This window comes from Aeromonas sp. R4-3, from assembly GCF_040908275.1.
Classification (GTDB): domain Bacteria; phylum Pseudomonadota; class Gammaproteobacteria; order Enterobacterales; family Aeromonadaceae; genus Aeromonas; species Aeromonas rivipollensis.
Genome location: NZ_JBFODK010000001.1, coordinates 1 through 115,343, shown reverse-complemented (window position 1 = coordinate 115,343; position 115,343 = coordinate 1). Strand labels below are relative to the sequence as shown.

Annotated in this window: 97 protein-coding genes, 1 other RNA gene and 1 pseudogene (1 of these 99 running past the window's edge); 33 read left to right on the top strand and 66 right to left on the bottom strand. The window is 61.3% G+C overall.

From position 1 onward, the window contains the following. The 7 genes from nlpI to queA form a co-directional block, all read right to left on the bottom strand. Positions 1-247, bottom strand: the beginning of a protein-coding gene (gene nlpI / locus AB5Y91_RS00495; protein WP_282101192.1) for a lipoprotein NlpI. 641 nt of this gene lie to the left of the window's left edge; the window shows 247 of its 888 coding nt (coding positions 1-247); its start codon is at positions 245-247; its stop codon lies off the left edge, out of view. A 135-nt stretch (positions 248-382) separates the two neighbouring features. Continuing rightward, positions 383-751 carry a rhodanese-like domain-containing protein gene (locus tag AB5Y91_RS00490; RefSeq protein ID WP_163137803.1) on the bottom strand — a complete coding sequence of 123 codons (369 nt, stop codon included), beginning with the start codon at positions 749-751 and terminating at the stop codon, positions 383-385. A gap of 106 nt (positions 752-857) precedes the next feature. Continuing rightward, positions 858-1,805 carry a protein translocase subunit SecF gene (secF, locus tag AB5Y91_RS00485; protein WP_106886570.1) on the bottom strand — a complete coding sequence of 316 codons (948 nt, stop codon included), beginning with the start codon at positions 1,803-1,805 and terminating at the stop codon, positions 858-860. A 9-nt stretch (positions 1,806-1,814) separates the two neighbouring features. Continuing rightward, positions 1,815-3,668: a protein translocase subunit SecD gene (gene secD / locus AB5Y91_RS00480; RefSeq protein WP_139745031.1), complete on the bottom strand. Its 1,854-nt coding sequence runs from the start codon at positions 3,666-3,668 to the stop codon at positions 1,815-1,817. 18 nt (positions 3,669-3,686) lie between these two features. After that, positions 3,687-4,022 carry a preprotein translocase subunit YajC gene (gene yajC, locus AB5Y91_RS00475; protein ID WP_025327251.1) on the bottom strand — a complete coding sequence of 112 codons (336 nt, stop codon included), beginning with the start codon at positions 4,020-4,022 and terminating at the stop codon, positions 3,687-3,689. Between the two features lie 50 nt (positions 4,023-4,072). Beyond that, positions 4,073-5,209, bottom strand: coding sequence for a tRNA guanosine(34) transglycosylase Tgt (gene tgt, locus AB5Y91_RS00470; RefSeq protein WP_368168828.1), 1,137 nt, complete (start codon positions 5,207-5,209; stop codon positions 4,073-4,075). Between the two features lie 117 nt (positions 5,210-5,326). Next, positions 5,327-6,379 carry a tRNA preQ1(34) S-adenosylmethionine ribosyltransferase-isomerase QueA gene (gene queA, locus AB5Y91_RS00465; protein ID WP_368168827.1) on the bottom strand — a complete coding sequence of 351 codons (1,053 nt, stop codon included), beginning with the start codon at positions 6,377-6,379 and terminating at the stop codon, positions 5,327-5,329. A gap of 254 nt (positions 6,380-6,633) precedes the next feature. On the opposite strand from queA, the gene AB5Y91_RS00460 reads away from it, so the two are divergent. The 3 genes from AB5Y91_RS00460 to ahpF all read left to right on the top strand — a co-directional run bounded on the left by AB5Y91_RS00460 (position 6,634) and on the right by ahpF (position 10,019). Next, on the top strand, positions 6,634-7,080 hold the full coding sequence (locus AB5Y91_RS00460) for a CBS domain-containing protein (RefSeq protein WP_106886567.1): 447 nt from the start codon (positions 6,634-6,636) through the stop codon (positions 7,078-7,080). Between the two features lie 643 nt (positions 7,081-7,723). Then, on the top strand, positions 7,724-8,290 hold the full coding sequence (gene ahpC / locus AB5Y91_RS00455; protein WP_005324327.1) for an alkyl hydroperoxide reductase subunit C: 567 nt from the start codon (positions 7,724-7,726) through the stop codon (positions 8,288-8,290). Positions 8,291-8,432: 142 nt separating this feature from the next. Continuing rightward, positions 8,433-10,019, top strand: a complete 1,587-nt coding sequence (gene ahpF / locus AB5Y91_RS00450) for an alkyl hydroperoxide reductase subunit F (protein WP_163147490.1) — start codon at positions 8,433-8,435, stop codon at positions 10,017-10,019. Between the two features lie 77 nt (positions 10,020-10,096). Here the strand turns inward: ahpF and AB5Y91_RS00445 are convergent, their stop codons facing one another. Beyond that, positions 10,097-11,398 (bottom strand): MFS transporter, encoded by a 1,302-nt coding sequence (locus AB5Y91_RS00445; protein ID WP_368168826.1) that lies wholly within the window; start codon positions 11,396-11,398, stop codon positions 10,097-10,099. Positions 11,399-11,514: 116 nt separating this feature from the next. On the opposite strand from AB5Y91_RS00445, the gene AB5Y91_RS00440 reads away from it, so the two are divergent. Next, positions 11,515-11,760: a hypothetical protein gene (locus AB5Y91_RS00440; RefSeq protein ID WP_025327258.1), complete on the top strand. Its 246-nt coding sequence runs from the start codon at positions 11,515-11,517 to the stop codon at positions 11,758-11,760. Positions 11,761-11,888: 128 nt separating this feature from the next. Here AB5Y91_RS00440 and AB5Y91_RS00435 read toward each other — a convergent pair whose 3' ends face one another. Together AB5Y91_RS00435 and AB5Y91_RS00430 are read right to left on the bottom strand one after the other, a co-directional pair. Then, positions 11,889-13,445 carry a diguanylate cyclase gene (locus AB5Y91_RS00435; protein WP_368168825.1) on the bottom strand — a complete coding sequence of 519 codons (1,557 nt, stop codon included), beginning with the start codon at positions 13,443-13,445 and terminating at the stop codon, positions 11,889-11,891. A gap of 345 nt (positions 13,446-13,790) precedes the next feature. Then, positions 13,791-14,540, bottom strand: coding sequence for a class I SAM-dependent methyltransferase (locus AB5Y91_RS00430; protein WP_368168824.1), 750 nt, complete (start codon positions 14,538-14,540; stop codon positions 13,791-13,793). Positions 14,541-14,747: 207 nt separating this feature from the next. Between AB5Y91_RS00430 and AB5Y91_RS00425 the strand changes: the two genes are divergently transcribed. Next, the gene (locus tag AB5Y91_RS00425) at positions 14,748-15,233 is read left to right on the top strand and encodes a VOC family protein (protein ID WP_368168823.1); all 486 of its coding nucleotides are present in this window, start codon (positions 14,748-14,750) and stop codon (positions 15,231-15,233) included. 518 nt (positions 15,234-15,751) lie between these two features. Here AB5Y91_RS00425 and AB5Y91_RS00420 read toward each other — a convergent pair. Continuing rightward, the gene (locus AB5Y91_RS00420; RefSeq protein WP_017411289.1) at positions 15,752-16,384 is read right to left on the bottom strand and encodes a tetracycline resistance transcriptional repressor TetR(E); all 633 of its coding nucleotides are present in this window, start codon (positions 16,382-16,384) and stop codon (positions 15,752-15,754) included. An 80-nt stretch (positions 16,385-16,464) separates the two neighbouring features. Here AB5Y91_RS00420 and tet(E) point away from each other — a divergent pair, with 80 nt between their 5' ends. Together tet(E) and AB5Y91_RS00410 are read left to right on the top strand one after the other, a co-directional pair. Then, positions 16,465-17,682, top strand: a complete 1,218-nt coding sequence (tet(E), locus tag AB5Y91_RS00415) for a tetracycline efflux MFS transporter Tet(E) (protein ID WP_017411290.1) — start codon at positions 16,465-16,467, stop codon at positions 17,680-17,682. Between the two features lie 786 nt (positions 17,683-18,468). Continuing rightward, positions 18,469-18,921, top strand: a complete 453-nt coding sequence (locus AB5Y91_RS00410) for an antitoxin Xre/MbcA/ParS toxin-binding domain-containing protein (protein ID WP_139729371.1) — start codon at positions 18,469-18,471, stop codon at positions 18,919-18,921. Between the two features lie 378 nt (positions 18,922-19,299). Here the strand turns inward: AB5Y91_RS00410 and AB5Y91_RS00405 are convergent, their stop codons facing one another. The 18 genes from AB5Y91_RS00405 to AB5Y91_RS00320 form a co-directional block, all read right to left on the bottom strand. Then, the gene (locus AB5Y91_RS00405; RefSeq protein WP_139729370.1) at positions 19,300-19,599 is read right to left on the bottom strand and encodes a hypothetical protein; all 300 of its coding nucleotides are present in this window, start codon (positions 19,597-19,599) and stop codon (positions 19,300-19,302) included. 54 nt (positions 19,600-19,653) lie between these two features. Next, positions 19,654-21,270, bottom strand: coding sequence for a TnsD family Tn7-like transposition protein (locus tag AB5Y91_RS00400; RefSeq protein ID WP_139729369.1), 1,617 nt, complete (start codon positions 21,268-21,270; stop codon positions 19,654-19,656). Between the two features lie 4 nt (positions 21,271-21,274). Then, positions 21,275-22,234 (bottom strand): TniQ family protein, encoded by a 960-nt coding sequence (locus AB5Y91_RS00395; protein WP_232100187.1) that lies wholly within the window; start codon positions 22,232-22,234, stop codon positions 21,275-21,277. Beyond that, positions 22,231-23,679: an ATP-binding protein gene (locus AB5Y91_RS00390; RefSeq protein ID WP_163149500.1), complete on the bottom strand. Its 1,449-nt coding sequence runs from the start codon at positions 23,677-23,679 to the stop codon at positions 22,231-22,233. The genes AB5Y91_RS00395 and AB5Y91_RS00390 overlap by 4 nt, the downstream gene beginning before the upstream one ends. After that, on the bottom strand, positions 23,676-25,817 hold the full coding sequence (locus AB5Y91_RS00385) for a transposase (RefSeq protein WP_232100188.1): 2,142 nt from the start codon (positions 25,815-25,817) through the stop codon (positions 23,676-23,678). The genes AB5Y91_RS00390 and AB5Y91_RS00385 overlap by 4 nt, the downstream gene beginning before the upstream one ends. A 37-nt stretch (positions 25,818-25,854) precedes the next feature. Further along, positions 25,855-26,724, bottom strand: a complete 870-nt coding sequence (locus AB5Y91_RS00380; protein WP_139729366.1) for a TnsA endonuclease N-terminal domain-containing protein — start codon at positions 26,722-26,724, stop codon at positions 25,855-25,857. Positions 26,725-27,163: 439 nt separating this feature from the next. Then, on the bottom strand, positions 27,164-27,478 hold the full coding sequence (locus tag AB5Y91_RS00375; RefSeq protein ID WP_139729365.1) for a M48 family metallopeptidase: 315 nt from the start codon (positions 27,476-27,478) through the stop codon (positions 27,164-27,166). A gap of 76 nt (positions 27,479-27,554) precedes the next feature. After that, positions 27,555-27,827 (bottom strand): DUF5334 family protein, encoded by a 273-nt coding sequence (locus AB5Y91_RS00370; protein WP_139729364.1) that lies wholly within the window; start codon positions 27,825-27,827, stop codon positions 27,555-27,557. A 41-nt stretch (positions 27,828-27,868) separates the two neighbouring features. Next, positions 27,869-28,447, bottom strand: coding sequence for a His-Xaa-Ser repeat protein HxsA (gene hxsA / locus AB5Y91_RS00365; RefSeq protein WP_139729363.1), 579 nt, complete (start codon positions 28,445-28,447; stop codon positions 27,869-27,871). Next, positions 28,444-29,649 (bottom strand): His-Xaa-Ser system radical SAM maturase HxsC, encoded by a 1,206-nt coding sequence (gene hxsC / locus AB5Y91_RS00360; RefSeq protein WP_163148698.1) that lies wholly within the window; start codon positions 29,647-29,649, stop codon positions 28,444-28,446. Before hxsC ends, hxsA begins: the two co-directional genes overlap by 4 nt. A gap of 3 nt (positions 29,650-29,652) precedes the next feature. Further along, positions 29,653-31,107 (bottom strand): His-Xaa-Ser system radical SAM maturase HxsB, encoded by a 1,455-nt coding sequence (gene hxsB, locus AB5Y91_RS00355; RefSeq protein WP_139729361.1) that lies wholly within the window; start codon positions 31,105-31,107, stop codon positions 29,653-29,655. Further along, positions 31,097-31,387 (bottom strand): His-Xaa-Ser system protein HxsD, encoded by a 291-nt coding sequence (gene hxsD, locus AB5Y91_RS00350; RefSeq protein WP_205598927.1) that lies wholly within the window; start codon positions 31,385-31,387, stop codon positions 31,097-31,099. Before hxsD ends, hxsB begins: the two co-directional genes overlap by 11 nt. A gap of 538 nt (positions 31,388-31,925) precedes the next feature. Continuing rightward, the gene (gcvP, locus tag AB5Y91_RS00345; RefSeq protein ID WP_368168822.1) at positions 31,926-34,802 is read right to left on the bottom strand and encodes an aminomethyl-transferring glycine dehydrogenase; all 2,877 of its coding nucleotides are present in this window, start codon (positions 34,800-34,802) and stop codon (positions 31,926-31,928) included. A gap of 300 nt (positions 34,803-35,102) precedes the next feature. Beyond that, on the bottom strand, positions 35,103-35,492 hold the full coding sequence (gcvH, locus tag AB5Y91_RS00340; RefSeq protein ID WP_025327266.1) for a glycine cleavage system protein GcvH: 390 nt from the start codon (positions 35,490-35,492) through the stop codon (positions 35,103-35,105). A 77-nt stretch (positions 35,493-35,569) separates the two neighbouring features. After that, positions 35,570-36,667 (bottom strand): glycine cleavage system aminomethyltransferase GcvT, encoded by a 1,098-nt coding sequence (gene gcvT, locus AB5Y91_RS00335; protein ID WP_368168821.1) that lies wholly within the window; start codon positions 36,665-36,667, stop codon positions 35,570-35,572. Between the two features lie 387 nt (positions 36,668-37,054). Further along, positions 37,055-38,275: an FAD-dependent 2-octaprenylphenol hydroxylase gene (locus AB5Y91_RS00330; RefSeq protein ID WP_368168843.1), complete on the bottom strand. Its 1,221-nt coding sequence runs from the start codon at positions 38,273-38,275 to the stop codon at positions 37,055-37,057. 99 nt (positions 38,276-38,374) lie between these two features. Beyond that, positions 38,375-39,598, bottom strand: coding sequence for a 2-octaprenyl-6-methoxyphenyl hydroxylase (ubiH, locus tag AB5Y91_RS00325; RefSeq protein ID WP_368168820.1), 1,224 nt, complete (start codon positions 39,596-39,598; stop codon positions 38,375-38,377). Between the two features lie 208 nt (positions 39,599-39,806). Next, the gene (locus AB5Y91_RS00320) at positions 39,807-40,376 is read right to left on the bottom strand and encodes a UPF0149 family protein (RefSeq protein ID WP_106886558.1); all 570 of its coding nucleotides are present in this window, start codon (positions 40,374-40,376) and stop codon (positions 39,807-39,809) included. Between the two features lie 173 nt (positions 40,377-40,549). Here AB5Y91_RS00320 and zapA point away from each other — a divergent pair, with 173 nt between their 5' ends. From zapA to AB5Y91_RS00280, 8 genes are all read left to right on the top strand, one after another. Then, on the top strand, positions 40,550-40,882 hold the full coding sequence (gene zapA / locus AB5Y91_RS00315; protein ID WP_025327271.1) for a cell division protein ZapA: 333 nt from the start codon (positions 40,550-40,552) through the stop codon (positions 40,880-40,882). Positions 40,883-40,898: 16 nt separating this feature from the next. Then, positions 40,899-41,081: non-coding RNA, 6S RNA (ssrS, locus tag AB5Y91_RS00310), on the top strand. Between the two features lie 203 nt (positions 41,082-41,284). Next, entirely contained in the window at positions 41,285-42,301 is a 1,017-nt protein-coding gene (locus AB5Y91_RS00305) for a LacI family DNA-binding transcriptional regulator (protein WP_168235280.1), read from the top strand. 51 nt (positions 42,302-42,352) lie between these two features. Further along, positions 42,353-43,840 carry a sugar ABC transporter ATP-binding protein gene (locus AB5Y91_RS00300; protein ID WP_368168819.1) on the top strand — a complete coding sequence of 496 codons (1,488 nt, stop codon included), beginning with the start codon at positions 42,353-42,355 and terminating at the stop codon, positions 43,838-43,840. Next, a complete protein-coding gene (locus tag AB5Y91_RS00295; RefSeq protein ID WP_262110699.1) occupies positions 43,821-44,813 on the top strand; it encodes an ABC transporter permease in 993 nt (330 codons plus the stop codon). Before AB5Y91_RS00300 ends, AB5Y91_RS00295 begins: the two co-directional genes overlap by 20 nt. 115 nt (positions 44,814-44,928) lie before the next feature. Continuing rightward, the gene (locus AB5Y91_RS00290) at positions 44,929-45,897 is read left to right on the top strand and encodes a substrate-binding domain-containing protein (RefSeq protein ID WP_368168818.1); all 969 of its coding nucleotides are present in this window, start codon (positions 44,929-44,931) and stop codon (positions 45,895-45,897) included. 149 nt (positions 45,898-46,046) lie between these two features. Then, positions 46,047-47,132: a sugar phosphate isomerase/epimerase family protein gene (locus tag AB5Y91_RS00285; protein ID WP_368168817.1), complete on the top strand. Its 1,086-nt coding sequence runs from the start codon at positions 46,047-46,049 to the stop codon at positions 47,130-47,132. Next, on the top strand, positions 47,129-48,274 hold the full coding sequence (locus tag AB5Y91_RS00280) for a Gfo/Idh/MocA family protein (RefSeq protein ID WP_368168816.1): 1,146 nt from the start codon (positions 47,129-47,131) through the stop codon (positions 48,272-48,274). Before AB5Y91_RS00285 ends, AB5Y91_RS00280 begins: the two co-directional genes overlap by 4 nt. Positions 48,275-48,392: 118 nt before the next feature. On the opposite strand, the gene emrD is transcribed toward AB5Y91_RS00280, so the two are convergent. The 8 genes from emrD to AB5Y91_RS00240 form a co-directional block, all read right to left on the bottom strand. Next, the gene (emrD, locus tag AB5Y91_RS00275) at positions 48,393-49,592 is read right to left on the bottom strand and encodes a multidrug efflux MFS transporter EmrD (protein ID WP_111913213.1); all 1,200 of its coding nucleotides are present in this window, start codon (positions 49,590-49,592) and stop codon (positions 48,393-48,395) included. 288 nt (positions 49,593-49,880) lie between these two features. Then, on the bottom strand, positions 49,881-51,311 hold the full coding sequence (locus AB5Y91_RS00270; RefSeq protein ID WP_368168815.1) for an ABC transporter ATP-binding protein: 1,431 nt from the start codon (positions 51,309-51,311) through the stop codon (positions 49,881-49,883). After that, positions 51,308-52,114 (bottom strand): ABC transporter permease, encoded by an 807-nt coding sequence (locus AB5Y91_RS00265; protein ID WP_368168814.1) that lies wholly within the window; start codon positions 52,112-52,114, stop codon positions 51,308-51,310. The genes AB5Y91_RS00270 and AB5Y91_RS00265 overlap by 4 nt, the downstream gene beginning before the upstream one ends. A 2-nt stretch (positions 52,115-52,116) precedes the next feature. Next, positions 52,117-53,079, bottom strand: a complete 963-nt coding sequence (locus tag AB5Y91_RS00260) for an ABC transporter permease (protein ID WP_368168813.1) — start codon at positions 53,077-53,079, stop codon at positions 52,117-52,119. Further along, on the bottom strand, positions 53,076-54,602 hold the full coding sequence (locus AB5Y91_RS00255; protein WP_368168812.1) for an ABC transporter substrate-binding protein: 1,527 nt from the start codon (positions 54,600-54,602) through the stop codon (positions 53,076-53,078). Before AB5Y91_RS00255 ends, AB5Y91_RS00260 begins: the two co-directional genes overlap by 4 nt. A gap of 210 nt (positions 54,603-54,812) precedes the next feature. Further along, entirely contained in the window at positions 54,813-55,475 is a 663-nt protein-coding gene (locus tag AB5Y91_RS00250; protein ID WP_139746263.1) for a glutathione S-transferase family protein, read from the bottom strand. Positions 55,476-55,506: 31 nt separating this feature from the next. Then, on the bottom strand, positions 55,507-56,115 hold the full coding sequence (locus tag AB5Y91_RS00245) for a glutathione S-transferase family protein (RefSeq protein WP_368168811.1): 609 nt from the start codon (positions 56,113-56,115) through the stop codon (positions 55,507-55,509). Between the two features lie 131 nt (positions 56,116-56,246). Next, the gene (locus AB5Y91_RS00240; protein WP_368168810.1) at positions 56,247-56,702 is read right to left on the bottom strand and encodes a hypothetical protein; all 456 of its coding nucleotides are present in this window, start codon (positions 56,700-56,702) and stop codon (positions 56,247-56,249) included. A gap of 200 nt (positions 56,703-56,902) precedes the next feature. Between AB5Y91_RS00240 and suhB the strand changes: the two genes are divergently transcribed. Next, positions 56,903-57,706 carry an inositol-1-monophosphatase gene (gene suhB / locus AB5Y91_RS00235; RefSeq protein ID WP_234567271.1) on the top strand — a complete coding sequence of 268 codons (804 nt, stop codon included), beginning with the start codon at positions 56,903-56,905 and terminating at the stop codon, positions 57,704-57,706. 157 nt (positions 57,707-57,863) lie between these two features. Here suhB and AB5Y91_RS00230 read toward each other — a convergent pair whose 3' ends face one another. Then, a complete protein-coding gene (locus AB5Y91_RS00230) occupies positions 57,864-58,739 on the bottom strand; it encodes an OmpA family protein (protein WP_171276332.1) in 876 nt (291 codons plus the stop codon). Positions 58,740-59,001: 262 nt separating this feature from the next. Here AB5Y91_RS00230 and rnt point away from each other — a divergent pair, with 262 nt between their 5' ends. Continuing rightward, positions 59,002-59,664: a ribonuclease T gene (rnt, locus tag AB5Y91_RS00225; RefSeq protein WP_167402244.1), complete on the top strand. Its 663-nt coding sequence runs from the start codon at positions 59,002-59,004 to the stop codon at positions 59,662-59,664. 273 nt (positions 59,665-59,937) lie between these two features. Then, on the top strand, positions 59,938-61,260 hold the full coding sequence (locus tag AB5Y91_RS00220; RefSeq protein WP_106886541.1) for a Na+/H+ antiporter family protein: 1,323 nt from the start codon (positions 59,938-59,940) through the stop codon (positions 61,258-61,260). A gap of 65 nt (positions 61,261-61,325) precedes the next feature. On the opposite strand, the gene AB5Y91_RS00215 is transcribed toward AB5Y91_RS00220, so the two are convergent. The 6 genes from AB5Y91_RS00215 to AB5Y91_RS00190 all read right to left on the bottom strand — a co-directional run bounded on the left by AB5Y91_RS00215 (position 61,326) and on the right by AB5Y91_RS00190 (position 69,938). Next, the gene (locus AB5Y91_RS00215; RefSeq protein WP_368168809.1) at positions 61,326-62,531 is read right to left on the bottom strand and encodes an MFS transporter; all 1,206 of its coding nucleotides are present in this window, start codon (positions 62,529-62,531) and stop codon (positions 61,326-61,328) included. 104 nt (positions 62,532-62,635) lie between these two features. Beyond that, positions 62,636-63,553, bottom strand: coding sequence for a LysR family transcriptional regulator (locus tag AB5Y91_RS00210; RefSeq protein WP_368168808.1), 918 nt, complete (start codon positions 63,551-63,553; stop codon positions 62,636-62,638). A gap of 209 nt (positions 63,554-63,762) precedes the next feature. Further along, entirely contained in the window at positions 63,763-65,643 is a 1,881-nt protein-coding gene (locus tag AB5Y91_RS00205; RefSeq protein ID WP_368168807.1) for a DEAD/DEAH box helicase, read from the bottom strand. A gap of 180 nt (positions 65,644-65,823) precedes the next feature. Next, positions 65,824-66,285: a hotdog fold thioesterase gene (locus AB5Y91_RS00200; RefSeq protein ID WP_139746270.1), complete on the bottom strand. Its 462-nt coding sequence runs from the start codon at positions 66,283-66,285 to the stop codon at positions 65,824-65,826. A gap of 102 nt (positions 66,286-66,387) precedes the next feature. Beyond that, entirely contained in the window at positions 66,388-66,876 is a 489-nt protein-coding gene (locus AB5Y91_RS00195) for a hypothetical protein (protein ID WP_262110714.1), read from the bottom strand. Further along, positions 66,876-69,938, bottom strand: coding sequence for an FAD-binding and (Fe-S)-binding domain-containing protein (locus tag AB5Y91_RS00190; RefSeq protein WP_368168806.1), 3,063 nt, complete (start codon positions 69,936-69,938; stop codon positions 66,876-66,878). The genes AB5Y91_RS00195 and AB5Y91_RS00190 overlap by 1 nt, the downstream gene beginning before the upstream one ends. Positions 69,939-70,120: 182 nt before the next feature. Here AB5Y91_RS00190 and AB5Y91_RS00185 point away from each other — a divergent pair, with 182 nt between their 5' ends. From AB5Y91_RS00185 to AB5Y91_RS00170, 4 genes are all read left to right on the top strand, one after another. Next, a complete protein-coding gene (locus tag AB5Y91_RS00185) occupies positions 70,121-71,047 on the top strand; it encodes a cation diffusion facilitator family transporter (RefSeq protein ID WP_289985811.1) in 927 nt (308 codons plus the stop codon). 382 nt (positions 71,048-71,429) lie between these two features. Continuing rightward, complete coding sequence (locus tag AB5Y91_RS00180; RefSeq protein WP_139746274.1) at positions 71,430-71,945, top strand: hypothetical protein; 516 nt, start codon at positions 71,430-71,432, stop codon at positions 71,943-71,945. A 646-nt stretch (positions 71,946-72,591) separates the two neighbouring features. Further along, positions 72,592-74,142, top strand: coding sequence for a TerC family protein (locus AB5Y91_RS00175; RefSeq protein WP_106886532.1), 1,551 nt, complete (start codon positions 72,592-72,594; stop codon positions 74,140-74,142). Positions 74,143-74,298: 156 nt separating this feature from the next. Then, the gene (locus AB5Y91_RS00170) at positions 74,299-75,420 is read left to right on the top strand and encodes an alkene reductase (RefSeq protein WP_368168805.1); all 1,122 of its coding nucleotides are present in this window, start codon (positions 74,299-74,301) and stop codon (positions 75,418-75,420) included. A 70-nt stretch (positions 75,421-75,490) separates the two neighbouring features. Here AB5Y91_RS00170 and AB5Y91_RS00165 read toward each other — a convergent pair whose 3' ends face one another. Next, positions 75,491-76,510 (bottom strand): adenosine deaminase, encoded by a 1,020-nt coding sequence (locus AB5Y91_RS00165; protein ID WP_368168804.1) that lies wholly within the window; start codon positions 76,508-76,510, stop codon positions 75,491-75,493. 200 nt (positions 76,511-76,710) lie between these two features. Between AB5Y91_RS00165 and AB5Y91_RS00160 the strand changes: the two genes are divergently transcribed. From AB5Y91_RS00160 to AB5Y91_RS00145, 4 genes and pseudogenes are all read left to right on the top strand, one after another. Next, positions 76,711-77,460 carry an HAD-IIA family hydrolase gene (locus tag AB5Y91_RS00160; RefSeq protein ID WP_106886529.1) on the top strand — a complete coding sequence of 250 codons (750 nt, stop codon included), beginning with the start codon at positions 76,711-76,713 and terminating at the stop codon, positions 77,458-77,460. 117 nt (positions 77,461-77,577) lie between these two features. Further along, positions 77,578-77,946 carry a cupin domain-containing protein gene (locus AB5Y91_RS00155; RefSeq protein ID WP_368168803.1) on the top strand — a complete coding sequence of 123 codons (369 nt, stop codon included), beginning with the start codon at positions 77,578-77,580 and terminating at the stop codon, positions 77,944-77,946. A 192-nt stretch (positions 77,947-78,138) separates the two neighbouring features. Next, positions 78,139-79,803: an asparagine synthase B gene (gene asnB, locus AB5Y91_RS00150; RefSeq protein WP_139744623.1), complete on the top strand. Its 1,665-nt coding sequence runs from the start codon at positions 78,139-78,141 to the stop codon at positions 79,801-79,803. A gap of 200 nt (positions 79,804-80,003) precedes the next feature. Further along, positions 80,004-80,213: pseudogene (locus AB5Y91_RS00145) on the top strand (thiol-disulfide isomerase); the annotation flags it as partial. A 78-nt stretch (positions 80,214-80,291) separates the two neighbouring features. Here AB5Y91_RS00145 and maiA read toward each other — a convergent pair. The 6 genes from maiA to AB5Y91_RS00115 all read right to left on the bottom strand — a co-directional run bounded on the left by maiA (position 80,292) and on the right by AB5Y91_RS00115 (position 85,875). Further along, entirely contained in the window at positions 80,292-80,930 is a 639-nt protein-coding gene (gene maiA, locus AB5Y91_RS00140; RefSeq protein WP_111911478.1) for a maleylacetoacetate isomerase, read from the bottom strand. Between the two features lie 72 nt (positions 80,931-81,002). After that, entirely contained in the window at positions 81,003-82,001 is a 999-nt protein-coding gene (locus AB5Y91_RS00135; RefSeq protein ID WP_368168802.1) for a fumarylacetoacetate hydrolase family protein, read from the bottom strand. Between the two features lie 10 nt (positions 82,002-82,011). Next, positions 82,012-83,163 (bottom strand): homogentisate 1,2-dioxygenase, encoded by a 1,152-nt coding sequence (locus AB5Y91_RS00130; protein ID WP_368168801.1) that lies wholly within the window; start codon positions 83,161-83,163, stop codon positions 82,012-82,014. A 50-nt stretch (positions 83,164-83,213) separates the two neighbouring features. After that, complete coding sequence (hppD, locus tag AB5Y91_RS00125) at positions 83,214-84,344, bottom strand: 4-hydroxyphenylpyruvate dioxygenase (RefSeq protein ID WP_163137262.1); 1,131 nt, start codon at positions 84,342-84,344, stop codon at positions 83,214-83,216. A gap of 239 nt (positions 84,345-84,583) precedes the next feature. After that, positions 84,584-85,234: an HAD family hydrolase gene (locus tag AB5Y91_RS00120; RefSeq protein ID WP_368168800.1), complete on the bottom strand. Its 651-nt coding sequence runs from the start codon at positions 85,232-85,234 to the stop codon at positions 84,584-84,586. After that, positions 85,231-85,875 carry a TIGR01621 family pseudouridine synthase gene (locus tag AB5Y91_RS00115; RefSeq protein WP_106886520.1) on the bottom strand — a complete coding sequence of 215 codons (645 nt, stop codon included), beginning with the start codon at positions 85,873-85,875 and terminating at the stop codon, positions 85,231-85,233. Before AB5Y91_RS00115 ends, AB5Y91_RS00120 begins: the two co-directional genes overlap by 4 nt. Before the next feature lie 87 nt (positions 85,876-85,962). Here AB5Y91_RS00115 and AB5Y91_RS00110 point away from each other — a divergent pair, with 87 nt between their 5' ends. Further along, positions 85,963-87,555 carry a GGDEF domain-containing protein gene (locus AB5Y91_RS00110; protein WP_289985834.1) on the top strand — a complete coding sequence of 531 codons (1,593 nt, stop codon included), beginning with the start codon at positions 85,963-85,965 and terminating at the stop codon, positions 87,553-87,555. Positions 87,556-87,651: 96 nt separating this feature from the next. On the opposite strand, the gene AB5Y91_RS00105 is transcribed toward AB5Y91_RS00110, so the two are convergent. The 3 genes from AB5Y91_RS00105 to AB5Y91_RS00095 all read right to left on the bottom strand — a co-directional run bounded on the left by AB5Y91_RS00105 (position 87,652) and on the right by AB5Y91_RS00095 (position 91,630). Then, positions 87,652-89,205, bottom strand: coding sequence for a methyl-accepting chemotaxis protein (locus tag AB5Y91_RS00105; RefSeq protein WP_368168799.1), 1,554 nt, complete (start codon positions 89,203-89,205; stop codon positions 87,652-87,654). Positions 89,206-89,326: 121 nt separating this feature from the next. Then, on the bottom strand, positions 89,327-90,985 hold the full coding sequence (locus AB5Y91_RS00100) for a fatty acid--CoA ligase (RefSeq protein ID WP_368168798.1): 1,659 nt from the start codon (positions 90,983-90,985) through the stop codon (positions 89,327-89,329). Between the two features lie 60 nt (positions 90,986-91,045). Next, positions 91,046-91,630 (bottom strand): RBBP9/YdeN family alpha/beta hydrolase, encoded by a 585-nt coding sequence (locus AB5Y91_RS00095; protein WP_368168797.1) that lies wholly within the window; start codon positions 91,628-91,630, stop codon positions 91,046-91,048. 314 nt (positions 91,631-91,944) lie between these two features. Here AB5Y91_RS00095 and AB5Y91_RS00090 point away from each other — a divergent pair, with 314 nt between their 5' ends. Next, a complete protein-coding gene (locus tag AB5Y91_RS00090; protein WP_106887921.1) occupies positions 91,945-92,997 on the top strand; it encodes an AraC family transcriptional regulator in 1,053 nt (350 codons plus the stop codon). 82 nt (positions 92,998-93,079) lie between these two features. Here AB5Y91_RS00090 and AB5Y91_RS00085 read toward each other — a convergent pair whose 3' ends face one another. From AB5Y91_RS00085 to AB5Y91_RS00030, 12 genes are all read right to left on the bottom strand, one after another. Continuing rightward, complete coding sequence (locus AB5Y91_RS00085; protein WP_368168796.1) at positions 93,080-95,596, bottom strand: RND family transporter; 2,517 nt, start codon at positions 95,594-95,596, stop codon at positions 93,080-93,082. Positions 95,597-95,656: 60 nt separating this feature from the next. Next, positions 95,657-96,733 carry a WD40/YVTN/BNR-like repeat-containing protein gene (locus tag AB5Y91_RS00080; protein ID WP_368168795.1) on the bottom strand — a complete coding sequence of 359 codons (1,077 nt, stop codon included), beginning with the start codon at positions 96,731-96,733 and terminating at the stop codon, positions 95,657-95,659. A gap of 100 nt (positions 96,734-96,833) precedes the next feature. Then, positions 96,834-98,192, bottom strand: a complete 1,359-nt coding sequence (locus tag AB5Y91_RS00075) for a DUF1329 domain-containing protein (protein ID WP_368168794.1) — start codon at positions 98,190-98,192, stop codon at positions 96,834-96,836. A gap of 33 nt (positions 98,193-98,225) precedes the next feature. Continuing rightward, positions 98,226-100,151, bottom strand: coding sequence for a DUF1302 domain-containing protein (locus AB5Y91_RS00070; protein WP_368168793.1), 1,926 nt, complete (start codon positions 100,149-100,151; stop codon positions 98,226-98,228). Between the two features lie 464 nt (positions 100,152-100,615). Next, complete coding sequence (locus tag AB5Y91_RS00065; RefSeq protein ID WP_106886512.1) at positions 100,616-101,245, bottom strand: CoA transferase subunit B; 630 nt, start codon at positions 101,243-101,245, stop codon at positions 100,616-100,618. Positions 101,246-101,339: 94 nt separating this feature from the next. After that, entirely contained in the window at positions 101,340-102,041 is a 702-nt protein-coding gene (locus AB5Y91_RS00060; protein WP_139744639.1) for a CoA transferase subunit A, read from the bottom strand. 89 nt (positions 102,042-102,130) lie between these two features. Then, positions 102,131-103,150 carry a YeiH family protein gene (locus AB5Y91_RS00055; protein WP_163148653.1) on the bottom strand — a complete coding sequence of 340 codons (1,020 nt, stop codon included), beginning with the start codon at positions 103,148-103,150 and terminating at the stop codon, positions 102,131-102,133. After that, a complete protein-coding gene (locus tag AB5Y91_RS00050) occupies positions 103,138-104,121 on the bottom strand; it encodes a DsbA family protein (RefSeq protein ID WP_368168792.1) in 984 nt (327 codons plus the stop codon). Before AB5Y91_RS00050 ends, AB5Y91_RS00055 begins: the two co-directional genes overlap by 13 nt. Continuing rightward, complete coding sequence (locus AB5Y91_RS00045; protein ID WP_368168791.1) at positions 104,118-105,440, bottom strand: MFS transporter; 1,323 nt, start codon at positions 105,438-105,440, stop codon at positions 104,118-104,120. The genes AB5Y91_RS00050 and AB5Y91_RS00045 overlap by 4 nt, the downstream gene beginning before the upstream one ends. A 190-nt stretch (positions 105,441-105,630) precedes the next feature. Next, positions 105,631-106,683 carry a 3-keto-5-aminohexanoate cleavage protein gene (locus AB5Y91_RS00040; RefSeq protein WP_106886508.1) on the bottom strand — a complete coding sequence of 351 codons (1,053 nt, stop codon included), beginning with the start codon at positions 106,681-106,683 and terminating at the stop codon, positions 105,631-105,633. Positions 106,684-106,764: 81 nt separating this feature from the next. Further along, a complete protein-coding gene (locus AB5Y91_RS00035; RefSeq protein WP_168235315.1) occupies positions 106,765-107,613 on the bottom strand; it encodes a TauD/TfdA family dioxygenase in 849 nt (282 codons plus the stop codon). Positions 107,614-107,686: 73 nt separating this feature from the next. Next, entirely contained in the window at positions 107,687-108,667 is a 981-nt protein-coding gene (locus AB5Y91_RS00030) for a quinone oxidoreductase (protein ID WP_368168790.1), read from the bottom strand. A gap of 368 nt (positions 108,668-109,035) precedes the next feature. Between AB5Y91_RS00030 and prpB the strand changes: the two genes are divergently transcribed. The 5 genes from prpB to prpF all read left to right on the top strand — a co-directional run bounded on the left by prpB (position 109,036) and on the right by prpF (position 115,297). After that, entirely contained in the window at positions 109,036-109,935 is a 900-nt protein-coding gene (gene prpB / locus AB5Y91_RS00025) for a methylisocitrate lyase (protein WP_111911518.1), read from the top strand. Positions 109,936-109,999: 64 nt separating this feature from the next. Next, positions 110,000-111,160 (top strand): 2-methylcitrate synthase, encoded by a 1,161-nt coding sequence (gene prpC / locus AB5Y91_RS00020; RefSeq protein ID WP_106886504.1) that lies wholly within the window; start codon positions 110,000-110,002, stop codon positions 111,158-111,160. Next, a complete protein-coding gene (locus AB5Y91_RS00015; protein ID WP_368168789.1) occupies positions 111,160-111,312 on the top strand; it encodes a hypothetical protein in 153 nt (50 codons plus the stop codon). The genes prpC and AB5Y91_RS00015 overlap by 1 nt, the downstream gene beginning before the upstream one ends. Continuing rightward, entirely contained in the window at positions 111,312-113,942 is a 2,631-nt protein-coding gene (gene acnD / locus AB5Y91_RS00010) for a Fe/S-dependent 2-methylisocitrate dehydratase AcnD (protein WP_368168788.1), read from the top strand. Before AB5Y91_RS00015 ends, acnD begins: the two co-directional genes overlap by 1 nt. A 152-nt stretch (positions 113,943-114,094) precedes the next feature. Continuing rightward, entirely contained in the window at positions 114,095-115,297 is a 1,203-nt protein-coding gene (gene prpF / locus AB5Y91_RS00005) for a 2-methylaconitate cis-trans isomerase PrpF (RefSeq protein ID WP_368168787.1), read from the top strand. The last annotated feature ends 46 nt before the right edge of the window (positions 115,298-115,343 follow it).

The window sequence follows — 115,343 nt, the reverse complement described above, 5'->3', positions numbered from 1 at the left end:
AGTCGAGCCGAGCGAGGGAACGAAGGCCAACACGGTCAAACACCACGGCACGCTCATAGAACAGCTCGGCGCGCTGTTCGGTCGTCAATTCCATTTCACTGAGCATCTGCCCGAGTCGCGCCAAGGCCAACTCGCTCTGGTAGGAGACCTGCAAGGGGGTCGCCAATACCAATGAAGCGGGTTGCGGCTTGGGAACTTGAGGCGCTGTAACCTGACTGCTACTGCTGCATCCCCACATGGGGAGCAACAACAGGATACCGGTGAGGTATCCAATCCCTATCCTGACGTTCAATGAACACTCCGACGCTTACGCTTGACCCCGCATATGGTAAAGGTCAACCGGCCTTTTGTCATGTGGCGCAACCCCTATCCCTCAAATAAATCAGGATTCGACAGGGTATCCGGCGTCACGCCAACCACGAAAGCCTCCATCGACGCTGACCACCCGGGAATACCCCATCTTTTGCAGGTTGTCCGCCGCCAGGATGGAGCGAAATCCCCCACCACAATAGAGGTAGAGCTCGGTGTCGGGATCGGGAAAACGGGTCTCGATGTCCCGCTCCATCACGCCGCGGCCAAGGTGTTCGGCCCCCGGCAGGTGCCCTTTCGCCCACTCGTTATCTTCCCTTACATCGATCAGGTGAAAAACACGGCCTTCTTCCTGCCAGCGCCTGATCTGGTGCACGTCGGTTTCCCGTATCTGCGGGCGAATGGCCTCTACCAGGGCCAGAAAACGGGGGTTATGTTGCATGGCTTGCTCCTTGCATTCTTGCAATGGGTCATGAGGATGGGTGCTGGGGAGCATAATGACTCAGCCGCGCCCCAAGAGAAAGGGCGCCTTGTGGCGCCCTTGTCTGTTACGGCAGGATCTCTTGCTGATCCGCCCCTTCTTTTTCCACCTGGGTCGGCAGCATGTGCTCCCGTTTGACCCCGAAGAACATGGCTGAGGCACTCGCCACATAGATGGAGGAGTAGGTCCCGAAGGCCACCCCTATCACCATGGCGATGGCAAAACCGTGGATCAGCGGGCCGCCCTTGAGCAGCAGCGCCACCACCACCACGAAGGTCAACCCCGAGGTGATGATGGTCCGGCTCAGGGTCTCGGTCATGGAGAGATCCATGATGAAGGCGGTATCCCCCTTGCGCACCTTGCGGAAGTTCTCCCGCAGGCGGTCGAACACCACTATGGTGTCGTTCAGGGAGTAGCCCACCAGGGTCATCAGCGCCGCCAGCACGGTCAGGTCGAACTCGTACTGGAAGTAGGCGAAGATGCCGAGGGTGATGATCACGTCGTGCGCCAGGGAGAGGATGCCCCCCATCGCCAGACGCCACTCGAAGCGCACCGCCACGTAGGCCAGGATACAGAGGATGGAGGCCAGCATGGCCAGGGCACCGTCTGTCGCCAGCTCGTCACCCACCGAAGGACCGACGAACTCGACCCGCTTGAGCACGGCGCCCTCGTCGATCAGCTTGGCGGCTGCCAGCACCTCGTTGCCCTGCTGCTCGACCTTGACCCCCTCCTGGGGGGCCATGCGCACCAGCACGTCGCGGCTGGAGCCGAAGAATTGCAGGGTCGCCCCTTCAATCTTCTGCTGATCCAGCGCTTCGTGCATCTTGTCCAGGCTCACCGATTGCTGGAACCCCACCTCTATGGTGGTGCCCCCGGTAAAGTCCAGCCCCCAGTTCAGGCCACGATCGAACAGGCAGAACAGGGCAAGCATCGTCAGCAAGGCAGAGAACACCATTCCCGACTTGGCGAAACGCATGAAGGGGATGGGCTTTTCAAAATGTAGAATCTGAAACATGTCTCTTCCTTAGATCGGCAGCTTGTCGATGCGCCGTCCGCCCCAGGCCAGGTTGATGATGGCGCGGGATACAGTAATGGCCGTAAACATGGAGGCGGTCAGACCTATGCCCAGGGTCAGGGCGAAGCCCTTGATGGCGCCGGTGCCGATACCAAACAAGATCACACAGGTGATGAGCGAGGTGACGTTCGAGTCGGCGATGGTCGAGAAGGCGCGGTCGAAGCCCATGTGGATGGCTTGCTGCACCCCGCGGCCGTTGCGGATCTCTTCACGAATACGCTCGTAGATCAGCACGTTCGCATCCACCGCCATCCCTAAGGTCAACACGATACCGGCGATACCCGGCAGTGTCATGGTGGCCCCGGGTATCATCGACATGATGCCGACGATCAGCACCAGGTTCATGGTGAGGGCCAGGTTGGCCACCCAACCGAACGCACGGTAGTAGATCCCCATGAACAGCACTATCACCAGCATGGCCCAGCCGATGGCTTCCATACCGCTGTCGATGTTCTGCTGACCCAGGCTCGGGCCTATGGTGCGCTCTTCGACTATCTGGATCGGGGCTATCAGGGCACCGGCACGCAGCAGCAGCGCCAGGTTGTGGGCTTCGTTGGCGTTGTCGATACCGGTGATGCGGAACTGGCTGCCAAGGCGCGACTGGATGGTGGCGACGTTGATCACCTCCTCCTGCTTGCGGAACTTGCGCTTGCCGTCCGGACCGGGTTGACCCACCGGCTTGTACTCGATGAAGACGGTGGCCATGCCCTTACCAACGTTGTCCTTGGTAAAGTTGGCCATCTTGTTGCCACCCTGGCCATCGAGCTTGATGTTGACCTGGGGACGGCTGTATTCATCGAAACCGGACTGGGCACCCACTATGTGGTCACCGGTCAGGATCACGCGCTTTTGCAGCACCACGGGACGACCGTTGCGATCGTTGTAGACCTTGGAGCTCGGCGGCACCCGGCCCGCGGCAGCGGCCTGGATGTCGGCGGCCTCATCGACCATGTGGAACTCCAGAGTGGCGGTGGCCCCCAGGATCTCCTTGGCACGGGCGGTGTCCTGGATACCGGGCAGCTCCACCACGATGCGCTCGGCACCCTGCTGTTGTACCAGCGGCTCGGCCACACCCAGCTCGTTCACCCGGTTACGGATGATGGTGATGTTCTGCTCGAGAGCATACTTCTTCACTTCCTTGATCTTGGCTTCACTCAGACCAGCCAGCAGGATGAAGTCATCCCCTTTCTGCTCCGTGGTGAAGGTGAGATCCGGATTCTGCCGACGCAGGAAAGAGGCCGCCTTGGCCTGATCGGCCTCCTCGCGGAACACCACCTGCACCTGATCACCGACCCGGCGCACGCCGGAGTAACGGATCTTCTGGGTGCGCAGCTCGGAGCGGAAATCCTGCACCATCTGCTCTTGCTGCTTGGTCAGCGCCTCGGCCATGTCCACTTCCATCAGGAAGTGCACACCACCGCGCAGGTCCAGACCCAGCTTGAGGGGAGCGGCGCCTATGGCTTCGAGCCAGGCAGGCGTGGAAGGTGCCAGGTTGAGGGCAGTGATGAAGTTGTCGCCCAGCTTGTTGGCGACGATGTCACGTGCCTTGAGCTGGTCTTCGGTATTGGTGAACCGGATCAGGATGAAACCGTGTTCGAACGCAGCATGTTTGACCGGGATCTGAGCCGCTTCGAGCGTCTCCTTCACCTGATCGAGCGTCTCTAGTTTGACTTCGGCACCACGGCTGGCAGATACCTGCAAGGCCGGGTCTTCGCCGTAAAGATTGGGGGCTGCATATAGAAAACCGATGGCGATCACGACGATCACCATCAGGTATTTCCACAGCGGATAGCGATTTAACACGCTGTGCTCCTCGGGAGATTAAAGGGACTGGATAGAACCCTTGGGCAGAACGGCAGAGACGAAATCACGCTTGATGGTGACCTGGGTCTGATCGTTCAGGGCCAGCACTATGTAGTCGCTATCGGTGGAGACCTTGGCGATCTTGCCGACCAGGCCACCGGAGGTGAGCACTTCGTCACCCTTGGCCAGGGAGCTCATCAGATCGCGATGAGTCTTGGCGCGCTTGGCCTGGGGACGATAGATCATGAAATAGAAGATGAGGCCAAACACGGCCAGCATGATGATCATTTCCATGCCACCACCCTGTGCACCCGGAGCTGCGCCTTCTGCATACGCCTTGGAGATAATGCTCATTTAACAACCTCTTATTGATGTAGATTTGAAAACTAACTTATATGTCGTTGTTATTTCACGTCATTTTCAGTTAACGGAGGCACGGGCTTCCCTTGCCGACGGTAAAACTCAGTTACAAAGTCGTCTAATTTACCCTGCTCGATCGCGTCCCGCAAACCCTGCATCACACGCTGGTAATAACGCAGGTTATGAATGGTATTCAGACGGGCACCGAGGATCTCGTTGCACTTGTCCAGATGGTACAGATAGCTGCGGGTGTAGTTCTTGCAGGTGTAGCAGTCGCAGTCCGCATCCAGGGTGCTGGTGTCCTCGCGATACTTGGCGTTGCGGATCTTGACCACGCCATCGGTGGTGAACAGATGACCGTTGCGGGCGTTGCGGGTCGGCATCACGCAATCGAACATGTCGATGCCGCGGCGCACCCCTTCCACCAGATCTTCGGGCTTGCCCACCCCCATCAGGTAGCGCGGCTTGTCGGCCGGAATTTTCGGGCAGACGTGATCCAGGATGCGGTGCATGTCTTCCTTGGGCTCACCCACCGCCAGACCGCCGACCGCATAGCCGTCGAAGCCTATCTCCAGCAGGCCGTCCAGGGAGACATCCCGCAGCGGCTCGTAGACGGAGCCCTGGATGATGCCGAACAGGGCGTTCTTGTTGCCCAGGGCATCAAATTTGTCGCGGGAGCGCCTGGCCCAGCGCAGGGACATCTCCATGGACTTGCGCGCCTCTTCGTAAGTGGCCGGATAGGGCGTGCACTCGTCGAAGATCATCACGATGTCGGAGCCCAGATCGTACTGGATCTCCATGGATTTTTCGGGGTCGAGGAAGATCTTCTCGCCGTTGATGGGATGACGGAAATGCACCCCCTCCTCGGTGATCTTGCGAATGTGACCCAGGCTGAACACCTGGAAACCACCGGAATCGGTGAGGATGGGGCCTTGCCAGTTCATGAAGTCGTGCAGATCGCCGTGGGCGCGCATCACAGCCTGACCCGGCCGCAGCCAGAGGTGGAAGGTGTTGCCAAGCAGGATCTGGGCGCCGGTCTCGCGCACCTCTTCCGGGGTCATCCCCTTGACGGTGCCGTAAGTACCGACCGGCATGAAGGCCGGGGTCTGGACCACACCGCGCTCGAATACCAGCTGACCGCGACGGGCGCGACCATCTGTGGTTTTCAGTTCAAATTTCATTGCTACCTCGATTCAGTCAGAGAAACAGTCTGACAACGGAGGGCCCCATGGGCCCGATACAAGAAACCGGCCAGGATCCTGACAAGGAATCCCTGAACGGCTTCTGAAGGGCGAGGCTTATGCCTGCGCCCGGCGACGGGTGACGAACATGGCGTCCCCGTAGCTGAAGAAACGGTACTGCTCTTCCACCGCCGCCTGATAGGCCGCCATCACGTTGTCGTAGCCGGCAAAGGCGCTGACCAGCATGATCAGGGTCGACTCGGGCAGGTGGAAGTTGGTGACCATGGCATCGACAATCTGGAACTCGTAGCCCGGGAAGATGAAGATGTCGGTGTCGCTGAAGAAGGGCGCCAGCGGCTTGCCCTGGGCCAGGGTTACCTTGGCGGCGCTCTCCAGGGAGCGCACCGAGGTGGTGCCCACCGCAATCACTCGGCCACCCCGGGCCCGAGTCGCGTTGATGGCATCCACCACCTCCTGCGGCACTTCGGCATACTCGGAGTGCATGTGGTGATCTTCAATCTTCTCCACCCGCACCGGCTGGAAGGTCCCCGCCCCTACATGCAGGGTGACGAAGGCCGTTTCAACCCCCTTGGCGCGGATCTTTGCCAGCAGGGGCTCATCGAAGTGCAGCCCCGCGGTCGGCGCCGCCACGGCGCCCGGCTTCTGGTTGTAGACGGTCTGGTAGCGCTCCTTGTCGGCATCCTCGTCGGGCCTGTCGATATAGGGCGGCAGCGGCATGTGGCCTATGGCCTCCAGGATCTCAAGCACGGGGCGCGGGTCCAGGAAGTGGATCTCGAACAGGGCGTCGTGGCGGGCGCGCATCTCGGCCTCGACCCCACCATCAAGAATGAGACGGGTGCCGGGCTTGGGGGACTTGGAGGAGCGGACATGGGCAAGCACGCTATGCTCGTCCAGGATGCGCTCAACCAGCACCTCCAGCTTGCCGCCGCTGGCCTTCTGGCCAAACATGCGCGCCGGAATGACCCGGGTGTTGTTGAACACCAGCAGGTCGCCCGGGTTGAGCTGGTCCAGCACATCCACAAATTGACCGTGGCGCAGGGCGCCGCTTTGACCATCGAGCTGCAACAGGCGGCTGGCGGTACGCTCTGCCATCGGATAGCGGGCAATCAGCTCGTCTGGCAGATCAAAATGAAAATCGGATACTTGCATCTTTCACCTCGGGGGAATCGGCGGCTAGTCTAGTTATCCCCCTCTTCCAAGGCAACCCAAAAGACCAAAAACCCAAGGCCGGCAAGGGATAGCGCTCTTTTTGTGAGCCTTGTGGGCGCTTGGGCGCCAATTTGTGCCCCGCAGCGCTCACAGCCCCTGGGTTAATGATTCTTTAATGATCTGTATTGACCCTGATCAGGTTCCACGACCAGGAGCTGAGCTAGGGTGAGATCAGAGACACAAGGAGGCCCACCATGATGACCCTGACTGAAATCATGACCGAACACCCCTTCACCCTGGGGCCGCAGAACAGCGTCAAGCAGGCGATGGAGCTGATGCAGCAGGAGCAGATCCGCCACATCCCCATCGTCGACGAGCACCAGCATCTGCTGGGACTGGTCACCCTCTCCGACATCCTGGCCACCCGCGAGTCCAAGCTGCTGCTGATCAATCCGGAGCGGGAGGCAGAATTCACCGACAGCGTCCAGCTCGACGAGATCATGACCCGCCAGGTGGCGAGCGTGGATCCCCACGCCGGCATCAAGGAGGCGGCCCTCTACCTGCAGCGCCACAAATATGGCTGCCTGCCGGTGGTGCGGGGACGCAAGCTGGTGGGCATAGTCACTGAGTCGGATTTCATCACAGTGGCCATCAATCTGCTGGAATTGATGGAAGAGCAGGAGCCGCCCTCCGATTTCTGATCACAAAAAACTGTAATAAAATTACAATAAAAGCGTTTTCAGCCTAATTTACCGGCTAAATAACTGAAACACTTTCAGTTTGATTGAAAAATTACACCACAAACTTGCTTTGTGATCTTCATCACACTATGATGCCGTCCATGCAATAGTTGCCGAAGAGGAGATGAGGATTGTGCACCCGATGTCTTCTCTTCATATGTCTGCAAGTTTGCACACCCCGTAGTTAGTCTTTGCTGTAAAGCATTTTTATATCGCCATTCCTTGTTTGATGACCCGGCCCTGTCTGTGCGACGGCGCCGGGATTTTTTTTGCCCGTCTCTCATGCTCTCTCCCCCTGTCCCGACGCGCCTTCAATACTCCTCTCGCCCCTCTGGCATAAAACAAGTTCCCATCCGGGACTTGAAAATGTGACATGGAGGACAGAAATTGAACTTCGACAATGAGTTATCTCTGAAGGCCTGAGATATTCATGTTAGGTACAGTTGCGATGGGTTATCTAATAAGTAGATTTAAGTGATTCAAAATTGTGGCTTTGACCGATTAGAGAAAAGCCCTATGATGCCTCCATCGAAAGTTAAGCGCCTCGCCTGGCCAAGCACTTCACGACCAGACGGGCATATGTACATCACCAAGGAGCAAATACATGTCTACCTATATCAACACTGAAATCAAGCCGTTCAACGCTACCGCCTACCACAATGGCAAATTCGTTCAGGTGTCTGACGCTGACCTGAAAGGCAAGTGGTCCGTGGTCTTCTTCTACCCGGCTGACTTCACCTTCGTTTGCCCGACCGAGCTGGGCGATCTGGCTGACAACTACGCTGCCTTCAAGAAACTGGGCGTCGAGATCTACGCCGTCTCCACCGACACCCACTTCACTCACAAGGCCTGGCACGACACTTCTGACACCATCAAGAAGATCCAGTACCCGATGATCGGCGACCCGACCGGCACCATCACCCGCAACTTCGGCGTGATGATCGAAGAAGCTGGCCTGGCTGACCGCGGTACCTTCGTCATCGACCCGCAAGGCGTCATCCAGATCGTTGAAATCAACGCCGGCGGTATCGGCCGTGACGCTCTGGAACTGCTGCGCAAGGTCAAGGCTGCCCAGTACGTTGCCGCTCACCCGGGTGAAGTGTGCCCGGCCAAATGGCAAGAAGGCGATGCCACCCTGGCCCCGTCCCTGGATCTGGTAGGCAAAATCTAAGCCTCCTGCTCTCCAAGACCGGCCCACTCAAGGGCCGGTCTGCTTTTCTGGCCCAGCGCTTCCTGCATTCACTGTTTTTTGCATCCAGTGCTTTCTGTATTCATGAATAGTGCCGACCGCCATAACAAGAAGGAATTCGACCATGTTAGATACCAACCTCAAACAACAACTCAACGGTTACTTGCAGTACATCGTCAATCCCATCGAGATCAGCGTGTCCGGCAATGACAGCGACAAATCCGCAGAGCTCCTGGCATTGGCCAACGAGATAGCCGAGATGTCCCCCAAGATTTCCATGACCGATGGCACCGCCGCTCGCAAGCCTTCCATGAGCGTGGCGCCACAAGGCCAGGCACCGCGCGTGCATTTTGCCGGCATCCCCATGGGTCATGAATTTACCTCCCTGGTGCTCGCCCTGCTGCAAAGCGGCGGTCACCCCTCCAAGGCCGATCCGGCCGTGCTGGAGCAGGTCAAGAACCTGAAGGGCGAGTTCCACTTCGAGACCTATATCTCCCTCTCCTGCCACAACTGCCCGGACGTGGTGCAGGCCCTGAACCTGATGGCCACCCTGAACCCCGGCATCACCCACACCATGATCGACGGTGCCCTGTTCCAGGATGAGGTGAACGAGCGTCAGATCATGGCGGTGCCGAACGTCTACCTGAACGGCCAGCCGTTCAGCCAGGGTCGCACCTCGCTCGAAGAGATAGTCGCCAAGCTCGATACCGGCGCGGCCGAGCGCAAGGCCGCAGAGCTGAGCGAAAAGGCCCCCTATGACGTGCTGGTGGTGGGCGGTGGCCCGGCTGGCGCTGCTGCCGCCATCTATGCCGCCCGCAAGGGGATCCGCACCGCCATCGTCGCCGAGCGCTTCGGCGGTCAGGTGATGGACACCGTAGGCATCGAGAACTTCATCTCAGTGCCCTACACCGAGGGCCCCAAGCTGGCTGCGAGCCTGGAGCAACACGTCAAGCAGTACGGCGTGGAAGTGATCACCGAGCAGCGTGCCGCCGCCATCAGCAAGGATGGCTATGTGAACGTGGAGCTGGCCTCCGGCGCCACCTTGAAGAGCCGCGCCGTGATCCTGGCGACCGGTGCCCGCTGGCGCGATCTGAACGTACCTGGCGAGCTTGAGTACCGCACCAAGGGCGTGGCCTACTGCCCCCACTGCGACGGTCCCTTCTTCAAGGGCAAGCGGGTGGCGGTGATAGGTGGCGGTAACTCCGGCATAGAGGCGGCCATCGACTTGGCCGGCATCGTCGAGCACGTCACCGTGGTGGAGTTCGCCGATACCCTGCGCGCCGACGAGGTGCTGCAGAAGAAGGCCCGCTCCATGGGCAACATCGACATCATCATGAGCGCCCGCACCACCGAAGTGATAGGTGACGGCAGCAAGGTGGTGGGCATGGACTACGAGGACCGCACCACGGGCGAGATCAAGCACCTGGCGGTGGCCGGCATCTTCGTGCAGATAGGTCTGGTACCGAACACCGAGTTCCTGAAAGGGAGCGAGGTGGCCCTGACCCGCTTTGGCGAGATCGAGATCGACACCAAGGGCGCGACCTCCCTGCCCGGCGTCTATGCCGCAGGGGACGCCACCACAGTGCCGTTCAAGCAGATCATCATCTCCATGGGCGCCGGTGCCACCGCAGCCCTGGGTGCCTTCGATTACCTTATCCGCAATGCGGCCCCTGAGGCTCATGCCGTCAAAGCCGACGCCGTGACCGCCTGATAACGGCCTTAGCACCAACAAGAAGCCGACTCCCTGGGAGTCGGCTTTTTTATGCGCGTCTTCGGGCAGGCTGGCTCTCAGCGAGCCTGCGGCTCCTCCATCCCTTCCACATCCTCCACCTCGGGTGTGGCATAGGTCGCGGGCACCGCCTCTCCTTCCAGATCCGTTCTCGGCTCCAGCTCGGCGGTCATGGGGGTATTGGGCGGCACCGGCATGAACACCTGGTGTTCGGCCAGGGGAATGGGTGCCCGCTGCCGCCTGCGCCAGCCCAGATAGCCCGCCAGCAGGGCGCCGCACAGGGCGAAGTAGACGAACAACCCCTCTGACCCGAACTGCAGCATGACGAAGGGGGCCAGCAGCGGCCCTATCATGGCCCCCAGGCTGTAGGCGAGCAGCAGCCCCTGATTGGCCCCCAGCACCTGATCCGGGCGCAACTCGTCGCAGGCGTGACTGAGGCTCAAGGGATAGATGGAGAACGCCATGCCCCCCAGCAGGAACACCAGGGCCCCCGCGATCGGCTCGCGCCAGCCCTCGGGCAGCAGCACCATCAGCAGGGCGAGCAGGGTCAGCGCTGCACACAGCAGCAGGATCACCAGCCTCCTGTCATAGCGGTCAGACATCCGCCCTATGGGGTATTGCAGGCACATGCCCCCCAGGATCACCAGCGCCATCATGTCCGCCACCCGCGAGAGCGAGGCGCCGCTGTCGGTAAAATAGAGCGGCAACAGGCCGTAGATGGCCCCGAGAATCAGGCCCGAGGTGAAGCTGCTGCCCATCCCCGCCGGAGTGAGCCGGACAAGCTCCAGCACCCCCACCGGTTGGGGCGCCACCATGGCAGGGGTGGCCACCCGGGAGAGGGCGAGCGGCACCACCGACAGGGTGGCGGCCATGGCGCACAGGGCAAAGGGGGTCAACACCATGGGATCCACCCACTTGAGCAGCAACTGGCCCATGGCCAGGGATCCGTAGAGCAGTATCATGTAGAGGGACATCAGCCGTCCCCGGTTGGCTGGGGTGCTGGAGACCAGCATCCAGGACTCCAGCACCACGAAGAGGCCGCCGGTGGCAAAGCCCCCCACCAGCCGCAGCGCCGCCCAAGCGATGGGCTCCACCACCATGCCGTGCAGCAGGAACAGGAAACAGAGCAGGGAGGCGTAGGCCGCATAGGCCCGGATATGGCCCACCCGTATGATGAGGCGGGCATTGATGAAGGCCCCCAGCACCAGGCCCCCGAAATAGGCCGCCGACACCAGGCCGATGGCCTGCACCGACACCTGCTCTGCCGAGAGGCGCACCGTCAGCAGGGTATTGAACATGCCGTGACCCAGAATGAAGATCACCAGACTGGTCAGGGGTGACAGCAACCTTGTGAGTGTCATGACGCCTCCTCGTGTCGAAAAGATCATGGTAGCGTCTGTTTCTTGCCCGGTTCAACCCAATAGTCCCGGCCCTGTGGGGCTATTCTTAACGGGATCCCATCAAGGAGGTCGTCAAAATGAGACTCATGCTGTTGTTGGCTGCCCTGCTCTTCGCCGGGAGCGCCATCGCCTTTCACTGCCCCATGGACATGAAGAAGATTGATGATGCCCTGGCCACGAACCCCGCCCTCAGTGCCGAGAAACTGGCCGAGGTGAAGCAGCTAAGGGCCGAAGGAGAGACCCTGCATAATGCGGGCAAGCATCAGGAATCCGTCGATACCCTGGCCAAAGCCATGGCCATCCTGGGCATAGACCAGGGCTAAGGTCACAAGGCCCCCTCGCGACTGTCTGCTTCGCAGCACAGCCAAACGAGGTACCCGGGAAATAACAAAGGCCCTCGCCGTGAACGACGAGGGCCTTGTCATGAGAGAGACGCCAGCAGCCAGGGCGCTCACTCCTCGCTGCGATGAATGCGGTTCTTGCCGGCCCGTTTGGCTTGATACATGGCCTTGTCGACCAGGGTCATCAGCGCCTCGGGGGGGCGGCCCTGGCTTTCGCCTATGCCGGCACTGAAGGTGACCCGCATCCCCTTCTCCCGCCATTTCAGCTCACTGAGCCGGCAGCGCCACAGCTCCATCAACCCCTCGGCCTGCGCCAGCGAGTGCTGCTCGAAGAGGGCGACCAGCTCCTCGCCTCCGTAACGACACAGGGAAACCCCCTCCCCCAGCAACTCCCGTCCCAGCTCGACACTGCGGCACAGCGCCGCATCACCACCGGCATGACCATAGACGTCGTTGAGCTGCTTGAAATTGTCCAGATCGACCAGGGCCAGGACGACACTGCGCCCCTCCTGGTGCAACTGGCGCAGCCGCTGATCCAGGAAGCGCCGATTATAGCTGCCGGTAAGCGCGTCCCTGTGGGCCAGGTCAAAGGACTCTTGCAGGTGATCGGACACCTGATCCAGCTCCTGATCCAGCAAGGCCATCTCAGGGAAGGAGGGCAAGGCACTCACCGGCCGGGGTTCGCGCGCACCGGCGCCGAGTCGGCGGATGCGGCTCGCCAGACTGTCGATGAGCACCAGCAAACGCAGGCGAAAGAAGGCCGACATTGTGATGAAGAGGGCGCAGGCAACGGCCAGCAGCCCCAGCGCCAGGCTGCCCCCGATGACGGCAACCGAATCCCGCCTTGGCTGCACAGTGATGGCCATCCAGTGCTCCCTGTCTGGCAGGGTACCGTAAGCCACATATTCGTTGCTCATCTCCTCGTAGAAAGAGCCTGATTGCGCCGTCAGGCGCGCCAGCCAGGGAGCCTGCAAGATCTGGCCGTTGTAGGCCGACTGCGAACTCACCAGGATCTGGTTGGTGCGGCGGTCAATCACCATGTGGCTCACGGCGTTGTCCCCATAGAGCATGTCCCTGAGCATCTGGGACCACTGTGCGACGTTCACATCGATGCCGATGACCCGCTCACCCTGCTGCTGGTCATCGGGCAGGCGGTGGGCCAAGGTCAGAATATAGTCGCCCGTCAAAATGTCCTGATAGGCCGGTGTCCAGTAGAAGGCGCGCGACGCCAGCGCCCCCTTGAACCAGGCGCGGGAGTCCACATTGACCTTGGCATTCACCCAGGCCAGATCCGCCTCTTCGCTGCCGGAGAAGAAATAGCCATTCGAATCGGCATGAAAAATCAGCATCACCAGGGGATCCAGGGCCGTCATCTTCCCCCAGCGCTCGCGATAGGCCTCCCGGGTCCTGGAGGAGGAGAGCACAGGGGTCAGTGCATCCGCAGTGACTTCGACAGACATCAGCTGCTCGAGGTGATCGAGCATCCTGGCTTCGGTCACCACCGCCATGCCGTTGAGGCTGACCAGCTTCTGCTCCACCACCACCCCGTGGTTGTAGACGGAGAGGGCGAACATGCCGCCGATCCCGAGCAGCATCGGCAAGGCCAGCAGCCAGAGATAGCCTGTAATGAAGGTGAAATTTTTCTGCGTGCGTCTGAAGGTCAACATACCCTGGGTCCTGCTCAATACCCCGCTGTTTGCCCTGCAAGACAGGCATGGCCACATCGGAAGGCGCGCAGTATGCCGCCAGCCCTTCAGGGAGGGCGACTCTTTTCACGGCCTTGTTCAAGCACGATTCAGGCAGATTTTCGGCGAAATTAGGTTTTATCAGGGGAAACAGAGAGATGCGGTCTATTTTCTGAGCAAAAAAACAGTCGGCAACGCCAGGGGGTCGTTTTCTGCGATTAGAGAACGGGAGCCAAGGGAGCATGCCGTTCGCGCCGACTGTCACCAGTCCACGCGATTGGGCATACCTCCCCTGCCCCGTCGCCTTCATTTTCTGCATGTGCCCCGTTACACCCGGCCGCTATAGGCCAGGGTGCAATAGTTGAAAGAAACCCTGCCGCCCACCGCATTTCGGCCAAATTCGCGGCGGATGAGCGCCGTCATCTGCTCATGGGCCGGGGTGCCGACGGCGGGGGCATAGGAGGAGGAGTTGAGCCGCCCCAGCACGCCGTCCAGATCGAACAACTGGCGGTTCTCGAAGCGATCGAGCCGATACTCCCCCTCGAAGAAGGCACTAAAGTCGTGCTCGCCGAGGTTGCGATGATTGACCTCCTCGTAATCCCCGGAATAGGCGTGCAACCCCTCCTCATAGGCCCTGAGAAAGGGGGTGTCGGTCAGCCTGTCATTCCAGATGAGGGCGACCCGGCCACCGGGTCTGAGCAGGCGCTGACACTCCTGCCGAAAGGCCGCGCGATCGAACCAGTGAAACGCCTGGGCGACAGTGACCAGATCCACCGAGCCCGTCGGCAGGCCCGTGGCCTCCGCACTGCCGTGAGACCAGCCGATGTTGCCCACATCCGCCAGCAGTCGCCTCGCGGCGGCGCGCATCTCGTCGTTCGGCTCCACCGCCCAGACCCGCGCCACCCGGGGTGCGAGCAGGGCGGTCAGGATGCCGGTGCCCGCCCCTATGTCGGCCACCTGGGCCTCTGGCCCCATGGCAAGATCCTGGGCCAGAAAGTCCAGCATGGCCGCCGGATAACCGGGCCGGTACTTCACATAGGCCTCGACCCGGGTCGAGAATCGCTGGGTACTGTCCATCGCGCACACCTCTCTTGTCATTGGCGGGGCATAGGGTCGCCCTGCCTGTCGCTCTGCACGCCAAACCGGGCGGCCCGGATCCCTATGCCACTACACTTGACGACATCATGCAACTCCCCGGCTGGCAACAGAGGGCGCCAGGTAGCAACCACTGGGGCAAGTGAAAGGGAGGGGCATAGGATGACAGCAACCGGCAGGAGCCACGAGATGATGACAGCCGCAAAGAACAGGATCTGCCTCTGGTATGACGGGGATGCCGAGGAGGCGGCACGGTTTTACGCAAGCACCTTCCCCGACTCCGCCGTCGACGCCGTGCACCGCGCCCCGGCCGACTACCCCGCCGGCAAGCGAGGGGATGTGCTGACGGTCGAGTTCAGGGTGATGGGGATCCCCTGCCTCGGGCTCAATGGCGGCCCCGGGGTCAAGCACAGCTGGGCCTTCTCGTTCCAGGTCGCAACGAAGACCCAGGCCGAGACGGATCGCTATTGGCACGCCATCATCGATAACGGTGGTCAGGCGAGCGAGTGCGGCTGGTGCCAGGACAAGTGGGGCATCTCCTGGCAGATCACCCCCCTGGCCCTCACCGAGGCGATCACGGATCCCGACCCCGAGGCCGCCAGGCGCGCCTTCGAGGCCATGATGCAGATGGGCAAGATAGATATCGCCGCCATAGAGGCGGCGCGCCGAGGCTGAACACCGTTTGGGGGCGCAACAAACAACAAGGCCACCCGATGGGGTGGCCTTGTGCTTATGGGTTATCAGCCCTTCCGGGCGCCTGATCACAACCATTTAAGTTGGAAACTGGCAGATCAAAGTATTCAATGAGTTAACGATACCAAATGTGACATTTAAGTTGGAAACTCAAAAGTAATACTACATCTGCTCCGTGAGCAAACAGGACATTTAAGTTGGAAAACAGGCTCTATTTGACGTGATGGGGAGGGTGCGAACAAATCCTTGACACGAGATCATCAGATTTTCTTAGTACCATGGATGAGAACCAACGTGAGCCATCAACTGACCTTCGCTGACTACGAGTTCAATGGCAAACACCGCCAGACCCGCAAAGAAATCCCCCTCTTGTTCGGATCTCCCTAATTTATCAAAGGCTATGCACATACACATTTTCAAGAATATTTGTCGCGTGAAAAATAAAAATCACTGGCGATAGATTTAAAATTACTACCGTTAGTACTGCCCCATAGACAGCATCATTTATTATTACCCTGGATGGACATATATTTTTCATCTAATTGTGCAGAGAATCCAACTATTAATGATTTCAGCCCGAAATGGAAGGCCGTTTCAGCAGTGGTTCTCGTCTGAACATTAAATGCCTCCTGTAATAATGGTGGCACAGCGTCCATCACTGTATTGTATTCTGTCGGGTTTGTGGCTTGCTCTTCCAATACTGCACCCAGCGTAAAATGGCTGATAGATTGCAGAATGAAAAGAGCCTCCTCGACCGAAAACCCTGCATCGCATAGACAGCGTAGTTGCGCCTCTGCTTGTTCAAACTGGGGGGGCGTAGGAGAGGTCCCTATATGCAATCGGGCTCCATCACGATGGACCAATAATGCTTTACGGAAACTCAGAGCATTTTCCTGGAGAAACTGCTGCCAACTCTCAGTCGGTAACGGTACTGAACGGGTGTGATGCTTCACCAGTATTGCCTCTGAAAGCATGTTCATAAGGGTCTGCTTGTTGCGCACGTGCCAATACAGAGTCGGTTGCTCAATTTTGAGGGACTGCGCCAGCTTACGCGTAGTCAGGCCCTCTAGCCCCTCTCTGTCCAGCAGGGTGAGCGCCATTGAAATTACGTCGTCCAAGCTTAGTCGTGCCATCACTATCTCCTTTCGCTGTTGACAATCTATCACTGATAGAGTTACTTTTCAAACCCTATCACCGATAGAGAGCGTTAACTATGAACCGCACTGTGATGATGGCACTGGTCATCATTTTTTTAGATGCCATGGGGATTGGCATAATTATGCCTGTCTTACCGGCGTTATTACGGGAGTTTGTTGGAAAGGCTAATGTTGCGGAGAACTACGGTGTTTTATTGGCGCTGTATGCAATGATGCAAGTGATTTTTGCCCCTCTTCTCGGCCGCTGGTCAGATCGCATAGGTCGTCGCCCTGTATTATTACTTTCACTTTTAGGTGCAACACTGGACTACGCATTAATGGCAACAGCCAGCGTAGTGTGGGTGTTGTATCTGGGACGCTTAATTGCTGGTATTACCGGTGCGACTGGAGCTGTTGCAGCCTCAACAATTGCCGATGTCACACCTGAGGAATCCAGGACACATTGGTTTGGTATGATGGGTGCCTGTTTTGGTGGCGGTATGATTGCTGGACCAGTCATTGGTGGTTTTGCAGGTCAACTTTCGGTACAGGCACCGTTTATGTTCGCTGCTGCTATTAACGGGCTGGCATTTCTGGTCTCCCTATTCATTTTACATGAGACCCATAATGCTAATCAGGTTAGTGACGAGATAAAGAATGAAACAATCAATGAAACCACATCCTCCATACGCGAGATGATCTCCCCATTATCGGGATTGCTAGTTGTCTTTTTCATCATTCAATTGATTGGCCAAATCCCTGCAACATTATGGGTTTTATTCGGAGAAGAGCGCTTCGTATGGGATGGCGTAATGGTCGGTGTTTCATTGGCTGTGTTTGGGCTTACACACGCACTGTTTCAAGGACTTGCTGCTGGTTTTATCGCTAAACATTTGGGAGATCAGAAAGCTATCGTGGTTGGCATCTTGGCTGATGGCTGTGGCCTACTTTTATTGGCAGTCATTACGCAAAGCTGGATGGTTTGGCCAGTTGTGCTGTTACTCGCTTGTGGTGGCATAACTCTTCCCGCTTTGCAGGGAATTATATCTGTTCGTGTCGGTCAGGTAGCACAAGGACAATTGCAAGGGTTGCTGACCAGTTTGACACACCTCACGGGTGTAATCGGTCCACTTATTTTTGCATTTTTGTATAGTGCAACCCACGAATCTTGGAATGGTTGGGTGTGGATAGTTGGATGCGGATTGTATGTAGTTGCACTGACTATACTGAGGTTTTTCTATCCCGGCAGGGCTGCCCACCCGAAAAATCAGAGCAATTCACAGCCATTTCTTTAAATGGTAATGGTAACTGTATGCCCCCAATTCCTAGACGTGAAACCGACCGTTGCACAGCATCAGAAATTGTGAATGTAGCACATTGGACTACTACGAGAACCTACAATGCAAGCCATACTATTTGAGTAGTATTAACGCTACTCCATAACGACTGTCGCCATACTGAAAGTATGGTAAACAGAATAAAGAACTGTCTTCCACAATTGCAAGCCACCATGCCAATCTGTCAGCGCATAATGCCCATTATGTTTAATGGCAGAGTTTGCGTAGCAAAATGGTCACTTCGCAGCTAATTAGTAATTTGGCGCCAGTTTTACACCCTCAGCCAAAGCCAGGCAGGGCCTGATTGGCGTGAAAGTTTATGACAGATGGCGAGAGAGTTTGGCTCGCTAATGGGGCCGCTCCAGTTTGCTGCAAGAAAGACCATCAAGCGGGCATTTTGTTATCGCAATGACCCACTCGCCACCGGCAGGCGCGAACACCAGTGAATCCCCCTGCTCGGGCGAGATGCCAGATGGTAAAGCGGAGCCTAGGCGATAACTTTCGTCATCAGATGACACCACTCACCAGTTGGCACACGCCTGCGTTGCCGATGCAGGAACCTAATCGGCTCATCGCTAGATCAGCCCCTGATTCGTCACAAAAGCGTCAACGCTTTCGTCAACAACCAGCGAAATGCGCCAAACTAGATGAGACCCTAATAGACTCGTGAGCGATGGATTTTATTGAGTCCGGCAGTGTTCACGACTATCATAAACTGAGCCATATGGAGACCGCTAGCGCATCATGAATCGTGCTAACCATGTTCCCACCACAAGCGGCTCATCTGTGACCGATGTTCTTGCATCCCTCGCTCTGCCGCGTAATAGGCTGGCGGCTCATCGACACATTGTCGCCGGAGTCTCACCTGAGGTCGTCATCAAGTTGATTGCTCTGCTAGGGTCGGATACACGTACTGTTTGTGCGATGATCGGCATTCGCCGGGATGCGCTGAGTCGCCGAATCAGGCAGGGCGCTCACCTCTCCCCCGCTCAGGGAGATCGCCTTTACTGGGTTGCACTTGCGATGGAGGCGGTCCTATCCCTGCACAACGGCGATATTATCAAGTCGATGCGTTGGCTCGCTCGACCAGATTGGGGATTAGGTGGTGAAACGCCCGCTGAGGTGCTTACCTCACCGATGGGCGCTCAGGCGGTTATCGACCTTGCTGGAAAAATTGAACACGGCGTCCCTTATTGATTCACCGTGCATGTCATCTTTTATACCAGAAACACCCCTTTCAACCGGTGGCAGCGTATCTGTGCTCGGACAGCCAAAAAAGAACTCATTCAGAACCTATATGTTCAGTGTTCTGAAAGTTTGCCGAAAAATTTAGCCCACCAACCAAGCTGAACCTATTTGCCACTAGATGGGCCATCAAGGGTAGTATTTCACTGCGTTTGGCAACGCGCCCTGGGGGCCATATCCCATTGTCCACTTCCCGACTACAAGCTCGATATGTGGGCACCTATGACTCAGCCAACTCCTTCGATCAGTTCGCATGATTCGATAACGAGCGCTAATCGCCTCATTTATGCCCATTTCATGAGGCGAATAATGCCGCTAATTGCCTCATCGTTAGATAAGTTCATGATTTCCCTCAATTTGGCCAAACGTGTCCGGATCGGCGGGTTGATAGTCCTCAGCAAGCATGTTCTGCGACCGGTGAGCCTGCCTCAGGTTTGCTAGCGCTTCGAAAAAACAGGTTTCGCAAAGATGCACCTGATATTGCGCACCATCGTGCTGCGAACCATACCCCCAGCGCGCAGCCAGCGTGCCGAACTCCTGCGTACCAATGGTGGTTGTCGTGCTGCTACCACAGACATCGCAGAGAATATCGACGACCTGGGTGGTGGGGACGATGGCTTCGACTTTCATGACAATACTCCTCGTGTTGACCCCTGACAGCCGTGCCGATATCACCGGTGGTCATCAGGGTTTGGGATGCTGGGCTGCGTAAGCAGCGACAAGTCGCACAGCCAGCGCATAGCTGAGCGGTAATCTAGCTTTGTATTTCCTGAGCCAATCCGGTCTGCCAAGCGCTCTCTCCAGCGCGGACAGTGACCTTGCCTCCCCGTCCAACTGTTCGAGTTGGGCCACCAGTGCCCGGTCACGTCGTACCCAATCCACGGAGGGGTGGTAGACAGACTGTTTGGGAGCGGGCAACTGCTGATACAGCCAGGAGCGATCATGCCGATAGAGCCAGCTGAATGCCGTTCGGCACGCCTGTTCGATGCCACCGCGACTGGCATCGACATGCTGTGCCAGGTATGTCGTCAATGTATCTCGGTGCTCACGCAGCTTACGCACGCTGCCCAGATGCCGCCGCCAATCAGACAACCCCTGATGGCTCTGAATGATGGCTTCGACCGCACCGACTGAGACGCCATGGCAATGGGCGATCTGCTGTCGGCTTACCCCCATGAACGCCTGCCGCCATATTCCCCGCGCCACCGCCGCAGTGATGCGCTGGGCTCGGTGTTCGACGGGGTGGTTGTGTCGCAACGCGAGTTGCTTGATATAACCGACACTGTAACCGGTCTGGCGGGCGACCTGACGCATGGAGAGCGGCTCTGCCAACCACCTTAGCACTGCTCGCTCGACGGCTTGCGCGTCACGCGCTGGCGGCACAGGCAACACCTGCTGCACCTCGATGGAGAAGAACTCCGCTGGGCTGCGACTCACAAACGCCATCAGCATCACATGTTTCAGGTAGTGGTGACTGCGGTCACCGTGCACCAGCCCCGAGACGTATCGATAGTTGGCCAGCCCCGGCGGCACTATTGGCGTTATATCGGCAAACAACCCCTGCCAGAACTCCGTCATGGCCTGCAACAGTGGCTGGCTACGCAGATGGCCTCGGGCCGTCAGATAGCCCTGTTGCCCGAGCCATCGCTGGTACAGCTCCGCTAGCGACTCCGTTGGCGACTGGACGCACAGATACCGATGCAGAGCGGTGATATATGTAGAAAGGTTTATTTCCTGTTCAGATGGACGCGATGGTTCACAGGGTATCTCGGGATCCGGTAGAAGCAGTTGCCGATCAATGCCTCCTGCACTGGCAGCCAGAGTTTGCAATCGCAGCGCATGCTTGGTACAGGCCGTGACCCCGTACAGTTGATGCGCCGTATGCCAATATCCACATCCTACGTCCTGTTCATCCTCTCGTAAGCAGGCGGGACACCATTTCAGGCAGACACCGCCAAAAGCCAGCTTGCTGGCCGCTTGTCCTGACAGGGCCATCAGCCCCTGCCCTTCACCCAACATCGCAGATGCCAGGGTGTCGACTTGCAGCTTGTCTCTCAACGTAAGGGCATAAAGCGGGAAACCCGTACCATGGTGCAGCAGGTATTGTGGATCCACTCCCGCTGCCTGGGCCGTTGCCTCAATATGACCTGGTAATGACGGATGCAGACGAATGGCCGGATGATGGAACAAACGGTCACAGACGCGGTTGCGGTCACTGTAGGCCGACTGCACGAAATACTGCGAGACCCAACTGTAGGCCGACTCACCAGGGATGTACGCCGGGATTACCGAGCCCAACACAAGGTCAGCCCTCAGACCTCAGGAGCCCCATCAGATCGACGCCTGCATGCTGCAACATGAGAAGGTGGACCAAGGGGTGCAACGGATCTCGGGCTGACTGCTCATGGTAGCCCCGTGCATTACGCAGCTGAGGAGGTAATTGCCATCCCTGACCGTCCCCCTCTGAATTGGTGAAATACGCAGTGAGCGCCTGGGGATCACACTGCGCGTCCATCTGCTGAAACCACGCATTGATCGCTTTGATGCTCTTGACCGTGCGCATCGCCTCGCCCGAGATTCCCATAGCCTCTCTCACATAACCTGTGAGCGTTGACAGAGTGAGGCTGCAACCCGACTGGACCAATGCCAGCGATGCCAACTCGATTTCACGCATCCGCTCGGTAAAATGACCATCGTATCCCCCCATCCAGTGGCCGCAGTGCGGGCAGAGGTTGTCATAGGGAGGAATGGGCAGCTCCGACAACACCATGGCTACAAAACCACAGCCAACACAGCGTCCGGATAGGCCACGTTGATGCCGATGGCAATGAAACGCCCCTGGCAATTGATGGTCGCGGTGGTAATAGGGCATGCCCTGAGTATCCTGATCCTCGGCAATACAGTCTGTACACCAACGCCAGTATCGATGCTGTACATTGTTCTGACCGGTCACCCTCAACCGGAGCGGCGTGTGGCCCGCCAACGCAGACATCAACATACCCTGCTCAGGCAGGCTTAAAAACGGGGTCAGATAATGGCCGTAGCCATGTGTCTGCCAGGGCTGCGCTATCCCCTTCGCCCGAAAAATGGCATCGAGGGCCATGTCATCGGCATGAGATAATCGTTGGGGGCGAATAGGTGGACTACCCAGACCCAGCGCTTTTACCGTAGCGGTGAACGTCCCATGGATGCTCAGCACATGCATTCGACCAGCCACGGCTCCCAGATGTTCGCCCGGCAGCAACTCTAAACGATGGAGGATCATTTCGGCTGCGCCTTATCTAGGTTGTAGCCGAGTTGTCCTAACAATACTGACGGCGATAACTGATCCAGTTTTTTACGTTTCTGTACCTCAATCTGCGATGATACGGGTTTGTCGCTCAGCTCGACTTCCCCTTGAATCAGGTTCATGGCGGGCGGCGGAGTTATCTGTGTCATGACATCAGAATGACTCGCCACCGACTCCAGCATCAGCATCGGCTCAAAATCCTCAAATTTGTGGTAATCACCTTTTCTCAGTGCAGTTAACGCCGGGGTCAACACTCTAAATTCACGATTAAAAACTAAGTCCAGCGCGGCTATCGAAAGATCTTGATCCTGAGGTGCCAGGAACGTGAGATAGGCGAGGGTGGCCCTAACCAGGCTACTGGCAATTGCCGGAATGCCCATACTCAGATAATGAATATGCCTACACAATATATCTACCGATGTTGATTGATTTTTTAGTAATTGAGTCTGGCATAGCAGGCGGATAAAACGGTTCCAAAATGAGCTATTAGAATCGCAACTCGCCAATAACATAGATCCATTTTTGGTCACTCGCCGACCGATAGTTGTTTCACGCTCAAATAATGATAGCGTTGCAAATGTTCCTACCAGCATGATCGGCACACCGACTCGGTTGAACAATTCCTCGACGAATTTTATCGACGTTTTTTCATTGATACTTAAAACTTCATTACGGGAGGATTTGGCTAAATTTTGGGCCTCATCAACGACCACCAACCCAACACCATGACCGATAAGGAGTTTACGCACTATGGTAATTAACTCATTGACAGACCTATTACGGTGTTCATAAGTGTATGCCTGTCCGGTCACCTCATCCAGCGCCTCCAGCATATTTAACAGCAGCGCTTTTTGACCACGACGCTCGTGAATTTCTACATACAGGTACGTTACCTGAGATTGATCAAGCGTATGTTCCTGCCCTTTGTGGTCGGTATAATTGAGATGTTCAATAACTTGATCAAATAGTTTCAGGATGCGTCTTACCATGAATGATTTTCCACGACCACTCAGCCCAACCAACAAATAACTCTGCAACACAGAATAGAGATCCAACCCTGATAAATATGCAACCTGATTAGGATTGGTCTTATCTCTATCGATAGCCGTCAGTATTCGCCGTATATCAGTTCGCAGAGGATTGCGTTTATCATATCCCGCTTCAATCATGCGTCGCATGACATCATATAATCGAAATGCCTCGTCTTGAACGGCATAAACATCGTTCAACTGATCTATCTGGGTGCGGATATAATAGCCATGAAGCGATGCATCAACACCAGTCAAATCAACATTGTTAACAAAAGGAAACTCGCTGACTGCATAAAACTGCTGCATTGTTAACGGCTGACCCAGCGCCTCAATGAATGGGTTGTCTCGATACTGTCGATTAGGATGCATATAATAATTTGGCTGGCTCATTGTTCGTCTTCCTGAAAGGATATTACTGTCGGATCATTCAAATTTTGTTTGGATTGCTGTGGTGCGGGCCGATGGGCTTGTTCCCGGTTGTCGGCCCTAGACAGATCGGCATAAATGGCTTGCATTTCATTATATCGCTGCTGTACAGCCTCAACATGCTTGAGGGTTTTCATCCCTGGCTGAATGCCTTTAGCGTTGGATTTTTTAAGGTGGCGACTTTCTGCTCTAATAGCATCATCACATTGCTTTAAATCCATTTCCAGTAATGCACGGGCATCAAATCTGCTTTCATCCAGAATAGCCAGTTGTTCTTTGACAATCTCTTGGCGACGCATAACATTGGCCCAAATTTGGTTTTTATAGGCTTCGCTACGATCAGTCAAATCCAGTTGGAGGAGCTCTCCACTTTCGTCATCCCCATACCAGATATGATTGGTACTGATATCGGTGTATCGAACCTTTATTTTGAAACGACTAATATTTTTGGCTCGGTCCAGATAGCCCCTACGCACAATTTCATTACAATTATAATATAGGCCTTTGAAGTACACTCCCTGAGACCTAACTGTTGCCTCTGCTTCCGGCAACAATGCATATCGCAGGCGATCTGTTGACACTCTTGGTTTCAAAATCGCCTGCTCCAGCCCCCAATCCCAAACACTGCGAGATGTAAAAAGCACACCATCTCGCGACATCTCAAAATTATGAGATAGGACTCGCTCCCTATTATTGTTGGTAAATATGATACATTTTATCAGTCGAACCATAAACTGTTCATAGGTATACAAAGAATTACGGGACGCATGTTGGTCTTCTTTTTTTGGAGATTTTACAACCTTGCCAGAGTCAAAGGGGATCGCTAGAGACTGAATAATATCAAAACTCTTCTCAACCGTGCCTTTCATATCACCACGATGATATGCATTAAAATTTCCTACAGTGATACCAATTTGACCACGAAGGAGGGAGGTTATATTGCTATCAGTATTCTCTGAACCTCGGTCTAACGTTAATTCACGACAAACTTCTTGGCAGGGCCAATCAGACTCATCTATTTCATAGCCATACTGCCTACAAAATTCGACCTTATTACTCATAGCATTAAACAATGCCTGACTGGCACCGTGCCAACAAGGACTATCAAAACCAACATGAAGTCCCACAATCATTCCACTGAAACTATCGACAACACTATAGATTACAGGTCGTCCTATACTGACCAGTTCATCTTTGCTGTAGGAATATCGAATATATATATCTGCAATAGTACTATCAATTTCGTAGCGCGATGCCGGCCCTCGTAGCCCCGCTCTGGCGAGCCCAGGTTTGCCGGCGAAATCTCGAGAATAATTTATACTGCCCACCCGCTTTTTCAAAAACGTCAACTGATCAACATATTTAGTAAGCTGGCGCTTGAATGATTTGGGAGAAATAAGATAATTTCTGGATAGTAACATTTTGAATGGTTCAGCAATATCCTCGTCCGGGGCTCCCATGGGGCGCAACTCTGCCGAGGCATACTCCATACAAAAATCCAAATACAACCTAGAAAGCTGGACTTCTGTCCCTGAGCGGATTTTCTTGGAGAAAAATACTATATTCTTAATGTCTTGTTGGGTAATACCACGGTAAGATTTACCATAAAGCGTTTCGCGCCCTCGTTTTGATGCAAGACAAATTTTCCCCTTTTCAAGCTCCAAGTATGTAGTGGGCAACTGGTGATTTTTGCCACATGCGAAATAATTAGGCAATAGCGCATTGGGCATTCCACCACATCGGAAGTAGCGATTCAGCTGACCAGTGACATACTTTTTACTTTTTCCTGAGTGCTCAATGAGTAGTTGCAAGATCCCGCTTGAGTCACCATAGAGATAACGATGCCTCAGTTCGGGATCACTTATCAGGGGTTCAAGAGCAGCAAGCCCCTCATCACGCTTTTTTATCCAGTTTGGACTTAAGTTATTATCTGCTTCATAGATGATCTTCGGAAAATCATGATCTGCTATATGTCTACGTCCTTGACAAATATCATTTTTAACTTCGTCAAGCGACAAGGTAAATGGCCGTTTCGGTGAATCGAGAAGCAATTCAGTTACAGCTAGCCTCATTGTATCCCAGCAGATATCAATGATCAGCAACTCGGACCTATTCTTGGTATCAGACACGATCTTTTGGTTAACCCGCATTAGACCTCCGTATTACTGGCAGAGGAAGGTATAACTCGATTCGTTGTGTTAAATCGATGTTCAAACGACCGGTATAAACCGCGTGTTGGAACAAGCACTGCACCTGCAATTTATCAATATTTAGTTCGTAGGCTACTTGTTGGATTAACATCAGCAGCGTGGATAAAGGGGTTGCCACCATGTGGTGTCTAAACCGAACAATAACATTGGCATAAAATTCACCCGAAACCTGAATCAGTTCAGCCTCATCAAAACATTCTCGCAGAAACTCTAAATTGTAAATAACGGTGGCATCAAAATTCTTCTCTGTTATCAACACATGGTCGGTATTTTGGGTACGCCAAAACTCAATGGCAATTCTTTCCTTTGCCAGAGTGCGATTGACGACTCGCGGACTTGTGATTGCTGGGTCAAGCGCATCAGAATATTTAAAGCCATATGGTGTTAGAATATGTCCTGCCTCTGCTTTCCGAATAATGACAAAATCTTGGGTCATTGTTTTTGCTGGGATACGACCACCATGATTGCCCCTCTCTTTGTAATTACCAGGATGGACAATGTTCAGAGATGCAGCAATTTCCAACGTCTGATGCAGCGGTAGCGGATATTGCTCCAGAATGTCGATCACGGTTGGGTCATGCTCAAGACAGAAAAAGGGCAGCCGCTCGCCACGGCTGAGAAGATGATGCTCACGACCCGTTTTGTGGCTAAATACAATCTGCCCCTGACCATAGGTATGGGACTGTCGCACTGTGACCCAGGGCCGATACCCCCAAACCTGGATGTCTCGGTTGTATCGCTCCGTTTTGGCGATTTCCGCATCTGTGATAATTGGCTGCTTAACCATCTTTTGTTTCATGACCTCTCCTATCTGACTTGCATACAACCTAGTCAGCAGGCAGGGGATCGTCAACAACAAGAATGAACGTAAGATGTTGTTTTATATTATTTATTTTTATAAATATTAACTGATGCTGCTGTGGCGAAAATTCCACACACATCTGTTTTTCACATTTTTCTTTTAAAAACACAACCTTATTTATATATGCATAAATACACACAATAGTGCATATTTATTTTTATAAATAATAAGTACAAGTTTTTTTATTCCAATTTAGACATAAGCGGGCGGCTGATATAGAGCATAATTCTGAGGCTATTGATTGCTCTGCACAGAAAAAATGGCCTTTCGGCCATGAGAGGGCTCCTTTGAGGATCAATAGACGGCATCAGTACCAAAGAAACAGCCCGGCAAGGGTAACCTGCCGGGCTGTGGGAGTGACTGGCGATTAGATAACTTACGCCAACAATCGAGCCGCCATCCCGTCCAATCGCTCTTTGGTCTTTTCCCAACCTGGCATCACCTGACTCATCAGCCGGTAAAACTGCTCGCTGTGGTTGTGCTCGGCGATATGGCAAAGCTCGTGCAGGATGACGTAATCGATACACTCGCGGGACGCTTTGACGAGGTGTGGGTTGAGCGTGATCCGGCCATGGGGGGAACAGCGCCCCCACTGGGGGATGATGCGAATAAGCCACCAAACACAATGCCATGCCTTTATAACCAATTGAATTTTAAGGACTAAAAATTCCAATTTTATTGTAGAGGACATTTATTCGCCCCCTCCTTAGCTGGTCAGGACACGGTGCTCAACCGATTAGAGGTATTACCCAAGTGAAACTGCGAAGTCATTCCATTTCAAATGTCCGATATTCACCTGATTCATGATCATATACTTCTACCTCTGCACCACTACCACTAGACTCTACACTCTCAACATCCGCTGAACGATACTCTCCAGAATCATGGTCATAATATTCAATTTCCTCCCCAGCTCTTACTAAATTACCGCTTTCAATCTCAATGTCACTCCCAGAATCATTGTCAACACCTTCCCATGCATAAATATTAGAAGACATTATTGCAGAAAAAAAAACTAGAGTGATTGTTATTTTTTTCATCTGTAATCCTTTTTAAATTAAGTTAAGAATGCCCGGATGACTCACTGAATTTGAATACCCAAACTTGTGAGTAAGGAGGTCGTCAGTGTTCCCGTACTACTTAACCTGTTATCACTCTGATAGCGTTTTATCTGGGCGCGGGTTTTCGGGCCAATCTTGCCATCGATAGTACCTACATCATAGCCTTTGGTGAACAGTGCTAATTGCACCCGCATGACCAGATCCATCATGGCGCTATCATTGGCTGTCAGCCGTCTGGCTGGTGAAGTGACTTCGAGAGGGTCCTGCAAGCTTTGGTTAAGGCTGTTTACACTGCTGCCATATGCTCGCGAAGGCACAGCGACAGGGGCCGAATAGGTCGAGGTGCCGTAGCCTGAGTAGTGAGAACGATGACTGGAGTGCGAGCGATGTGAACTGTGCGAGCGATGTGAACGGTGGCCTGCATAGAGGTTGTTCACATCCATGTTCAACGAGGCTTCCATGTTGGGCAAGTTGTCTAAGTTCAACTGATTGAAGGCGTCATCGGAGAGATGCGCTTCGCTAGCCGTGACCCCATGCCCACTTAGCACACCCAGACCCAGTACACCCCAACGCTGCAACGTGGACATTAGTTTTTTCATAACAAATTTATTACTCCAATATAAGAGTCATCATCAACACTACATAATGATTTAGTTAAAACACCTGACTTGTGATCAAGGTTCGACGCAAAGAAGCCACAGCAGACAGCCTTCGAAGCACAATCGTCACAACCTTGCGGGAATCCATTTTTCCAGTCGGAAATACTTTGCGCGGCAAAATCGCGCAAACTCAGCGGCAAGTGACAATGCGGAATATTGTAAAGGCAGTACTGCACATTATTCATTTTCAGGGTATTCATGGCAGAGCTTAACGCGGGCAAATGCTCAGCAATGGGAGAGTACACCGTAGCGTAATTTTGCTTGGCAAAGCCCGTTAATTCGATCCCCATAAGGGCAACAAAAGAGACAAACGATAAATTTCTGACAATAAACTCACACAGCGCTTCGATATTTCTGAGTACATCTTTCGTCAAGACGATCCGCAGTTCGATGGACTGCTCAATCGTTTTTAGGTGATAGAGGCCGTTGATAGTCTGATTGAATGCCCCGCGAGACTGCACATGGTAATCGTGATCGAGGGCCATTGCCCCATACAATGGGACACCCCATAGCACCCGCTCATGCCCAATCTGCTGAATCTCATCGATCAGCTCCCTATTACTCAGGTTTTTTCCATTGGTCAAAACATGAAGCTGGGTTTGCGGCAATTTCTGGTGGCAATGGGTCAGAATTTTCAAAAAATCCGCCCCTAACGTCGTCGGTTCACCGCCGCTGATCCCCAAAGTACGCGGCTCATCGTCCAACAAATCAATGATGTCCAGTGCATCATTCACCCGCCAAGCGTCATCCACATTTTTCGGCGGCTGCGAGCACATGATGCAGAAGTTATCGCACCGCTCTGTCAGGAACAGTGAGTTGGAGCCACTGCGCTGCTTGTAGGCGATATACACGGCATCCGTTAACGTCACAATGATGTCGCCATCGTCAAGGCGCTCGCCTTCCTCGGTGACGTGAATGATTTGACCGTCAAAAAGCGGGGTTGCATGGTCATAAATGACAATAGCCCCCCACTTGATGGAAAGCAGGGCTTCGCCTCTATATTGCCCGTCGGGGTAGATCAGGCATAACTCGTCCGGTGATCTTCCTGTGGCGATGTAGCTATCAACTGTCGTTACCCGCAACGGGCGGCGAGTTGTAGAGGGATAATGAATGACCGCTCTTAATTTCAGTTTGAAGCTCATCGCTCACTTACCCCTTGTGACCCATGAAGTGAATACATCCTTGTTCTCTTCAAGGAGGCTGAACAAGTGGCGATACAACGGTTTCTGCTTATTGCAAAAGTCATTCTTAGCCCTGTGTCCACCCAGGTCGCCAGTACGGGAATAGTTCTGGATGGGGTTGGCACCACAGTAGGGTAAATAGGCGCAATAGGCGCAAGCCGGAAGGGATTCGGCCACCCCGCTCATCAATATCTCACCCATCACATCCGACGAAATCAGCTCCACATAGGGCGCCTCTACTGAGCCCAAACAGAATTTGTTATCGCCCATGTCATAGAGCATTCGGGCTTCATCGGACGGGTATACATAGCTGTTGTAGTGATAGACCAGCACCCCGGTGCCATCGCCACAGGGCGAGCGCAGATCCACATAGCCCACCGCACGTCCGGTCAGCATGTTGTTCAGTGCCAAGGACGCCGTGACTTCATCTAGGTAGTAGCCTGCTTTATTGATATCGATGATGTATTGCAGGCTCTTTTGATAAAACGCGAAATAATCGGCAGCGGTATAACTGACCTTGCTTTCCTTTTTGACGGCAAAGCCATACATGTTGAGCGGCCGTAAGAATATCGAATGGAAGCCATGCTTCACATACTCATCTACGATCTCCTGGTGAAAAGGTAGACTGTCTTTGGTGATGGTAGTCATGGCGGCGATGGCCTCTTCGCCAATGGCCTCTCTCACCTTTCGAATACCCGCAAGGGTACTTTGATAGCTATTACCACAAGAGGATGGCCGATTTTTGTTGTGTAGCGCTTCTGGGCCATCCAGCGACGTTGAGATCTGAATACTATGGTGCTTGATAAAATCCAGCATCTCATCGGTAATGTATTGCAGGCTAGTGGCAATGACAAACACGAGGCTCTTGCCATGCACACTGTTTTTTTCGTGAGCGTAGTCCACGATAAATTTAATTAAATCGAAGGCGAGCAAAGGCTCACCTCCCTGAAACTCAATGGTGATGCGTTGGTTGGGTGATTCGAACACCCGATCTACCGCATTTCTGGCCGTCTCTTGTGACATGTCGTACTGTGACGAGGCCACTGATTTGCGGCTCGCCTGACAATACTCGCAAGAATTTCCACAACGTAATGTGATCACAAAGATATGCAGTCCAGGCCCGCCACTGAGGAAAGATTTGCGCTGCCTGTATTTGGCAGATAAACAGCGCAACGCATATGAATCCTCAGAGCTCGCCAAGAAACTCTTTCGTTTTAACTCTTGATATAACTCAGTGTTAGTTGGCAGTTCGCCAGCCACCAAGTCTTGCAGTGCAAGATCCTGAATTAATGAAAACTCACCAACTGCATTGACGATGAGTATTTCATCTTGACTCAAGCGCTCAAAGTTAAAGGGAAACAGTGTATAGTCTTTATCTTTGTCAGCAAAATAGGCTTTATTTTTAAATCTATTGTGCATTAACCGGTTCGCTCCATGCTTCACGCAGCGCAGCACACACCAACGCCTCTTTCACTACCTTCGTTTTTTCCTCAATCACTACCCGCAACTCGTGGTCAATCAGCGCATTTTTAAATTCAGCCTCAAAGTCGCTGGCTATCGGGGTGCTATCTAATGCCGCAACAGTAATGAAATACATTCCACTTTTCATTTTAATTTCGAAATTAAAGTTGCCTGCAAACCCGTAACAAGTTCGCAATATGGCATCTTTGCTGAAAAAAGGGTCGATAATTACGATCATGATTACACTCAGGAAATAAATATGAGGGAAACAAAGAACTCCGCCATCATACCAAAAAAGAGGTATCGAAGTGAATTTTCAAGTTAGGATTGTTTGGATTATCTGAGCTATGCTTGCGTTAGCTCAATGTTTAGGTGCAATGCCCACGACTGAACATCGCATACTTGGTGTTGTGAATGGCAGATGCTGTTACCATAATGTGTTGGTAAGTTGTTTCTCCCCTTCATGTGCCTATCGTTAGACCCCCTTCGGTACCCAGATTACCCTTTGGAACCATGCCAGTGGTTAACCCGATAGGGAGATTTGAGTAATAACGCAAACTTTTTTATCAAGTATACCGCGCCCTTGATATATGAATGTTACTGTTCTACTAACAACGGTCTAATAAATTCTTCATTTGTAATTTAATTACATTTTATCAAACCAAACATAAAAAAGGCCCTGCTTTTGCAGGGCCTTTTAGTTTCCAACTTAAATGGTCGGTTTCCAACTTCAATGTCACGGTTTCCAACTTAAATGGCCGTGATCAGCGCCGCTATTACTTGGCGTAATCCTCGGTCGGAACGCAGGAGCAGAACAGGTTGCGATCGCCGTAGACGTCGTCGATGCGGTTGACCGAGGGCCACAGCTTGCTGGCGCGCACGGCCTCGGACGGGAAGACAGCTTCGGCGCGGGTGTAACCGCGGCTCCACTGCTCGTCCATGACGTCATCCTGGGTGTGGGGCGCATTGACCAGAGGGTTGTCGGTCAGGCTCCAGTGGCCGTCCTGCACCCGGGCTATCTCGGCGCGAATGGCGGTCATCGCCTCAACGAAGCGGTCCAGCTCACGCTTGGATTCCGACTCGGTCGGCTCGACCATCAGGGTCCCCGCCACCGGGAAGCTCATGGTCGGCGCGTGGAAGCCGTAGTCCATCAGGCGCTTGGCCACGTCCATCTCGCTGATGCCACTGGCTTCTTTGAGCGGGCGGATGTCCAGGATGCACTCGTGAGCCACCCGGCCGTTGCGCCCGGTATAGAGCACGGGGAAGGATTCCCCCAGCTTCTTGGCCAGGTAGTTGGCGTTGAGGATGGCGACCTGGGTGGATTTTTTCAGCCCCTCGTCCCCCAGCATGGCGATGTACATCCAGCTGATGGGCAAAATGCTGGCCGAACCGAAGGGTGCCGCCGAGACGGCGCCGTTGTCACGGCTCTCCTTGTCGGTCTTGACCACCGCATGACCGGCCACGAAGGGTGCCAGGTGCTGCTTCACGCCTATGGGGCCCATGCCCGGGCCGCCACCGCCATGGGGAATGGCGAAGGTCTTGTGCAGGTTGAGGTGCGACACGTCAGCGCCGATAAAGCCCGGTGCAGTGAGGCCCACCTGGGCGTTCATATTGGCGCCGTCGAGGTACACCTGACCGCCATATTGGTGAACGATGTCGCACACCTCCTTGATGGTCTCCTCGTACACCCCGTGGGTGGAGGGGTAGGTCACCATCAGGCAGGAGAGTTGATCCCCCACCTCGGCGGCCTTGGCACGCAGATCATCGAGATCGACGTTACCGAACTTGTCGCAGGCGGTGACGATGACCTTGAGGCCCGCCATCTGGGCTGAGGCCGGGTTGGTGCCGTGGGCCGAAGCCGGAATGAGGCAGACATCGCGATGCCCTTCGCCGCGGGACTCGTGGTACTTCTTGATGGCAAGCAGACCGGCGTATTCGCCCTGGGCGCCGGAGTTCGGCTGCATGCAGACTGCATCGTAACCTGTCACCTTCACCAGCCAGTCTTCGAGGTCTGCCAGCAGCAGCTGGTAACCCTGGGTCTGGGCCAGCGGAGCGAAGGGGTGCAGCTTGCCAAACTCGGGCCAGGTCACCGGGATCATCTCGGCGGTGGCGTTGAGCTTCATGGTGCAGGAGCCCAGGGAGATCATGGCGTAGTTCAGGGCCAGATCCTTGGCTTCGAGACGGTGGATGTAGCGCAGCATCTCGGTCTCGGAGTGGTACTTGTTGAACACCTCGTGGGTCAGCACGGCGTCGGTGCGCAGCAGCTCCTGCGGGATGCCGTGGTGAGCCTGGGCCTTGGCATCCAGGGCCGCGACATCCAGGCCATGGCCCTGACCGAGGAAGAGGTCGAACAGCTCGGCCACGTCATCGCGGGTGGTGGTCTCGGAGAGGGACACGCCGACCGCACCGTCCAGATCGGCGCGCAGGTTGATGCCCAGCCCTTCGGCCTTGGCGATCAGCTCGGATTTGCCCGCGGTCAGCACTGTGAGGGTATCGAACCAGCTGTCGTGCTTGAGGGTCAGCCCCTTGGCGGTGAGCCCCAGCGCCAGGATGCTGGTCAGGCGGTGCACCCGGGAGGCTATGGTTTTCAGCCCCACAGGGCCGTGATAGACGGCGTAGAAGCTCGCCATGTTGGCCAGCAGCACCTGGGCGGTACAGATGTTGGAGTTCGCCTTCTCGCGGCGGATATGCTGCTCGCGGGTCTGCATCGCCATGCGCAGGGCACTCTTGCCACGGGCATCCTTGGAGACGCCTATGATGCGGCCCGGCATGGAGCGCTTGTAGGCATCGCGGGTGGCGAAGAAGGCGGCGTGGGGGCCACCGTAACCCATGGGCACGCCGAAGCGCTGGGCACTGCCGAACACCACGTCGGCCCCCAGTTCACCCGGGGATTTGAGCAGCAGCAGGGAGAGCATGTCGGTACCGACGCAGGCCAGTCCCTTCTGGGCCTGGACAGCGGCGATCAGGGAGCGCAGATCGGTCACATTCCCGGTGGTGGACGGGTACTGGAACATGGCACCGAACACCTCCTCGCTCACAGCGTCAGAGGCGGGGCCCACGGCCACGTCGAAACCGAAGTGCACGGCGCGCTCCTTGACCACGTCGATCACCTGGGGGTGAACGTCGTCGGCCACGAAGAAGAGATTGGACTTGGACTTGGCCATGCGCTTGGCCAGCGCCATGGCTTCGGCGGCGGCGGTGGCTTCATCGAGCAGGGAGGCGCTCGCCAGATCCATGCCGGTCAAGTCCAGGGTGAGCTGCTGGAAGTTGAGCAGCGCCTCGAGACGGCCCTGGGCCAGCTCCGGCTGATAGGGGGTGTAGGCGGTGTACCAGCCCGGGTTTTCCAGCACGTTGCGCAAGATGACGTGGGGCACGTGGGTGTCGTGATAGCCCATGCCGATGTAGCTCTTGGCGATCTGGTTCTTGGCCGCATAGCCCTTGAGCTTGGCCAGGGCTTCCACTTCGGTCATGGGGGCGCCGATACCGAGCGGGCCCAGGCGGCGGATGGCGGCAGGGACCGTCTGCTCAATCAGATCGTCCAGGCTCTCGGCGCCCACGGTGGCGAGCAGAGCCCGCACTTCTTCCTCACCCGGGCCTATGTGGCGACGGATGAAATCGGTTTTTTGCTCGAGTTCAAACAGTGACTGGGTCATTTCCCTATTTCCTGGTAAATAAGTCCTGGTATGAAATCCTGATAACCAAGACCTGATGTTCCTGATCGTCGGCGGATACCGACTCCACTCATGTTCTGGGCCCCGCAGACAGGGTGCGGCGCCGGATGCTGCGACAGCATCGACAGGGGATCGCCTTGTGGCGTACCGACCCGCTTGCCCCCTGGCAAGGCCAGGCTGGCAAAGGGCAGGCGCGGGCGATTTCACCCTTCCACCGGCCGGCGTGTGCCCGGCTGGCGGTCATACAAAGGGGCCCTGCTGTGTTGGCAGGGCCCGGGGGCATTACTCTTCGTCCACCACGTTCTGGTAGCCTTCGGCATCCAGCAGGTTGGCGAGCTCGCCCGCGTCATCCAGCTTGATGCGGAACAGCCAGCCGGCACCGTAGGGGTCGGAGTTGACCAGCTCGGGGCTGCCTTCCAGCTCTTCGTTGATGGCCAGGATCTCGCCACTCACCGGGCTGTAGATGTCGGAGGCGGCTTTCACCGACTCGGCCACGGCGCAATCTTCGCCGGCACTCACTTGCTTGCCCACTTCCGGCAGATCGACGAACACCATGTCTCCCAGCAGATCCTGGGCGTGCTCGGTGATACCGATCACGGCCTCGCCGTTGGCTTCAACACGGACCCACTCGTGGGAGGTGGCATATTTCAGTTCGCTCGGGATATGGCTCATTTGTGCTTCCTTTATGCTCTTGGATCGCTTCAACAAAATGGGGTCGGCGAAGGGACACCCTTCGCCGCAATCAATGATTACACCAGGGGCTGGCCGTTGCGCACGAAGGCCGGCTTGGTGACTTTGACGGTGACCAGCTTCTTGCGGATCTCCACCTGGGCTTCAGCGCCGATGTCGCGGGGCACCCGCGCCAGGGCGATGCTGTAGCCCAGGGTGGGGGAGAAGGAGCCGGAGGTGATCACCCCCTCCCGAGTCTCGCCGCTTGCTGTGGTGAAGGTGACCGGCATGCCGGCACGCAGCACCCCTTTATCGATCATCACCAGACCCACCAGCTTAGGGCTAGTGCCGGCGGCCTTCTGGTCTTCCAGGGCGGCGCGACCGATAAACTGGCGGGAGGCAGGCTCCCAGGCCAGGGTCCAGGCCATGTTGGCGGCCAGGGGGGAGATTGACTCGTCCATGTCCTGGCCGTAGAGGTTCATGCCCGCTTCCAGACGCAGGGTGTCACGGGCGCCGAGGCCGCAGGGGGCCACGCCGTTGTCCAGCAGGGCCTGCCACAGATCGCACGCCTTCTCCTGGGGGACCACGATTTCGTAGCCATCTTCGCCTGTGTAGCCTGTGGTGGCGATGAAGAGATCACCGGCCTGCACACCGAAGAAGGGCTTCATGCCTTCGACAGCCGCATTTTGCTCGGGGGTGAACACCTTGGCCGCCTTGGCCTTGGCGTGGGGGCCCTGCACCGCGATCATGGCAAGCTCCGGGCGCTCGGTCACGCTCACCCCAAAGTCGATGGCGTGGTGACGGATCCAGGCCAGATCCTTCTCGCGGGTGGCGGAGTTCACCACCAGGCGGTAGAAGGTATCGGTCAGGAAATAGGTGATGAGGTCATCGATGACGCCGCCTTCCGGGTTGAGCATGCCGCTGTAGAGGGCCTTGCCGGGGACGGTGAGCTTGGCCACGTCGTTGGCCAGCAGGTGTTGCAGGAAGGCTTTGACCCGCTCGCCGGTCAGGTCGACTATGGTCATGTGGGAGACATCGAACATGCCCGCATCGCTGCGCACCGCGTGGTGCTCTTCCAGCTGGGAGCCGTAGTTGATGGGCATTTCCCAACCGTGGAAGTCCACCATCTTGGCGCCAGCTTCCAGGTGTTTGGGATGCAGTACAGTAGTCTGGATCATCGCTGTGTTTCCTTAAGCGTTCGCGACAACGCTCGCAATCCGCTCCGGCTCCCCAGCACAGCGGGAGGGCGGACTACAAGGTCTGTGCTCGTTCCCACCCGTGGGGCAGGAGTGATTCCTTGAACGGTGCGGATTATATGACAAGAGCGCCTGGGTGCCGCTCAAAAAAAACTAATACCGCCCCGACAAACTGACACCAGACACTAAGACAAAAACAGTGATAAAAACAGTACAAACCCGGCATGCGCGAGATTTAATGTTGATTTTTACCGTTACGTCACAATTTACAGAAAAACGTTTCGCTTCCCGCCAACATTAAAGGCTGACACCCCGGAGGGGCATTCAGCCTTGTCAGATTAGTTTTATTGTCAAAACCCGGGAGTAAGATTAGATTTTTTCACCCTTGGCCAGGGCGGGCAGCTCACCCTCTAACCCCATGGCGGCCCGAATAACCCCTTGTTTGAGCGGCGCCAGACCATCAACGGCCCGCAGTCCCACCCCGCGCACCAGCTTCTTGAGGGGGTGGCTGCCACCAAATAGCCGCTTGAGCCCTTCCATCGCCGCCAACATGCGGGCAGCCTCGCTCTTGCGCCAGCGCTCATAGCCGCGCAGGTTGGCCAGCAGGCCGATATCCGCCCCCGAGCTCTGGCTCTTGAGGAGCTGCTCGGCCAGGGCCGCCGCATCCAGCAGGCCCAGGTTGACCCCCTGCCCCGCCAGCGGGTGTATGGTGTGGGCCGCGTCCCCCACCAGCACCAGCCGCTCGCGGGCAAAGTCCCGGGCATAGCGTGCGGTGAGCGGGATGGCGCTGCGGGCCCCCTCCACCTTGCACAGTCCCAGCCGCCCATCAAAGGCGGCGGTGAGCTGGCGATTGAACCCTTCGTCATCCAGGGCGCACAGCGCCTCGGCCCGTACGGCGGGCACCGACCAGACGATGGAGCAGAGGTCGGGTTGCCACAGGGGCAGGAAGGCGAGCGGGCCGTCGGGGGTGAAGATCTGGCGGGCCACCGCCTCGTGGGGCTCGGCACTTCGCACCGTCGCCACCAGGGCGTGGTGGCCGTAGTCCCAGCTGGTGAGCGGTATGTCCGCCTGGCGGCGCACCCAGGAGTGGGCACCGTCGGCGGCCACCACCACTTTAGCCGAGAGGGCGCGGCCATCTTCCAGCAGCAGCAGGGCTCCTGCATCGCTCACCTGCAGGCTCTGGGCCCGGGCCGGGGTGAGCAGGCTGATGTTGCTCGCCCCCGCAATGGCATCGAGCAGCGCCAGCTGGATGACCCGGTTTTCGACTATGTGGCCGAGTGCCGGTTGACGCAAGCTGGCGGCATCGAAGCCGATATGGCCGAAGCTGTCCTGCTCCCACACCTCCATGCTGCCATAGGGTTGCAGGCGCCGCGCCACTATCCCGTCCCAGGCACCGACCCCCTGCAAGATGCGCTGGCTGGCGAGGCTAAGGGCGCTGACCCTGTTGTCCGGTGCCTCCCCGAGCCCGGTGTCGGGCAACTGCCCCTCGACGATGGCGACCTTGAGCGCACTGTTCTTGAGGGCGGCGGCGAGCCCAAGGCCCACCATGCCACCCCCCACAATCACCACATCCACATTTTGCATCTGCATCATCTCTATCCTTTGGTGGCTGATCGCCGGGATCAGCAGGGGGACGCCCGCTGGCATCCCCTCATCAAGTTATCCGCTGCGGCCTCTTCTCGGCACACCTCATTTTCGACACAGGTCGGCGACGAACCCCAGGGTGCGGGAGGCGAGCGGCGCCTGCAGCCAGGGCAGTCGCCCCATCAGGGAGAGCGCCAGATTGCGGCCAGCCACCAGGGGCGCATGGCCGTTGGAGAAGAGCTGGGCCAGGGAGGAGGTGAGCCAGATGGTCTGCTCCTGATCTCCCTTGCGCCGCTGCCAGTATGCGTTCAGCACCTCGAAACTGCCGATGTCCTCCCCGGCCGCGAGGGCCCGGGCCACCGCCTGGGTGAGCAAGTCCAGGTCGCGCATGCCGAGATTGAAGCCCTGGCCGGCGATGGGGTGCAGCAGATGGGCGGCATTGCCCACCAGCACGGTACGCTGGGCCAGCGGATAGTCGGCCACCGTCAACACCAGGGGGTAGAGGTGACGCGCCCCGGTGCGCACGAAGCGCCCGAGCCGCCAGCCGAAGGCCTGCTGCAGGCGGGCCAGAAAGGCGGCGTCATCCAGCGCCATCAGGGCCTGCGCCTCGTCCCGTGCGACGCTCCACACCAGGGAGGAGAGCCCCTCCTGCATGGGCAGCAGCGCCAGCGGGCCCCCTTCGGTGAAACGCTCGAAGGCCCGGCCGGCGGGATCCTCGGCGGTCTTGACCGTGGCGATGATGGCGCTCTGCTCATAGTCATGGCGACTGACCGGTAGCTTGAAGTGCTGGCGCACGAAGGAGTTGCCCCCATCGGCCGCCACCAGCAGCCGAGTCTGGTAGCGCTCGCCGCTGGCGAGGGTCAGGGTCACCCCCTCCTCCTGCGGCGCTATGGTCGAAAGCTGCGCCGGACAGCACAGCCTGATGTTCGCGGTGGCGTCCATCGCCTGCTGCAGCTCTATGCCAGCGGCAGAGAGTTCGATCACCTGGCCGAGGGCAGGCAGACCAAACTGCGCCGCCGTGAGCCGGGTCTGGCCGCAGTGGCCCCGATCCGAGACATGGATATGGGTGATGGGGGCGCAGTGAGGGGCAAAACGGGACCAGAGCCCGTGACAGGCCAGCGCCTCGCAGGTGCCGGCGGAGAGCGCGATGGCGCGGGCATCGAAGCCGGGATGGCGATGAAGTTCGGGGGCGCTCGCCTCCAGCAGCAGGATCTGCAGGGGGGCACCGCTCGGCCCTTTCAGGGCGGCGAGGGAGAGGGCCAGCACGGCACCGCTCATACCACCGCCGACGATAGCCACGTCGACGTGAACCGGATCAGAATGAGACATGAGAAGAGGGCATAGGCTAAAAACGTGGGCCAATGCTATCACAAAGCCGGGAGACGGGATGCGAGGCCACGGGCAAAAAACCGATTTGGCACCGTCAGTTGGCCCGCAAGACGGCGCCGAGCGCCCCCTCCCCCCGGGCAGAGCCGTCACCTAAAAAGAGCGCCATCAGGCGCTCTTTTCTATGTCAGTGTGGGGACTCTTGCGGTATTCAGTGCAGGGTCGGTGGGGCGCTCGGGGTATCCGGGCGCTTGCCAAACTCCTCGAACGCCATCATGACCCCGAGGCGCACGTGTTCGTAGAGCACCAGGAAGGAGGCTTCGTTCTCGTCATCCTCCTGATCGAACTCCGCGGAGACCTGGGTGATGCTGGCGATGTCCTGGATCATCTCCTGCAGCTCCTCGGAGGCCTTGGAGAGCTCCTGCTGCACCACGCCGAAACCGGCCAGGAAGGCCTGGGACCAGTCCACCAGGGCGTCGATACGCTCGTCGAGCGGCGCCTCGTCGCTTGGCAGCAGCAGTTCGACCCCTTTTTGCGCCATCAGGCTCTCGATGACACCCTGATAGAGATCTGTCATCACCTGGCGCACCGGCGCCGGCAGGCCGAAACCATCGTTGATCAGATCGTTGAAAGGGGGCAGCCAGCTCTTGTCATCCAGTACCACGCCACCGCACACCAGGCCGCAGATCACGCCATGGGCCTCGACAGCCGTCGCCATCAGCTCGTGCTGCTCCATCAGGTCGGCCACGGCCGCGTATTTCAGGGGGTTCGTTTTGCTCATCGAAGATCCGCTCAAAGTTCAGGCAAATATGCAAAAATTATGGCCGAGATCCTAGCATTCTCCCCCTCCCAGAGCCAGCAAGGCCTTGAAACTTCTGCATCTGCGCTATATAGTCCCGCCCAGTTGTCCACGTGGATAAAGGCGGGAATCAGCCCCGCCGTATTGAGGAAGGCATGAGCATAGAGGCCGTAGAAATCGTCATTTTGGGACGTCCCTACAAGGTATCCTGTCCCTTGGGACAACAGGATGCCCTGCGCCAGGCCGCCGACCAGCTGAGTGACAAGCTTATCGAGCTGCGTCAACGCTCCAAGGTCTCCAGCAATGAACAGCTTGCCATCATGGCAGCGCTCAATTTCTGTCATGAGCTCTGCCTTGAAAAAGACAAGAACCACCAATACTCTGAGACCATGGACAAGCGGATCAAGATGCTGCAGCGCACCATAGAAGCGGCCTTGATCGAGCACGGACAATATGGTGATTCCAGCGATGAGGGCCTTAAGCCCTAAGCGCGACCCGTTTTAAAATTCCCTGGGGTGTGCGTCAGCCGGTTCAAGTCCCCGAGCCGATAATCATACCCAACAGGAGTTCTATCTTCTGACTATTGCGCATGCTCGGCCCGACCGAGAAGCCTGCGGCCAGTTTAGGACTCCGCCTTGAACTCACGGTTCAAGGGCCCAAACCGGCAACGGCATCTCCGGGGTACCTAGTGCAAAAGCCCGTCATTGATATGACGGGCTTTTTTTATTCGTTCCCCCCACTCAGCCCCCTTCGCAGCAAAATCGCCATTAAAAATACGCACAATATCAACGCGATATCTGATTGTTATTTTTTTGTTACTTCCACCTTGCGAACTGTCCCTGTGTCACCTAAAAATGTAATCGATTACATTTCAACCACAGGAACCAGGAATGCGCCGCTCCCCCGCCCCCGTCAATCCCGTCTCCATGGCCGCCGTCGCGGCGCGGGCCGGGGTGTCGGTCGCCACCGTCTCCAGGGTGCTGAACCATCAGGAGGGCGTCACCGGCAAGACCCAGGCCAAGGTCAACCGCGCCGTCGAGGAGCTCGGCTATCGCGTCAATCAGCTGGCCAACAGCCTGCGCACCGCCAGAAGCTGGCTGCTGCTCATCATGGTGCCCGACCTCGGCAACCCTTTCTACATCGAGATAGTGCGCGGTATAGACAGAGTAGCCCGCCAGCACGGCTACTTCGTGCTGCTGTGCGACACCGGCGCCGATCCGGGCCGGGAGCGCTCGGCCTTCGAGCTGCTGCGCACCCACAGAGCCGACGGCGCCATCTGCCTGGATCCCGACTCCATCCAGCAGGGACTGAGCCAGGAGATCAACGCGCTGCCCTGGGTTGCCTGCTGCGAGTTTGACCCCGCCATGCCGGTTCCCTACGTGGGCATAGATAACCAGGGAGCGGCGGCGGAAGCGATCCGCTATCTGCTGAGCCGGGGCCACAGCCGCATCGCGCTCATAGGCGCGGATCCCGCCTACCTCTATGCCCGCCAGCGGGAGGCCGGGGTCCGCCAGGCCCTGGCAGAAGCCGGCCTCGCGCTGGCGGATGAGTGGAATATCCGGGTCACCAGCCTCAGCTTCCTGGCCGGGGCCGAGGCGGCGCAGCAACTGCTCGACTGCCCGCAGCGCCCCACCGCCATCTTCGCCGTCGCCGATGCGCTGGCCATAGGCCTGATGCACCGCTTGCAGGAGGCGGGGCTGCGCATCCCGGACGACATCGCCATCATGGGCTTCGATGACATACCCATGGCCGCCCAGCTCAATCCACCGCTCACCACCATGGCGCAACCCATGGAGGAGCTCGGTGCCGAGGCCGCCCAGTTGCTGTTGCAGCGCCTGAACGCCCCAGACACCCCGCTGATCGGGCGCCTGCTCCCCCATCGGCTCGTCAGCAGAGCGAGCGCCTGATGCACGCCCCCATCAGCAGACAGCGCGAGATAAGCATCAAAGGAGAAGCTGATGAGTCTCAGTGTCGAATTTAGCGGCGTCTGCAAGGACTTCGGCCCCATCCGGGTGCTGCACGGGGTCGACTTCAGCCTGGCGCCGGGGCGGGTCTACGGCCTGCTGGGGGAGAATGGCGCCGGCAAGTCCACCCTGATGAAGATCCTCGCCGGTTACGAGTCCATCAGCGCCGGGGTGATCCGCATCGATGGCGAGGAGCGCAGCTGGAGCTCCTCCCGGGAGGCGGAGCAGGCGGGCATAGTGCTCATTCATCAAGAGCTCAACCTGGCCGAGCACCTGACCCTGACCCAGAACCTCTTCCTCGGCCATGAGCTGACCAGGGGCGGTCTGCTGGACGAGCGCACCATGGCGACCCGGGCCCAGCACTATCTGGAGCAGGTCGGGCTGCAACGCGCCCCTGCCACCAAGGTGCGGCAGCTTATCGTCGCGGAGAAGCAGCTGGTGGAGATCGCCAAGGCGCTGTCACGCCAGGCCCGCCTGCTGATCATGGATGAGCCGACCGCTACCCTGACCCTGGGGGAGACGGCGCGGCTGTTCGCCCTCATCGCCAGGCTCAAGGCCCAGGGCACCACCATCATCTACATCTCCCACAAGCTGGACGAGGTCAAGCAGATCACCGACGAGGTGGTGGTCATGCGCGATGGTCGCTTCGTCAGCCGGGGGGAGACGGCGGCCTTCAGCCGCCAGCAGATGGCCAACCTCATGGTAGGGCGCGAGATGTCGGACATGTTCCCCCCCAGGCTGCCGCCGCCGGAGGGCACAGAGATCGCCCTCGCGGTGAGCGGGCTCTGCGTCCCCGGCTGGGTGACTGACCTCGATTTCGAGGTGCGCAGCGGCGAGATCTATGGCTTCGCCGGACTGGTGGGGGCCGGTCGCACCGAGGCCTTCGAGGCCATCCTCGGCTTGCGCGAGCGCCAGGGGGGCCGCATCCAGCTGGCAGGTAAGACAGTGCGCATCGACAGTCCGCTCGCCGCCATGCGCCAGGGACTCACCTATCTGCCGGAGGATCGCAAGGGCAAGGGGCTGCACATCGACCTCGGGCTGGCCGAGAACCTCACCCTGATGACGCTGGCGCGCTATGCCCACCCCTGGCTGGACAAGGGGGCCGAGCAGGCGGCCCTCACCCAGGCCATCAATGACTTCGGCATCAAGGCCGGCTCCCACTCGGCCCGGGCCCGCATGATGTCGGGGGGCAATCAGCAAAAGCTGGCTCTCGCCAAGTTCCTGCACCCGGACCCCAGGGTCATCGTCCTTGACGAGCCCACCCGGGGGGTGGATGTGGGCGCCAAACGTGACATCTATTTCCTGATCCAGCGACTGGCCGCCGAGGGGCACGCCGTCATCGTCATCTCGAGCGAGCTGATCGAGCTGATCGGCCTGTGCCACAGAGTCGCCGTGCTGCGGGCCGGCCGTCTCCAGGCGGTGCTGCCCGCCCATCATCTGACCGAAGAGGAGTTGATCGCCTATGCAACCGGTACCCACTGACACCCGCAAAGAGCGGTTGCTCTCCCTGCTATCGGCGACTGGCCCGCTGCTGGGGCTGATCCTGCTGTGCCTGCTCGGCGCCCTGCTCAACCCCGACTTCGCCACCCTGGACAACCTGCTCAACGTGCTGACCCGCACCGCCTTCATCGGCATCATAGCGGTGGGCATGACCTTCGTTATCATGTCCGGCGGCATCGATCTCTCGGTCGGCGCCATGGCAGCCCTGATCGCCGGTGCCATGATCCTCATCATGAACCGGCTCGGCGCCGGGGTGCTGGCGGATGCCCCTTTGCTGGTGGTTGTGCTCGGCATAGGGCTGGCCCTGCTGCTCGGCCTGCTGTTTGGCGCCGGTCACGGCCTGCTCATTACCAAAGGCAGGATTGAGCCCTTTATCGTCACCCTGGGCACCCTCGGCATCTTTCGGGCCGTGCTGACCTATCTGGCCGATGGCGGCGCCCTGACCCTGGACGATGCCCTCAGCGATAGCTACAGCCCCGTCTATTACGGCAGCCTGCTGGGGGTGCCCATCCCGGTCTGGGTCCTGCTGCTGGTGGCGCTGGCGGGGGGGCTGCTGCTCAACCGCACCGCTTTCGGCCGCCATGTGCAGGCCATCGGCTCCAACGAGCAGGTGGCGCGCTATGCCGCCATCCGGGTCGATCGGGTCAAGCTGCTCACCTATGCGCTGCTCGGGCTCTGCGTCGGCATTGCCACCCTGCTCTATGTGCCGCGTCTGGGATCCGCCACCCCCACCACAGGGCTCTTGTGGGAGCTGGAGGCCATCGCCGCCGTGGTGGTGGGGGGCACCTCTCTCAAGGGGGGAGAGGGGCGCATCTTCGGCACCCTGGTGGGCGCCATACTGCTGTCGGTCATCAGCAATATCCTCAATCTGACCAGCATCATCAGTGTTTACCTCAATGCCGCCGTGCAGGGCATAGTGATCATCATGGTTGCCTTCATGCAACACAGGCGTTGAGGCTGTTGTGGACAGGAAGACGAAAGCGAAGAAACGGCAATGACACCAGTGGCGGGGTCTCCCCTCGCCTGCGACAAGGAACGGGCAGCAGCCCAACAGTCAAGAGGCTATCAAGATGAACAAGATGCTACACAACTTAACGCTACACACCCTGGGCGCCTGCGCCCTGATGATCGCTGCCGGCAGCGCCTCGGCAGCCGAGAAGATGACCCTGGGGGTCTCCATCCCGACCGCGACCCACAGCTTCACCGCCGGCATCGTCTGGTGGGCCAACAAGGCCAAGGAGGATCTGGAGAAGGCCCATCCCGATCTCAAGGTGATCGTCAAGACCGCCGCCAATGCCCCTGAACAGGCCAACCAGCTGCAGGATCTGCTGACGGTCAACAAGATGGATACCCTGGTCATCTTCCCGTTCGAGTCAGCCTCCCTGACCAAGCCGGTGGCCCAGGTCAAGCAGAAGGGGGTCTATGTCACAGTGGTGGACCGGGGGCTGACGGACACCAGCGCCCAGGATGCCTATGTGGCCGGGGACAACACCGCCTTCGGCAAGCTGCCCGCCGAGTTCATCGCCAAGACCCTCAACGGCAAGGGAGACATAGTCGCCCTGCGCGGCATTCCGACCACTCTGGACAACGAGCGCTTCGAGGCCTTCAGCGGGGTGATGAAGCAGCATGGCGGCATCAAGATCCTCGACGCCAAATATGGCAACTGGAACCGGGATGACGCCTTCAAGGTGATGCAGGACTTCCTGACCCGCTTCAAGCACATAGACGCCGTCTGGGCCGCCGATGACGACATGGCGGTGGGGGTGATCAAGGCCATCGATCAGGCCAAGCGCACCGACATCAAGCTGGTGTTTGGCGGCGCCGGGGCCAAGGGGGCGATCAAGACCCTGATGGAGGGCAGCGATCCCCGCATCCAGGCCAACGTCTCCTACTCCCCCAAGTTCATGTATGACGCCATCATGCTGACCGCAGAGGCTCGCCTCAAGGGCGAACGGCTGCCGGCCAACACCATCATCCCCTCTGTGCTGATCACCCCGCAGACGGCCAAGGAGTTCTACTTCCCCGACTCCCCGTTCTAAGGCTGTCATATGTGAGAACCCCGGCCTCCCCTTCACGGGAGCCCAGACCCCACCCCAACCCTCCCCTTCGCAGGGGAGGGAGTTTTTACTCCTCCCCTTGTGAAGGGGGAGGCCGGGAGGGGGTTAACTGCCTTTATTCAGGAGTGCCCATGAAAACCATCAAGGGACCGGCCATCTTCCTCGCCCAGTTCATGGGGGAGCAGCCACCATTCGATACCCTCACCGGCCTGGCGGACTGGGCCGCCGGCCTCGGCTTTCGCGGCCTGCAACTGCCGACGGACCCGCGCCTGTTCGATCTGACCCGGGCGGCGGCCAGCCAGGATTATTGCGACGAGATAAGCGGCCTGCTGGCCGAGCGGGGGCTGGTCATCACAGAGCTCTCCACCCACCTGCAAGGCCAGCTGCTGGCGGTCCATCCTGCCTATGACGCCCTGTTTGATGGCTTCGCCCCGGCGGCGGTGCGCGGCAAGCCCGCCGCCCGCACCCAGTGGGCCGGCGAGCAGCTCAAGGCGGCGGCCATTGCCTCCCGAAGGCTTGGCCTCGAGGCCCACGTCACCTTCTCCGGCGCCCTCGCCTGGCCCTATCTCTACCCCTGGCCCCAGCGCCCCGCCGGCCTCGTCGAGGAGGCCTTCGCCGAGCTGGCCCGGCGCTGGCTTCCCCTGCTCAATGCCTTTGACGAGGCCGGAGTGGACGTCTGCTACGAGCTGCACCCGGGGGAGGACTTGTTCGATGGCGCCACGCTGGAGCGCTTCCTCGAGGCAACCGGCGATCATCCCCGCGTCAACGTGCTCTACGACCCCAGCCACATGCTGTTGCAGCAGCTCGATTACCTCGCCTTCCTCGACCTCTATCACGAGCGGGTGCGCGCCTTTCACGTGAAGGATGCCGAATTCAGGCCCTCGGGGCGCCAGGGGGTCTACGGGGGCTACGCCCCCTGGCTAGGGCGGGCGGGGCGCTTTCGCTCCCTGGGGGACGGCCAGATAGACTTTGGCGCCATCTTCAGCAAGCTCGCCCAGTACGACTACCCCGGCTGGGCCGTGCTGGAGTGGGAGTGCGCCCTCAAGCACCCGGAGGATGGCGCCGCCGAGGGGGCCGACTTCATCCGCAATCATATTATCCGGGTCGCCGAGCGCCCCTTCGATGACTTCGCCGGCAGCGGCCTGGCGCGAGAGGCGGTCAGAAGCCTGCTAGGCCTCAGTGCGGATCCGGCCGGCAAGCAAGGAGACAAGCGATGAAAAGACGACTGCGTCTGGGCATGGTCGGCGGCGGCCAGGGAGCCTTCATCGGCGCCGTGCATCGGCTGGCGGCCCGCATGGACGATCACTATGAGCTGCTCGCCGCCGCCCTCTCCGCCGATCCCGCCAATGCCCGCTCAAGCGCCCTCGCCCTCGGGCTGGATCCGGCCCGCGCCTACGAGGATTACGCCAGGATGGCCCAAGCCGAGGCGGCAAGGTCCGACGGCATAGAGGTGGTGGCCATCACCACCCCCAACCACCTGCACGCCCCGGTGGCGCGCGCCTTTCTCGAAGCCGGCATCCACGTTATCTGCGACAAGCCGCTGGCGCTGACCCTGGCGGAGGGAGAGGAACTCGCCCGCCTCGCCCGCCAGCGGCGGCGGCTGTTTGCCCTGACCCACACCTACTCGGGCTACCCCATGGTGCGCCACGCCCGCGAGCTGGTCGCCGCCGGCGCCCTGGGTGAGCTGCGCTACGTTCAGGTGGAATACCTGCAGGACTGGCTCGCCAGCCCCATCCCCCCGGGTCAGAACAAGCAGGCGGACTGGCGGGCCGACCCTGCCCGCGCCGGGCGAGCCGGTTGCCTCGGCGACATCGGCACCCACGCCTACCAGCTGGCGACCTTCATCACCGGGCAGTTGCCAAATGAGATCGCTGCCGAACTGCACAGCTTCGTGCCGGGGCGGCAGGTGGACGATCATCTGCAGGTCTGGTTGCGCTACTCCCAGGGGATGCGCGGATCGCTCAACGCCAGCCAGGTCGCCAGCGGCGAGGAGAACCGGCTGCAGATCCGCCTCTATGGCGACAAGGCCAGCCTGATCTTCCGCCAGGAGGCACCCAATGAGCTCTGGCTTACCCCCATTAGCGGCACCAGCCAGCGGCTGACCCGGGGCCGGGTAGAGAGCGCGGCGGCGCGCCACGCCAGCCGGGTGCCCGCCGGTCATCCCGAGGGCTATCTGGAGGCCTTCGCCCAGCTCTATACGGACGCGGCCTTGCAGATCCACGCCCTGGCGGCCGGGGAGGCGCCGCCCCCCGAGAGCCTGGCCCTCACCACTGTGGAAGACGGGGTGGCGGGCATGCGCTTCATCGAGACCAGCCTGGCCAGCCACGCCGCCGACGGTCGCTGGCTCCAGCTCTCCTGACCCGCCATGGCGGAAGGTGGGGCCCGCCGCAAAACCGGCGGGCGACCCTCCCCCTTCAGGCACAAGGCAATAAAAAGCCCGCCGACGAGGGCGGGCTCTTCACCTATCTTCGATGCACTCAGACGGCCATCTGCTCGTGGGGGGAGCCATGGTGGCGCAGCCAGAGGAAGCTCAAGGCCACGATCAGCACCATCACCACCATGATGGCCCCCAGGGTCAGCTGCCCCTCCATCGGGAAGCTGGCGGCCAGCAGGGTGACCACACCGGCCCCCAGGTTCTGCATGCCCCCCAGGATGGCCCCGGCGGTCCCCGCCTGCCCCGGGAAGGGCTCGATGGCGCAGGAGGTGGCGGTCGGGTAGAGGATACCGCTGCCGATGAAGTAGACGGCCGCGCCCCCCACCAGAGAGGCCGCACTCACCAGCCCGAACAGGCCGGGCACCAGTATGATGAGGGCCCCCAGCCCCAGGAAGGCGATGCCAAGGCGCATCAGCTTGCCCTGACTCAGCCGGAAGCTCAAGCGGGCGGAGAGCCAGGCGCCGAACAGATAGCCGGGCAGCGGCAGCACGAACAGCACGCTCACTGTGCGGGCGCTCAGTTTGAGTACGTCGCCGAGCAGCACCCCGGCCGCCGCCTCGAATACCGCAAGTCCCGCGAAGGTCGCCATCAGGCAGAGCAGGTTGCCCTGGAAGCGCGGGTTGCCGAGCACGTGGCGGTAGGCGGCGCCGACCCGCAGTGGCTGCTGACGGGCGCTCGCCGGCAGGGTCTCGCCAAACCAGGCCAGCAGGGCCAGGGTGGTCAGGGCGCCGAAGCCGAACAGGAACCAGTAGCCGGCGCGCCAGTTGAACAGCTCGGTCAGCCAGCCCCCCAGCACGGGGGCCAGCAGGGGGGAGAAGATCACCCCCATGCTCACCAGGCTGTTGGCGCGGTTGAGCTCGGCGCCGCTGTAGCGATCCCGCATCACTGTCCGGCTCATGGCGCCACCGGCCCCCGTGCCCAGCCCCTGGATGAAGCTGCCGGCCAGCAGGGCTGCAAAGTGCGGGATCAGCTGAATGGTCAGGGTGCCCACCAGAAACACCATCATGCCGATAAGCAGCACGGGGCGGCGGCCGATGCGATCAGACAGCGGACCGTAGACGAACTGGGAGAGGCCGTACGGGATCAGGTAGCAGGCCATCACCGCCTGCAACTGGCCGGAGGCCACATGAAAGTCCCCCGCCATCATGGGAATGGAGGGCACATAGAGGGTCTGGGTCATCTGGCCCACGGCGACCATCAGAATGGTCAGGAAAAACAGCGGATAAAAACTGTGCCGATACATATCTCAGTCCCGAAAAATCATCGAAAAGCTGCCCGCCTCTGGCAGAAAACCGCAGAGGGGATCCAATAAACAGGGTCGATCAAAGGTGAAACGCAAGGCGGAGGACCCGCACCCGCCAAGAGCAGGACGCTCTTTGGCTTGCGGTGATCTTAGTGATTCATGTCACAAAAAACGAACGAATCTTTATAATCTGCTTTCCCAAGTTTTTCTAATGTGACGGGGCCAGCGGCCCCGTCGAACTGACATCGAAAGGGAGCAGGACGCCTGTGCCCAGGTATCCCGCTCCCCTTAGCCCACCCGCCTCAACTCGGCTGGCGCCAGCCCCTGCTCGGGTGTGCCTGCCGCCCCCAGTCGCAGGCAGCGCCCGGCCACCTTGCCCGCCAGCGCCTCGTCATGGGTGACCAGCAGCAGGGCGCAGCCTATCTCCCCCAGCGCCCCTAGCAGGCAGGCGATGGTCTGCTGCTGGCTCAGGGGATCGAGCCGGGAGCTGGGCTCATCGGCAAAGAGCAGCACGGGGCGCAGCAACAGGGCCCGGATCAGCGACAGCCGTTGCAGCTCCCCGCCCGACACCTGGCTCGGCAGCCGGGTCAGCAGGCGCTCATCGAGGCCGAGCCGCGCCAGATAGTCGGTGAGGGGCTGGCGGGGCAGCCTGTGCAGGCGCAGCAGATCGTCAAACTGGGTGGCGAGGCGCACCCGGCTGGCGAAGGCCTGCACCGGATCCTGATAGAGCTTCTGCCAGCGGTGCGGGGTTATGCCCCCCTGGCGCAATACCCGCCCTCCCAGCGGGCGCTGCAACCCCAGCAGCACATTGCCGAGGGTGCTCTTGCCCGCGCCGCTCGGCGCCATGATGGCGAGCCGCTCCCCTTGTGCCAGTGGCAGATCCAGCCCCTCGAACAGGGTCTGTTCGCCATACCCCATGGTCAGCCCCTCCCCCCTGAGCAGCCAGTCGCCGGTGGGGGGATGCACCGCCTCGGGCCAGGCGGACGGCTCTGCCGCCAGCAGGGCGCGGGTGTAGGCATGGGAAGGCGTGTGCAGCACCTGCTCGGCGGGCCCCTGCTCCACTATCTCACCCCCCTTGACCACCAGCACCCAGCCCCCCAGCGCCCGGGCCAGGGAGAGATCATGGGTGATGGTCAGCAGGTGACGCCCCTCGGTCAGATAGCCCTGCAGCAATGTTTGCAGCCTGGCGCTGGCCCGGCTGTCGAGCCCCTTGGTGGGCTCGTCGGCGATGAGCAAACGGGCCTGCCCCAGGGTGGCGGCGGCAAAGGCGGCGCGCTGGGCCATGCCCCCGGAGAGCTGGTGCGGGAAGTGGCGCTCCCGCCCGGCGAGCCCGAGCCGCGCCAGGGCGTCCCGCGCCCGCGAGCGCGCCTCCTTGCCTCCCGCCAGCCAGCCCTCCTCCACCTGGGGCAGCAGCCCCATGGTGGGGTCCAGCGCCAGCACAGGCTCCTGGGGCAGCATGGCCAGCTCCCGCCCCCAGAGGGTGCGCAGGGCCTGGGGGTCCGCCAGGCTGTGGCGCCGGCCGCCCATCACCATCTCACCCCGGCCGCGCAGGGGAGCGGGCAGGGTCCCCATCAGGGCGTGGGCCAGCAGGGATTTGCCAGAGCCGCTCTCCCCAATCAGGGTCAAAGCACTGCCGGGGAGCAGGGTGAGATCCAGCGCCTGCAACAGGGTCTGCCGGCCGTCATCCACCTGCAGGCCCTTGATATGAATGGTCGTCATGGGGTGACTCCTTGTGGGGATGGGATGTGAAGAGTGCCCTTCTGATTGAGCAGCACCAGGGCCAGCAGCATCATTCCCATCACCAAGATGGGAGCCAGCAGCAGGCGAGGCGCCTCCTGATAGTGGGGCAGCGCCTCCGTCATCATCAGGCCAAGCTCAGGTGTAGGTGGCTGGATGCCCACCCCGACGAAGCCCAGGGTCGAGAGGGTCAGGATGGCCCCGGCGAGGCCAAAGGCCATCATGGTCAGCAACTGGGGGGCCAGCTCGGGCCAGAGGTGGCGTCGCACTATGTGGGCGTTGCCAAAGCCCAGCAGCCGGGACGCCTCCACCTGGGGCGAGGCAAGCAGCGCCCGGCTGCGGGCCCGCACCACCCGGTAGTATTCCACCCACTGGGCCATGGCCAGCCCGAGATAGAGGATGGCGAAGCCCCCCTGGGCCATGGCGGAGAAGAGCAGCACCAACAGCAGGCTCGGCAGAGCCAGCACGCCGTCGGCCAGGCTGCGCAGCAGACCGTCGACCCAGCCACCGCGCCAGGCTGAGAGCCAGCCCAGCAAGGATCCCAGTAGGGCTGCGGTGATGACGCACAGCATCCCCAGCAGCAAGGAGAGCCGGGTCGCCGCCGCAAGCCGCGCCATAAGGCTGCGGCCCATCTGATCCCGCCCGAGCGGCTCCTGCCAGGAGGGCTCGGCCAGGAACTGCACCAGATCCTGGGCGGCGGGGTCAGGCCAGAGCATTGGGCCCAGCAGGGCAAACAGCACCACCAGCAGGAGCAGGCTTGCTCCCGCCTTGACAGAGAAAGACATGATCAGGACTCCTTGGGACCGCGGGGATCGATGGCGAGACAGAGCAGATCCGTCAGGGTATTGAGCAGCACGAAGAGCGCCGCCAGCACCAGCACGGTTCCCTGCACCATGGGGATGTCGCGCCAGAAGATGGCGTGCACCAGGGCATGGCCGATGCCGGGCCAGGCGAACAGGCTCTCCACCACCACTACCCCTTCGATAAGCAGCACCAGTTGCACGCCGGTATAGGCGATGACGCTGACCCCGGTGTTGCGCAGGCCGTGACGCCTGAAGACCCGGGCGGGCGAGAGCCCCTTGGTCAGGGCGAAGCGGTAATAAGCGGACTGCACCACTGTGAGCACGCTCTCGCGCACCACCCGGGAGAGTACCCCCGAGAGCCCCAGCCCCAGGGTGAGGGCGGGCAGCAGCAGGTTGCTCCCCTCCCCGTGACCGGCGGCGCTGACCCAGCCCAACTCCACCGAGAGCAGCATCATGAGCACCAGGCCGAGCAGGAAGGGAGGCAGCGCACGCATCAGCACGCTCCAGCCCAGGGTCAGGCGATCGCACCATGCCCCCGGACGCAGGGCGCTCAGGCTGCCGAGCGGCAGCGCCACCACCAGGGCCAGGGCCACGGCGGCCACCGCCAGGGACAGGGTGGCCCCCAGGTGGTGAGCCACCTCGCTTGCCACAGGCGCCCCCGTCACCAGGGAGCTGCCGAGATCCCCCTGCAGCAGGGCGCCCAGCCAGTCAGCGAAGCGGGAGAGGGCCGAGCCGGCCAGCCCCAGCTCGCTGCGCACCGCATTGGCGGCCTCGGCGGTGACATAGTCATAACCGTAGCGGCCCGCGGCGATGCGAAAGGCGAGGTCCCCGGGCAGGGATTGCACCATCAGAAAGCAGAGCCCGGCCACCAGCAGGGCCACCATCAGCGCCTGCACCAGCCGCTGACCCAGGATCCCCATGACGGCGGAGAAGGGTGTCGCTGTCATTGGGCGCTCCATGTCAGCTTATCCAGACGGTAGCTACGCTCCTGGGGATCCAGCTCAAAGCCCTTTAGCGCACGGCTGACCGCCGCGCTCTGGCGATACCAGGCGATGGGCAGGAGCGGCAACTCCTGCTGCAAGGTGGTGGCGATGTCACGGCGCAGTGCCGCGGCCTCCCCGGCGGGCAGGGTCTCCTTGCCAAGGCGGGCCAGTTTTTGCTCCATGGCTTGGGATTGCCAGTTCATCACCCCCCAGTCGGCACCGGCGGGGGCCAGATCCCCCAGCAGGGTGACCAGGGGATCCGGCACCAGGGCATAGTTGCGGGCATAGAGGCCGAGCTGGAGCGAGCCATCCTGATGACCGGCCGGGATCTCGCTCGAGTTGCCCACTGCCACCTTGAGATCCACCCCCACCGCCTTCCACTGCGCCTGCAGTGCCGTGGCCAGCAGGGGCAATTCCGGGCGATCCGGGAAGGTGCGCAGGGTCAGGGCGAAACGCTCCTCCCCCTTGTGCAGCACGCCATCCGCCCCCAACAGCCAGCCTGCCGCCGCCAAGGCCGCCTGAGCTGCCTTGACGTCATAGGCGAGCGGGGTCAGCCCGGGTTGATGCCACTCCCCCAGGGTGGGAGGGAAGAGCTGGGTCGCCGCCATCTCGGGATCCCGCAGCAGGGCCGCAGCCATGCCACGGCGATCGATGGCGAGACTGAGGGCGCGGCGCACCGCTGGATCCTTCAGAAGAGGATCGGCCCCATTGAGCTTGAGCTGTATGGTGCGCGGCAGGGTGACGGAGGCGATGGCGACCCGGGGCGCCTGCTGCAACCGGCGGATGCTGACCGGATCCAGCCCCCAGGCGATGTCTGCCTGACCGCTCTCGGCCATCAGGGTGCGGCTCTCGGCACGGCCCACCGTCAGGTAGCTCACCTGCGAGATGGCAGGCTGGGGGCCCTGCCAGCCATCGAAGCGCTCGGTTTCGACTCGCTGGGGTTGCTGCAACCGGGTGATGCGATAGGGGCCTGAGCCGATGACCTGGGTCACCTCTCCCTTGGCATCATAGGCCTCCTTCGCCAGGATCTGGGTGCTGGGGTGAGCCAGCACGGCAGCCAAGGGGGCGAAGGGTTCGGTGAGGGTGACCAGCAGAGCCCCCTCGCGGGCCTCAATGGACGCTATGGGGGCGCTGGTCATGACGCCGGGTTTGCGCCAGGCCTGCTGCAGGGCAAAGGCGGCCTGCTCGGCGCTCACCTCGCTGCCATCGTGAAACCGGGCCCCGGGGCGCAGGGTGAATCGCCATTGCAAATCATCCCCGGAGCTTGACCACTGGCTGGCGAGTCCGGGTTGCAGATTGCCCTGGCGGTCGACCTCGACCAGAGTCTCCGCCACCTGCATGCGGGTAAAGAAGACCCCGTTGCTGGCAGGGTCGACACTGTGGATCTCCCAGGGCCCCACCATGGTCAGCGGCTTGCCGTGAGCGACATTCATCCCCGCCAGCAGTGCCAGTGCGCACCATCCCGAACTGCTGTGTATTTTTGTCATCCATTCCATCCAAACGATAATGATTACCAACCTAAAGGTGTCGTTATAACATAACAATTAATCGGAATGAATGACTTTTCATTTTTGATAAATGGCTTATTTACAGCGGGAAAGGGGTGAGCAGGTGAGAGGCCCAGCAGGCGTGAAGGGCAGGCAATGGGGCGGCGATCATAAAAAGAGATGGCCCGTCATCGGGCCATCGTCATCATGCTAGCGGGTCACCATCTGCTGCGCCCGCTTGACCTGATCCTCGGGGCTTTCGTTGCGCGGTGGTATGGTGATGCCCTTCTGGCAGGCGGGTTTGGCCTCCATGCGCGCCATCCAGGCCTGCAGATGCGGCAGACCCTCGATGGAGATGCCGCTCCAGTCATAGATCCGCACCCAGGGCCAGGTGGCGATGTCGGCGATGCTGTACTCGTCGGCCAGGTACTCATGGTGCGCCAGGTGACCGTCGAGCACTTCGAACAGACGGCGCCCCTCCTTCTGGTAACGCTCTATGGCCGCCGGAATCTTCTCGGGGAAGTAGCGGTAGAAGACGTTGGCCTGCCCCATCATAGGGCCGACGCCGCCCATCTGGAACATCAGCCACTGGATGGCCTGGGAGCGGCGCTTGGGATCTTGCGGCAGCAGCTTGCCGGTTTTCTCCGCTAGGTAGAGCAGGATGGCGCCGGATTCGAACACGGCGAAGTCACCGTTATCCCGATCGACGATGGCAGGGATGCGGCCATTGGGGTTGATGGCCAGAAACTCGGGCTTCTTCTGCTCCATGGTCGAGAAATCCAGCGGGATCACCTTGTAAGGCAAGCCCAGCTCCTCGAGGGCGATCGACACCTTGAACCCATTGGGCGTGGCGGCTGTGTACAAATCTATCATCTTGGACTCCTTGGACGTTCAAACGTAATGATCAGGCCTGGGCGCTGGGACGGGCACTCACCCGCTCATGCCAGGCCTGCAAGTGATGCTGGTGCGGGGCGATGCGTAGACCGACGACCTTGCCAAAGTCGATGGTGCACAGGGCCAGGATGTCGACGATGGTGAAGCGATCTCCTGCCACATAGGGCACCTCGGCGAGACGGGCATCGAGCCTGGCAAACCATGCCAGAGCCTGCTGCTTGCACTCCTCCCCCCACTCGGGGAAGACGGTCTCGCGATCCTGGTAAAAGCCGGTGATGTGGCGAAACGCCATGCCGGTGGGCAGCCAGAGATTGAATTCGACGATACGGCTCCACATCTCTATGGTGGCACGCTCCAGCGCCGTGTTGCCAAACAGGTTGGGCTCGGGGTTGAGCTCCTCGAAGTAGCGGCAGATGGCCACAGTCTCGCTGAGACAGGTGCCATCATCGAGCTCGAGCACAGGAATGCGCCCCGCCGGGTTCTTGGCTAGAAATGCCGGTTCGAGGTTCTCCCCTGCCCCCAGATCCACTTGCTGATAGGCCATCTCTATGCCCTTCTCCGCCAGGAATATCCTGACCCGGCGGGCATTGGGGGCACGTTTCAACTCATAGACCTTCATCTCACCTCCGTTGACGGGAACACAGCGGGCCGCTTCCCATCCCCACGGGGGACAACAGCCAAGCGGCGCAATATCGGTCTGTTATGACAAATATTGCGCCGCTTGAACAGCCCAAAGAAGGGGGGAAACAATCAGCTGCACAGCACCAGGGGTTGACGCTGACGCAGCAGGATGAGGCGGGAGAGAAGCGGGAAATAGGACTCTAACTTGCTCTGCAGTACCAGGCTGCAGGCGGGATCCGCGAGTTCAGTTTCATCCAGCACTATGCCATTGGAGACGAAGTAAAAGCGCGGGTCCCTGACATCCGGCCCCTGGGGAGGGCTGTCATATTGTCGATGCACCAGCAGGGGCAGCACGGGCAAGCCCAGGGCAGTGCCGCTGGCAGGCCAGACCGGCTCCGGCCATGCCGCATCATCTTCTTCCAGCAGTAAGATGGCCGCCTCCTCCTTCGACGGTTGCCACCTATCCAGTTGTGCGACCCTCACCTCGGTGAAGTAATCCCCGTATCCGCTGGCGGCACGCAGTGCGGCCAGCACCCCCAATGTCGTCGCTGCCGACGGTTTTTGACTGACTAATGACAGATTCATGGCTCATGTCCCTATGCTCACCACAGCCTGTTCACCGGCTGTCGCGATAAGACTAGCCGATAACAGGTCTTTATTGGAGCCGTCAGATCTGCCAGCACCCGCCATGACCGAATGCGGGTACCATGGTTGCTATTCCAGAATATCTTGGTAAGATACCGCGTCCTTTTATCCCCCGTTCTTTAACATCCAGTGGTGAACCTATGCATCCGATGCTGAATATCGCCGTGCGCGCTGCGCGCAACGCCGGTCAAGTTGTAGTAAAAGCCTTCTCCCAGCCCGAGAACATCGAGGCTATCCAAAAAGGCAGCCACGACTTCGTGACCAACGTTGATCGTGAAGCCGAAGCGGCCATCATTCACACCATCAAGAAGTCTTACCCGGAACACAGCATAGTGGCTGAAGAGTCTGGTGAGATTACCGGTACCAATCCGGATTACCAATGGATCATCGACCCACTGGATGGCACGACCAACCTGGTCAAGGGCATTCCGCACTTTGCCGTCTCCATCGCCCTGCGCGTCAAGGGCAAGACCGAACAAGCCGTCGTTTACGATCCCATTCGTGACGAGCTGTTTACCAGCACCCGTGGCAACGGCGCCCAGCTGAACGGCTACCGCATCCGTGTCGGCAAGGCCAAAGAGATGGCTGGCACCGTACTGGCCACCGGTTTCCCGTTCAAGCAGAAGCACCACATCGAGCCGTACCTGAAGATGTTCCAGAGCATGTTCATCGAATGTGCCGATATCCGCCGCGCCGGCTGCCCCGCCCTGGACCTGGCCTATGTGGCCGCTGGCCGCATCGACGGTTTCTGGGAAATCGGCCTCAAGCCCTGGGAAACGGCCGCCGGTGAGCTGCTGGCCAAGGAAGCCGGCGCCATAGTCACCGACTTCGTGGGTGGTCACAACTACGAAAACTCCGGCAACATGGTGGTTGCCAACCCGCGCGTCCTGAAAGAGATGCTCGGCAAGATCCGCGAGAACCTGCCGGATTCTTTGGCTAAATAAGCTGGCCAAGTAAGTCGCGAACCCTTGAAAAAAATGCCAGTCGGCCCAGCCGACTGGCATTTTTTTATCTCTGTGATCGGGAAAATGAACCGCCTCAACGTGGAACTGGCACCAGCCAAGTTCCAGATGAGCAGGCTAGAGCGCAGGCTTCTTCACTTTAGATGGTGCCGTTACGTCCCATGTTGATCACTACCCGCCGGTTCTTGGCTCGGCCCGTGTCCGTCTCGTTAGAGGCCACATGCTGTTTCTCGCCGTGTCCCTCCACCGAGATCTTGCCCTCCTCGATGCCGAGATCCACAAACACCTGCTTGATGGCATCTGCCCGTTTCTCGGAGAGCTTCTGATTGGGCCAGCGCCCGCCGTAGCTGTCGCTGTAGGCGTCGATCACCACCACATCTATGCTCTTGTCCGCCTTCACGTAATCGCCGATCAGCGCCAGCCGCCGCTTGGAGGCCGGCGACAGCTGATCGCTGTTCTTGTCATAGGAGAGCACGCTGAAGGCGATGTCGTTGAAGCTGTAGGGCAAGAGGCCACTCAGGCAATCCATGAAGGCCTGGTACTTGACCCTGAAGTTGACCGAGGAGAGCGACACCCGCACCGGCCTGTCCTGGCGATACCAGTCTCTGTACTGGAAGGTGGGCATGCGCCCCCCCTCCAGCTCGTCCAGCATGGTCCAGGCGGTTTGCCCCGCCACCAGGCCGTCAAACTGCTGATAGAACTGCAGCTGGCTTATCTGGCGTCCGGAGACACCGGGGCGCCAGCTGGGAGGCATGATCCCGAGGCTCACCGTCTGGGTCCTGGCCTGCGGCCGCTGCCCCTTCAGCTCGAAGTCCAGATTGATCTTGCGACCGGCCCGGCTGACGAAGGCGCCCGTGCCCCAGCGGGGAATGGGGTGTTCGAGACGGCACTCCACCTGAGTATCCGAGGTCAACCGCCAGACGGATTGATCCAGGCCGGCACCGAACTCGGTCACTCCCGCCTGCAACTGCATACTCACGGATATGCTGATCAACCCTAACACCCAAGCATTCAACGGCTTGCCCTCCACACGATCTCGGATTAACTATCGGCAGTGGCAAGCCAAGCTTTAGGGCAAAACACGCTAGGAGCAGCAGGCGCCGAGCGCCAGCGATCCCGCCCCTCCAGAAAGTCATTGTCATCAATGTCTGCGCCAAGCCCCATGGCCGGCGCACTGCTGACAATAGAAGCGGTTGATGTACTCATGGCGGCGCAGGAGGGACAAGGGCCGGCTTTTTTGCCATAATGCCGCCTCCTTTCACGCCGACCGAGATACCATGACCGACGCCGTTCACACCCTCAAGGGCCGTTTTCGTGGCTTTTACCCCGTCGTCATCGATGTTGAAACCGCCGGATTCAATGCCAAGACCGATGCCCTGCTGGAGATCGCCGCCTATACCCTCAAGATGGATGAGCAGGGCTGGCTCATGCCCGATCAGATCTTCCATTTTCATGTGGCGCCATTCGAAGGGGCCAATCTGGAGAAGGCCGCCCTGGAGTTCACCGGCATAGACCCCTTCAATCCACTGCGCGGCGCCGTGGACGAGAAGGAAGCGCTCACCGAGATCTTCAAGGGGGTGCGCAAGGGCATGAAGGAGAGCGACTGCAGCCGGGCCATCATAGTGGCCCACAACGCCACCTTCGATCACGGCTTCGTGATGGCCGCCGCCGAGCGGGCCGGTCTCAAGCGCAATCCGTTCCACCCCTTCGCCACCTTCGACACCGCGGCCCTCTCCGGCCTGGCCCTGGGGCAGACGGTGCTGGCCAAGGCCTGTCAGAGTGCGAACATCCCCTTTGACAACAAAGAGGCCCACTCCGCCCTCTATGACACCGAGCGCACCACCGAGCTGTTCTGTCATATCGTCAACCGCTGGAAGAGCCTGGGGGGTTGGCCCCTGGCCAATCCAGAGGACGTGCCCGCCGATGACAACCCCCAGTAGTGCCATTGGGGCATGAGGAAGAGGCTGCCTTGGCAGCCTCTTTCCATGAGGTCGTGTGGGGAACCGCCATCGGGCATCTGGTTTGACCAGAACGGCATAAACAGGGTCATCCAGCACCGTTTTCAGCATTCCATCCCGACATAGCTGGATAAGCTCGGCAGGAATGCCGTGAAGAGGCCATTTTGCCGTTTTTTTTCTCGACATTTGTCACGTTTTTCGCAAACTAGCTGACTTTCCCCCGACAGACAGCAACACAATCTATAAGGAAATCAAATGAATCCTGTTGTTATCGCGGTGGCGCTGATGCTGGTGCTCAGCCTGCTGCGGATCAATGTGGTGGTCTCTCTCGCCATCGGCGCCATCGTCGGCGGCCTGCTCGGCGGCCTCTCCCTCGAACAGACCCTCAGCACCTTCACCGGCGGACTGGGTGGTGGCGCCGAAATCGCCCTCTCCTATGCCATGCTGGGGGCCTTCGCGGTGGCCATCTCCCGCTCCGGGATCACCGACTTGCTGGCCCGCAAGGTGATCAGCCAGCTCGGCAAGGATGCCAGTTCGTCCCGCATCCTCTGGGTCAAGAGCCTGCTGCTCACCTCGGTACTGGGGGTCTCCATCTCCTCCCAGAACCTGATCCCGGTCCACATCGCCTTCATTCCCATCCTGATCCCGCCGCTGTTGCACGTCATGGCCCAGATGCAGATCGATCGCCGCCAGGTGGCCTGCGTCATCACCTTCGGCCTGACCGCGACCTACATGCTGTTGCCGGTAGGTTTTGGTGGCATCTTCCTCAACAACATCCTGGCCAAGAACCTGATCGACAACGGGGTGGCGGTCGAGTTCAGCCAGCTGCCGCTGGCGATGGCCATTCCGGTGCTCGGCATGTTCATCGGGCTGCTGGTGGCCGTGTTCATCACCTACCGCAAGCCACGCCAATATGACCTGGAGAAGATCCTGGCCGCCGAGCCGGAAACCGTCGAACTGAACCTCAACCACATCTGGGTCGCCCTGCTGGCCATCGCCGTCGCCCTGGGGCTGCAGCTGATGACCAACAGCATAGTGCTGGGGGCCCTCGCCGGTTTCATCATCTTCACCTGCGGTGGCGTCATCAAGTTTCGCGAGAGCCAGGACGCCTTCACCCAGGGCGTGCGCATGATGTCCCTCATCGGCTTCATCATGATCTCCGCCGCCGGCTTCGCCGCCGTGATGAAGGAGACCCACGGGGTGGAAAGCCTGGTGCAGTCCGTCTCCGGCATGATGGCGGGCCACAAGGGGCTGGCCGCCTTCCTGATGCTGCTGGTGGGCCTGCTCATCACCATGGGGATAGGTTCCTCCTTCTCCACAGTGCCCATCATCGCCACCATCTATGTGCCCCTGTGCATCCACCTCGGCTTCTCCCCCATGGCGACCATAGCCCTGGTCGGTACCGCAGGTGCGCTGGGGGATGCAGGCTCCCCTGCCTCCGACTCGACACTCGGCCCCACCTCGGGCCTCAATGCCGATGGCCAGCACGACCATATCTGGGACAGCGTGGTGCCCACCTTCATCCACTACAACATCCCGCTCATTATCTTCGGCTGGATAGCCGCCATGGTGCTCTGACACGGCACCACGCAGGCAGATGAAAGGCGACCCCAGGGTCGCCTTTATTGTCTCTGGCACTCGTCTCAGGAGGCCGGTTGCAGACTCCGCTTCCTGGCGAGGGCGGTCAAGCAGGCCATCAGCGCCAGCGCGAGGCCCACCCAACCCACACCGACCCAGCTCCCCTGCTGCCAGGCCAGCATGGCTAGGCTCGAGCCGAGCGTCCCTCCCAGGAACATGCCCGTCATGAAGAGGGTATTGACCCGCCCCCTCGCCTCGGCCCTCAGGCCATAAATGTGCTGCTGATGGGCGACGAGCGCACTCTGCACACCCAGATCCAGCAAGATGACCCCGAGCGCCAGCCCGACCAGGGAGAGCCATGTCTCGAACAGGATCCAGGCCAGCACCGCCAGCAGGGTGCCCACCAGCACCACTGGCCTTGCTCCCAGCCTGTCGGCCATCCGTCCTGCCAGCGGGGCAGCCACCACCCCCGCCACGCCGATCACCCCGAACAGCCCAGCGACCTCGGCCCCGAGTCCGTAGGCGGGATCGGCGAGGTAGAAGGCCAACACAGTCCAGAAGGCACTGAAGGAGGCAAACAGCAAGGCCTGGGTCAAGGTGGCGCGGCGCAAGGCGGGCTCTTGGCGCCACAGGCCGATGAGGGAGTGCAGCAGGCGGGCATAGCTCAGGGTAGAGCGAGGCAACCCCAGCGGGATCATCCGGGCCATCAGCAGGCCCCCCAGCAGGGCCAGCGGCACCCCGAGCCAGAACATGGCGCGCCAGCTTCCATAGGCGGTGACAAGGCCCGCCAACGTACGGCTGAGCAGGATGCCGCCGAGCAGGCCGCTCATCACGCTGCCGACCACGGCCCCCCGCCTGGCCGGATCGGCCAGGGTAGCCGCCACCGGCACTATCTGCTGGGCCGCCGTGGCGCCTATCCCGAGCAGAACTGAGGCCAGCATCAACATGGTCGCCCCTGTGGCCATGGCCGCCATGGTGGAGGCCAGTGCAATCAATACGAACTGCCCCAGAATGAGCCAGCGACGCTCGATGACATCCCCGAGCGGTACCAAGAGCAACAGGCCGGCCGCATAGCCGAGCTGGGTCAGCATGGCGATCAGGGGGATGGCGGATTGGCCGGGAAACTCCTGCGCCATCACCGCCAGCATGGGCTGGTTGTAATAGATGTTGGCGACCGCCAGACCGCAGGAGAGGGCCATGGCAAAGACAAGGGCGGGGCCGGGTGTGCTGCTCGCCATGGCGGCCCGCTCGGTGGAGGTTGATGAACTCATGATGCCATCCTCATAGATGAATAAACCCCGTGCAGGCACGGGCTGGATGAGCACAGCCTACCCAGGGACACGGGGCGGCAGTAGCAGGCGCCCCGCCATAACACCTATTCCACCCCAGCATGCTCCGGCCCCTGCCCCACGCTGGGCAGCCCGGCCACGAAGGTCAGGAAGGCGCGCCCCTTGGCGCTGAGTTCGCGACCTGCCGGCAGCAGGGTCCAGAGCTCCAGCGTCGGCAATTGCCACCCCGGCAGCGCCACCACCACCTCCCCCCGGGCAAGCTCGGGAGCGAACATCCACTCGGAGGCGATGCCGAGCCCGAGCCCCGCCAGCACGGCGGCCCGCATCCCCTCGGCGGCCGAGAGCGTCAACCGTCCCCGCCCTCGTACCGCAATCCGTTCGTCTCCCCGGCAAAACAGCCACTGCTGCCCCATGCCGGGCTTGGGGCTGTAGAGCACCAGATCGTGATCCTGCAACCCCTGGGGGGAGGCCGGCATGCCCCTGGCCGCGAAGTAGGCCGGGGTGCCCAGCACCCGCATCTCGCAGCGGGAGAGGCGACGGGCCACCAGCGCCGAATCCGCCTGCTCCCCGAGCCGCAAGGCGACATCGATACCGGCCGAGATGAGATCGACGTTGCCATCATCCAGCAGGATCTCGAGCTCCAGCCCGGGGTGATCCCTGAGAAAATCCGACAGGTACGGGATGATGTGCAGGCGGGCGAAGGTGACGGGCGCGCTCACCCGCAAGCGACCACTCAGGCCAGCCCGGCACTGCTGCACCATGGCGTCGGCCTCGTTGACCTGCGCCAATATCTCCCTGGCGCGCCTATAGTAGGCCTCCCCCGCCTCGGTGGGGGCCAGACCACGGGTCGAGCGCAGCAGCAGGCGGCTGCCAAGACGCTCCTCCAGCTGGGCGATCAGCTTGGAGACAGTGGGTTGACCCAGTCCCAGCCGTCGCCCCACCGCCGAGAAGGAGCCTGTCTCCACCGCCAGCACGAAGACCTCCATCACCCCCAATCTATCCATCCGTCTCTCCCCTGCCCGTCACCGCCCGGCGGCGTCTCACCTTGCGCCGCCGGCATCCAGTGGCACAAGGTAACATCCCGCCCCCTCGACCGCACTCCACGGGTTGGCAGCTTGCCATCCTCCTCGGTGTCTTGAGCGATTGGCCTGTCCGAACTAGGCGCACAAAAAAGGCCGCTCATGGAGCGGCCTTTCATCAATCAGTTCTGGACTTAGCTGTCGCGGCGCTTGTTGCCACCGAACTTGCGATCCTTGTTGAAGCCACCTTCACGGCGCTCCCCGCTCTTGTTGAACGGACGGTCACCGCTGGGGCGGCGGTCCTTGTTGAAGGGACGATCGCTGCGGGGCGGACGGGGGACGGTGTTGCTGCCAGCCGGCACCTCGGTGTAGCGAGTGATCTGCAGCGGACGCTGGCAGACACGGGCCTTCTTGATCACTTCCAGCACGTCGGCTGTCATGCCCTTGGGCAGATCGACGGTGGAGAAGTCATCGGCGATGTCGATGTTGCCGATGAAACGGCTCTCGATGTTCGCTTCGTTGGCGATGGCGCCCACGATCTGACCCGGCTTGACGCCGTGATGGGCACCCACGTCTACGCGATAACGCTCCATCTCTACGTCAGGATTGTCTTTGAGCGGACGCGGCTCCAGGGACGGCATGCGACGGGCAGGACGATCGCCACGGTCACCGAAATCACGGGGAGCACGATCACCGAAGTCACGGCGCTCGAACTCACGGCCAGCACGGTCGCTTGCCGGTTCAGTGATGGAGTCATCCAGCAGCAGCGGTTGGTCACCCTGCACCAGCTTGGCCAGGGCGGCAGCCAGCTCCAGCGGATCGGCAGAATCTTCTTCGATCAGCTCGTTCACCAGGTTCACGTAGATCTCAAGCTCTTCGCCCATCATGGTTTCCCGGATGCGCTCCTTGAACTTGGTCATGCGGTGCTGGTTGATGTCCTCGGTGCTCGGCATCTTCATCGGCTCGATGGCCTGACGAGTAGCGTGCTCGATGGCGCGCAGCATGCGGCGCTCGCGGGGAGCCACGAACAGGATGGCCTCACCTTTACGACCGGCACGACCGGTACGGCCGATACGGTGAACGTAGGATTCGGTGTCGTACGGAATGTCGTAGTTCACCACGTGGGTGATGCGCTCGACGTCCAGACCACGGGCGACGACGTCGGTGGCGATCAGGATGTCCAGCTGGCCTTGACGCAGCTTGTCGACGGTACGCTCACGCAGCTTCTGCGGGATGTCACCGTGCAGGGCTTCACAGGCGTGACCACGGGCGGCCAGCTTGCCGGCCAGTTCTTCGGCGGCATTCTTGGTGCGCACGAAGACCAGTACGGCTTCGTACGGTTCGACTTCCAGCAGACGGGTCATGGCGTCCAGCTTGTGCAGACCGGTTACCTGCCAGTAGCGCTGGCGGATGGTCGGTGCAGTGGACGTCTTGGTGATGATCTTGATCTCTTTCGGCTGCTTCAGGTGCTTCTGGGCAACACGACGGATCTGGTCCGGCATGGTGGCAGAGAACAGGGCAACCTGACGGGTGGCCGGGCACTGTTCCATGATCCAGTCCACGTCGTCGATGAAGCCCATACGCAGCATTTCATCGGCTTCGTCCAGTACCAGGGCTTTCAGGCCGGAGAGGTCCAGGTTCTTGCGACGGATCAGATCCATCACACGACCCGGGGTACCGACGACCACCTGGGCACCACGGCGCAGGGCGCGGGTCTGGGTTTCGTAAGAGGAACCACCGTAGATGGGCAGGACATGGAAGTCAGGCATGTGCTTGGCGTAACGTTGGCACGCCTCGGCAACTTGCAGCGCCAGCTCACGGGTCGGTGCCAGCACCAAAATCTGAGTGTTACGGTTACCAGCTTCCAGACGAGACAACAGAGGCAAGGCAAAAGCAGCGGTCTTCCCTGTACCGGTTTGCGCCTGCCCCAGCAGATCGTGTCCCGCCATCAGGTGGGGAATTGCTGCGGCCTGGATCGGTGACGGGCGCTCATAGCCCACGTCTTGCAGCGCTTTCAATACAGGCGCGGCCAGTCCAAGCTCACTAAAAAGGGGCAGTTGTTCGGTATCAGACATAGATTCTTCCAGATTAAGGCAGGCGGCTAACACCGCGGAATAGCAAAAAGGCGGCGATTATAGCGCCACTTTGTTCTGCTGTCTTGAAAAATGTGATAAGCCTCTCAAGACGTTGGCAATTATAGAGGGATCTCGCGACTATGGCTTGCTTATTTTGCACCCATGGTGCGTTATTGCAGATCACTCCTCGCCGGAGTCCTTGTCCCGCTTGTGTTTGAGCACCGCCATGGTCAGTCTGCTGGTGCACAATAAACGCCCACGTTCATCCCGGATTTCAATCTGCCACACCTGGGTCGTGGCCCCCAGATGCAGTGGCGAGCAACGCCCTGTCACCACCCCTTCCCGTTTGGCACGCAGGTGGTTGGCGTTCACCTCCAGTCCCACGCAGTAGCTCTCCTCCCCCACCGCCATGTTGGCGGCCAGCGACCCCAGCGTCTCCGCCAGCACCACGGAGGCGCCGCCGTGCAGCATGCCGAGGGGCTGATGGGTGCGATGATCCACCGGCATGCTGGCCTCGAGCCAGTCGGGCCCAAAGGCGGTATAGAGGATGCCAAGATGGGCCATCAGGGTGTTGCGGGAGCTGGCATTGAGCCCTTCGAGGCTCATGGGCTTGCGCCAGATGGGGGCATTTTCTTGACTCATGGCGAGCAGACTCCTTATGTGATCAATGGGTTGGACACGAGCCGTGTCGGCGAAGAAGAAAAAAGATGCCCCGAACCGGGGCATCTTGACAAGTACCTTGCATCACCAGGGGTAGGTCACCCCGGCCCAGTCGGCCCAGGGCAGCTCACGCCCCGGCAGGCGCGGGTGATGCCAGTGCCACACCTTGCCCAGCCAGGCGCGCAGCTCGGCCTCCAGCACGGCGTCAGCGAGGGGCGCCTCGGCCACCTTCCAGAAGAAGAGCTCCACCTCCACCTCCGGCAGCACCGAGGGGTAGAGATAGACCCCACCCCAGAACTCGGGCTCCCGCTCCGGGCTCCAGAGGCCATAGGCAAAGGATCGCTTGGCGAGAAACTCCGAGCGCTGCCACTCCAGATCGGCCTCGTGCTGACTCAGGCTGAACTGGGCCGAGGGCCAGACATCATCCGGGCGAAACAGCCGATGGAGCTGCTCCCGCTCGCGCAGCATGGCGACGAACTCCACCACCGCCTGGCTCGGGCTGGCAGGCAGCAGCAGAAAGTCCGGATGCCGATAGGCTTGCGGCACCCGAAACCGCTTGGGGAAGCGCAGCATCAGAGCAGTTCCAGCAGAGCCTGCAGCGGATGCTTGAGTTTCTCCCCCTCCATCCGCTTGACCTGGCTGCGGCACGAATAGCCGGTAGCCAGACAGCGATCCTTGGGCAAGCGTGCCAGGGGCTCGGCCCAGCTGAGACCATAGATCCCCTTGGAGTTATCCACCTGTTTGGCGTCGTGACCATAGGTGCCGGCCATGCCGCAGCAGCCGACCGACACAGGCCGCAAGCTGGCCCCAAAACGCTGGAACAAGGTGCCCCAGTCGCCGTGGGTCGAGGGCTTGGCGGTCTTCTCGGTGCAGTGGGCAAACAGATACCAGGGCTCGGCCTGCTCCGGCTCTTTCGCTGCGGCCCTGACTTGCGGGGCCGGAAGAGAGAGCAGCCACTCCTGGGGCAGCAACACCTGGAAGTCGCCGCGGGCGGGGCCCAGGGCTTTCACATACTCATCGCGATAACAGAGCACCAGGGAGGGATCCACCCCCACCATGGGGATGCCCAGCGCCGCCATCTTGTTGAGGAACTGGGCGCCGCTCGCGGCGGTGCGGGCGAAGGCGCGCAGGAACCCCTTCACGTGCTGGGGCTTGCCGTTGGGCTTGAAGGGCAGCAGGTAGGGCTGATAGCCCAGCTTGCTGGCGAGCTTCACCAGATCCCGCACCACGGGAGCGTCGTAATAGCTGGTGAAGGGATCCTGCACGATCAGCACCACTTGTCGGCGCTGCTCGGGGCTCATGGCCTCGAGGCCCGGCAGATCGAAATAGCGCGCCTTGTGATCACGCAGCTCCTCGGCCAGGGTGGGGATGCTCAGAAGCGGCACATCCACCATGCCGATGCTCTTCTCGGTCGCCTTCTGGGCCCACTCTTTCTCCAGGAAGAAGTTGACCAGCTTGGGCGCCCTGGCGAGCAGCGGGGCGTAAGCTTCGACGGTGCCGACGAAGTAATCCTTGGGGCCGCGCAGATAGCGGCTGTGGTAGAGCTGCATGAAGCGGGCACGGAAGGTGGGCACGTCCACCTTGATGGGGCACTGGCTGGTGCATGCCTTGCAGGCCAGGCACCCCTCCATCGCCTCCATCACCTCGTGGGAGAAGTCATACTGGCCGCGGGCGCGGGCCACCGTATTGCGAAACTTGTCGACGATAGCCTTGAAGCGCAAGCCTCCAGATTGCAGCGCCACCTCCTCGGCCAGGGGATCGAAGCCCTGCTCCGCCAGCTGGCGCAGCCATTCACGCATCAGCCCGGCCCGCCCCTTGGGAGAGTGGCGGCGGTCGCGGCTGATCTTGACCGAGGGGCACATGGGGGAGTCGGTCTCGAAGGTGAAGCAGAGACCGTTGCCGTTGCAATCCATGGCACGGGTGTAGCTCTCCCGCACCGCGATCGGGATCTGGCGGTCAAACTTGCCGCGCTTGGGCCCGTCCACCGAGACCAGCTCGGCGCCGCTGCCATAGGGAATGCAGATCTTGCCCGGGTTGATGCGGTTGGCGGGATCGAAGGCGCCCTTGACCCGCTGCAGCTCCTCCCACAGCTCACCGAAGAAGGCGGGGCTGTATTCGGAGCGGAAACCCTTGCCGTGCTCCCCCCACATCAGACCGCCATATTTGGCGGTGAGCGCCACCACCTGATCCGAGATGCGCCGCAGCAGCACCTCCTGCTCGGGGTCGCACAAGTCCAGCGCCGGGCGCACGTGCAGCACCCCCGCATCCACGTGGCCAAACATGCCGTAGTCGAGACCGTGGCCGTCCAGCAGGGCGCGAAACTCCATGATAAAGTCCGCCAGGGATTCCGGCGGCACGGCGGTGTCTTCGGTGAAGGCCACCGGCTTCTTGCGCCCCTCGGCATTGCCGAGCAGCCCCACCGACTTCTTGCGCATGCCGTAGATGGTCTCGATGCTCGGCAGGTGGTCACACACCTGATAGCCGATGATCCCCGCCTCGCCGCTCGCCAGCAGGCCGTCGATACGGCGGCACAGCTCGGCCACCTTGGCCTTGTGCTCGGCTTCGTCGGTGTCAGCAAACTCGACTATGTTGAGCCCCTGCAGATCCTTGCCGGGCACGTCCTGAATGAACTCTTTGACCGAATGCCAGATGATGTCGGCACGGGCCAGCCCCAGCACCCGTGAGTCCACCGTCTCCACCGACAGGGCATGAGCCTCCACCATAAAGGGGGCATTGCGTAGGGCGGAGGGGAAGCTGTCGTACTTGACGTTGACGAGCGTCCGGTAGCGCGGAATGGGGGTGATGTTGAGGCGGGCCTCTGTGATAAAGCCAAGAGATCCTTCAGAGCCGCACAGCACCCGGCTTACATCCAGGGTGTCGGTGTCGGGCTGATAAAGATGCTTGAGATCGTAACCGGTCAAAAAGCGGTTGAGCTTGGGGAAGGTCGCCTCTATGTCGGCGCGCCTCTCCTTGCCGATGCGATAGAGGGTGCGGTAGATCTCCCCCTCGCGGCTCTCGAGGGCCAGCTTGTCTGCCAGGCGCTGGCCGTTCACCGGCTCGGTCGCCATGATGTCGCCGTTTTCCAGCACGGCTTTGAGGCCGAGCACGTGATCCGAGGTCTTGCCGTAGACGAGCGACCCCTGACCGGACGCATCTGTGTTGACCATGCCGCCCAAGGTGGCGCGGTTGGAGGTGGAGAGATCCGGCGAGAAGAAGTAACCGTGAGGTTTGAGGTAGGCGTTGAGCTGATCCTTCACCACCCCGGCCTGGGCGCGCACCCAACCCTCTTCCAGATTAATTTCCAGGATCTGGTTCATATGGCGGGAGAGATCGACGATAATGCCGCCGCCCAGGGACTGGCCATTGGTGCCGGTGCCGCCGCCGCGAGGGAAGAAACTCAAGGTGGCGTACTCTGGCCCCTGAGCCAGCTTGAGCATCACCGCAATATCATCCGCGCTGCGCGGATAGAGAACCGCCTGAGGTACTACCTGATAGACGCTGTTATCCGTCGCCATCGCCAACCGGCTTGCATAAGACTTTTCGATATCACCACGAAATGCTGATCGCGCCAGCAACTCAAGAAACTGCAGGGTTGTAGGTGACAAACTGTCCTGGTAATCGAGTCTCGGGATCATGAATCCTTGTTCCCATCCTTTGCTTGATGCCGGCATTCCGGCGACAACGACTGGCCTTCCGCCTCTTCGGGGCGCTCTTGTTTTAGAGCCATGGGGCCAGTCCGCTCACATGTGAGCGGGCAGTATATCAGCTAGAAAACCGCTTGCGCGTTCAATCTTCACCATTTGAAAGGAGGACTTTTATGGCTCATTACAGCCATGTTATCAGTACGCTGGTTCGCACCGAGAAACAGGCCCTGACCCTGTCGCTGTTCGGCTGCATCAGCTTCGCCATCTTCGGGATCGGCTATGGTCTCTTCGTCGGCTCCAACGCCATCATGCTCGATGGCATCTTCACCCTGTTCAGCATGGGCATGACGGGCCTCGGACTCATCACCGCCTATCTGGTGACCCGCCCATCAGACGCGCGCTTCCAGTATGGCTACGCCCACTTCGAGCCCATCACCAACGTCATCAACGGCACCATCATACTGCTGCTCTGCATCGGCGCCTTCCATAGCGGCATCACCTCCCTGCTCGAAGGGGGACGAGAGATAGATCTCGGCCACGCCCTTATCTACGCCGCCGTCTGCACCTTCTTCTGCGCCATCATCTACCGGATCGAGGCGGGCGTCGCCGAACGTATCGACTCCGAACTGGTGCGGGTCGACTCCAAGGAGTGGCTGGTCGACACCCTGCTCAGCGCCACCCTGCTCATCGGCTTCGTGGTCGCCATCGGCCTCGATGCCCTCGGCTACGGCCACTACAACCGCTACATAGACCCGGTGCTGGTCACCCTGCTCGCCCTGTGCGCCACCCTGATCCCCATCAAGGTGCTCGGCCGCAACCTGCGGGAAGTGTTGAAAATCGCCCCCAAGGGGGATGTCTCGGCGCGGGTCGAGCGCGAGATAGACGCCCTGCGCCAGCGCCATGGCATAGAGTGCTACAGCCATCTGGCGAAAAGCGGCCGCCGCTTCGATCTGGAATTGAACATACTGGTGGCCCCGGATCAGGAGTGGCCCATAGAGCGCCAGGATGCCCTGCGCCAGGAACTCTGGTCCCGCCTCGGCGATACCCTGGGGGATGCCTGGCTCTCGGTCTGCTTCACCCGCGAGAAACGCTGGCTCTGATCCGGCGCTTGCCATCCTGATGCAACGCGGGGCCCCGTCGCCCCGCGTGATGAATGTCCCAAACAGGGCCTCCGGCAACCCGCCAGCTACTTTCTCCTACGTCACTCTCGCCGCCCCTCTCCTGCCCGTTATTGCTCTGTTTTTTTTTAATCTTTAAACCATTGACAGGGAAAACCGTTTGTCGAGTCCCTTGAATCAATAACCATTTTCAGCAGCACAAAAAGTTACGAAAATTTCGTTGCTAAAATTAAGTAGGCCAGCTATTTGTTTTCGCCAAGGACAAACGGCAGACTGCGCGCCGAAATACAGTGATGTTGTTATCCACCAAACAATAAAAACAAATACACTTATTCCACTTTGTTAAACAGTTAAGGTAAGTCCCATGAAAAAGGTGTTGATCACAGTATTTGCATTGACCATGGCGGGCACCGCCAGTGCTGCCCTTCCCCAGCTTAATTACGAGTGCCCGGGTAAGATCCAGATGCACAGCGATGAGGGTGGCCCCGTCTATATCAATGGCAAGGAGGCCAAGCTCAAGAAGTTCAACGACAACTTCTATGAGGCCAAGGGCGCGGGTGTCACCCTCTCCATCAGCAACACCGGGGGCCAGTACGATGTCTCCTACAACAGCAAACAAGGCTCGGGCGTCTGCCAGCCCGCAGCCACGTCAGCAGCGCCTGCGGCCTCGGCAAGCCCTGCCAGCCCTGCGGAGAAAGCCTGTCTGAAGGCTGTTTCCGAGAAGACGAACGTGCCCCAGGCTCAGCTTCAGGTGACCGATGTGATGGACTCCGAAGCCGGGGTCGGCGTCACCATCAAGGTGCCGGGTGCCGATGCTCCCTGGTCCTGCCTCAGTGACAAGAAGGGCCATGTTCAGGGCGCCGCCTACACGGGCCAATGAGGGGTTTCGCACCCTTCAATATGAGATCCCCGTGACATGACGGGATTGACCGACAGGGAGGCAATGCCTCCCTGTCTTCATGTAAAACTCTTTATATTGAGACGCCAACGCCCCTGTCTTCCGATTCGAATCTTTATATTTGGGCGCCAGCCGCCCTTCAAATAACCTCCCCCTGCCGCCGCCCCCAAAAACAGCCGCTACCTGTTCGCGCCCCTTATATAACCAAATGAGCTGACATTTATTAAAACAAGCACCAAATGACAGGTGTCTGAAATAGGTTGTTACACTTTGGCCAGGTGCAGATATATACAGAGCCTGCGTCTTATGCCTGTCCTCATCCATATGGCGAGAGACTCTCCATGGGCCGACCAGCAGCGCAGGCGCCCCCCCAGGCCCGATGGCCCGCCACCACTTGTGCGCCCGGTGCTTGCCAAATCGGCGATAGCCGTTATCATCAGGGCTCACTTTTGACCCGAGGTTTTATTGCCCATCATGGACAACCCCCGAAGTAGCCCTTCGTTTTTCCCCATCAAAACCTATCTGTACCTGCTCAACCAGCGCCTCTGAAAACACCCGAGCCTTGCCCTGCCACGGCCCCTTGCCGTGACCGACATCCACTGCGTCTGTTTTTATTGAGGTCATCCTAATGGAATTCTTGCTGGACCCGTCTATCTGGGTCGGTCTGTTCACCCTGATCATCCTCGAGATAGTGCTCGGGATAGACAACCTGGTCTTCATCGCCATCCTGGTGAAGAAGCTGCCCCCCGCCCAGCGGGACAAGGCCCGACTCATCGGCCTCTCACTGGCCCTGATCATGCGCCTCGCCCTGCTGAGCGTGATGTCCTGGCTCGTGACTCTCACGACCCCCATACTGCACATCTGGGATCACCCCTTCTCGGGTCGGGATCTCATCCTGATGGGCGGCGGCCTCTTCCTGCTGTTCAAGGCCACCTCAGAGCTGCATGAGCGGCTGGAGGCCAAGCCGGAGGAGCAGGGCCCGGCCGGTGTCTATGCCGGATTCGGGGTGGTGATCGCCCAGATCCTGGTGCTGGATGCCGTCTTCTCCCTGGACTCCATCATCACAGCGGTCGGCATGGTGGAACACCTGGGCGTCATGATGGCGGCCGTGACCATCGCCATGGTGGTGATGGTGATCGCCTCCAAGCCCCTGACCCGCTTCGTCAACGCCCATCCCACAGTGGTGGTGCTCTGCCTGAGCTTCCTGCTGATGATAGGCTTCAGCCTGGTGGCTGAGGGCTTCGGCTTCCACATTCCCAAGGGCTATCTCTATGCGGCCATCGGCTTCTCCGTGCTCATCGAGTTCTTCAACCAGCTCGCCCAGCGCAGTGCCCAGCGTCACGAATCCAGGCAGCCCCTGCGCGAGCGCACCACGGCCGCCATCTTCAAACTGATGGGGGGCAGCCGGGCCAACCAGCACCCGCAGCAGGATGAGGAAGAGGAGCAGGATGCCCCCCGCCCCATCAGCTTCGGGGAAGAGGAGCGCTACATGGTGACCGGGGTACTGTCGCTCGCCGAACGCTCCATCCGCACCATAATGACACCCCGTGCCGAGATGGAGTGGATCGACGTCAATGACTCCCCGGACGAGATCCGGGCTCTGCTGCAACGGGCCCCCCACAGCCTGTTCCCGGTCTGCGATGGTGAGCTGGACGAGATCATCGGCGTGGTGAAGGCGCGGGATCTGCTGTTTGCCCTCAACGAGGGGCAGTCCCTGGCCGAGCTCGCCAAGCAGAACGACCCCATCATAGTGCCCCAGACCATCAACGTGATCCGGCTGCTGGCGGAGCTGCGCAAGGCCAGGGGCAGCCTCATTCTGGTGGCGGACGAGTTCGGCATCATCCAGGGGCTGGTCACCAACCACGATCTGCTGGAGGCCATAGTCGGCGAGCTGCCGGATGAAGATGAGACCCCGGACATAGTCCAGGAGGGTGAGAGCTGGCTCATCAACGGCAGCACCAACATCCACCAGATAGAGCAGACCCTGGGCCATGACGGCCTGGTGAGCGAGAGCGATGAGTACGTGACCCTCGCGGGCATGCTGCTCTCCCACTTCGGCAGCCTGCCCACCTGTGGCCAGCAACTGCGTCTGGGTCAGCTCTGCTTCGAGGTGCTGGCGGTGAGCGAGCGCCGGATAGAGCGGGTGCGGGTCACCCCGATAGGCGCCAGCGCCGCCTGATCTGCCGCGACACTGAAAAGAGGGCCAGAAGGCCCTCTTTTTCATGGCCTCGGGCCCATTGCTGTGCCAATGGCAATTCTCTTCTGCAATTACCCCTCTTTTTCACAATGACAATCCCCTCTAGAGTCGCCTCCATCCCAACACGAGGAATTCACCATGAACCACGATCCCCTGTTCTGCCCCCTTCGCCTCGGCCAGTTGCACCTCTCCAATCGCATCGTCATGCCGCCCATGACCCGCTCCCGCGCCAGCCAGCCCGGTGACGTGGCCAATGCCATGATGGCCACCTATTACGCCCAGCGCGCGGGCGCCGGCCTCATCATAGGCGAGGGCACCCAGATAGACCCCCTTGGCAAGGGCTATGCCTGGACCCCGGGCATCCACAGCGCCGAGCAGGTGGCTGGCTGGAAGGGGGTGACCGAGGCGGTGCACGCCAAGGGGGGCATCATGTTTGCCCAGCTCTGGCACGTGGGCCGGGTCACCCATCCGGACAACATAGGCGGTGCCCAGCCCATCTCCTCGTCGGCCATCAAGGCGCAAGGGGTGAAGGTGTTTGTCGACAACGGCAGTGACGCCCCCGGTTTTGTGGAGACAGTCACTCCCCGTGCCATGACCCAGGCCGACATAGACGCCGTGGTGGGTCAGTTCCGCCAGGCCGCCCGCAATGCCATGGAGGCCGGCTTTGACGGCATAGAGCTGCACGCCGCCAACGGCTACCTCATCAACCAGTTCCTCGACTCCGAATCCAACGCCCGCATCGACAACTACGGCGGCTCCCTGGAGAACCGACTGCGCTTCTTGAAAGAGGTGACAGAGGCTGTCAGTGACGAGATTGGACCTGACCGGGTCGGGGTGCGTCTCGCGCCGCTGACCACCCTCAACGGCACAGTGGATGCGAACCCGCAGGAGACCTATCTGGCTGCCGCGAAGCTGCTGGGGGAAATAGGCATCGTCTATCTGCATATCGCCGAGGCGGACTGGGACGATGCTCCTCTGATGGCGGAGGGCTTCAAGCAGGGGCTGCGGGATGCCTTCCCCAACACCCTCATCTATGCGGGAAAATATGATGGTGAGCGGGCCAGAGCCGCGCTGCAGGCGGGCTGGGCCGACTTGATTGGCTTCGGTCGCCCCTTCGTGGCGAACCCGGATCTGCCGAACCGGCTGCGTCACGGCTATCCCTTTGCCCCCCATGATCCCGCCACCCTGTTTGGCGGTGGCGAGCAGGGGCTCATCGACTACCCCGTCTATCAGGCCGAGACAGCGTCCCAGCCTGCCTGAGACTGGCAACCGGCATAGTCCAGCGCGCCCGCCCTTATCGGCGGGCGCGCGCTATTTGCACCTCCGGTGCCTAGTAGAGGGCCACCCCGTGGCAGGCACCATAGCCCCTGATCTCCTGGGTCAGCCTCACCTTGTCGGCAAGACTCAGCCAGCTCGCCTCCACCCCATTGAGGGAGAGGCGGCAGAGCTGCTCCCGCGTGGCGCCGAGTCCGTCGGCCAGGGCCCTGAAATTGGCCCCCAGATAGCCGCCGAAATAGGCGGGATCGTCTGAGTTGATGGTGACGCAGAGCCCCTGCTCCAGCAGGGTCAGCACATTGTGATCCGCCATGGTGCCGAACACCTTGAGCCGCACGTTGGAGAGGGGGCAGACGGTGAGCGGCAGCCGGGTGTCGGCCAGGTAGCGCACCAGCTCGGGATCCTCGGCGCAGCGCACCCCGTGATCGATGCGGCGCACCGCCAGCTCCCGAATCGCCTGCCAGATATAGTCGGCCGGCCCCTCCTCCCCCGCGTGGGCCACCACAGGCAGCCCCAGCTCCCTCGCCCGGGCAAAGACCCGGGCAAACTTGGCCGGCGGATTGCCAAGCTCCCCCGAATCGAGGCCGACCCCGTGCAGCCGCGCCAGATAAGGCTCGGCCTCGCGCAGGGTGGCGAAGGCATCCTCTTCGCTCAGGTGGCGCAAAAAGCTCATGATGAGCCGCCAGCTGATGCCAAGCTGCCGCTCCCCCTGTAGCAATGCCCGCTCGATGCCGCCGAGCACAGTGGCAAAGGGCACGCCCCGGGCACTGTGGGTCTGGGGGTCGAAGAAGATCTCCACGTGCACCACCTTGTCGGCGGCGCAGCGTTCAAGATAGGCCCAGGTGAGGTCGAAGAAGTCCTGCTCGGTGACCAGCACGCTGGCCCCCAGGTAGTAGAGATCGAGAAAGGATTGCAGGCAGTCGAACTCATAGGCGGCCCGCAGGCTCTCCACATCGGGCCAGGGCAGGGTCACCCCGTTGCGTCTGCCCAGGGCAAACATCAGCTCGGGCTCGAGGGTGCCCTCGATATGCAGGTGCAGCTCCAGCTTGGGCAAGCCGGCAATAAAGTTCTCCATGATGACGGCTCCATCGTCAGCGCCTGATGGATCAGGCAATTCAGGCACCAGCGGCGCCCTCCCTCTGCCGTCATTGTGCACCCATCTGGCGCACCGGGGGAGACTTGTCATCAAAGCGCCTTATAATGGCGGCACAAAAAAGCCATAAGTGATTGAAGACATTCGAGGTTGGCAACCACCTCCCCCTACAAGGAGTTTCCATGAAGAAAAGCGTCATCTGTGACATCGACGGCGTCATACTGCACAACAACGATCTGGTGCCCGGCGCCGACCGTTTCGTTCACCGCCTGATAGAGCAGGGCAGCAAGCTCCTGTTCCTCACCAACTACCCGGCCCAGACCCAGAAAGACCTGCAAAACCGCTTCCGCTCCGCCGGGATCGAGGTGCCGGAAGAGTGCTTCTATACCTCCGCCATGGGCACCGCCGACTTTCTCAAGCGCCAGGATGGCAAGAAGGCCTATGTGATAGGCGAAGGGGCCCTGACCCACGAGCTCTACAAGGCCGGCTTCACCATCACCGACATAGACCCCGACTTCGTGGTGGTAGGGGAGACTCGCAACTACAACTGGACCATGATGCAGCTGGGGGCCAAGTTCGTGGATCAGGGTGCCCGCTTCATCGCCACCAACCCCGATACCCACGGCCCCATGATGCACCCGGCCTGCGGCGCCCTCTGCGCCCCCATAGAACGGATGACCGGCAAGAAGCCGTTTTACGTGGGCAAGCCGAGCGCCTGGATCATTCGCGCGGCACTCAACCGGATGGAGGCCCACTCCGACGACACCATCATCATCGGCGACAACCTGCGCACCGACATACTGGCGGGCTTCCAGGCCGGCCTCGAGACGGTGCTGGTGCTCTCCGGGGTGAGCAAGGTGGCGGACATAGACCGCATGCCGTTCAGACCGAATCACATCTTCGACTCCGTGGTCGACATCGATATCGTCTGATCCCCCTCATCGGCTCCCCCCTTGGCAAGGCGGCACACATCGTTTAACGTAAGCGCAACATTGTTAAACAAACTAAACGGGAGCAGGACGCTCCCCTCGCCACCCCAAGGACGCACCATGAAGAGCCTGAACGACTGGATCCTGCTGGACCAGCACCCCATCTCCCCCACCCCGCTGATGCCCGCCCCCGAGCGGATCCGGGCCGGCAACCCGAGCCAGACCCTCTGGAACCACTACTCGGACCCCAGCCAGCAGTTTCACGTAGGCTTCTGGGCCTGCGAGCCGGGGCGCTGGGCTGTGCACTACACAGAGCACGAATACTGCCAGTTGCTGGAGGGCGAGGCGCGGATCCACGACGGCCAGGGGGGCCAGTTGCACCTCAAACCAGGGGATCAGTTCGTCATACCGGCGGGCTTCGTCGGCGAGTGGGAGACCCTGGTGGCCTGCCGCAAGCTCTATGTGATCTTCGAACCCGCCGCGACCTGACGCGCACGTCAAGCACCCGCCCTTTATTGACACCATTCTCACCCGCCGACTTGACGTTGGCGGCATGATTTTCTGCGGTTTTCCCGCTTGCAAAAGGGTTTTCCGCTAGGCATTGTGATTGGCGAGGAATGTAAATGGAATTTCGAGCCCAAACGTGGGGGGCTCATATAAAAATCAAGAGGATTACCGCCAATGTGTTCTATTTTCGGCATTCTGGACATCAAGACCGACTCCGCCGCCTTGCGCAAATCGGCCCTGGAGATGTCCAAGCGACTGCGTCACCGCGGGCCTGACTGGTCCGGCGTCTACAGCTCAGACAAGGCCATCCTGGTGCACGAGCGCCTGGCCATCGTCGATCCGGGCAATGGCGCCCAGCCGCTCTACAACCCAGAGCGCACTCACGTATTGGCCGTCAACGGCGAGATCTACAACCACAAGGAACTCGAGAAGAACCTCAAGGTCGACTTCAAGTTCCAGACCCACTCCGACTGCGAGGTGCTGCTCGCCCTCTACAAGGAGAAGGGCCCCGCCTTCCTGGACGATCTCAACGGCATCTTCGCCTTCATTCTCTATGACGCCGAGCAGGATGCCTACCTGATTGGCCGCGACCACATGGGGATCATCCCCCTCTATACCGGCCGCGACGAGCACGGCAACTTCTATGTCGCCTCCGAGATGAAAGCCCTGGTGCCGGTGTGCAAGAGCGTCGAGACCTTCCCGCCCGGACATTACCTCTGGAGCAAGGATGGCGAACTCAAGCAGTGGTACAAACGGGACTGGATGGAGTACGGTGCGGTCGAGCACAACGTCAGCGACAAGGCCGAGCTGAAAGCCGCGCTGGAAGCGGCGGTCAAACGCCAGCTGATGTGTGACGTGCCCTATGGCGTGCTGCTCTCCGGCGGTCTGGACTCCTCCGTCATCTCCGCCATCACCAAGCTCTACGCCGCCCGCCGGGTAGAGGACGATGGCAAGAGCGAGGCCTGGTGGCCCCAGCTGCACTCCTTCGCCGTGGGCCTGGAAGGGTCGCCGGATCTCGCCGCCGCCCGCAAGGTGGCCGATCACCTCGGTACTATCCACCACCAGATCCACTTCACCGTGCAAGAGGGCCTGGATGCCCTGCGGGACGTCATCTATCACCTCGAGACCTATGACGTCACCACCATACGCGCCTCCACGCCTATGTATCTGATGGCCCGCTACATCAAGGCGATGGGCATCAAGATGGTGCTCTCGGGAGAAGGCTCGGACGAGCTGTTCGGCGGTTACCTCTATTTCCACAAGGCGCCGAACGCCCGGGAATTCCACGAAGAGAACGTGCGCAAGTTGGCCTCCCTGCACCTGTATGACTGCCTGCGGGCCAACAAGTCCATGGCCGCCTGGGGCGTGGAGGGTCGCGTGCCCTTCCTCGACAAGGAGTTCATGGATGTGGCGATGCGGCTGCAGCCTGCCGACAAGATGTGCGGCAACGGCAAGATCGAGAAGCACATCCTGCGGGAAGCCTTCGAGGAGCTGCTGCCCCACGAGGTGGCATGGCGTCAGAAGGAGCAGTTCTCCGACGGCGTGGGCTACTCCTGGATTGACAGCCTGAAAGCCATGGTCGAGACCGAAGTGACGGATCAGATGTTCGAGGCGGCCGCATTCCGCTTCCCCATCAACACCCCGCTCACCAAGGAGGCCTATTTTTATCGCGCCATCTTCGACGAGCACTTCCCGCTGGAGTCCGCCGCCCGCACAGTGCCCTACGGCAAGTCGGTCGCCTGCTCCACTCCGACCGCACTCGAGTGGGATGCCAAGTTCAAAGAGATGGCCGACCCCTCAGGTCGCGCCGTGATGGACGTCCACCAGCAGAGTTACTGATAATCCCAGCGGACAGTTTCACTGCGAGATAACCAAGCCCCTTTCGAGGGGCTTGGTTTTTTGGTTCCCCTCCGCTTCCGCTCCGGCTTTTCGCATATCACCCGCCACTCTTGCCACTTGGCGACAGAGTTCGTTCGTGGCGGCTTGGAAGCTACAAAAACGCCACAGGAAAGAGGCTATGAGAGGACAGCTATTGCAGAGGCGAGTGGTACAGCGGGTGTCAGGAGATAAACCGCTTCCTGGATCGGGAGCCCGAGTATATTGGGGCGCCTCACTTCTACGTGCTGGATGCCAGGGGCTGGCTGCTGGAGCCCTTCAATACAGGATTGCTTGAGCAGGGAAAGCGCTACGACGAGGCGACATTCGGCAGCTTTATCGACCATTGTCAGCGCCAGGGGATTCGCATCTGACAAGCGCCGACCAAGATGAGAAGGCCCCGCACTGTCGCCTGACGGTGCGGGGTGTTTGTTGTTTATCACAGGGAAGGATCAGGCTTGCGCATCCGGCTGATTGGCGGGGGCCGCCTTGATAAAGGCCTGCAACTGCTCGCAGTTGGCGACGATGCGCGCGATGGTGGGGTAGTCGTCCAGCGTCATGTTGAAGCGGCGGGCGTTATAGACCTGGGGCACCAGCATGCAGTCCGCCAGGGTCACCTCGTTGCCCACGCAATAGACGCCGGCCGTGGTCATCAGCAACTGCTCTAGGGCGGTGAAGGTCTCGTCAATCCAGTGGCGATACCAGACATCGCGCGCCGTCTTGCTCTGTCCCAGCTCCTGCTCCAGGTAGTTCAACACCCTCAGGTTGTTGAGGGGGTGAGTGTCGCAGGCGATCATGTTGACTATCTGGCGCACCCTGGCCCGCTCCTCGGGAGCGGAGGGCATCAGGGGGTAGGCCGGATAGGTCTCGTCGAGGTACTCCATGATGGCCACCGACTGACCCAGCTGCACATCCCCGTCGATGAGAAAAGGCACCAGCCCCTGGGGATTGACCCGGCGATAGGCCTTCTCTTTCTGTTCACCCTGTCTCAGATTGACCGGATGCTGCTCATAACCAAGTCCCTTGAGTTGCAGCACCAGACGTACGCGAAAGCTGGCCGATGAACGCCAATATCCAAACAACTGCAGCATATTATGTCCCTATGGTGACAGGTGTGTGCCACCTGCCGTGTCGCCTGCCGACCTTGGCCGGCCCAGGCTTTCCTAGCTCGTCTGGCTGGCGCCCCCTTGCGTGACCCGTTGCAAAATGGTGCCAAACAGACTCATCCCATTGCGATCCTGCATCGCGATGGACACTGTATCACCAAAGCGCAGAAAGGGTGTAGTGGCTTGACCTGACTCGATAATTTCCAGCATCCGCCGCTCGGCGAGGCAGGAGGATCCCCGGCTTCTGTCGTAATTGGAGACGGTGCCCGAACCTATGATGCAGCCAGCGCCAAGGGGTCTGGTCCTGGCCGCGTGGGCAATCAGCTCGAAGAAGTTGAAGGTCATGTCGAGCCCCGCATCCGGCTCTCCGAACAGGGCGCCGTTGAGCTGGGTCACCAGGGGCAGATGCACCTTGCCCTGCTGCCAGTCGCCGCCGAGCTCGTCCGGGGTGATGGCCACCGGCGAGAAGGCGCTGGAGGGTTTGGACTGGAAGAAGCCAAAGCCCTTGGCGAGCTCCCCGGGAATGAGGTTGCGCAGGCTCACATCGTTGACCAGCATCAACAGCTTGACGTGCTCCTCTGCCCCCTGCGGGCTGGTGCCCATGGGCACGTCGTCTGTGATGACGGCCACTTCAGATTCAAAGTCGATGCCCCACTCCTCAGACCCCATGCAGATGGGGCCGCGCGGAGCGAGGAAGCTGTCGGAGCCCCCCTGGTACATCAGAGGATCGTGCCAGAAGCTGTCCGGCATCTCGGCGCCGCGGGCCTTGCGCACCAGCTCCACGTGGTTGACGTAGGCGCTGCCGTCGGCCCACTGGTAGGCGCGGGGCAGCGGGGAGAGACAAGCCGTCTCATCGAAGGGGAAGGCGTCGGGGCAGGCACCGTCGTTGAGGGCCTGATAGACGGCGGTCAGTCGGGGAGCGAGCTCGGCCCACTCGTCGAGGGCCGCCTGCAGAGTGGCGGCTATGTCGGCCACGGCCACCGCCCGGGTCAGATCCCGGCTCACCACCACCAGGGCGCCGTCGCGCTTGCCATTGTTCAAGGTTGCCAATTTCATATCGAATTCCTTATTTGCCGGGGGTGCCGTCTGGTCGCTGCCAGCTGGAAACATAGTGGGGATTCTCTATCCCTTCGCAGATCTGGCCCACGCTCAGGGCATCCCGGGTGTCGAGCATCACAGCCACCTCGTCGGTGAAGGTCTTGGCATGGGCCTGCCCCGCCGCAAAGGCCTTGGGATGGGGGCCATGGGTGAAACCGGCGGGGTGGAAGGTGACCATGCCCCGCGCTATGTTGTCCCGGCTGAAGAAGTCCCCGGCGTGGTAGAAGAGCACCTCGTCAAAATCGTCGTTGCTGTGGTAGAAGGGCACCCGCAGGGCGCCGGGGTCGCTCTCTATGGGGCGCGGCACGAAGGTGCAGATGACGAAGCGGCTCGCCACGAAGGTGGAGTGGGCCGAGGGGGGCAGGTGGTAGCGGTGGCTCATCAGGGGGCGGATGTCCCGCCAATTGAGGCGCACCACGCAGAGATCCCCGTGCCAGCCCTGGGCATCCAGGGGGTTGAAGGGCCAGGTGATGACCGAGACCTGATCGTGGCGCTTGACCTGCAGCGACCAGGGGTTCTCGTCCTGCTGGGCCAGGAAGCGCTCGTTGATGGCGGGCACCTCCAGCGCCGCCGGATCGAAGATGGCGTGGTTGCCCACCAACCCCTTGTCCGGCAGCTGATAGCTGTCCTCCGTCGCCTCTATCATCAGGATGAAGAGGGGCGCAGTCGGCTCGATGCGCCACATGGTGCCGCGAGGGATCACCACATAGTCCCCCTCTTTCAGCGTGAGATGGCCGTAGTCGCAATAGAACTCCCCGCTCCCCTCGTGGATGAACAAGAGCTCGTCGCCGTCGGCGTTGCGCACCAGAAACGGCATCCTCTCGTTCAGGCGCCAGATGCGGTAGCGGCAGTGGGGATTGCTGAGCAGATCCGGCATCACCCAGGGGGAGAGGGAGCTCACCTCCTCCTGCAGCCCGTTCAAGTCAAACGCCCGCGGTCGCAGCGGCCCCTCCCAGTGGCTCCAGTCGGTGGGGGCATGCTTGTGGTGCATGTGGGTGGCGGGGCCGAAGAAGCCGGCGCGCCCGAGCTCGCGCTCGTAGATGGCCTGCTCGGGCAAGTCGGCGTGGGCCTGACGGGAGTGGGTCCCCTCCCGGTGGGGAAAACTGATCCAGTTACGCATGGCTGTGTGCCTCGTATGAAATAGATACCGGCCGACGAGCTCGCATCCCGTTACGCATCGCTCGGCTCCCCCTTCTTCTCGCCCTGCTCGGCCCCGCTCAGCACCCCACGGCGGATCTGATCCAGTTCAATGGATTCGAACAGTGCCTGGAAGTTGCCCTCGCCGAAGCCCTCGTTGCCCTTGCGCTGGATGATTTCGAAGAACACCGGGCCTATGACGGTGTCGGTGAAGATCTGCAGCAGAATGCCGTCCTTGGTGGGCGAGCCGTCGATCAGGATGCGCAGCGCCTTGAGCGCCTCCAGATCCTCCTGATGCCCCTCCACCCGGCTGTTCACCTTCTCATAGTAGGTGTCCGGGGTCGGCATAAAGCCGGTGCCGCGACCACGCAGGGTGCGGATGGTCTGGTAGATGTCGCTGGAGGCCAGGGCTATGTGCTGTATCCCCTCCCCCTTGTACTGGCGCAGGTACTCCTCTATCTGGGACTTGTCGTCTGAGGACTCGTTGATGGGGATGCGGATCTTGCCGCAGGGGGCCGTCATGGCGCGGGAATGCAGCCCGGTCAGCTTGCCTTCGATGTCGAAGTAGCGAATTTCCCGGAAGTTGCCGATCCGCTCGTAGAAATTGGACCAGAGGTCCATGTTGCCGCGATGAACGTTGTGGGTCAGGTGATCGATCTCATAGAGCCCCGCATCCACCTCGGCCATGCGCGCCTGCCAGTCGGGATAGAAGACGAAGTCCACGTCGTAGATGGAGCCCTGCTCGCCGTAGCGGTCCACAAAGGAAAGGGTGCTCTCGCCTATGCCGTAGATGGCGGGGATGTTGAGCTCCATGGGCCCTATCTTGCCGACGAAGGGCTTGGCCCCCTTGGCGATGGCGTACTGCTGGGCACGGCCCGCGTCGCTCACCCGAAATGCCATGCCGCAGACGCTGGGCCCGTGCAGGCTGGCGAACTGCTCCGCCTGGGAGTGGGGTTCGGCGTTGACCACGAAGTTGATGTCCCCCTGACGGTAGAGCCAGCACTGCTTGTGCTTGTGCCTGGCCACCTCGGCAAACCCGAGTGACACGAACAGCGCCTTGAGGGCGGCAATGCCCTTGAGATCCGGGGCCGTGTACTCGACGAATTCGAACCCGTCGGTGCCGAGGGGATTGATGCTGTGGGAAGGGGAAGAAGAGGTCGTCATGATGCGCTCCTTGCGATGGACTGATAACGAAACGAGTCACGCCGACAAGGCTCGACAGGCAGCCCGGACGGCATTGTTAATAACTTGTTTCATTAGAGGCAGGGGCGGGGCAGAAGAGAAGAGGCGGGTTTCAGATAGTTTGGCGAGGACCGCCGCCAGAAGATGTAAATAGATTGTGACATTGAAGCCTGAGCCTTGCGGACAGCCCCACGGCGCTCCGCCGGGCTGTCAGCTTTGCCTTACAGGTGCCAGTTTTTCACCTCGAGATGGGGCAGGTGGCCCCTGGCCTGTTGCAACCTGCGGGCGCTCGGGTTGATGAGCCAGGCCTGCTGCCCCAGCGCCAGTAGCGGCAAGTCGTGCAGGCTGTCACTCAAGGCCAGCGTCACCCTGAGGGCGCGGATCTCGGGCAGGATCTTGTGCCGGCCGTGGCAATAAAAACGCGGCACCAGGCCACCGAGGCGATAGCACATTCGCGAGCCTATGATGCGATGGGGAAGCCGCGGCAGCTGTCGATGGAGCTGAGCACGGACCAAAGCCCGGGGGCTGGCGGAGATGACCCAACAGCGCGCCCTTTCGGCCATCAGCAGGGCGCGGGCCTCCCGAAACAGCCCGGGCCGGGTGTGGCAATAGGCCCGCACCAGCTGGCGCCAACCCAGCGGCGAGAGCCCCAGGGTGATGGCCCACCAGATAAGCGAAATTCCCTGACGCCGCAGGCGGGGCACCAGATACACCAGGCCACCCAGTGCGATCACCGGCAGCAGCAGGAGCGGCCAGCGGCGCCGGCGCAAGATGAAGCGCAGCAGGCCGGCGTGGCTGTCTCCCGGCGCCAGGGTGTCGTCAAAGTCGGCCAGGATCCAGCCCTGGCCGGGCGCCCCGCGGGTGTTTGTCATTCGCTCAATCCCGCGATGGCGGTGTGCAGTTCGGGCAGGAGGAACAGCGCCCCCTCATCCGGCGGGCAGACGAGATCGAAGGACTCCCCCGCCAGGGTAAACTGCAGGCGCCAGGCGTGCAGGTAGCCGCGATCGGCGGCCGTGCCACCGTAGCGCTCGTCCCCGAGGATGGGGGCGCCAATGCTTTTCAAGGCAACCCGGATCTGGTGGGTCTTGCCGGTCTGGGGCTTGATGCGATAGAGCCGCAGCCCCTCTCGCACCGAGACAGAATCGAACCAGCTGATGGCCGGGTTCTCCTGGGTGCGGGCCAGCATCCAGCTGCCGCCCCGCCCTTTCTCCATGTCCCCCTTGACCCAGCCCTGCTTCTTCTTCGGCTTGCGATCCGAGAGGGCCAGATACTGCTTGCTCACCTCCCGGGCGGCAAAGGCCATGCTGAGTGCCCGGTTCGCCTCCGGGGTGCGGGCCAGCAGCACCAGCCCCGAGGTCATCTTGTCGAGGCGATGAACGGGGTAGAGTGTCAAGCCGGTCTCGGTGCGCAGCCGGTTGACGAGCCCGGGCTCACCGCCCTCGTCATGCATGCCAAGGCCTGGGCCCTTGTTGATCACCATGAAATCTTTGTGCTGCAATTGTATCCGGTACATCTATAACCCTTTAGAATGTGGATTGTTAACAAGTTGAATGCGGGCCTGCTGGCCACCCCATGGATCCTCAGCACAAGAATCACACGGATGAAGAGATACTTGTTTTGGCTGCTATTGCTTGGCGCCAGTTACGCTTCCCCTGTCCTGGCAAGTGACCGTCCCCATGAGCCTCCGGATCGGGTCGTCTTGCAGTTGCGCTGGCTGCATCAACCCCAGTTCGTGGGCTATCACATGGCCAAGGCGAAGGGGTTCTATGCCGATGCCGGACTGGATGTCGAGATAAGACCCGGCGGCAAGGGGATAAGCCCGGTACAGGAAGTGCTGAGCGGGCGCGCCGACTTTGGCGTCGGCAATACAGAGGTGCTCACCAGCTACGTCAATGGCGAACCCCTGCTGGCGCTCGCCTGCGTCTATCAGCACTCCCCCTCTATCTTCCTGGCCCGTCGCGACAGCGGCATTCTCACCGTTGCGGACATGCGTGGCAAACGGATCATGATGTTTCCCGGCCATCAGGATGCCGAACTGCTCGCCACCCTCTACTATCAGGGGCTGCACGAACGCCAGCTCATCCCTGTGCCCACCTCGGTCAACATAGACGATCTGATCACCGGCAAGATCGACATCTTCAACGCCTATCTCAGCAACGAGCCCTTCTATCTGGAGGAGCACGGCATCTCGGTCTCCGTCATCAATCCCCGCAATTACGGCATCGATTTTTACAGCGACATCCTGTTCACCACTCAGAACGAGGAGCGCACCAACCCGGAGCGGGTGGCAAAGTTTCGGGCCGCCAGCCTCAAGGGGTGGCGCTACGCCCTCGCCCACCCGACCGAGGCCATCGACCTGCTGCGCAAGGAGTATGCCGTCAACCGCAGTCAGGCCCACATGGAGTACGAGCTGCAGATGAGCAAGGAGATGATACAGCCGCTCTATGTGGAGATCGGGTATATGAATCCGGATCGCTTCGCCCACATCATGCAGCAACTGGTCGAGATAGGCCTGGTCCCGAGGGCTGTGCCGCTGACCCGTTTTCTCTATCAGGCCCCCTCAGCGCAGTGGATCTTCTGGCGCCCCTGGTTCTTGCTGAGCCTGGGGGTCGGCGCCCTCATCCTGCTGCTCTCCCTCTATCTGCTGGTCAGCAACAAGCGGCTCAATCGGGAGGTGACACTGCGCAAGCTGCGCGAGCAGGAGATACTGCAGCTGGCCCGCATAGATCCCCTCACCGGCCTGCCCAATCGCCTTAGCCTGATGGAGCAGTTGCAGGAGCAAGTGCAGCTCGAGGATCCCGGCTGCCTGCTGTTTTGCGATCTCGATGACTTCAAGCGCATCAATGACAACTTCGGCCACAGCCAGGGGGACGCCATCCTCTGCCAGCTGGCCAACCGGCTCCATGACGCCATCGGTCACCAGTGCTATTTTGCCCGGCTGGCGGGGGATGAATTCATCCTGCTGCTGCCCGGCTACAGCTGCTCCCAGGCGCAGGATGTGACCGAGGTGATCCGGCACGCCATGCGGGCCCCCTTCGTGGTCAATGGCCAGGCCATGCAGGTCGGGATCAGCATAGGGGTCAGCCACTACCAGAGTGGCTGGAGCCCGGAGCAATGGCTCATCCAGGCGGACAGGGCCATGTATTGCGACAAGAGCGGCGGCTTCATTGCGCTGGCGGAGCAGACAAGCTGACTGCGGCCCAAGCGCCACGGCTCCACAGGACGCGCTCATGCAACAAGGCCACCCCGGGTGGCCTTGTTGTCATCTTGTGCCTGCTCGACGCGGGCGTCAGCCGAAGGTCTGCCCCAGGGATTTGAGCTGGCGCGCCTTGGTGAGCAGTATGTCGCTCGAGGCATCCATGTCGTGCATCTTGTTGCTGTTGGTGTGGGAGTGCTGGGAGATGGCGTTGACGTTTCGGCTGATGTCCTCCACCACCGCCTGCTGCTCCTCCGCCGCCGCCGAGATCTGGGTCGACAGATCCACCACCCGCTCTATCTCGGCCAGCACCTGATGCAGGCTCTGTGAGCCCTGCCGGGTCAGGGTCACGCAGGACTGGGTCTGCTCCAGGTTCTGCTGCATCATCCCCTTCCAGCCATTCAGGGTGCGCTGGATCTGCCCTATGCTGCCCTGGATCTGCTCGGTCGCCTTGTGGGTCCGGGTTGAGAGGGTGCGCACCTCGTCCGCCACCACGGCGAAACCGCGTCCCAGCTCTCCCGCCCGGGCTGCCTCTATGGCGGCGTTGAGGGCCAGCAGATTGGTCTGATCCGCAATCCCCTGGATCTCGTTCATCAGGACTCCGATGCGATCCGACTCCTCCGCCAGCGCCACCGCCGCCGTGAAGGCGTGCTCCGCCTGGGTGGCCAGCTCGGTGACCCTGTGCTGGGTATCCTCCAGCTGCTGATTGGTGTGCTGGCAATGTACCTTGGCCTGGGCAATCTGGTTGTCCGTCTCCTGGATGTTGCGGGCTATCTCATGGGCCGTCGCCGCCATCTCCGTGATGGCGGTCGCCACCTGCTGGGTCTGGATGTCCTGCTCGGCGATGTCGGCGCTCGTCTCGCTGGAGGCGGTCTTGAGATGGACCGCCAGATCCTGCAGGGAGAGGGTGGCATCGTCCACCCGCCCGAGCACGGTGCGGATCCTGGCCTGCAGCAGCTTGATGTGGAAATCGGCGATGGCGCTGGGTTCATCCCCCGAGTAGATGAGCCGGGTCAGGCTGTCGTACTCCTCGCCCAGCTGGCTCAGGTAACGGGGGGTGGTGATGAGGGTGTGACGATAGAGGAGGCCGAGCCACAAGAGGGGCAGCAGCATGAACAGGGCCCCCAGGGGCCCCGTCAGATAGGCGCTCGCCGCCAGCATCAGCAGGAGCCCGGCGATGGCCAGCCCATGGCGCACGGGGCGCAGGCTCAGGCCCGCCTTGCGCTCCCCCCGCTCCACCGCCCGCAATCGCCCGTAAGTGCGGGCGGCGACGGCCTTCATCCCGGGCTCGGCCCGGTTGCGCACCGACTGATAGCCGCTTATCCGCCCCTGCTCGAAGATGGGGGTGACATAGGCATCCACCCAGTAGTAACGGCCATCCTTGCAGCGGTTCTTCACCATGCCGCGCCAGGGCTTGCCCTGCTTCAGCTTGCCCCAGAGATCGGCGAAGGCCGCCTTGGGCATGTCGGGATGGCGCACCATGTTGTGGTGCTGGCCTATCATCTCTGCCCTGCTGTATCCCGCCACCCGGCAGAAGTGGTCATTGGCATAAGTAATGACCCCCTGCAGATCCGTGGTGGAAACCAACTGTTCACTGGACGGAAAATCCACCTCTTCATCAACGAGATGAATCTGGGTTCTGTTCATGGCGCACGCCTCTTGTGTGATAACTCAGTTATCGTAGTCAAGCCATGGCAGCCCGGCCAACAAGGCCCCTCAGACAGTGGGGATGACTGAGAGGCCGTCCTCTGGATCTATGACGGCGGCCTCACTTCTCCGCCGCCGGATGGCATTCACGCTCCCGGATCAGCTTCTTGTTCACCTTGCCGACGCTGGTCTTGGGGATCTCCTGCACTATGCGGATCTGGCGCGGAATGGCCCAGCGATTGATGCGACCGCTGTCGACGAACCCCTGCAGGTGAGCCTTGATGGCCTGCGCATCCAGATGTGCCCCCTCCTTGCCGACCACCAGGGCCAAAGGGCGCTCTCCCCACTGCGGGTCCGGCACCCCGATCACGGCCACCGCATGGACGGAAGAGTGAGCGCTGATGAGGCTCTCCAGCGCCAGGGAGCTTATCCACTCGCCCCCTGTCTTGATCACATCCTTGATGCGATCCTTGATCTCGACCGTGCCGTCCGGGGTGATGGAGGCCATGTCCCCCGTGTGCAGCCAGCCCCCCTCCCAGAGCTCGGCCCCCTTGCCCGGCTCTTTCAGGTAGCCCTGGGCCAGCCAGGGAGCACGCACCACTATCTCCCCCATGGTCTGGCCATCGTGGGCCAGCGCCCGGCCCTGCTCATCTATGATGCGCAAGTCCACCAGCCCGATGGGCTTGCCGGTGCGGATCCGCAGCGGCAGTTGCTCGGCCATGGGCAGCGCCAGCTCCTCGGGAGCCAGGTGCACCACACACAGCAGCGGACAGGTCTCCGACATGCCGTAACCGGCGTGCACCAGTATCCCCTGGCGATGGGCCTGAGTCGCCAGCCCAAGCGGCAGCGCACTGCCCCCCAGCAGCATCTTCCAGCCCGCAAGGGAGGTTTTTACCGCCTCCTCGCAGTCGAGGATCATCTGCAATATGGTCGGCACGCAGTGGGAGAAGCTCACCCCCTCGTCGCGATAGAGCCGTACCAGCTTGTCCGGCTCGTAGCGCCCCGGATAGACCTGTTTCACCCCCAGCATGGTCGCCACATAGGGGACGCCCCAGGCATGGACGTGGAACATGGGGGTGATGGGCATGTAGACATCGTCTGAGCAGAGCAGGGACTGGCCCGCATGGGCCGCCAGGGTGCCCAATTCGTTGAGGGTATGCAGCACCAGCTGGCGGTGGCTGAAGTAGACCCCCTTGGGATCCCCAGTGGTGCCCGTGGTGTAGAACAGGGTCGCCACCGAATCCTCGTCAAAATCGGGGAAGTCGAACTGGTCGTCCGACCCGGCCAGCAGCGTCTCGTACTCCCCGAACAGGGGCAGTGTGGTGGAGGGCTGCTCCCCATCGGTCAGCCGGATATAGCCGCGCACCGTGGGCAGCTTCTCCTGGATGCTCGCCATCATGGGCAGGAAGTCGTCATGGACCAGCACCAGATGATCCTCGGCGTGGTGCATGGTGAAGGCGATCTGCTCCGGCGAGAGGCGCACGTTCACCGTGTGCAGCACGGCGCCTATCATGGGCACGGCGAAGAAGCATTCGAGGGAGCGGTGGCTGTCCCAGTCCAGCAGGGCGACCGTGTCCCCCGGCCCTATGCCCGAGGCCGTCAGCAGGTTGGCGAGGCGGTGGATGCGCTGGTTGAGGATGCGATAGTCATAGCGCAGCCGATCTGCGTAGACGATCTCCCGGCCCGGGTGCTGGCGCACCCCGGACAGCAGCAGGCTCTTGATCAGCAAGGGATAGGCATGGGCTCCCTGGGCTGGCGGTATGATCCTTGTCTTCACCATACGGACTCCTTCCGATTCGTGTCTGGGCGCGGGGAAGCCTGTCTCCCCTCGCAATCTGGGTTAGCGGGCGTCAAGACGCCCGAGCAAGGCCTCGGCCTGGGGCCAGGGGCCAAATCCACTCGCCGGGTTGAGGTGTCCCACGGCCCCGGCGTCCACCAGCTCGCTCCCCCAGTCCAGGGCCAGGGCACGTACGGCCGCCGGGCTCGCCAGGGGATCGTTGTGGCTCATCACCACCAGGCTCGGGAACGGCAGCTTCATGCGGGGCAGCGGGTGCCAGCCTCCGGCCTGCATGGCCTCCGGGCTCGGGTAATGGGATGGCCAGCAGGCATCCAGATCCGGCGGCGTCACCAGCAGGGCGCCCCGGATGGGGTGGCGATGGCGGGCAGCGCCTTGCTGCGCCACCCAGTGAGCCAGCATCAGCACCCCAGCGCTGTGGGCCACCAGGATCACCGGGCCCTGGATGCGCGCCAGCGCCTGCACTATGGCCTCGACCCTGGCCTGGCAGCTCAACTTGTCCGAGGTCATAGGCGGCACCGTCACCACCTTCTCAAGCCCCTCGGCGAGCAGGGTCTGCCAGTGATCCGCCACATGGTCACGCAGGCCGGGCACTATCAGTACTGTGGCCTCGGGCTGAAATGCCTTCATCTCTCTCCCCCTGTTCAGGCGCTCCGGCGACGGCCGGATGACATCAAGACCACAGTAAGGTGCCAGGCCCCCGGCTGCTTTACCTTGGATGCCATGGAGTTGTCTTTATGTGACAGCCACCTGGTGCCATGAGCGCCACGGGCGGGAGAGAGTCGGACTCGAAAGGCATGAGACGGGCTGGCACACAGGGTCATCACATGGCACCTGCGACTAATAGATCAGTTAATAAGCACTTTCCAATTTGTAAACGAAATGATAAAAACCAGTTAACAACAAGCAACCAGCAGATGAGCTGTCGCCATGGGAATTGCATCATGACCCTCCTTGCCAGAGCCGCCACCCTCACCAACTATCTCGATGTCGCCCGCCAACTGGGCCTCAATACCCCCAGCCTGTTGTCGCAAGCCGGCCTCAGCGCCTCCATTCTGGATGTGCCCAATCAGCGCATCCCCGTCTCCACCATAGTCAACCTGCTCGAGCTGTCCGCCCGTACCGGAAACTGCCAGAGCCTGGGTCTGCGCATGGCGGAGCATCGCCAGCTGTCGGACTTTGGCGAGGTCAGCCTGCTGCTGAGCTATCAGCCCAACCTGCGCGAGGCCTTGCAGGTCATAGTGCAGTACATTCACCTGTTCAATAATGCCCTGGCCATCTTCATCGAGGAGGCGGGCAAGGCGGTGATCATTCGCGAGGAGATCATCACGGACGCCCCCATGCCCTCGCGCCAGGCCACCGAGCTCGCGGTCGGCGTCATGTATCGCTTCTGTGCGGCCCAGGTCGGGGTCGGCGCCAACTGGCATCCCATCAGCGTCAACTTCACCCATGACGCGCCGGCGGATCTCTCCATCCACAAGCGGCTGTTCGGCTGCAAGCTGGAGTTTGGCAGCGAGTTCAACGGCATCGTCTGCCAGGCCGCCGATCTGGACATTCCAAACCCCCTGGCCAACCAGGCCATGGCCCGTCATGCCCGCCAGTACCTCGACACTCTGCTGGTGGAGACCCAGCAATCCCTGATGACGGACGTGCGCAAGGCCATCTACCTGCTGCTGCCCATGGGGCGCGCCACCATAGAGCAGATAGCCCGCACCCTGGGAATGAACGTGCGCACCCTGCAGCGCCATCTGGAAGAGAGCGGCGCCACCTTCAGCGAGCTGGTCAACGACGTTCGCCGGGATCTGGTGATGCGCTACCTGCAAAACTCCGGCTACTCGCTGGGCCACATCGCCGACATGCTGGGCTACTCCATGCCGAGCTCCTTCACCCGCTGGTTCAGCGCCCAGTTCGGCATGCCGCCGGCCACCTGGCGCTCCCGCCACAAGGGCGTGCCCAAGGTGGCCCAGCCCGCACGCGCCGGCCTCGCCTACGGCTGAGCACCGGCACCATTCGCCAGACGAGAGAAGGGAGGCATGGCGCCTCCCTTCTCTTTTTCCTTTCCCTGTGCCACGGCTATTGCTAGCTGACGTCGGCCCCCACCGGGGTCCGGCAGGGCTTGACCCCCTCTTTGGTATCCCCCTCCTGCCGCTCCCGCGCCTGGGCAGGCACCGCCCCAGTCCCGGAGAGCAGGAAGTAGGAGAGCGCCGGCACCCCTATCAAGGCCCCCAGCATGTTCCACAGGAACATGAAGGTGAGCAGTATGCCCATGTCGGCCTGGAACTTGATGGGGGACCAGACCCAGGCCACCACACCTGCGGCCAGGGTAATGCCCACCAGCCCCACCACCCGGCCGGTGAAGGCCACGGCCTGGCGATAGGCGTCCACCAGTGACATGCCCTGGCGCTGATGGTGCAACTGCACGCTCAGCAGGTAGAGGGCGTAGTCCACCCCTATGCCGACCCCCAGCGCAATCACCGGCAGGGTCGCCACCTTGACGCCTATGCCCATGAATACCATCAGCGCCTCGCACAGCACAGAGGTGAGCATCAGGGGCACCAGCGCCACCACGGTCGCCCGCCAGCTACGGAAGGTGATGAGGCAGAACAGGGTCACCGCCAGATAGACGTAGAGCAGCATGGTGCGGTTGGCCTCGTGCACCACCATGTTGGTGGCGGCCTCTATGCCGGCACTGCCTGCGGCCAGCAGGAGCTGGCGATCCGCCGTGCTGTTCTCCCGGGCAAACCGCTCGGCGATGGCCACCACGCCGCTCAGGGTCTCGGCCTTGTGATCTTTCAAGTAGGCTATCACCGGCATCAGGGAGCAGTCGGTGTTGAAGAGCTCGGGGCTGTTGACCGAGGCCTGCTGGGCGGCATAGTTCAGCACGTTCTGGTTGCGCTGGATGCTGGCGAGCTTGGGGTTGCCCTCATAGGTGCCGGCGGTGATCTGGCGCACCGCGTTGACCAGCGAGGTCGTGGCCTGCACCCCGGGATGCTGCTGCAACTCCCACCCCAGGCGATCGGCCAGGATCAGGGTCTGGTAGTCGAGACACCCCTCGGGCGCCGTCTTGATCATGACCGCAAAGAGATCGCTGGAGAGGGCGTAGTGGCTGGTGATGTAGCCGTTGTCCCTGTTGTAGCGCGAATCCGCGCGAAGCTCGGGGGCGCCGCTGTCCAGATCGCCAATCTTGAGCTGCAGGCTCACCAGGTAGCCGCCTATGCCCATCGCCAGGCCGAGGATCACCACCACTGTGGCCCACTTGCGCTCGGTGCAGCGATCCAGCAGTGCCCAGAGTCTGCCGAAACCCTGATTGGCGGCGGCATGGGTGTCTATCTTGAGCGCTCGCTCGGCCGCCTTGCGGCCCACCCCCACATAGGAGAGGGCCACCGGCATCAGCAGCAGCGAGGTGAAGATGAGCACCGCCACCCCTATGCTGGCGGTGATGGCGAGATCCTGGATGACGGGGATGTCGATCAGCATCAGCACGGCGAAGCCCACCGCATCGGCCAGCAGCGCCGTGACCCCGGCGAGGAAGAGGCGGCGGAAGGTATAGCGCGCCGCTATCTGGCGGTGGGTGCCGCGGGCGATGTCCTGCATGATGCCGTTCATCTTCTGGGCCGCGTGGGAGACCCCGATGGCGAAGATGAGGAAGGGCACCAGCACAGAGTAAGGATCGATGGCGTAGCCGAGCCAGGCGATGATGCCGAGCTGCCAGATCACGGCGACCAGGGAGCAGCCCACCACCAGCAGGGTGCTGCGCACGCAGCGGGTGTAGAGGAAGATGATGGCGAGCGAAGTCGCCACCGCCAGGGCGAAGAAGAGGATCACCTGGATGAGGCCGTCGATGAGATCGCCGACCAGCTTGGCAAAGCCGATCACCCGGATCTTGTACTGGCCCGTCCCCTCCTCCCCCGCCTGATGGGGGGCGCCTGCGAACTCTATCTGGCTGCGCAGCGCCTCGATGCGCTGGGAGAAGTCATGGTAATTGAGGGGCTTGCCGGTGACAGAGGCCTTGTCCAGCAGGGGCACTATCAGCATGGTGGACTTGAAGTCGCTCGCCACCAGGCTGCCGACTATGCCGGCTCTGTTGATATTCTGGCGCAGCTGCTCGATGTCAGAGGCCGATCCCTGATAGGCATCCGGCATCACGGGCCCGCCCTGGAAGCCCTCCTCGGTCACCTCGGTCCAGCGCACCGCCGGGCTCCAGAGGGACTTCATCCAGGCCCTGTCTACCCCTTCGGTCAGGAACAGCTCGTCATTGACCCGCTTGAGGACGCTTAGATAGTCGGGGTCGAAGATGTCCCCCCGGGTATTCTCCACCACCACTCGCACCGAGTTGCCGAGGCCACGCAGGGAGTCCCGGTTCTCCAGGAAGTTTTTGATGTAGGGTTGGCTCTGGGGGATCATCTTCTCGAAGCTGGGCGCCAGCGCCAGACGGGTCGCGCCCATGTAGCCAAGCACCAGGGTCGCCAGCGTCATCGCCAGCATGAAGAGCGCCCTGTGGTTGAACACCAGCCGCTCCAGCAGGTTGCCGGAGTGCCTGTCGAACGCGCTCAGCTCGCGGATCACCGGCATCGAATCTTGCTTCACATGGCCCATGTCTGGATCCTCGTTATCGTTATTGGGCCGTCATCCGGTGACGGCCTGCGTTGACAAACCTTATTTGACACCAAGGGTGCGCACCCCGCGGCTGCCCACCAGCGCCAGGGTGCCATCTGCGGTCAGGGCGGCGCCCGCCACCGGCGATGGCTCGGCCAGGGATGCCAGGGTCAGCGGCTCGTTGCCCCGTTGCAGCAGCATATGACCGGCCTGGGTAAACAGACGGAACTGGCCATCGGCCCCCTCCATAGCGGCGCTGATGCTGATGGGCAGCGGGCTCACGAGCCGGGTCCAGTTTTTGCCTCCGTCCGTGCTGCGATAGACATGGCCCCGCAGGCCATAGACGATCACCTCATCCGGGCGGCCGATAAGGCCGAAGAAGCTGCCGTCATAGGGGCTGGGCAGTGAAACGAAGCGCTGCGTCTGCGGCTCCCATTTGCGCAGCAGGCCCTGCTCGCCCACCAGATAGAGGGCGTCACCGGCCCGGGCTATGGCATTGAGATGGAGCCCATCCGGGTTGTCGGTGCGATCCTGCATGGGCGTCCAGTGCAGGCCACCATCCTGGGTGCCCAGTATCAGGTTGAAGACCCCGACCACGTAGCCCACCTTGTCGTCCTCAAACCAGACGTCGAGCAGGGGTTTGTCGGCCCCCTCCTCCACCAGGCGCCGGCCCTCTTCGGTCAGGGCGGCCCACTGTTCGTTGTCCGGCTCGGCACGGGCCAGGGCCGAGTAATGGCGCAGGACCAGATCCCCTATCTGGCGGCCGTCCAGTTGCTTCTGCCAGCTGGCACCGCCATCCTGGCTGTGCAGCACCACCCCATCCCCCCCCACGGCCCAACCCTGCTCGGGAGTGGGGAAGGTGACGGCGTTCAGATCCGAGCTCACCGGCACCCTGGCCTGCTGCCAGCGCCCTCCCTCGTCGTCCGAGTAGAGGATGTGACCCCGCTGCCCCACCGCCACCAGCCGCGACCCGGCACGGGCCAGATCCAGCAGGGGGCTGCGTTGGGCCAGCGCGCTCGCCTTGGCCGGCAGGTCCAGCACGTCCACATAATCGGTCGCCTGCCCGGCTGTCACCCCTGCGCTTTGCATCAGCAGGGCGCAGCAGATCAATGGCGCCAACGTCTTGAATGAACCCATACCACGTCCTTGTCTCAGAGAGCGGCGGGATGCCAAAAGGCGCCCGACGCCAACATCGAGGAGCCCGGTTCATCAATGACGATCCGGACTCCTGTTACGGCTAGCGGATCCCGGCGCCAGCCAGGGACTCCGGCGACCACTTCGCCTTGGACAGGGAGGCGCCGTACTTGATGCCGCCGTAGGGGCCCACCACACCATTGATGTTGTAGGTGCCCGCCACCAGGTCATAGATCATGAAGGGGGTGGCGTCCGGAGTCTGCTTGTCGTAGCTCTGGCTCAGGAAGGCGAAGGAGCCGCGATAGAGCTGACCACGGGCGTCGTACTGATCGGAGGCCAGCGCCACCCAGCTGTCTTCGTCCAGATAGAAACGGCGCTTGGCGTAGATGTGGCGCTCACCGGCCTTGAGGTTGCCCTCCACCACCCAGACCCTGTGCTTCTCCCAGCGCACGTGATCCGGTGACAGGAAGTTGGGGGTGGTCAGCGCCCTGGCATCGGGCTGATAGGTCAGCCGATAGGTGTTGTAGGGGACTATCATTTCCTGCTTGCCCACCAGCTTCCAGTCGAATCTGTCCAGCGCCCCGTTGAAGACGAAGACATCGTCATAGGTGCCCGCCCCCGAGGTGCCCGGGTTCGGGGTATCGTAGGCCAGGTTCGGTGCCAGCTTGACCCGGCGCTGCCCCGGCAGGTACTGCCAGGCCTTGCGCGGCTGCTCCAGGGGGTTGGCAGCATCGCGCAGCATGATGGCCTCGCCGGCGCGACGGGCCGGGCCCGTGTAATGGAGCTTCATCTGGTAGTAGGTATCCTTGGCCGAGATGGGCTTGGCCATGTCCTCGTAGATGGCGTAGTTGATGAAGGCCTGCCCCGTGGTGGAGAGGGCCGCCGTGCCGGCGGCGTCCACGTTCCAGGAGTCGTACTTGGTGGCGATGTTCACCCCCTGGTAGCGCAGCAGGAAGTTCCACATCGCCTCGGCCCCGCTCTTGGGGATGGGGAAGGGAATGCCCGGCAGCACCTTGTCCACCGCCATGCCCCCCGCCAAGGTGGTGGCGCTGAGCGCGTTCTTCCTGGTGTTGTCCAGCACCGCCTGTGGCAGCGCCACGCTGCGGTGGGTCGGGTAGAGGTCCACCCTGAAGTCCGGGAAGCGCTTGAGCAGCTCCGCCGTGGTGGCGGTCAGCGCCCCCTGGTATTGGGCCGCGTTCTTGCCGGTGATGACCAAAAGCGGCTGCTCACCCGCATAGGGATCCGGGCGCATGCTGTCACCGGCCTTGAAGCCGGCGGGGGGCGTGGTCAGGCCCCCGCTGTAGGCGGGGATGCTGCCATCGGCATTGGCGGCCGCTTCGGCGCCCACCAGGGTCAGACTGGTGCCGAGCTGTGCGGCTTCGCTGCTGGAGACGGCGGCCAGTGCCTGGCCCGCGAGGGCCAGGGTGAGAGAGGCGGCCAGCATGGTCTTGTTGAATGTCATATCTCGTTCTCCGACTCGGTCGCTTGAGGTGACTCAGTAAGTGGTCTTCAGGGTCAGGTAGATGGCGCCTCTGTCTTCCGTGGTGGCACCGCCACCGGAGAAGGAGGCGTAACCACCGGCATAACAGGTGTTGCGCTGGGCCCCATCGAGGGCATTGGGGGTGGCGCCGTCCCCGGCACCGTCATTGCACTCGGCAGACTTGCCAAAGGAGTCCACGTATTTCAGATCGACGAAGTACTGGTTGTAGAGGGTGGCACCGAGCCCCACCGCATAGCTGCCGGTGTCTTTCGCCCCGCCCGCCTGGACCGGGGAGATGCCCGCCAGCCCCCAGTTCACCGAGAGCGGCATGTTCATGTCGACCCCCGGCAGGACCTGATACCAGGTCGGGGTGAAGTTGACCGCCAGCCCCCAGTTGTCCCGGGTGGGCTTGTCGATGCCCTGATAGCTATCTTCTCCCTTGTAGAGCGCCTTGTTGTGGTCATCCAGGCTCAGCAGGTTGCTGTAGTAGAGCTCCCCGAGCAGGGCGGCGCCGTCGAAGAGCGCCGTGTCAGCGAAGGTCATCAGACCGTTGAGGGTCCAGTGCAGGGTATCGCCGGTGGCGCTGTAGCCATCGGAGTCATCGGTGATCACCCCGGTGTCCGGATGACGGGGGCCGAGCACGGGCGCCGGGATCCCGAAGCCGTTGGCCAGTCCCCCGGGACCAGTAGCACTGAGCAGGGCCGGGATGCTGGAGAGGGGCATGTGCTGGCGATAGTTGAGGTCGCTGCCGACGCTCACCCCGGCCACATCCTTGGAGAGGCTGAGGCCAAAGATGTCGATGTCGTCGCCATAGGCCAGGGCGTAGCTGGTGTTGGCGATGGACTGGCGCAGGTTGGGCACGGCCCCGGCCGGCAGGGGCGCCGCCCCGCGAATGGTCATGCCACGGGCATCGAGCACCGCCTGGGGCAGGATGTCGGCGGTACGGCGGTAGAAGGCCCCCAGGGTCGCATCCAGCGCCTCGGGGGACCACTTGGCCATGATGCCCCAGTCGCCGTGCTTGCCCGGCTCCAGGTCATCCCCCCGGCGAATGTTGCTGAGGGTGCCGCTCGGTCCTGCCAGCCCCGGCCCGCCGGTGTGGCCCAGCAGGAAGGACTGGGCACCGAAGCCCACCAGATCGGAGCTGCCGTAATAGGTGCCGGCTTCCGGCAGGCGGGCGGCGTTCCAGTCCAGGAAGTACTGGGCGGCGAAGGTCCACTCCGGGTTCAGGGTGAAGGAGGCGGAGATCTGGTTGCGGGGCACAAACAGCTCTTTCGCTTCCGTCCCCGGGGATGCCGCAAGTTTGGCGAGATCCAGGCCGGACTGGCCATAGCTGAGGGCGTGCACCGGGCTCAGCAGGGTTTCCCCCCAGAAGATGTTGTGCTGGCCTATCTTGACCCCTAGCAGGGATTCGTCGCCCACCTCCATGTTGTGGAACACGAAGGCATCGAGCAGCTCGCCGGAGGGGCCATGGTAGTAGCGATCCGCATAGTCGCTCAGATGACGGTTGCCCGCCACCGGGGGCAGCCCGACGATGCCGGAGCTGGCGCTGTTGCCGTTGATGAAGGGGTTCTCGTCAGCGCCGACGTCGCGGTAGGCATAGTCATACCAGCTGGCGGCGCTGATGCGAAAGCCGGTGTTGCCCTTGTTCACCACATCCAGCTCGGTCAGCAGATCGAAGCGGGTGGTGACGGTGTCGCCGGCATCCTTGAAGTTGTAGTCCCCGTCGTTGTTGTTCGGGGTGGCAAGCATCCGCGCATCGGCACTCTCGGTGCGCATGCCGTAGTTGAACTTGCCGGTGTTGTCGAAGCGAACGGACCAGTCTTCACTCTGGGTGTCGACTTCGACCGCCTGAACGCTGGGCATGAGGACGGCCGCGATGGCCGTCGCCAGCAGGCTGAGGCGCAGGGCACCGCAACCATGACTCGTGTGCTTGTAATCCATTACAGTCTCTCCGAGTGTTGTCGTCGTTTTGTTATTTTTGTTGCCGTTTCCGTTGGCTTTTTTATGGCGCTGGCCGGGGCGTTTCGCCGGATTTGGCAAGCTGGCCATTGGCCGATTGCCTCCCCCGTGCTTCGCTTGTCCGAGTGCGCTCTGTGTTCTTAGTGCCGACTGTAAGGCCTAGCTCCAGGGGCGCGCTTGCCATTGAACGTCAGTCACTTTTCATTTGGTGACAGCGGCTGAATCCCGCGGCTGGCGCGGGATTCGCTCGTCGACGACCGGCCCCATACAGCCCTTGTTCAGCTGAGAACCGTGATCCGGGCGACAGAAAAGCCGCGAAGGGAACAGGAGATGGGGACAAGCGGGAGCCGACGGGTCAGTGCAGGATAGCCAAGGGGCAAGAGACGTAGATGGCGAGAAACAATAGCGGGGAGTGCGCGAGCGCCCTCCCCGTGGATGGCTAAGCGTCAGCGCGCTATGGCGCAGCCGGTGGCGGCTTGCAGCGCCTCGAACTCGATGCCGGGGGCCAGCTCCACCAGACGAAGGCCCCCGGGGGTCACGTCCAGCACGGCGAGATCGCTGATGATGCGATCCACCACGCCGACCCCGGTCAGCGGCAGGGAGCACCACTCCAGTATCTTGTGCTCGCCCCCCTTGGCGCAGTGCTCCATCAGCACCACCACCCGCTTGACCCCGGCCACCAGATCCATGGCCCCCCCCATGCCCTTGACCATCTTGCCCGGGATCATCCAGTTCGCGAGATCGCCACGCTCGGAGACCTGCATGGCCCCGAGCAGGGCCAGGTTGATGTGACCGCCGCGGATCATGGCAAAACTCTCGGCGCTGTCGAAGAAGCTGCTGCCGGGCAGTGTGGTGATGGTCTGCTTGCCGGCGTTGATGAGATCCGGATCCAGCTCGGCCTCGCTCGGGAAGGGGCCTATGCCGAGCAGGCCGTTCTCGCTCTGCAGCCACACCTCCATGCCGTCCGGGATATAGTTGGCCACTAGGGTCGGCAGGCCGATCCCCAGGTTGACGTAGAAGCCGTCTTGCAGCTCCTGTGCGGCGCGCTGCGCCATCTCTTCACGGGTCCAGGCCATGATTTAGTTCCTCGCTGCGCACGGTTGGAAAAAGAAAGCCAATAGAAGCTCCTGGGGGATGTACTGCACCAACTCTTCACGGGTCCAGAGCATGTCAGTTTTTCTCCATGACGGTGCGCACTTCGATGCGTTTCTCGGGGTCGGGGTTCAAGACCAGCCGCTGCACATAGATGCCGGGCAGGTGGATCTCGTCCGGGGCCAGCTCCCCCACCTCGACTATCTCCTCCACCTCGGCAACGCAGACCCGTCCCGCCTTGGCACAGAGCGGGTTGAAGTTACGCGCCGTCTTGTTGAACATCAGGTTGCCCGCCTTGTCGGCCTTGGCGCCCTTGATCAGCGCGATGTCGGCGGTCAGGGCATGCTCCATCACATACCACTCGCCATCGAACTGGCGGGTCTCCTTGCCCTCGGCGATAAGCGTCCCGTAACCGGTGCGGGTGAAGAAGGCCGGGATGCCGGCGCCGCCAGCCCTCAGCTTCTCGGCGAGCGTCCCCTGGGGGGTGAACTCAAGCTCAAGTTCCCCCGCGAGATACTGGCGCTCGAACTCCTTGTTGCCCCCCACGTAGGAGGAGATCATCTTCTTTATCTGGCGGCTGTGGAGCAGCGGTCCCAACCCGAAGTCATCCACCCCGCAGTTGTTGCTGATGATGGTGAAGCCGCCCTTGCCGCTCCCCTTCAGCGCCTCGATGAGCCGCTCCGGGATGCCGCATAGGCCGAAGCCCCCCGAGGCTATGGTGATGTCGTCCTGCACCAGGCCGCTCAGGGCGGCCTGGGCGCTGGGATAAACCTTGTTCATAACTACCTCTCTGCTCTCTGGCTAGTCCGTTGGCCACAGGGGCGCGTTCGTTTTATGGCTGTTTTTTTGATTCGGCATCCATGGCCTTCCTAAGGCTTGATGCCCCAATGCATCAGGGTCAGCACCAGGGCGACCAGGAAGGCGGTTTCCCCCACCATCAGCAGGATGGGCTTGATGCCGACCGCCGCCAGCTCCTTGAGCTGGGTCTTCATGCCGATGGCGGCGATGGCGATGACCAGGCACCAGCGTGACAGGCCGTTGACCCCCTCCTGCAACGGGACGGGCACCCAGCCTGTGCTGTTGATGCAGGCCAGCACCAGGAAGCCGACGGCAAACAGGGGCAGCAGGGGCGGACGCTTGCCAGAGGCGGGATCCGCCCCCTGCCTGCGGGTGATCATGGCGGCGACGACGATCACCGGCAGCAGCATGGCGACCCGCATCAGCTTGACCACGGTCGCCACGTCACCGGTCTCGGTGGACATGCTGTAGCCGGCACCCACCACCTGGGCGACGTCGTGAATGGTGGCGCCGAGGAAGACCCCCGCCTCCACCGGCGTCAGCTCGAAGAAGCGGGCGATCATGGGGTAGAGGATCATCGCCAGGGTGGAGAGCACAGAGACCCCGATCACCGTGAACAGGGTGGCGCGCTCCTTCTGGGGGTGATTGGGCAAGGAGGCGGCCAGGGCCAGGGCGGCGGAGGCGCCGCAGATGGCGGTCGCCCCCCCGGTCAGCATACCGAACAGCCGCTGGAATCCCATCAGCCTGGCCGCCACCACAGAGAGGCTGATGGTGACCACCACCAGGGTGACCACCAGCAGCACCGGCATCCAGCCCAGCTCGGCGATCTGGCCCAGGGTGATGCGCATGCCGAGCAGGGCGACCCCGATCCGCAGCACGCTGCGCGCGGTGAATTCGATGCCCGCCTTGCAGGTCCCCTCGGCGCTGAGGAAGTTCAGCCCCATGCCGAGCAGCAGGGCAAACAGCAGCACGGGGGCGCCGTAGTGTTCGGAGAGGAAGGTGGCGGCCGCCGCCACCGTGATGCTGACCGCCATGCCGGGGGCCAGGGTTCGCACTCGCTGATAGCGATCCGTCATGGTCAGGGTGAGCATGGGCTGACCTCCCGGGATGGGATGAGGATGGAGAGCCCCGCACCCTCCCGCTCGACCGGGTAGCGGCCGACCCTGAGCTGGGTCGAGTTCAGCAGCAGCCCCGTCGTCAGGTTGAAGCGCAGGCCGTGGGCCAGGCACTGGATCACCTCCCCCTCCAGCTTGCCGCCGCACAATGAGGCCCCCTGGTGAGGGCAACTGTCGTCGATGGCGTGGAAGCGGCCATCGACGTTGAACAGCACCAGGCTCTTGCCCTGGGCCTCGATGAGGATACGTTTGCCCGGTTCAGGCACCCGCTCGGCTGGCACCAAGATACGCGCAGCCGTCGCCCCGGCCGCCGCATCCAGCGCCTGGCGCAGGCTGGCCAGCAGCTTCGCCACCGGCTGGGCCCCGCTGAGAGTCAAGCCCTTCCCCATCACGAAGCTGGGCACCCCCTGCTGGGCCGCCCCGGGCAGATCGCAGTGGAAGGGAGTCCCGTCCCCCTGCAGGCAGCTCACCAGATCGGCGGACCCAAAGCCCGCCGCCTCGGCCAGCCCCAGCAAGGTAGCACCATCCCCCAGATCCCCGCCGTGCAGGAAGTGGCAGGCGAACAGCCACTCCAGCAACTCGTCCAGCTGCGCCGGCGATCCCAGCTGGCAGGCCCGTTGCCACAGGCGGTGGGCATCCGCCGTGTTCGGCATGCGGGGGATATTGCCAAAGTCCAGCGCAACGCCGACGCTGGCCGCCGCCTGCCGCACCTGGGCCTGACGCAGGCCCATGGCCTGTTCGCTGCCAAGGCGCCGCAGGTAGAAGTCGTGAAAATCCTCCCCCTGCACCGGCAGCGCGGGCAGCAGTTGCACCCCGCGCCAGCGTACATCGACCTGCACCTCGGGCCGCTCTGCCCGCAGTTGGGTCAGGGCCTGCGCCAGCTGGCGTTTGCCGATGAGGCACCAGGGGCAGATGAAATCGACATAGACCTCGATGCTGAGCCTCATGCCCTCACCTCCGAGCCCTGGGGACCAGTGACGACCTGGCGGGCGTCCCCTTCGACCCTGGCCACGTCCTTGTGGTAGTGGCGCTTGCCGTAGAAGAAGACGGCGGCGGCCGCGACGCTGATGAGGGGCACCAGCTGGAAGGCGTTGTCCAGGCCTATGTGGTCGGACACCTTGCCGGTGATGAAGGGGCCTGGGGCCAGCCCGAGCAGGTTGTTGGCAAGGGTAAGGGTGGCAAAGGCCGTGCCGTGCACGCTGGCGTGGGTGAGGTTGGCCACCATGGCACCGGCGGGACCCGAGGTACCGGTGGCGATGAACATCCCCAGACCTATCAGCAGCAGCTGGGGCAGCCCGGCCGGCAGGGCAAACGCCAGGGAGAGCAGCAGACAGCTCCCGAGGCAATAGGCGATGGCGAGGCTTATCTTGCGATCCGGCCGGTTGCGGCACAGCCGATCGCTCAGCATGCCGCAGAGGATCATGCCGGCGCCGCTGCACAGCACTATGATGGCGGCCATGAGCCCCGCCTTGTCCGTGTCCAGCCCGTAGTAGCGGTTGAAGTAGCTCGGCATCCAGACGATGACGGTGCCGCCGACGAACAGCTGCAGGCCGCTGCCCACATAGGCCGAGATCACCGAGCGGCTAGAGTAGAGGCTGCGCAGGGGATTGCGGCCCGCCTCCGTGCTCCCTCGTGCCGCCCGGCTGGTCTGGGAGATCCGCGCCTCCTTGACGATGAGGGGATAGATGGCCGCCAGCACCAGGCCGAACAGGGCCATGCCGGCGAAGGCCCAGCGCCAGCCGAGGAAGTGCGCCAGCACGCCCCCGGTGGCCATGCCGAGCACGGAGCCGAACATGCCGCCGGAGATGAAGGCGCCGGAGAGGGTGGCCCGCATCTCCCGCGGGAACACTGAGACCACCACGGCGATGCCGACGCTGCCGTAGGCCGCCTCCCCCACTCCCACCAGGAAGCGGGCGATGAACATCTGCTCATAGTCCTGGGCCAGGGCGCAGCCCAGGGTCGCCAGGCTCCAGAGCGCGGCCATCATGGCCAGGCTCTTGACCCGGCCGAAACGATCGGCGAGCAGGGAGAGCGGAAAGGTCAAGAGCCCGACCATGAGCGCCACTATGCCGCTGAGCAGGCCAAGCTGGGTGTCCGAGAGCGCCCACTCCCCCTTGAGCATGGGGAAGACGGCATTGAGCACCTGACGCGACATGTAATCGGAGATGAGCAGACCGAAGGTCAGCGCAAACACTATCCAGGCATAACGACGGGGCACGGCAACCTTGCCGGCCTCTGGGTCGTCATCGATATGATACGTAGCCATACAATCCCTCGCGCTACTGCAAATTGGGTTGGGTTTTTCGGTCAAAGGACCGGCGGCAGAGGCCCCCGGCCAGACAATATTGATTCATCACTCAGTTACCCTGCGTGCTGCATAGTGCAAGGCGCAAGGCCGTTTGGCAAACAGTGTTGGAGGGTCGCCGCCCCGCTATTTTTGCGGCGACCCATCTGGCTCAGGACCGTTGTGGCACCCCTTTCTGGCCCGGGGTCCGGTTCGGCGCCATGCCGTTGGCCAGCAGCGTCTCCTCCACGCTGTCGTACTGCACGCCGATGCGGTAGATGGCGCGGGCCTCCTTGCCGTTGGCTACCTCGCGGCCCAGCTCGTGAGCGACCCGCACGCACTGGCGGATCTGCTCCACCGAGCTCATGCGCTGGCCGTGCTGACCTATGATGGTGTCCTCTATGCCGCAGCGGGGGTGCAGCCCCATGGCCATGGCCATCATGTTGAAGGGCAGCACGTTTTTCAGCAGCGACTCGGCGGTGACGCAGGCACCGTCCGGCGCACGGTGGACGAAGTTCATGAAGTTGAACGGGTTGGGGCCGTCAAAGCCGCCGCCGATGCCGATCCAGGTGAGGTTGAGCGGGCCCATGTAGACACCCCGGCGCACCAGCCGCTCCAGGGTCTCGAGGGCGTGCATGCCGGTCAGCTGGAAGTGGGGCTGGATGCCATTCGCCATCAGCCGCTTCAGGTGCTCCGCCACCCAGGCCGGGCCGGCCGGCACCGTCATCTCGCTATAGGCCGCCTGGTAGGCGGGGTTCGCCAGCGAGGTGCCTGCCAGGTACTCGGGGTAGAGCAGCTCCATGATGTTCATCTGGGTGGTGTTGATGGCCACAGTGACCTGATCCGGCTTCGGGGTCAGCTCGGCCAGCATGTGACGGGTGTCATCGGAGAGCCACTTGGCCGCCTCGCCCTCCCCTTCCGGGGCGAAGGAGATGGAGCCCCCCACCTGGATGATCATGTCGGGCACCGCCTTGCGCACCCCGGCGATCAGCTCGTTGAACTTGGACAGCCGCTTGGAGCCGGTACCGTCCAGCTCGCGCACGTGCAGGTGCAGCACTGTGGCACCGGCATCAAAGCACTCCACCGCCTTCTGGACTTGCTCCTCCATGGTCACCGGAATGTCTTCCGGGAAGTCGCCGGGGGCCCACTCTGGGCCGTAGGGGGCCACTGTGATGACCACTTTTTCCATGTTTTCCGGGTGCAGGGAATCGTCAAAAAATTGCATCTGTTCATTCCTTAAATTGGCTGGCCTTCCATGAAGAGCCGGGCGTGGTGATCTCTCCCGGGCGCGGGGCCCGGGGTTTGATCAGAAGGGGGTATCTCCCATGATCCCGGCCCGCTCCATCTTGCGATGGCTGGGGGGGTAGTCCATGGCGGCATAGTGCTGGGTGCTGCGGTTGTCCCAGATGGCGATGCTGCCCGGCTGCCAGCGCCAGCGCACCTGATACTCGGGGATATAGGCCTGGCTTATCAGGTAGCGCAGCAGATCGCTGCCCCCCATGCTGTAGTCCTGGCCGACACGCACGTGGGCCGGGGTGTGGAAATTGGTGAGATGGGTGGCGAAGGCATTGACGAAGAGGATCTTCTCGTCGGTCTCCGGGTGGGTGCGCACCACGGGGTGCTCCGCATCCGGGAACTGGGCCTTCAAGGCCAACCGCTTCTCGATGGGCATGGCCGCCCCGAAGCTCGCCTCTATGCTGTGACGGGCACGCAGGCCGGCGATCTTCTCCTTGATCTCCCCCGGCAGCTGCTCGTAGGCCACCACCATGTTGGCCCAGAGGGTGTCGCCCCCCACGGGCGGACACTCCACGCAGCGCAGCACGCACCCCATGGGCGGTTGGGTGCGCCAGGTGGCGTCGGTGTGCCAGGCATTCTCGTAGCGATCGCTCGGCACCTCCGGGGACTTGTAGATGCGCACCAGGCCGGGATTCTCCGGGTCGCTGCCCGCCACCGGGTGATCCTCCAGCTCGCCGAAACGGCGGGCGAAGGCCACGTGATCGGCGCGGCTGATATCCTGCTTGCGCAAAAACAGCACCCTGTGCCTGAGCAAGAGGGTACGGATCTCGGCGAACAGCCCCTCATCGTGAACGGCGTCCGCCAGGTTGACACCGCTCAGTTCGGCGCCTATGTGGCAGGTCAGTTGTTCTACACGCATGTCTCTCTCCCTGAATGACAAGTCAGTGCTGCAGGCACCGCCCTCCAGTGCGGGCTGGCCTGGGATCCTTGGCCTAGATGATGAACACGGAGGAGCCCGTGGTCTGGCGCGACTCGAGATCGCGGTGAGCCTGCGCTGCGTCCTGCAGCGCGTAACGCTGGTTGATCTCTATCTTGATCCGCCCGCTGGCCACGTGATCGAACAGCTCGCCGGCCAGGGCCTCCTTCTCGGCGGGATCGGCGATGTAGTCGGCGAGCGCCGGACGGGTCAGGTAGAGGGAACCCTTCATGGCCAGCAGCTGCGGGTTGAAGCCTTCGATGGGACCGGAGGCGGTGCCGACGCAGACCATGAGGCCGCGACGCTTGAGGGAATCGAGCGAGCCCATGAAGGTGCTCTTGCCGACGCTGTCAAACACCACGTCGACCCCGGCGCCGCCGGTCAGGGCGCGCACCCGGGTGGCCACATCTTCGCGGCTGTAGTCGATGGTGAAGTCGCAGCCGTGGGCACGGGCCAGCTCGGCCTTGGCGTCGCTCGAAACGGTACCTATCACCGTCAGCCCCAGCAGTTTGGCCCACTGGGCGACGATGAGGCCGACGCCCCCCGCCGCCGCGTGCAGCAAGATGCTGTCACCGGGCTTGAAGTCATGGATGCGGCGCATCAGGTAGGTAGACGTCAGGCCCCGCATTGTCATGGCGGCGGCGGTCTCGCAGCTGATGCTGTCCGGCAGCCGGATGAGGGGGGCGGCCGGGATCAGGCGCTCGGTAGAATAAGCGCCTAGGGTGTTGATAAAGCCGGTGTAGGTGACGCGATCGCCCACCGCCACATTGCTGACCCCCTCGCCCACCGCCTCCACCACCCCGGCTGCCTCGACCCCGAGGCCATTGGGCATGGGGATGGGGTAGGTGCCATTGCGAAAATAGGTGTCGGCATAGTTGAGGCCGACCGCGGCATGGCGCAGGCGCACCTGGCCGGGACCGGGTTCGCCCACCGCCACCTCTTCGTAGCGCAGCACGTCCGGGCCCCCGGTTTCATAAAAGCGTATGGCGTTGGCCATCTCTGTTCTCCAATCCGTTCGTGAATGAAATGCATCGTCCGGATTGAATCTAGGGGGTTGGGTGAATGGCCGCTTTTCATCGGGCGACAGCCACTTTTCATCTCATGACACCCCCCTTCGAATTCGTTGCCCGCCCTCGGGGAAGACGACAGAATCGGCCCTGTTCCCCCATGACGGCGAGGCGACATGGCCGGGCAAGTGTTGGAGCCTGAAGGTATTTAATTGAATTACAGGGATTTATCCAGGAAGCAGCCGCCTGTGCCCGCTCAGTGACGGGCCTTGGACCTAAGCATAATTGACGTTAACGTAAACGTAGTGTGAGATGGTTCTATTCACAGCAAAACATGAGCAGCATGAAAGGAGTCACTATGTCTAACTTGTCCCCCTCGGCCGGGGCGCGTTTTCGCACCGCGCTGGCCAATGAGAAACCCCTGCAGATCGTCGGCACCATCAACGCCTACATGGCGCTGATGGCCGAACGCAGCGGCTTCAAGGCCCTCTATCTGTCCGGTGCCGGGGTGGCCAACGCCTCCTACGGCCTGCCGGATCTCGGCATGACCTCCATGAACGACGTGCTCATCGATGCCGAGCGCATCACCGCCGCCACCCAGGTGCCGTTGCTGGTGGACATCGACACCGGCTGGGGCGGCGCCTTCAACATAGCCCGCACCGTCCGTGCCTTCGAGCGCGGCGGGGTCGCTGCCGTTCACATGGAGGATCAGGTCGCCCAGAAACGTTGCGGCCACAGGCCCAACAAGGCGGTGGTGAGCATGGCCGAGATGGTGGATCGCATCAAGGCGGCGGTGGATGCCCGCCAGGACGAGAGCTTCGTCATCATGGCCCGCACCGACGCCCTGGCGGTGGAAGGGCTGGGCTCGGCCCTGGAGCGCGCCGCGGCCTACGCCGCCGCCGGGGCCGACATGATCTTCGCCGAGGCGGTCACCGAACTTCACCAGTACGACAGCTTCAAGCAGGCGGCTGGCGTCCCCATCCTCGCCAACATGACCGAATTCGGCAAGACGGAGCTGTTTGACAAGGAGGCCCTCGCTGCCCACGGCGTCGACATGGTGCTCTACCCCCTGAGCGCCGCCCGCGCAGCCAACCAGGCCGCCCTCAACGTCTATCAGCAGCTTCGCCGCGACGGCCACCAGCGTGCCGTGGTCGACACCATGCAGACCCGAGAGTCCCTCTACGACTTCCTCGGCTACCACCACTACGAGCAGACCCTGGACAGGCTGTTCACCAAGGACCTGTCTACCAAGGAATAACATGCCGACCGGCCGCCTCATGCTGGCAGCCGGCGCTTCAACGGACTGAATGAGGAAACCTGTGATGAGCGCACTTGTGGAAACCACCCCCGGCTTCAAGCCGAAGAAATCCGTCGCCCTCTCCGGCACCGCCGCCGGCAACACCGCCCTCTGTACTGTGGGCCTCTCCGGCAACGATCTGCACTACCGTGGCTATGACATCCTGGATGTGGCCACCAGCTGCGAATTCGAGGAGATAGCCCACCTGCTGGTGCACGGCAAGCTGCCCAATGCCGCAGAATTAGCCGGCTACAAGGCCAAGCTCAAGTCCCTGCGTGGCCTGCCCGCTGGGGTCAAGGTGGCACTGGAGCAACTGCCTCCCAGCGCCCATCCCATGGATGTGATGCGCACCGCCACCTCGGTGCTGGGGTGTCTGTCGCCTGAGAAGGAGGATCACAACCACCCGGGTGCTCGCGACATCGCCGACAAGCTGATGGCCTGCCTCGGCTCGGTGCTGCTCTACTGGTATCACTTCAGCCACAACGGCAAGCGCATTCATGTGGAGACCGACGACGACTCCATCGGCGGCCACTTCCTGCACCTGCTGCACGGTGAGAAGCCCCGCGACTCCTGGGTGCGCGCCATGCACACCTCCCTCATCCTCTACGCCGAGCACGAGTTCAATGCCTCCACCTTCACCGGCCGCGTCATCGCCGGCACCGGCTCCGACATGTTCTCCTGCATCACAGGTGCCATAGGTGCCCTGCGCGGGCCCAAGCACGGCGGTGCCAACGAGGTGGCCTTCGAGATCCAGAAGCGTTACGACAATCCGGACGAGGCCGAGGCCGACATCCGCGCCCGCATCGAGAAGAAGGAAGTGGTCATCGGCTTCGGCCACCCCGTCTACACCGTCTCGGATCCCCGCAACAAGGTGATTAAAGAGGTGGCTCGCGAGCTCAGCCTGGAGCAGCACAACACCAAGATGTTCGACATCGCCGAGCGCCTGGAGTCCACCATGTGGGAAGCCAAGAAGATGTTCCCCAACCTCGACTGGTTCAGCGCCGTCAGCTACCACATGATGGGGGTGCCCACCGCCATGTTCACCCCGCTGTTCGTGATCGCCCGCACCTCCGGCTGGTCGGCCCACGTCATCGAGCAGCGCATCGACGGCAAGATCATCCGCCCGAGCGCCAACTACGTGGGCCCGGAGGATCTGACCTTCGTGCCGCTCAAGGAGCGCAAGTGATGGCCAACGCACAATACCGCAAGCCCCTGCCCGGCACGGCACTGGACTACTTCGACGCCCGGGAGGCGCTGAACGCCATCGCCCCCGGCGCCTGGGACAGACTCTCCTACACAGCCCGCGTCCATGCCGAGCAGAATCAGGAGCGCAAGTGATGACCAACGCACAATACCGCAAGCCCCTGCCCGGTACGGCACTGGATTACTTCGACGCCCGGGAGGCGGTGAACGCCATCGCCCCCGGCGCCTGGGACAGACTCTCCTACACAGCCCGCGTCCACGCCGAGAACCTGGTTCGCAAGTGCGATCCGGCCATCCTCGGCGAGTGCCTCGGCCAGATCGCCTTGAATAAGCGCGATCGCGACTTCCCCTGGTTCCCGGCCCGGGTGGTGTGCCACGACATCCTGGGCCAGACCGCCCTGGTGGACTTGGCCGGTCTGCGCGATGCCATCGCCGATCAGGGCGGCGACCCCGCCCAGGTCAACCCTGTGGTGCCGGTGCAGCTCATCGTCGATCACTCGCTCGCCGTGGAGTGCGGCGGCTTCGACCCGGATGCCTTTGCCAAGAACCGCGCCATCGAGGATCGCCGCAACGAGGATCGCTTCCACTTCATCAACTGGACCAAGCAGGCGTTCAAGAACATAGAGGTGATCCAGCCGGGCAACGGCATCATGCACCAGATCAACCTGGAGAAGATGTCCCCTGTCATTCACAGCGACAGGGGCCTCGCCTACCCGGACACCTGTGTCGGCACCGACAGCCACACCCCCCACGTGGACGCCCTCGGGGTGATAGCGGTGGGGGTGGGCGGGCTGGAGGCGGAGAACGTGATGCTGGGGCGCGCCTCCTGGATGCGCCTGCCTTCGATCGTCGGCGTCGAGCTGAGCGGCAAGCCGCAAGCTGGCATTACCGCCACGGATCTGGTGCTGTCCCTGACCGAGTTCCTGCGTCAGCAGAAAGTGGTCGGCGCCTACCTGGAGTTCCGTGGTGAGGGCGCCGCCGCCCTCACCCTGGGCGATCGCGCCACCATCTCCAACATGGCGCCTGAGTACGGCGCCACCGCGGCCATGTTCTTCATCGACCAGCAGACCATCGACTACCTGCGTCTCACCGGCCGTGATAGTGAGCAGGTCAAGCTGGTGGAGACCTATGCCAAGGAGGCGGGCCTCTGGGCCGACTGCCTGGCGAGTGCCCAGTACGAGCGCGTGCTGCACTTTGATTTATCGACCGTGGTGCGCACCCTGGCGGGCCCCTCCAACCCCCACCGCCGCCTGCCGGTGGCCGATCTCGCCGCGCGCGGCATAGCGGTGGATCTGGACAAGGCCCGCGCCCAGGAGGCCGACGGCCTGCTGCCGGATGGGGCCGTGATCATCGCCGCCATCACCAGTTGCACCAACACCAGCAACCCGCGCAACGTGATTGCGGCAGGGCTCTTGGCGCGCAACGCCAACCAGCTCGGCCTGACCCGCAAACCCTGGGTCAAGTCGTCCCTGGCACCGGGCTCCAAGACGGTGGCCTTGTACCTGAAAGAGGCGGGACTGGACAGCGAGCTGGAGCGGCTCGGCTTTGGCATAGTGGCCTTCGCCTGCACCACCTGCAACGGCATGTCAGGCGCACTGGATCCCGCCATCCAGCAGGAGATCATCGATCGTGATCTCTATGCCACCGCCGTGCTGTCGGGTAACCGCAACTTCGACGGTCGCATCCACCCCTACGCCAAGCAGGCCTTCCTCGCCTCGCCGCCGCTGGTGGTGGCCTACGCCATCGCGGGCACCATCCGCTTCGACATAGAGAAGGATGTGCTGGGAGTGGTGAACGGTAAGGAAATTCGCCTGAAAGACATCTGGCCGTCGGATGACGAGATTGATGCCGTGGTCAAGGCCTCGGTGAAGCCGGAGCAGTTCCGTCAGGTCTATATCCCCATGTTCACCATAGAGGAAGACCATGGCCCCAAAGTGGCGCCTTTGTACGACTGGCGTCCCATGAGCACCTATATCCGTCGCCCGCCTTATTGGGATAAAGAGGGGGAAGGGGCGCTGGCGGGGGAACGAACCCTCAAGGGCATGAGGCCGCTGGCGCTGTTGCCGGACAACATCACCACGGATCACCTCTCCCCCTCCAATGCCATCATGCGCAGCAGCGCGGCCGGTGAATACCTGCACAAGATGGGGCTGCCGGAGGAGGACTTCAACTCCTACGCCACCCACCGCGGCGATCACCTGACCGCCCAGCGCGCCACCTTCGCCAACCCTCAGCTGGTAAACGAGATGGCGGTGGTAAACGGCGCAGTGAAGAAGGGCTCCCTCGCCCGGGTCGAGCCGGAGGGCCGGGTCATGCGGATGTGGGAAGCCATCGAAACCTACATGGCCCGCAAGCAGCCGCTGATCATAGTGGCGGGCGCCGACTACGGCCAGGGCTCGTCCCGTGACTGGGCGGCCAAGGGCGTTCGACTGGCAGGGGTGGAGGTGATAGCGGCGGAAGGCTTCGAGCGTATTCACCGCACCAACCTGATCGGCATGGGAGTGCTGCCGCTGGAGTTCAAACCGGGCACCAGCCGTTTGACCCTGGGGCTGGACGGCACCGAGACCTATGACGTCAAGGGTGCGCGCACCCCGCGCACCGATCTCGTGCTGGTCATTCACAGACGCAACGGCGAGACGCTCGAGGTGCCCATGACCTGCCGTCTCGACACCGCCGAGGAGGTCTCGGTCTATGAGGCCGGCGGCGTGCTGCAGCGCTTCGCCCAGGACTTCCTGGAAGCGACCACCCACAAGGCCGCCAGCTGATATATGGTATTCCTCCCCTTCACCGGGAGAGGCATGATGTGCTCCCTCTCCCTTTGGGAGAGGGTTGGGGTGAGGGGATCTCCCCTCATCCGCCCTTAGGGCACCTTCTCCCCGAGGAAGAAGGAACCGTCACTCTTTTCAGGACAAGATTCATGGCCCCACTCTCTTCGACTCACACACCTCAAGTCAGGATCCCGGCCACCTATATGCGCGGCGGCACCAGCAAGGGCGTCTTCTTTCGCTTAGGCGATCTGCCAGAACACTGCCAGGTGCCGGGCCCGGCTCGTGATGCGCTCTTCATGCGCGTCATCGGCAGCCCTGATCCCTACTCTGCCCACATGGACGGCATGGGGGGTGCCACCTCCTCCACCTCCAAGTGCGTGATCCTCTCCAAAAGCCAGCAGCCCGATCACGACGTGGACTACCTCTACGGCCAGGTTGCCATCGACAAGCCGTTCGTCGACTGGAGTGGCAACTGCGGCAACCTCTCCACCGCCGCCGGCGCCTTCGCCATCCATGCGGGGCTGGTGGATCCGGCTCGCATTCCCCACGACGGCACCTGCGTGGTGCGGATCTGGCAGGCCAACATCCACAAGACCATCATCGCCCATGTGCCGATCAGCAACGGTCAGGTGCAGGAGACCGGTGACTTCAAGCTGGACGGGGTCAACTTCCCCGCCGCCGAGGTGGTGCTGGAGTTTCTCGACCCGTCCGACGATGGGGAGGAGGGCGGCGCCCTCTTCCCCACCGGCAACCTCATCGACGATCTCGAGGTGCCCGGCCTTGGCAACATCAAGGCCACCCTGATCAGCGCCGGCATCCCCACAGTGTTCGTCGAGGCCGAAGAGATCGGTTATCAGGGCACCGAGCTGCGCGAGGCGATCAACACAGACCCCGAGGCGCTGGCGCGCTTCGAGCAGATCCGCATCGCCGGCGCCCTGCGCATGGGGCTCATCAAGACGCCGGAGGAGGCGGCCACCCGCCAGCACACCCCCAAGATCGCCTTCGTCGCGCCGGCCAGGGAGTACCGCACCTCCAGCGGCAAACAGGTGCAGGCGAACGAGATCGATCTGCTGGTGCGGGCCCTCTCCATGGGCAAGCTGCACCACGCCATGATGGGGACCTGCGCCGTGGCCATAGGCACAGCGGCGGCCATCCCCGGCACCCTGGTGAACCTGGCCGCCGGTGGCGGCGAGCGCGAGGCGGTGCGCTTCGGCCATCCGTCCGGCACCCTGCGGGTGGGGGCAGAGGCGCGGCAGGTGAATGGCGAGTGGACGGTCACCAAGGCGGTCATGTCCCGCTCCGCCCGCATCCTGATGGAGGGCTGGGTGCGGGTGCCTGGGGATGCCTTTTAACCAGCAGCAAGCCTGCACATCACCAAAATGAGAAGGCCCGGGCAAT

Bases quoted from the DNA above. Each gene is read 5' to 3' on its own strand.
- AB5Y91_RS00490 (WP_163137803.1), bottom strand. From the start codon at position 751: ATGCAACATAACCCCCGTTTTCTGGCCCTGGTAGAGGCCATTCGCCCG.
- secF (WP_106886570.1), bottom strand. From the start codon at position 1,805: ATGTTTCAGATTCTACATTTTGAAAAGCCCATCCCCTTCATGCGTTTC.
- yajC (WP_025327251.1), bottom strand. From the start codon at position 4,022: ATGAGCATTATCTCCAAGGCGTATGCAGAAGGCGCAGCTCCGGGTGCA.
- tgt (WP_368168828.1), bottom strand. From the start codon at position 5,209: ATGAAATTTGAACTGAAAACCACAGATGGTCGCGCCCGTCGCGGTCAG.
- queA (WP_368168827.1), bottom strand. From the start codon at position 6,379: ATGCAAGTATCCGATTTTCATTTTGATCTGCCAGACGAGCTGATTGCC.
- AB5Y91_RS00460 (WP_106886567.1), top strand. From the start codon at position 6,634: ATGATGACCCTGACTGAAATCATGACCGAACACCCCTTCACCCTGGGG.
- ahpC (WP_005324327.1), top strand. From the start codon at position 7,724: ATGTCTACCTATATCAACACTGAAATCAAGCCGTTCAACGCTACCGCC.
- ahpF (WP_163147490.1), top strand. From the start codon at position 8,433: ATGTTAGATACCAACCTCAAACAACAACTCAACGGTTACTTGCAGTAC.
- AB5Y91_RS00445 (WP_368168826.1), bottom strand. From the start codon at position 11,398: ATGACACTCACAAGGTTGCTGTCACCCCTGACCAGTCTGGTGATCTTC.
- AB5Y91_RS00440 (WP_025327258.1), top strand. From the start codon at position 11,515: ATGAGACTCATGCTGTTGTTGGCTGCCCTGCTCTTCGCCGGGAGCGCC.
- AB5Y91_RS00435 (WP_368168825.1), bottom strand. From the start codon at position 13,445: ATGTTGACCTTCAGACGCACGCAGAAAAATTTCACCTTCATTACAGGC.
- AB5Y91_RS00430 (WP_368168824.1), bottom strand. From the start codon at position 14,540: ATGGACAGTACCCAGCGATTCTCGACCCGGGTCGAGGCCTATGTGAAG.
- AB5Y91_RS00425 (WP_368168823.1), top strand. From the start codon at position 14,748: ATGATGACAGCCGCAAAGAACAGGATCTGCCTCTGGTATGACGGGGAT.
- AB5Y91_RS00420 (WP_017411289.1), bottom strand. From the start codon at position 16,384: ATGGCACGACTAAGCTTGGACGACGTAATTTCAATGGCGCTCACCCTG.
- AB5Y91_RS00410 (WP_139729371.1), top strand. From the start codon at position 18,469: ATGAATCGTGCTAACCATGTTCCCACCACAAGCGGCTCATCTGTGACC.
- AB5Y91_RS00405 (WP_139729370.1), bottom strand. From the start codon at position 19,599: ATGAAAGTCGAAGCCATCGTCCCCACCACCCAGGTCGTCGATATTCTC.
- AB5Y91_RS00395 (WP_232100187.1), bottom strand. From the start codon at position 22,234: ATGATCCTCCATCGTTTAGAGTTGCTGCCGGGCGAACATCTGGGAGCC.
- AB5Y91_RS00390 (WP_163149500.1), bottom strand. From the start codon at position 23,679: ATGAGCCAGCCAAATTATTATATGCATCCTAATCGACAGTATCGAGAC.
- AB5Y91_RS00380 (WP_139729366.1), bottom strand. From the start codon at position 26,724: ATGAAACAAAAGATGGTTAAGCAGCCAATTATCACAGATGCGGAAATC.
- AB5Y91_RS00375 (WP_139729365.1), bottom strand. From the start codon at position 27,478: ATGTCCTCTACAATAAAATTGGAATTTTTAGTCCTTAAAATTCAATTG.
- AB5Y91_RS00370 (WP_139729364.1), bottom strand. From the start codon at position 27,827: ATGAAAAAAATAACAATCACTCTAGTTTTTTTTTCTGCAATAATGTCT.
- hxsA (WP_139729363.1), bottom strand. From the start codon at position 28,447: ATGAAAAAACTAATGTCCACGTTGCAGCGTTGGGGTGTACTGGGTCTG.
- hxsC (WP_163148698.1), bottom strand. From the start codon at position 29,649: ATGAGCTTCAAACTGAAATTAAGAGCGGTCATTCATTATCCCTCTACA.
- hxsB (WP_139729361.1), bottom strand. From the start codon at position 31,107: ATGCACAATAGATTTAAAAATAAAGCCTATTTTGCTGACAAAGATAAA.
- hxsD (WP_205598927.1), bottom strand. From the start codon at position 31,387: ATGATCGTAATTATCGACCCTTTTTTCAGCAAAGATGCCATATTGCGA.
- gcvP (WP_368168822.1), bottom strand. From the start codon at position 34,802: ATGACCCAGTCACTGTTTGAACTCGAGCAAAAAACCGATTTCATCCGT.
- gcvH (WP_025327266.1), bottom strand. From the start codon at position 35,492: ATGAGCCATATCCCGAGCGAACTGAAATATGCCACCTCCCACGAGTGG.
- gcvT (WP_368168821.1), bottom strand. From the start codon at position 36,667: ATGATCCAGACTACTGTACTGCATCCCAAACACCTGGAAGCTGGCGCC.
- AB5Y91_RS00330 (WP_368168843.1), bottom strand. From the start codon at position 38,275: ATGCAGATGCAAAATGTGGATGTGGTGATTGTGGGGGGTGGCATGGTG.
- ubiH (WP_368168820.1), bottom strand. From the start codon at position 39,598: ATGTCTCATTCTGATCCGGTTCACGTCGACGTGGCTATCGTCGGCGGT.
- AB5Y91_RS00320 (WP_106886558.1), bottom strand. From the start codon at position 40,376: ATGAGCAAAACGAACCCCCTGAAATACGCGGCCGTGGCCGACCTGATG.
- zapA (WP_025327271.1), top strand. From the start codon at position 40,550: ATGAGCATAGAGGCCGTAGAAATCGTCATTTTGGGACGTCCCTACAAG.
- AB5Y91_RS00305 (WP_168235280.1), top strand. From the start codon at position 41,285: ATGCGCCGCTCCCCCGCCCCCGTCAATCCCGTCTCCATGGCCGCCGTC.
- AB5Y91_RS00300 (WP_368168819.1), top strand. From the start codon at position 42,353: ATGAGTCTCAGTGTCGAATTTAGCGGCGTCTGCAAGGACTTCGGCCCC.
- AB5Y91_RS00295 (WP_262110699.1), top strand. From the start codon at position 43,821: ATGCAACCGGTACCCACTGACACCCGCAAAGAGCGGTTGCTCTCCCTG.
- AB5Y91_RS00290 (WP_368168818.1), top strand. From the start codon at position 44,929: ATGAACAAGATGCTACACAACTTAACGCTACACACCCTGGGCGCCTGC.
- AB5Y91_RS00285 (WP_368168817.1), top strand. From the start codon at position 46,047: ATGAAAACCATCAAGGGACCGGCCATCTTCCTCGCCCAGTTCATGGGG.
- AB5Y91_RS00280 (WP_368168816.1), top strand. From the start codon at position 47,129: ATGAAAAGACGACTGCGTCTGGGCATGGTCGGCGGCGGCCAGGGAGCC.
- emrD (WP_111913213.1), bottom strand. From the start codon at position 49,592: ATGTATCGGCACAGTTTTTATCCGCTGTTTTTCCTGACCATTCTGATG.
- AB5Y91_RS00270 (WP_368168815.1), bottom strand. From the start codon at position 51,311: ATGACGACCATTCATATCAAGGGCCTGCAGGTGGATGACGGCCGGCAG.
- AB5Y91_RS00265 (WP_368168814.1), bottom strand. From the start codon at position 52,114: ATGTCTTTCTCTGTCAAGGCGGGAGCAAGCCTGCTCCTGCTGGTGGTG.
- AB5Y91_RS00260 (WP_368168813.1), bottom strand. From the start codon at position 53,079: ATGACAGCGACACCCTTCTCCGCCGTCATGGGGATCCTGGGTCAGCGG.
- AB5Y91_RS00255 (WP_368168812.1), bottom strand. From the start codon at position 54,602: ATGACAAAAATACACAGCAGTTCGGGATGGTGCGCACTGGCACTGCTG.
- AB5Y91_RS00250 (WP_139746263.1), bottom strand. From the start codon at position 55,475: ATGATAGATTTGTACACAGCCGCCACGCCCAATGGGTTCAAGGTGTCG.
- AB5Y91_RS00245 (WP_368168811.1), bottom strand. From the start codon at position 56,115: ATGAAGGTCTATGAGTTGAAACGTGCCCCCAATGCCCGCCGGGTCAGG.
- AB5Y91_RS00240 (WP_368168810.1), bottom strand. From the start codon at position 56,702: ATGAATCTGTCATTAGTCAGTCAAAAACCGTCGGCAGCGACGACATTG.
- suhB (WP_234567271.1), top strand. From the start codon at position 56,903: ATGCATCCGATGCTGAATATCGCCGTGCGCGCTGCGCGCAACGCCGGT.
- rnt (WP_167402244.1), top strand. From the start codon at position 59,002: ATGACCGACGCCGTTCACACCCTCAAGGGCCGTTTTCGTGGCTTTTAC.
- AB5Y91_RS00220 (WP_106886541.1), top strand. From the start codon at position 59,938: ATGAATCCTGTTGTTATCGCGGTGGCGCTGATGCTGGTGCTCAGCCTG.
- AB5Y91_RS00215 (WP_368168809.1), bottom strand. From the start codon at position 62,531: ATGAGTTCATCAACCTCCACCGAGCGGGCCGCCATGGCGAGCAGCACA.
- AB5Y91_RS00210 (WP_368168808.1), bottom strand. From the start codon at position 63,553: ATGGATAGATTGGGGGTGATGGAGGTCTTCGTGCTGGCGGTGGAGACA.
- AB5Y91_RS00205 (WP_368168807.1), bottom strand. From the start codon at position 65,643: ATGTCTGATACCGAACAACTGCCCCTTTTTAGTGAGCTTGGACTGGCC.
- AB5Y91_RS00200 (WP_139746270.1), bottom strand. From the start codon at position 66,285: ATGAGTCAAGAAAATGCCCCCATCTGGCGCAAGCCCATGAGCCTCGAA.
- AB5Y91_RS00195 (WP_262110714.1), bottom strand. From the start codon at position 66,876: ATGCTGCGCTTCCCCAAGCGGTTTCGGGTGCCGCAAGCCTATCGGCAT.
- AB5Y91_RS00190 (WP_368168806.1), bottom strand. From the start codon at position 69,938: ATGATCCCGAGACTCGATTACCAGGACAGTTTGTCACCTACAACCCTG.
- AB5Y91_RS00185 (WP_289985811.1), top strand. From the start codon at position 70,121: ATGGCTCATTACAGCCATGTTATCAGTACGCTGGTTCGCACCGAGAAA.
- AB5Y91_RS00180 (WP_139746274.1), top strand. From the start codon at position 71,430: ATGAAAAAGGTGTTGATCACAGTATTTGCATTGACCATGGCGGGCACC.
- AB5Y91_RS00175 (WP_106886532.1), top strand. From the start codon at position 72,592: ATGGAATTCTTGCTGGACCCGTCTATCTGGGTCGGTCTGTTCACCCTG.
- AB5Y91_RS00170 (WP_368168805.1), top strand. From the start codon at position 74,299: ATGAACCACGATCCCCTGTTCTGCCCCCTTCGCCTCGGCCAGTTGCAC.
- AB5Y91_RS00165 (WP_368168804.1), bottom strand. From the start codon at position 76,510: ATGGAGAACTTTATTGCCGGCTTGCCCAAGCTGGAGCTGCACCTGCAT.
- AB5Y91_RS00160 (WP_106886529.1), top strand. From the start codon at position 76,711: ATGAAGAAAAGCGTCATCTGTGACATCGACGGCGTCATACTGCACAAC.
- AB5Y91_RS00155 (WP_368168803.1), top strand. From the start codon at position 77,578: ATGAAGAGCCTGAACGACTGGATCCTGCTGGACCAGCACCCCATCTCC.
- asnB (WP_139744623.1), top strand. From the start codon at position 78,139: ATGTGTTCTATTTTCGGCATTCTGGACATCAAGACCGACTCCGCCGCC.
- maiA (WP_111911478.1), bottom strand. From the start codon at position 80,930: ATGCTGCAGTTGTTTGGATATTGGCGTTCATCGGCCAGCTTTCGCGTA.
- AB5Y91_RS00135 (WP_368168802.1), bottom strand. From the start codon at position 82,001: ATGAAATTGGCAACCTTGAACAATGGCAAGCGCGACGGCGCCCTGGTG.
- AB5Y91_RS00130 (WP_368168801.1), bottom strand. From the start codon at position 83,163: ATGCGTAACTGGATCAGTTTTCCCCACCGGGAGGGGACCCACTCCCGT.
- hppD (WP_163137262.1), bottom strand. From the start codon at position 84,344: ATGACGACCTCTTCTTCCCCTTCCCACAGCATCAATCCCCTCGGCACC.
- AB5Y91_RS00120 (WP_368168800.1), bottom strand. From the start codon at position 85,234: ATGACAAACACCCGCGGGGCGCCCGGCCAGGGCTGGATCCTGGCCGAC.
- AB5Y91_RS00115 (WP_106886520.1), bottom strand. From the start codon at position 85,875: ATGTACCGGATACAATTGCAGCACAAAGATTTCATGGTGATCAACAAG.
- AB5Y91_RS00110 (WP_289985834.1), top strand. From the start codon at position 85,963: ATGAAGAGATACTTGTTTTGGCTGCTATTGCTTGGCGCCAGTTACGCT.
- AB5Y91_RS00105 (WP_368168799.1), bottom strand. From the start codon at position 89,205: ATGAACAGAACCCAGATTCATCTCGTTGATGAAGAGGTGGATTTTCCG.
- AB5Y91_RS00100 (WP_368168798.1), bottom strand. From the start codon at position 90,985: ATGGTGAAGACAAGGATCATACCGCCAGCCCAGGGAGCCCATGCCTAT.
- AB5Y91_RS00095 (WP_368168797.1), bottom strand. From the start codon at position 91,630: ATGAAGGCATTTCAGCCCGAGGCCACAGTACTGATAGTGCCCGGCCTG.
- AB5Y91_RS00090 (WP_106887921.1), top strand. From the start codon at position 91,945: ATGACCCTCCTTGCCAGAGCCGCCACCCTCACCAACTATCTCGATGTC.
- AB5Y91_RS00085 (WP_368168796.1), bottom strand. From the start codon at position 95,596: ATGGGCCATGTGAAGCAAGATTCGATGCCGGTGATCCGCGAGCTGAGC.
- AB5Y91_RS00080 (WP_368168795.1), bottom strand. From the start codon at position 96,733: ATGGGTTCATTCAAGACGTTGGCGCCATTGATCTGCTGCGCCCTGCTG.
- AB5Y91_RS00075 (WP_368168794.1), bottom strand. From the start codon at position 98,192: ATGACATTCAACAAGACCATGCTGGCCGCCTCTCTCACCCTGGCCCTC.
- AB5Y91_RS00070 (WP_368168793.1), bottom strand. From the start codon at position 100,151: ATGGATTACAAGCACACGAGTCATGGTTGCGGTGCCCTGCGCCTCAGC.
- AB5Y91_RS00065 (WP_106886512.1), bottom strand. From the start codon at position 101,245: ATGGCCTGGACCCGTGAAGAGATGGCGCAGCGCGCCGCACAGGAGCTG.
- AB5Y91_RS00060 (WP_139744639.1), bottom strand. From the start codon at position 102,041: ATGAACAAGGTTTATCCCAGCGCCCAGGCCGCCCTGAGCGGCCTGGTG.
- AB5Y91_RS00055 (WP_163148653.1), bottom strand. From the start codon at position 103,150: ATGCTCACCCTGACCATGACGGATCGCTATCAGCGAGTGCGAACCCTG.
- AB5Y91_RS00050 (WP_368168792.1), bottom strand. From the start codon at position 104,121: ATGAGGCTCAGCATCGAGGTCTATGTCGATTTCATCTGCCCCTGGTGC.
- AB5Y91_RS00045 (WP_368168791.1), bottom strand. From the start codon at position 105,440: ATGGCTACGTATCATATCGATGACGACCCAGAGGCCGGCAAGGTTGCC.
- AB5Y91_RS00040 (WP_106886508.1), bottom strand. From the start codon at position 106,683: ATGCAATTTTTTGACGATTCCCTGCACCCGGAAAACATGGAAAAAGTG.
- AB5Y91_RS00035 (WP_168235315.1), bottom strand. From the start codon at position 107,613: ATGCGTGTAGAACAACTGACCTGCCACATAGGCGCCGAACTGAGCGGT.
- AB5Y91_RS00030 (WP_368168790.1), bottom strand. From the start codon at position 108,667: ATGGCCAACGCCATACGCTTTTATGAAACCGGGGGCCCGGACGTGCTG.
- prpB (WP_111911518.1), top strand. From the start codon at position 109,036: ATGTCTAACTTGTCCCCCTCGGCCGGGGCGCGTTTTCGCACCGCGCTG.
- prpC (WP_106886504.1), top strand. From the start codon at position 110,000: ATGAGCGCACTTGTGGAAACCACCCCCGGCTTCAAGCCGAAGAAATCC.
- AB5Y91_RS00015 (WP_368168789.1), top strand. From the start codon at position 111,160: ATGGCCAACGCACAATACCGCAAGCCCCTGCCCGGCACGGCACTGGAC.
- acnD (WP_368168788.1), top strand. From the start codon at position 111,312: ATGACCAACGCACAATACCGCAAGCCCCTGCCCGGTACGGCACTGGAT.
- prpF (WP_368168787.1), top strand. From the start codon at position 114,095: ATGGCCCCACTCTCTTCGACTCACACACCTCAAGTCAGGATCCCGGCC.